The sequence below is a fragment of the Chloroflexota bacterium genome (assembly GCA_020850535.1).
GTDB lineage: Bacteria > Chloroflexota > UBA6077 > UBA6077 > JACCZL01 > JADZEM01.
Map to the genome: position 1 here is coordinate 1 of JADZEM010000219.1, position 110008 is coordinate 110008.

A 110008-nucleotide genomic window follows, 5' to 3' on the forward strand; every position below is an offset into this window, starting at 1 on the left:
CGCATTCAGTCGCTGCGCGACGGTCGTCGGGAACGGCAGGCACTGGTGCGACTGGAGCGTCGCGCAGCGACTGCAGGATCGTAGGCGGGGCTTTCAAGCCCCGACGCGGCGGCACGACACACCCAACATGCGATTGCCCTGGCAGGGCATGGCGTCCCCTTGACAGCCGCCATCGAGCATGGTAGGATCGTCTACCGTATACGATATCCGCGCCAGACCACAGGTGAGGCCCTGCCCCCTATGCCCCTCGATGCTCTCCAGTTCAAGAGCAAGGCCCAGGCCGTCTACGACCTTCTCAGGCAGCGCATCCTCGACTTCCACTACGAGCCGGGGCAGGCGCTCTCCATCGACGGGCTGGCACGCGAGCTGGGGATCTCGAAGATCCCGATCCGCGAGGCGATCAAGCAGCTGGAGGCCGAGCGGTTCGTCGAAACCGAGCTGCACGTCGGGGCGCGCGTCGCCCCGATCTCCGTCGCGCAGGCCGAGCAGATCTACCCGATCCGCCACGTCCTCTGCGATCTCGGGATGCGGCTGGCGTTCCCGCGCATGGACGAGCAGACGCTCACGCTTCTCGAAGAGCTGCAAGCCCAGATGGAGGTCGCCACCCGCCAGCGCGACACCGCCACCGTCGACCGGCTCAACCGCCAGTTCCACCTCAAGATGGTCGAGGCGAGCGGCAACGCCGAGCTGCACCAGCTCTACCGCGAGCTGATGCACCGTTGCAGTCGGTTCCGGGCTGGCGTCTCGCTGCCGCATCACCGCGCCGTCGAGGTCATGACCGAGCACCGCGCCATTCTGGCGGCGCTCCGGGCGCGGGACTTCGACGCCGCCATCAAGGCGTCTGACGATCACAGCCGGCGCTCGGCCGCCGAGATCATCGACAAGATGCGCGCGAAGGAAGCCGCGCAGGCCGTGGTCTAGTCCGCACAGCCCGGCCACCGGTGCTTCTGGACGCACTCTGGACTCAATGGAGAGGACGCCAGCATGAAAATCGTTCGCGTCGAGGCGATCCCCCTGGCAGCCACCTTCGAGCAGATCTACGGCGGGCTTGACCGGGTGCCCCGCCACATGCTGTTCCCGAGCGCCAACTTCGCCAACGTCGGCGCGCCGCGGACCGGCCAGTACACCTGCCTCATCCGCATCGAGACGGACGACGGCCTCGTCGGGGTCGGCGAGGCGTACGGCCTGCGCGATCCCCGCGTGAGCGCGGCGGTCGTCGAGCACGTCCTCGCGCCGGCCCTGCTCGGGCGCGATCCGCTCCGCACCGAGGCGCTCTGGCAGGCGATGTTCGCCATCGGCGCCTTCCACACCGAGGGGTATCACACCCAGGCGGTGGCCGGCGTGGATATCGCACTCTGGGATCTGAAGGGCAAGGCGTTCGGCCAGCCGATCTCGGTGCTGCTCGGCGGGCCGATCCGCGACCGGCTCTGGTGCTACGCCAGCCCGGTCACCCTGTGCGATCCCGACACGGCCCGCGAGCGCGCCTGCGAGTTCCTGGCGAAGGGGTTCACGGCGGTCAAGGTGAAGGTCGGCGGGGCGCTGGCCGACGACGTAGACCGGGTCGCCGCCGTCCGCGAGGTCATCGGCCCAGCCATGCCGCTGCTGCTCGACGTGAACGCCGCCCTCGACGCGCGCGGGGCCATCGCCCTGGCGCGAGCGGTCGAGCCGTACGCCTGCTACTGGCTCGAAGAGCCGGTCCCACCCGAAGACCTGACCGGGATGGCCCACGTCCGCCGCTCGGTCAATCTCCCCGTCGCGACGGGCGAGCAAAGCTCGAGCGTGTACACCTTCAGAGATCTGCTCCGCGCCGAGGCGGCCGACATCTTCATGCCGAACATCACCAAGGCGGGCGGCATCTCCGAGTGCCAGCGCATCGCCACCCTGGTCCACACCGAGAATCTGAAGGTGTCGCCGCACGGGGTCGGCTCGGGCATCGGCCTGGCGGCCACGCTCCAGTGGTGCGCGGCGATGCCCGGCTTCCTGATCTACGAGTACAACCAGCTGCTGAACCCGCTGCGCCACGACATCCTCAAGACACCCATCCTCTTCGAGGACGGCCACCTCCAGGCGCCGACCGGCCCCGGCCTGGGCGTCGAGCTGGACTGGGACAAGGTCGATGCGTTCCGGATGGACCGGCAGCCTGCAGGCGTCACCCGATGAAGATCGAGCGCGTCGAGGCGGCCGACATCGCCGTCGGCCTGCACAGCGGCTCCGAGCCGGGCATCTCCGAGGCGGCCTACCTCCACCTGGCCGCCTCCACGCCGAACATGACGCTCGCCATCGACACCAGCGACCAGATCATCGTCGACGACGTCATCACCCAGAAGCACCAGATTGTCGAGGGGCGGATGCCGGTCCCGACCGGCTCCGGGCTGGGCGTCGAGCTTGACCTGGACAAGCTCGCCCACTACCGCACCGATGAGATCCACGATGCCTACCTGGACCGCGAGCGACCAGACTGGTTCTCGGAGAAGCCGGCCTACTAGCGGCCGACGTACGATATGTGCGCTCACCTCACCGTCGAGGTCGAGCGACTGGCTCCGGTGGCCTTCCTGAAGTCGGGGGTCACCGTTCAGCGGCGCACAGGAGCGCCAGGGGGAGCACCCATGCATCAGGACGTAGTGCAGCGCAGCCGGCGACGTTCCCGTCGTGACCTCCTACGGGCCGGCCTCGTCGTGTCGGTCGCCGCGCTCGCAGCCGCGTGCGCGCCGTCGACGTCGGCCCCGGCCAGGCCGGCCGAGACCAAGCCCGCCGACGCCAAGCCGGCTGAGAGTAAGCCGGCTGAGAGTAAGCCGGCTGCGCCGGCTGCCGCGGCCCAGCCGACCGCCGCCAAGCCGGCCGAGGCGGCGAAGCCCGCCGAAGCCGCCAAGCCGGCCGCCGCCCAGGCCGCCCCCGCCGCCAAGACCGGCGGCCCGGCCGGCACCGTCGTCGCCGCCCTTGGCCGCGACTACCTGGCCTATCCGGACGTCAAGGGCGCGATCCAGTTTTCGAACTGCTGGGGCGGGGCACGCATCCCGCTCATCGAGGGCTGGATCAAGGACTTCAACGCCATCTACCCTGGCATCAAGGTCGAAAGCGACCTCGCAGACTGCTCGCCGCTCCGCGAGAAGCAGGTCACGGCGCTGGCCGGCGGCGCGCCCCCCAACGTGATGATGGTCAAGTCCGACAACACCGCGTTCTTCGCCGAGCAGAACGCCCTGCTGCCCATCGACGACCTGATGGCCCGCGACAACGTCAAGAAGGAGTGGTACTACGCGGGTGAGCTGGCGAGCCGGACCTGGGAGGGGAAGACGTACGGCCTCCCCAACGTCACCGCCGGCGCCCTGCACATGCTCTTCGTCAACACCGGCCTGCTGGAGAAGATCGGCGTCGATCCGAAGAAGCCGATCCAGACCTGGCAGGATCTCGATGCGCTCGTGGAGCCGGCGAAGAAGGCCGGGCTGCTCGTGATGGACCCCGGCAAGATCTCCACCGGGATGTCGGCGCACCAGGTCTGGACCTACGCCAACGGCGGCAAGTACTGGGACGATGCCCTCAAGCAGATCACCTGGAACGACGAGGCCAGCGTCCAGGCCGCCGAGTGGCTCGTCCAGTTCGTCAAGGCGCAGGGCGGCAAGTACGAGAGCGTCGCCATCGCCAGCGATCCGAAGAACGTGATCCAGCCCGAAGACTGGGCCCCTGAGAAGTATGTCTGCTGCGTCAACGGCTCGTGGTGGTTCTTCCAGATGCAGCAGAAGAACCCCAACCTCAAGTACGCCGCCTACGACTTCCCGAAGAACGCCAACAACCCGGCCTCGAAGGGCGCCACCCCGACCACCGGCGGCTGGATGTTCTCCATCGCGCGGACCGGCAAGGATCAGGAAGCGGCCTGGGAGTGGGTCAAGTTCACGACCACCTCGAAGAACGCCTGCACCTTCGTCGAGAAGCAGAACCGGCCGTCGCCCGTCATCGCCTGCAACGAGAACCCTGAGCTGGCGAAGTCGAACCCGTACTGGTCGGTGGTCACGGGCAACCTCGCCAACAACATCTCGGTGCCGACAACCCCGATCCAGCCGCAGTTCGAGCAGATCTACCTGGACATGAACGAGGCGATCCTCTACGAGCGGCAGCAGCCCAAGGCGGCGCTGGAGACCGGCGCTCGCCGTGCCCAGCAGTTGCTCGACGACTGGAACGCGAAGCGCAAGAAGAGCTGAGGCCTGCCAGCGAGGGACATCCAGGCGCTGGGGATTTCGGCCGCTCGCCGGCGAGCGGCCGAAATCCCCAGCGCTGCCACCAGGAGACGCGTATCATGGCTCAGGCCCGACCAGAACGGGCAGCCCCGACCACCGCCGACGCGGCCGGCGCGCGGCGCATCTCGCTCGCGCGTCGTGAGGCGCTCTACGGGTACGCCTTTATCTCGCCGTGGATCTTCGGGATGCTCGCGTTCACGGCCGGGCCGATCCTGGCCGTCTTCTACCTCTCCCTCACCGAGTACCCGATCCTCTCCGAGCCGACCTTCGTCGGCACGCGCAACTACGAGCGCATCTTCACCGACGACCCGCAGTTCCTGACCTCGCTCGTCAACACCGTGGTCTACGTCGGCATCCGCGTGCCGCTGCACCTGTCGCTGGCGTTCGCGCTGGCGCTGCTGCTCAACCGCGCCGTGCGGGGCATCGGCATCTTCCGCACGGCCATCTACCTGCCGTCGATGATCCCGATTGTCGCCATGTCGGTGATCTGGCGCATCCTGCTCGATCCGCGCATGGGATACGTCAACTACTTCGGCGGCATGCTCGGGCTGCCAGAGATCAACTGGCTGACCAGCGAGGCCTGGGTCAAGCCGGTCGTCGTGTTCGTCTCGCTCTGGCACGTCGGCATCCCGATGATCATCTTTCTGGCCGGCCTGGGCGGCATCCCGGACCAGTTGTACGAAGCCGCCGAGATCGACGGCGCTGGCGCCTGGGGCAAACTCTGGAACGTGACGGTGCCGCTGATGACGCCGGTGATCCTCTACAACGTCATCATCGACATCATCAACAGCTTCCAGGTGTTCGCCTACGCGTTCATCCTGACGCGCGGCGGCCCGAACGACGCCACCCTCTTCTACGTCCTGTACATCTACCGGCAGGCGTTCCAGTTCTTCCAGATGGGGTACGCGTCGGCGCTCTCGGCGATCCTGTTCGCGATCGTGCTGCTGTTGACCATCGTCGTGCTGCGCTCCTCGCGCAACTGGGTGCATTATGAGCGCATCTAGCCTCGCCGCCGGCCCGGCCCGCCCCCGACAACTGCTCTCCGGCAAGCAGCGGCGGACCCTCGACACCGTCCTGACGTTCCTGGCGCTCGGCGCGGTCAGCCTCATCATGCTGATGCCGCTCTACCTGATGCTGCTGATCTCGACGCGCCCGGCCGACAAGGCGTTCACCTATCCGCCCGACCTCTGGTTCACCTACTTCACCCTGGACAACTACCCCGAGGCGCTGTTCCGGCTGCTGCCGTTCTCGCTCTACGTCAAGAACACCGTCATCATCGCCACCGCCGTCATCGTCGGCGAGATTCTGTCGTGCTCGCTGGTGGCGTACGGGTTCGCGCGGTTCCGCTTCCCCGGGCGGGACACCCTGTTCATCATCCTGCTCGCGACCCTGCTGATGCCGTTCGTCGTGCGGCTGGTGCCGCTGTTCATCCTCTTCCAGAAGCTCGGCTGGATCAACACGTTCCTGCCGCTGATCGTGCCGTCGTTCTTCGGCACGCCGTTCTTCATCTTCCTGATGCGGCAGTTCTTCCTGACGATCCCGCCGGAGCTGGTGGACGCCGCCCGCATCGACGGGGCCGGCGAGCTGCACATCTGGTGGCGGATCATGCTGCCGCTCTCGAAGCCGGCGCTGGCGGCCGTCGCCATCTTCGCCTTCCAGAACACCTGGAACGACTTCCTCGGACCGCTGGTCTTCTTGCAGCGCGCGGACGTACGCACCATCATCCTCGGCCTGTACGGCTTGATGGGCATGTTCGTGGAGTGGCACCTCGTGATGGCCGCGGTGGTGGCCGCCGTGACGCCGCTGATCCTCGTCTTCTTCATCTTCCAGCGGTTCTTCGTCCAGGGCATCACCGTCAGCGGCCTGAAGGGGTAGCCTCAGCACTGTCATCCTGAGCCTGCGAAGGATCTCACCCGCCGACGGGAAAGCTTGGGAGATGCTCCGCTGCACTCAGCACGAGATGCGTCAGCGACTGCGGCGCCGGACAATCCCATCGCAGACGGAGCCGTCCACAATGATCGTCGTGAGGAGATGAGGAACGCGTGAAGATCACCGACGTTCGTGTCACCATCGTGCAGCACCCGATGCCGCCGCTCCACGGCGCGCGCTGGGGCGGCCAGCAGGCGATCTCGCTGGTCGAGGTCGTCACGGACGAGGGCATCGTCGGGTACGGCTCGGCGCGCGCCCAGGGCGGCAGCGGCGGCCGGGCGCTGGCCGACCCGATCCTGACGGTCGCCGCGCCGAGGGCGATCGGCCAGGACCCGCTGAACCGCGAGCGCATCTGGCAGAGCCTCGCGAAGCTGGAGCGGGCCGGCTACCTGCCGATCTTCGCCACCAGCGCCATCGACGTGGCCCTCTGGGACATCGCCGGCAAGGCGCTCAACCTGCCCGTCTGGAAGCTGCTCGGCGGCTGCCGCGAGAGCCTGCCGGCCTACGCGTCGTCGGCCCACATGGAGAGCGTCGACGCCTACCTTCGCGAGGTGGACGACATCCGCGAGCGCGGCTACGGCGCCTACAAGATCCACCCCACCGGCCGGGCGAACGAGGACATCGCGCTCTGCCGGGCCGTCCGCGAGGCGGTCGGGCCAGACTTCCCGCTGATGCTCGATCCCGGCGGCGTCTACACCCGCGACGAGGCGATGCGCGTCGGGCGGGCCATCGAGCGGCTGGGCTTCGTCTGGTACGAGGAGCCCCTGCGCGACTACGACTTCACCGGCTACGCCGAGCTGTCGCGGGCGCTGGACATCCCGGTCCAGGTGGCCGAGGTGGTCCCCGGGCACGCCAACCTCTCGACGGAGTACATCCTGCGCGGCGCCGGCGACCATCTCCGCTCGGACGTCTACTGGAAGGGCGGCATCACCGGCGTCCTGAAGACCGCTCATCTGTGCGAGGCGTTCAACATGCCGCTCGAGATCCACCACGGCGCCAGCCCGATCATGAACTGGGCCAACCTGCACGTCTCGCTGGCGATCCCGAACTGCGGCTGGTACGAGGTGCTGGTGCCCGAGGACCGCTACGACTACGGCCTCATGGCCTACGCCAACCCCGGGCCAGACGGGCTGATGCACGCGCCGACGACCCCCGGCCTCGGCGTCGAGATCGACTGGGAGTGGACGCGCGCCCACTCCGTGCCCCTGTGAGTGTGAGCTGATGAAAGTTATCGTGCCGGACTTCCTGGTCGAGCGGCTGGCGCCAGAGATTGCGAACGTCGTGCCGGGCGCGGAGACGGTCGGCATCAGCGGCGACGGCGAGATGCAGGGCTCGCCTGTTGGGGCCGAGGTGATCCTGCGCTACTTCCCGAACGACCGCGTCCTGAAGGCGTTTGGCGCGCCGGTCATCGCGCGGCTGCTGCGAGAAGCGCCGACGCTCCGCTGGTTCCAGTCGCATGGGGTGGGCGTTGACGGCCTGCTGAACGAGGAGATCATCGCCAGCGACCTGCTGCTGACGAACGGTGCATCGATCCACACGGTCCCGATGGCCGAGATGACGATGGCCCTGGTGCTGGCCGCCACCAAGCGGCTGCCGGATCATGCCTTCGATCAGGTCGAGCGCCGCTGGGGCCGCCGCCCCAAGCGCGAGCTGCGCGGCAGCACCGTCGGGATCGTCGGGCTGGGGCGTATCGGGGAGGAGGTCGGGCGGCTGTGCGCCGCGTTCGGCGCGCGGGTGGTCGGGCTGCGGCGCACGCCCACCCCCGAGCCGCCACCAGGTGTCGAGCGCGTGTACGGCCCGGACGGCCTCGACCGGCTGCTGGCCGAGTCCGACTACGTCATCCTGGCGCTGGCGCTGAACGCCACCAGTCGGGGGCTGCTGGGCCGCCGCGAGATCGGCCTGATGAAGCCGACGGCGATCCTCGTCAACGTGGCGCGCGGCGACGTGGTGGACGAGCCGGCCTTGATCGATGCGCTCCGCGAGGAGCAGCTCGGCTACGCCTGCCTCGACACGTTCCAGAAGGAGCCGCTCCCCAAAGACAGCCCGCTGTACGATCTGCCGAACGTCTTCATCACGCCCCACAACTCAGCCTCGTCGCCACACATGGAGGCGCGGGTCATCGCGCTGTTCCTGGACAACCTGGGCCGGTTCGTGCGCGGCGAGCCGCTGCTGAACGTGGTAGACAAGCAGCGCGGCTACTGACGCGCGCTGAACGACCGTCTCACAGCTCGAATCACCGTAGCGCAGTCGAGGGCTGATGACCCTGCACGACGCGCCCATCGTGCAATCGCCCTGCGAACACCCTGAGCGAGACGCTCGAACAGGGCCGCCCACGGGCTACGATGCGGCGGCTGCGCGCAGGTACGGCAGGGCCACGCTCGGCGTGTCCGACGTGATGCTCTCGACGCGCCAGTCCAGCAGCAGCCGCACATCGTCCTGGGTGTTCCCGAGCCAGCCCGTGACGTGCAATCCGGCCGCGTGGGCCGCGTCCACCGTGGCACGCGTGCTGGTCTTGTGGGGGATGCACGCGCCGGCGCACTGAAGCGAGATCGCCGTGGCCAGGAAGTCGGGCGTGTCGTACCGGCCGATGAATGCGCGCGGGATCTCGGGGGCGATCCGCCGCATGATCTCCAGGGCGGCCGGGTCGAACGACGCGACCTCGGTCCGCGCGACGATGCCGGACCGCTCGATCAGCTCCACCAGCTTCGCCGCGACGATCTCGAGGTGCTCGGGTGCGTCCGTTTTGATCTCGATCTGGTAGTGCTGGCTGCCGAACGCATCCAGCACGTCGGCCAGGCGCGGCACGCCGGCCGGCTCGGGCCAGTCCGGGAAGGCCGCCCGCGCGTCGAGCGCCGCCAACTCGCGGGCCGTAAAGTCGGACACCGGGCCGTGGCCGTTGGTGGTGCGGTCCACATCCGCATCGTGGATCACCATCAGCTCGCCGTCCGCCGAGAGACGCACGTCCAGCTCGAAGGCCGTCACCCCGACGCGCTGGGCGTAGGCGAAGCCCGTCAGCGTGTTCTCGGGGGCCTCGCCCTTCGCGCCGCGATGTCCGTACAGCAGTGGCGTCATGCCGTGCTCCTCAAGAGAGACCTCACCCCTTGATGCCCGAGGTCACGAACGTCGAGATGATCCGCTTCTGCGCGAAGGCGTACAGCGTCAACGGCGGGATCGTCGCCAGCGTCGCCGTCGCCATCATCGCGCCCCACAGCTGCGTCGAGTCCGAGTTCCGCGCGAAGAACTGCATCCCGACGGCCAGCGTCTTCGTGTTGATCTCGTTCAGCACCAGCAGCGGCCAGATGTACTGGTTCCAGGCCGCCAGAAACGCCAGGATGGTGACCACGGCGATGGCCGGCCGCACGTTCGGCATGACGATGCGCCAGAGGATCGTGGCCGGGCCGGCCCCGTCGATGCGGGCGGCGTCGAACAGCTCCTGGGGCAGCGTCATGATGTACTGGCGCAGCAGGAACACGTAGAACGCCGTGTGCGCGACGGACGGCACGATGACGCCGAGGCGCGTGTTCAGCCAGTCGAGCTTCGCCACGATCAGGTAGCTGGGGATGACCGTCACCACGAACGGGACGATCATCGTGCCGAGCACCAGCGAGAAGCAGAGCCGCCGACCAGGGAAGTCGAGCCGGGTGAACGCGTAGGCGGCCGGCAGGCTGACCGCCAGCTTCCCGAGCGTCGTCGCCACGGCGATGATGGTGCTGTTGAAGAACCACCAGCCGATCGGGAACGCCCTGAACGCCTCCGGGAAGTTGTCGAACGTCGGCGCGTCGGGGATCAGGTGGACGCCCGGTCGGAAGACCTCGGGGCCGGGCTTGATCGCCGTCGAGAGCATCCAGAGCAGCGGAAAGATCGTCAGCAGGCAGAGCAGGATGACGATGGCGTGCAGCCCGGCGTGGCCCAGCCGCTGCGCGAGCGGCACGGGGCGGCGGGCGGCCAGGACCGGCTGCGCCGTGGCAAGCCCCTCCAGACTACCCATAGTGCACGTGCCTCTCGACGAATCGGAACTGGAGCCAGGTCAGCAGGATCACCGCCAGCGAGAGGACGATCGCCACGGCGCTGGCCACGCCGATCTGGAAGTACCGGAACGCCTGCTGGTACAGGTAGAAGACGAGGTTGATCGAACGGTCGAATGGGCCGCCGTCGGTCAGCACGCTGATCGCGCTGAAGACCTCGTCGTTGACGAAGATGATGGTGGTGACCAGGATGAAGAAGAACGTCGGGGTGATCAGCGGCCAGCGGATGTAGCGGATCAGCGCCCAGCCGCCCGCGCCGTCAATCGAGCCGGCCTCGACGTACTCCTCGGGCACCGCTTCGAGCGCCGCGAGGTAGAGCAGCAGGTTGAACCCGAGCACCTTCCAGGTCGAGACGATGATCACGCACCAGATCGCCGTCTGCGGGTTCGAGAGCCAGTTGATCCTGCTCCCGCCGGCCGCCATGATGAACTGGTTCAGCACGCCCTGCAGCGGGTTGAAGATCCACAGCCAGACCAGCGCCGCCACCGCGAACGAGATGACCGTCGGGGTGAACAGCATCAGCCGGTAGACGCCCTGTGCGCGCGAGCGGCGGATCGGCCAGAGCAGCAGCGCCAGCCCCAGCGGCAGGAAGACCTTGATCGGCACCAGGGCCAGCACGTAGACAACGGTCTGCCAGATGGCGAGCCGGAAGCGCGGATCCTCTGGCAGGCGGGTGTAGTTGCTGGCCCCGACGAAGCGCCAGTCTGGCGAGACGAAGTTCCAGTCGTACAAAGACAGGTACGCCGAGTAGATGAGCGGCCAGTAGATGAACGCGAGCATCAGCGCGAGCAGCGGCGCGATGAACAGGTAGGCGACGCCCGTCTCAGCGGTCAGGAGGCGTCGCCCACGGGTCCGACTCACGGCGCCGCCTGCGCTGCTGGCGCGCGGAAGGTCTGCGTGGGAAGTTGCCACAGTCGCTCGCCCCCTCACAGATCGGTGTCGGCAGTGGAGCGCTGGCGGCCAGGGCGAGGGACTGCGCTGCGCCCGCCGCTCCCGGAAACCGTGCACCGCTGTCGAACTGTACCCGGACGTGCTGGCATCGCTCCAGCCGTCGCGGGGGCTATCCACACCGGAGACTGAAGGCGACGGCCATATTGCGCTCGTGGCGGCCCAACGCCCGTCCCCGCCGTCGGCGCATGGGGTGACGGATGGCGTGTATCCGTCGCCTCAGCCCGAGCTTGCGAGGGATCGGGCGGGTCAGCATCCGGTCGCCTCCAGCCCCAGCGCCGCGCACAGCTCTGAGACGCTGTGCTCCTGCCAGTGCCGCCGATACTGCGATTCGTGCATGAACGACCGTGAGAGCATCCGGTCCACGTACAGGTGGCCCTGCAAGTGATCTGTCTCGTGCTGGAGGATGCGGGCGTACCAGCCGCGCGCCTCGATGGTGACCGGCTCGGCATGCTCGTTCAGGCCGCTGACGCGCACGGCGGCGTGGCGCTCCGTCAGCGCCACGAAGCCGGGCAGGCTCAGGCAGCCCTCGAAGAACAGGCGGGCAGACTCGTCAGTAGACATGATGATCGGGTTGGCGAGGACGTGGAACGGGACCGGCTCGCGCTCGCGCTCGGCCAGCCGCTCCGGCGCGAGGATGCGCTGATACTCCTCGCGATCCTCGATCACCAGCAACTGGATCGGCTCGCCGACCTGCGGCGCGGCCAGCCCGACGCCCGGCGCGTCCCGCATCGTCTCCCACATCAGGCCGATCAGCCGGCGGATCTCGGCAGAGCGGATCTCAGCTTCGGAGAGCGGGCGCGCCACCTGCCGCAAGACCGGCTCGCCCACCTGCACAATCTTCAGGATCACGGATTATCCCTTCCCCGGTGGGGCGGCCCGGATCGCTCGCCAGAGCTTCTCAGCCGTCAGCGGCGTCTGGAGCGTCGTCACGCCCAGCGGCGCAAGGGCGTCCAGCGCGGCGCTCAGCACCGTCGGCGGCACCCCGATCGGCCCGGCCTCGCCGATGCCCTTGACGCCGAGCGGGTTCAGCGGCGAGGGTGTCACCGTGTTTCCCAGGAGCCACGGCGGGATGCTGGCGGCGGTCGGGATGGCGTAGTCGAGCAGCGAGGCGCTGAGCACCTGGCCCTCGTCGTCGTAGGCCATCTGCTCGGAGACGGCCTCGCCGAGCCCCTGCGCCAACGCCCCGTGCCGCTGGCCCGTCGCCACCAGCGGGTTGACCACCACGCCGAAATCGTCCACGACGGTGAACCGCTCGATGTTCAGCCGGCCGGTCTCCCAGTCGATGCTCACCAGGGCGACGTAGGCGCCGGAGGTCGTCGGGCCGTTCAGCGGCGACTCGAACCAGACATCCGCCTGGAGGGTCGCTTCGGCGCCCGGCAGCGCGGCAAGCTGCTGAAGCGTCACCGCGCGCTCGGGCGTCCCGATGATGTGGGCCGAGCCCTGCTCCCACTCGACATCCTCGCGGGCCACTTCAAGCTCGCGGGCGGCCAGCTCCAGCGCCCGCTCGATGGTCTCGTCGGACGCCATGACCGCCGCGCCGCCGCCCGTGACCATGCTGCGGCTGCCGAACGTTCCAGTGCCCGTCGCGATCAGGCTGGTGTCGCCCTGCTGCACCCGTACCTGCTCGAACGGTACGCCGAAGCGGTCCGCCACCACCTGGGCGAAGACCGTCTTGTGCCCCTGGCCCTGCGTCGAGGAGCCGACCGTCACCACGATGCGGCCATCGCTCTCGACCTGGACTTTGCCGCTCTCGCCGCCGGCCCCGGTCTGCTCGATGAACGTCGTCACGCCCAGCCCGACCAGCTCGCCGGCCGCCCGGCGACGGTCGCGCTCGGCCTCCAGCAGGGCGTAGTCGGAGAGCTTCAGCGCCGTGTCCAGCAGCCGGGGGTAGTCGCCGCTGTCGTAGGGCGAGCCGCTGGGCGTGGTGTACGGGAACTGGTCCGGCTGGATGAAGTTGCGACGACGCAGCTCGGCCGGCGGCACGCCCAGCGCACGGGCCGCCGCTTCGATCAGCCGCTCGATGATGGCCGCTGCCTCTGGCCGGGCCGCGCCACGGTACGCCCCGCACGGGTTCGTGTTGGTGAAGACGGCGGCGGCCTCAGCCTCCAGCGCACCGATCTGGTACGCGCCGGTCCCGAACGCCGAGATCCGCAGGAACATGCCGGCGTTCCCGGCGTGGAGGTAGGCCCCGAGGTTGCCGGTCGTACGGACGCGGACCGCCAGCACCCGGCCATCGGCGTCGAGGGCGGCCTCGGCCTCGTCCACCTGCTCACGGGCGTGCTGGGTCGTGAGCATGTCCTCGATACGGGTGGCCGTCCACTTGACCGGCCGGCCCAGGCGCAGCGCCGCCGCCGCGATGACGAGGTCGTCGCGGTACATGCTGCCCTTCAGCCCGAAGCCGCCGCCCACGTCCGGCGCCACGACGCGGATGCGCTCGGCGTCGATGCCAAGTCCGGACGCCAGCGAGAGCCGCAGCCGGTGCGGAGCCTGGCTGGAGGCCCAGACCATCAGGTTTCCTGATTGGTCAGGACTGACCAGCAGGCCGCGCGGCTCCATCGGCACGCCGGCGATCCGCTGATGCTCGACGCGCGCCGCCACCCGATGGGCTGCCCGCGCGAACGCCCCGTCCACGTCGCCGTAGGTCTTCGTCACCCGGTACGAGACGTTGCCCGGCACCTCGGCGTGCAGGCGGGGAGCGTCCGGTCGGAGGGCAGCGGCCGGCGTGCCGACGCCCGGCAGCGGATCGTACTCGACATCCACCAGGGCGGCGGCGTCCTCGGCGACGCTCCGCGCCTCGGCCACGACCACGGCCAGCGGCTCGCCCACGAAGCGGACGGTGTCGGTGGCGAGCGGCGGCGCGACCGCCCCCAGCGCTCCGGGGACGGCCGGGGGGATCGGCGGCATCTGACAGTCGAGGTCCGTGTGGGTGAAGACGGCGACGACGCCCGGCAGGTCGCTGGCCGCCGCCGCGTCGATCCCGACGATCCTGGCGTGCGGATACGGACTCCGCACGAAGACGGCGTGCAGGCAGCCGTCCACCCGCAGGTCGTCCACGAAAGCGCCCTCGCCTCGCAGCAGACGCGGATCCTCGACCCGCTTCCGGGGTGTGCCAACGTTGCTCACCACGCGCTCGCCTCCAACCACGCCAGGGGATGGTGCATGCCACCCCACGGGATGGTGCACGGACAGTGGTGGTGTACCCCATTCAGCAGGCTGGCTGCCGCCGAGGCCGGGAATCGCGCTGGCGCTACGTCCGACCCCAGGCTGTCCGGTAGACCGCCACCCCGACGATGCTCCCGATGGCCAGCATGCCGAGGGCCGTGGCCACGAAGATACCGGCCAACCCCCAGCCGAGCAGATGGACGGCCACCCAGCCGCCGCCCGCCGCCACCAGCAGGCGCGCCGTCCCGCCGACCAGCGGCCAGAACAGCCGGCCGGCCCCCTGCGAGGAGAAGTAGAGCGCAAGGCCCAGCCCGAACAGGCCGTAGAACGGCCCGACGATCCGCAGATAGGTCGTCCCCGCCTCCAGGACGGCCGGGTCGGTGGTGAATGTGCCCAGCCAGAGCCACGGGACCAGCGCCGCCGCCAGCCCGATGCCGCCGGTGAGGCCGGCCGCCATGCACGAGCCGACCCAGGCGATCCGCTTGGCCCGCGCGGCCTGCCCGGCCCCGACGTTCATGCCGACCATCGTCACCAGCGCCGCGCCCAGCCCGAAGACCAGCGGGATCTGGAGATACTCCAGCCGGGCGCCCAGTCCGTACCCGGCCAGCGACGCCGTCCCGAACCCGCCCACCAGGCTGGTCAGCAGCATGATGTTGCCGTTGGTGAGGATCGTGTTGACGACGCCAGGGATGCCGACGCGCAGGATCTCCCAGAAGGCCGCCCCTGAGAGTCTGATGCCGCGCAGGCGCGGCGTCACGGCGCTGCGCCCGCTCAGCAGGTACGCTGCCAGCAGGAGCGCGCGCAGCGCCAGCGTCGAGGTCAGTGCGATGGCCGCCCCCTGCACGCCGAGGGCTGGCAACGGACCGAACCCGAAGATCAGGCAGGGCGCCAGCAGGACGTGGACGACCTCGCCGCCGATCAGCACAGCCGACGGGACCATCATCTGGCCGCTGCCGCGCAGGATGCTGGCAAGGCAGTTGAGCAGCCAGACGACACTCGCGCCGGCGAAGACGATGTTCGAGTAGGTGAGCGCGGCGTCCAGCGCGCCGCCGCTGCCGCCCATCGCCGTGTAGAGCAGCCGGCCGCCCAGCAGCGGACCGGCCGTGAAGAGGGCCGCGAAGACCAGCATGATGACCAGGGCGTGGGTCGCCAGGGCCTCCGCGCCAGCAGGGTCACGCCGCCCGAGCGCCCGCGCCACCGACGACGAGATCCCGCCGCCGAGGCCGCCGGCCGACATCGTGGTCATCAGCATGATGAGCGGATAGACGAGGGCGACGCCGGCCAGGGCGTCCGCCCCCAACCACCCGAGATAGAAGGCGTCCACGGCGCTCATGATCGCCTGCACCATCATCACCGCGATGTTCGGGGCGGCCAGTTTGAGGAGCGTCGAGGCGACCGGGGCCGTCAGGATCATGCGGGTGCGCGGCGGGAGCGCGGCTAAGCGGTCAGGCGCCGCCGCCGCGTGCGAGGCCGGAGCGGCGGCCACGCCGGGCAGCGTCGCGCCTTGAGCGGAAGACACCGACAGGGCCGGGTTGACAGACGACATGAGGACGCTCCGGCGCGGGTTTCGGGGAAGGAGGGTCGTGGGGACGATTGTAGACGGCTAGTTACTTGTCTGACAATAGTCACTAGCATGGTATACTGCGGCCATGCCTCGTCTCTACGGTCAGCTCTGCCCGGTCGCTCGCGCGCTCGATCTGCTGGGCAACCGCTGGACGCTGCTCATCGTGCGCGATCTGCTGCGCGGGCGGGGCAGGTTCCAGGAGCTGACCGAGTCGCTGCCGGGTATCGCGCCGAACATCCTGTCGGACCGCCTCAAGCTGCTCGAAGAGGGCGGCATCGTCACCCGGCGCTTCTACTCCGATCACCCGCCGCGCGCCGAGTACGTCCTGACCGAGAAGGGCCGCGAGCTGGACGTGGTGGTCGGGGCGCTGGCGGCCTGGGGCGCGCGCCACGAGAACGCGCACTCGGTGCCGGTGCATCGGGCGTGCGGGCACCCCGTCAACGTGTCCTACGTCTGCCCGGACTGCGACAAACTGCTGACTCGCGAGTCGGTCGAGCTGCAGTACCGGACGGCCGATCGGTCGAGCTAGGCAAGCGGTCGGGGACTGAAGTCCCCGCCTACACGCATGCAGTCGCTGCGCGACGGCCGCCGGGAACGGCCGGCACTGGTGCGACTGGCGCGTCGCGCAGCGACGGCAGGATGGTAGGCGGGGCTTTCAAGCCCCGACGAGGCCACACGACCCGCCCATCATGCAATCGCCCGGGGCTGCAGATCGCTTGCGTCCCCGGGCCCGCGGCCGTATCGTTCATAGACCGACGATGCCCAACGATTTCCTGCTCCCCCTCATCGATCCGACCGCCCCCCTCCCCGCCTCCTGGCCGTCCGGTGGCCTGGGCGCGTTCCTCCTGTTCCTGGTCCCGATTGGCGGCGGCATCCCGCTGGGCGTCCTGATGGGCCACCAGGCTGGCCTGTCGGCCTCGACCCTCGCCGCGATGTACTTCGTGTCAGACATCGTGATGGCCATCACCCACGAGCCGATGTTCTGGCTGCTGGCGTGGCTCGGGCGGGCGGTCCCGGCCTTCGGCAAGGTGCGCGACTTGTTCCACCGGGCCTCACAGGGGGCCGGCTTGAAAGAAGAGGGCGTTCACGGGCCGCTCGGGCTGATCCTGTTCAGCTTCACGGTAGACCCCGTCTCGGGGCGCGGCGCGGCGGCGGCGGCCGGCCACGGCTTCCTGAGCGGCTGGACGTTCGCCGTGCTCGGCGACATGCTCTACTTCGGCGTCGTGATGGCCGCCACGCTCTGGCTCCACGACGTGCTCGGCAACGATCAGGCGACCATCGGCGTGGTGCTGCTCTCGATCTGGGGGCTGTCCTGGTACATCCGGCGGCGTCGGCGGCCGGCCGCGCGCCGCCGTCCAGCGCCACCCTGCCTGCCCGACCCGGCCACCGACGATGCGCCAGCGCCCCGGCCGGTCCTCGTCCACACGGCGTCAGCACCGGCCGGGCCGGCTGCCCCGCGGCCCGGGCCGGCGATCCGCCTGCGCCCGGCCCGCGCAGCCCTGCCGACGTCGGCAAGCATCCGCAAGAGGCAGGGGCGCAAGCGCCGGTAGCACCCCCAGGGGCAGTACCTGTGGTAACGGACCCCGTCAGCGGTCGATGAACAGGCGTCCGCCCTTCGCCTTGTCCGTCCGGGGGATCTCGTGGATGATCACCACCACGGCCTCGGGATCGACGCCGCAGACCCGGACCATCGTCTCGGTGAACTCTTTGACGATCTGGCGCTTCTGATCGACGGTCCGGCCTTCGGCCAGTTCGAGGATGATCTCCGGCATCAGGAACCTCCGCTGTCGCGTCGGATGTGGCGCGGCAGTGTAGACCAGATGGCCCCCTGGTCGAGCGAGGCCGAGCGTCGGCGGCAGTAGCGCCCGGCGCTACTGCCGCCGACGCTCGGCCTCGCGCACCGCTTCCTCGAAGTAGTCCGGGGCGGCGCAGAGAATGTCTCCTCGGCACCCCTCGTTCGCGAGGTACGCGTCGCCCAGGTAGACCGCCATCTGCTGCACCACCCGGCCCAGCTGCTCGCGCCAGGGGCGGCGCGGACGGCTCGGGCGGTGTGCGGGGTCGCCGCACGAGCACCGCTCATTCAGGAGAAGGAGGAGCATCGCAGTCGCTCCGCGTCAGCGGCTCGCGCCGACAGCCAATAGCTCGGAGGCGCGCCGCGCGGTCGTGACGGTCACGGGGCCGCCGTCAGCCTCGACGCTGCGTCCCAGGGCGGCGACGCGATCCGCGTCCACCCGCGCGATCTTCTCGCGGATCAGTGGGATCAGCTCCCGGCCGTACTGGCGGGCGTCGTTCAAGGGGCTGAAGCCCCGAATCAGGAAGGTGGTCACGCCCAGCTCGTAGTAGTCCACCAGGGCGTCGGCGACCGTCTCCGGCGTCCCGACCAGCGCCGTGGTGTTGCCGCGCGCACCCGTCGCCTCGGCAATGGCCGTCCAGAGGCAGCGGTCGTGGACGGCACTTCGGGCGGCGGCGGCCAGCAGCCGCTGCGAGCCGACGTTCTGCGGGCGGGCGGGGGCCGGCCGCGAGGCGACAATCGAGCGGTGGATGACGCCCGCTCGCCACCAGGCCTCATCCTCGGTCTGGCCGAGGATCGGGCGGAAGGAGACCGAGAAGTTGACGGTCCGGCCCTCGCGGGCGGCGGCCTCGCGGACCCGCGCAATCGTCTGGCGGACGTCGGCCAGCGGCTCGCCCCAGACCATGTAGGTGTCGGCGTGGCGCGCCCCGACCGCGATGGCCGCGTCCGAGGAGCCGCCGAAGAAGATCGGCAGACGCGGCTGCTGGAGCGGCTTGATGTCGGACTCCGCCCCCTCGAAATGGTAGTACGCCCCCCGATGGGTGATCGGGCCGTCCTCGGTCCAGACGCGCTTGAGGATCTCCAGGTACTCGTCGGTGCGGGCGTACCGCTCGTCATGGGAGAGGTAGTCGCCGTCCTTGCGCTGGTCGGCGTCGCTGCCGCCGGAGATCATGTGAACGGCCAGCCGGCCCTCGGTCATCTGGTCGAGCGTGGCGAGCTTGCGGGCGGCCAGGGTCGGCGCGACGAAGCCCGGGCGGTGGGCCAGCAGCAGACCGATGCGCTCGGTCTGCGCGGCAGCGTAGGCGGCGACGAGGAAGCCGTCCGGCGCGTTCGAGTAGTACCCGACGAGGATCCGGTCGAAGCCGCCCTCCTCGTGGGCGCGGGCGGCCTTGCGGATGAAGTCGCGATCGAAGACCGGCGCGCGCGGCGTGCAGATCTCCGACGCGAGGCGGTTGCCGATCATACCGAAGATCTCAGCAGGCATGAACCCTCCTGGACAGACGCGCGCGCGAGATGTCGGGCAGCGAGTGGGCTGGACGAGCCGGCCGCCCGGTCTGTTGCCATACTCTACCATAGAACTAGAGAAAGTCAACAATCAAGCCGTTTCGGGCCGGTCTATCATCCTTCCGCACTGCTGCGCGCCCGGCCCTGGACCGATCCTGGCGCGCCGTCGAGGAGGACTGGCATGGCAGATCGGCTGGCTGGCAAGGTCGCACTGGTGACCGGTGCGGGGTCGAGCGGCCCCGGCATCGGCAATGGCAAGGCGACGGCCACCCTGTTCGCCCGTGAGGGGGCGAAGGTGGCGTGCGTCGACCGCGTCCTGGAGCGGGCCGCGGAGACGGTCGCGAGCATCGAGGCCGAGGGCGGCACGGCGTTCGCGCTCTCAGCCGACGTGACCCAGCGCGACCAGTGCGAGCAGATGGTCACGGCCGCCGTCGAGCGGTACGGCCGGCTCGACATCCTCCACAACAACGTCGGCGTCGGCTCGCGTCAGCCGATCTGGGAGATCTCCGAGGCCGAGTGGGACCGCGTGATGGACCTGAACCTCAAGTCGATGGTCTTCACGTCGCAGGCGGCGATCCCCCACCTGGAGGCCAGCGGGCACGGCGCGATTATCAACATCGCGTCTATCGCCGGCCTGCGCCACTATCGGAACATCCCGGCCTACCAGGTGAGCAAGGCCGGGGTGATCGGCCTGACGATCTCGATGGCCGGCGATCTCGGCGAGCGCGGGATTCGGGTGAACTGCATCGCGCCCGGGCAGGTCTGGACGCCGATGGCGGCGGCCCACATGAGTCCGGAGCGGCGGGCCGAGCGGGAGCGCTCCAGCATGCTCAAGACCGAGGGCAACGCCTGGGACATCGGCTGGGCGGCGGTGTACCTCGCCAGCGAGGAGGCGCGCTGGGTGACCGGGCAGGTGCTGGTCATCGACGCCGGCGTGACGCTGACGGTGCGCGGCGGCACCGGGGGCTGATGCCGTCCGGCCATGGACCGGGAGTGGGAGAGGCGGCAGCCGCCTCTCCCACGACACTCAGGCGTTGACGCCGCCGGCCGTCACGCCCGACAGGAAGTAGCGGCGCACCAGCAGCGCGAACACGATCACCGGCAGCATCGTCAGGACGCCGCCGGCTGCAAGCTGGCCCCACTCGGCGCGCTGCTCGGTGACCAGGCCGCCGAGCGCCACCGGCATCGTCTTGGCCGCCTCGCCGCCGAGGATCAGCACCAGCACCAGCTCGTTCCAGGCCCCGATGCCGGTGAAGACCGCCGTGGCGACCAGCCCCGGCGCGGCCAGCGGCAGGGCCACCCGGACGATCGACCCGATCCGCGAGCAGCCGTCGATCATCGCCGCGTCCTCGATCTCCGGCGGGATCGCCGCGAAGAACGCCCGCATCATCCAGATCACGAAGCTGATCCCGACGAGGCTGCCGGCGACGATCACCCCGAGGGCCGTCCCGAACAGGTTCAACTGCTGCAGGATGATGAACAGCGGCACCACCGCCACGTAGGATGGCACGATCCGCACGCTCAGCACCGTGAACGAGATCTGCTCGGCCGAGCCGACCGGGAAGCGAGCCAGGGCGTAGGCGGCCGGCGTCCCAAACAGCAATGCCACGAAGGTCGTGCCGAGGGCGATGAACGCGGTGTTCCACATGACCTGCCCGAAGCCTGACGACTCGAACAGGTTGCGGTAGTTCTGGAGCGTCGGCACGAACACGAACTTCGGCGGGAGGGTGGAGGCCGTCACGCCGTCCTGAAACGACATCGTGGCGATCCAGTAGAGCGGGAAGATGAAGACGACCGTCATGGCGCCGGCCAGGGCGGTCAGCATGATCCGCCGGGTCGTGCGGCGGGCGGCGTACGTCACGGCTGGCCTCCCTTCAGGTGGTCTGGCAGGTGGTCTGGCAGGTGGTCTGGCAGGTGGTCTGGCGCGAGATCTCGTGCTTGCCGTGGCACGTCTGATGGCAAACACGGTCGGACACACGCACGTCGCGGCATCATGCGGGCTGCTCCCGGCGCTCACTCAGGGCACGCATCATCACCCACGCCAGCAGCGAGATCACCGCCACCAGCACCATCGCCATCGCGGCGGCGTAGTCCAGACGGTAGAAGCGGAAGCCGGTCCGCCAGATGTACAGCCCGATGACCTCGGTGAGCCGGGCCGGGCCGCCGTCGGTGGTCGCGTAGATGATGGCGAAGACTTTCAGCACGTCCACCACGCCCATCAGCAGGGCGACCTGGCAGACCGGCCGCAGCAGCGGCAGCGTCAGGTGGCGGAACAGTTGGACGTCGCCAGCGCCGTCGAGGCGGGCGGCCTCGTACGGCTCACGCGGGAGCGAGAGCAACCCGGCCAGCAGGATGATGGCGAAGAATGGCGTCAGCTCCCAGACGGTGATGGCGATCACCGAGGACATAGCCGACTGGGGCGAGCCGAGCCAGTCCCGGCCGGTCGTCCCGAGCACGTAGTTGAGCACGCCGAGGATCGGGTGCATCATCAGGCGGAACGCCACGCCGACGACGACCGGCGAGATGACGTACGGCAGGATCAGGACGCTGCGGAAGAACGCCTTGCCCCAGAGGTCGTCCGACGCGAGCAACAGCGCCACGCCCAGCCCCAGCAGGAACGAGCAGACCAGGGTGCTGGCCGAGAAGATGACGGTGTTTCGCACCGAGAGGCGCAGGGCGTTGTCGCCAAGCATCTCGGCGTAGTGTTTGAAGCCGACAAACGGATGGTCGGCGGCAGACCAGTCGCTGACGCTGACGTTGAGGGTGTAGATCAGCGGGAAGACGGCGAACAGGGCGAACCAGAGCATCGCCGGCGCGAGGTAGAGCCACGGGCCGAGGTTGAGCCGGTGGCTCGGGTTCGGGCGGGCGTGTGCCACCCGCGCAGGCTGGAGCATGGCGTTCTCCGAAAACTGAAGGCGGGAAGATGCCCCTGCGCCGCCGACGAGGCACGTACCTCTCGGCGGCGCAGGGGCGGACAGACTCACCAGATCGACAAGCCGTCAATGCTGCGCGCACGCCTCCCTGTCATCCTGAGTGAAGCGAGCCTGCGAGTGGAACGAAGGACCTCACCCGCTGACCGTCAGCCACTCGATGACCTGGTAGTCAGCGCTCTCCACCGAGTGAAGTGAAGGATCTCCCCCGCTGACCGTCACCATCCGCGTCAGCGGGTGAGGTCCTTCGCTTCGCTCAGGATGACATGGCAACGTGCACACGTCGCACCGGACGAGGGCCTGCCTCAGCTTGAATCGGTCCGCCCAAACGTCCGTCTCACAGCGGCGTTCGCGCGGAGGAGTACGGGTAGGCGACTACTTCTGGTAACCCTCGCGCTTGAGGATGGCGGCCACGGCGGCATCGGCGTCCTTGAGCGCGGTGGCCGAGTCCTTGACCCCCACGACGGCCGCGTTGATCTCGTCGCTGACCTTGGTCAGGATCTCGGCGGACGCCTTCACGCGCGGCACGTAGTCCGGGTTCCCCTTGTCGAGGATCTCCTTGAACATCGTGTACTGCGGGTACTTGGCGATGATCTCCTGATCCTTGTACATACTCTCGCGGAAGGCCGCGCCGCCCGCGAAGATCCACGGCTTGGCGTTCTCCTTGGCCGTCATCCACTCGATGAACTGCCAGGCCGGCTCGCGCTGCTTGCTGAGCGAGGAGATCGCCAGCAGGTGCGAGGAGGTCTCCGGGCGCGGCCCCTTCGGGCCGGCCGGCGCGACGGCATACCCGAACTTGCCGGCGAACTGGGACTGGGCCGGGTCTTCGAGCAGCGGCGTGATGATGGTCACGTCGTTGGCCATCGCCGCAACGCCGGTCTGCAGCTCCTTGACGATCTCGCCGTAGCTCTTGTTGGAGGCCGGCGAGCCGAACTTCTCGATCTTCAGGAAGGCGTCGAGGGCGTTCTTCGCCTCCGGGTCGGTCAGGTGGGTCTTGTACTCCTTGTCGAAGACGATGCCGCCGTAGGAGTAGAGCCAGCCCATCCAGTCGTAGGCTGCCGAGCCGCCGGCGCGGTTGCGCTGGGAGAAGCCGAACTGGTTCTTCTCCTTGACGGTCAGCTTCTCGGCGGCAGCGGTCATCTCGTCAACGGTCGTCGGGACTTTCAGGCCGGCGGCGTCGAAGAGGTCCTTGCGGTACGAGAGCATCCGCTCCTCGATCATGATGGCGATGCCGTACAGCTTGTCCTTGACCGTGCCGATGCCCCGGGCCAGTTTGAGGAAGTCGTCCAGGTCGTACGACTTCGAGACCATCTCATCCAGCGGGACGACGATGCCGGCCTCGGTCCAGTAGCCGACCGTCTGGGCGCTGTTCATCCAGACGATGTCGTACTCGCCCTTCTTGGCCTGGAAGTCGATGTTGACCTTGTCGTTGATCTGCGGCAGATCGAACTCCGAGGTCTTGATCTCGACGTTCGGGGCCTTCTCCTTGTACGCCTTCAGCATCTCCTTGGTGGCGATCCAGGACGGATGTCCAGCCAGCCCGATCATCGAGAGGGTGACGGGGCCGCCAGACTTGGCGGCGGGCGCGGCCTGGGCCGGCTTGGCGGCTTCGGCTGGCTTGGCCGCCTCAGCGGGCTTCGCGGCCGCGGTGGTCGGCTGGGCCGCGGCGGCCGGCGCGGCCGGCTTGGTCTCGGCAGGCTTCGACTCGGCCGGCTTGGCCGGAGCCGTGGTCGAGCCCTGGCCGCCGCAGGCAGCGGCCACCGGCAGGGCAGCCGTCGCGAGGGCGGCCATCAGGAAGTGGCGGCGCGAGCAACGCTGCTCGAACGATGGGGTGGGGGTGACGCGAGCCATGGCGGTTCTCCTCCTTGAGCCGAGCGTGCCCCGACACTGGGGCGCAGTCTGGGCCGAGCGGAACGCGGAGCGCTCGCGGGCACGCTGGCGGCCGCGAGCCGAGGAGGCGGTCGGTGGCTAGCGAGCGACAGGCAGTTTGGCCGGGATGATCCCGACGTCCTGGCCTGCCAGCATGGCGAGGCCGTCGTCCACCGCGCGGAAGAAGTCGATCTCGGGGCGGTAGCCGAGGACGGCGCGGGCCTTCGCCGTCGAGATCTCATAGGCCTGGCGGAACGGGACCGGGGCCGGCCGCCACGGCAGATTGAGACGCTCGGAGAGGTGCTTCACGGCCTCCAGCGACGAGACCGGCCCCGGGCCGAGGATGTTGAAGACCTCGCCGACGGCGGCCGGGTTCTCCAGGGCCAGGACCGTGCCCTGCACGGCGTCGCGGACGTCCGTGGGGTGCGAGATGAACGGGCGGCCGTCCTGGTCCGTCAGCGCGATCAGCGGGTCGCCCTCAGACTGGAGCGGCTCGAGGTACTCCCAGGGCGTCGGGAGATGCTGGACCGAGACCCACAGGTAGTTGTTGTGGTTCTCCTTGGCGTACTTGAAGCGGCGAATCTGGGCGCTCAGCCGCCAGGTGGCCCCCGTCGCGCGCTCGTCAGGGCTGCCGACGCCGCCGTACCGCACGATGGCCGTCGGCACCTGGAACTCGGTGAGGTAGTCCAGGCAGAGCCGCTCGCCGACGACCTTCGTCAGGCCGTACAGGTTGACGGGGTCTTGCGGGTGGCTCTCGTCCATCGGGCTGTAGCGGGGGTTGACCGCGGCGTAGGTGGCGTCCGTGCTGCTGAATACGAGCCGGCTCAGGTTGCCGTTCAGGCGGGCGCCTTCGAGGACGTGGAGTGTGGCGTCGACGTTCAAGTGCCAGTACTCGCTGACGCCCATGTCGCCAGCCTCTGGCCCCATCAGCGCGGCGAGGTGGCAGATCGCATCCACCCCGGCGCAGGCCTGGATGACGGCCTGCTCGTCGCGCAGGTCGGCCTCGACGATCTCGGCATCCAGGCCGGCCAGCTTGGCGACGGCGGGATCGCCCGGCAGCGCCACCGCCCGGATGCGGTAGTCCCTGGCCCGCAAAGCCCGGCACAGGTTCGCGCCGATGCGCCCGGTCGCGCCGGTGACGAGGACGAGGTCACCAGACTTCGGAGCACGCGCCATACGACCTCCCAGCAGACAGCAGTGTCAGCGTGCTGGCCGCACGACGGGGCGGGCCAGCGGCGTGGCGAGGCAGGGGAACGCCGCATCGTTGCATCGAGCAACGAAGCGATTGCCAGCAGTGTGATCGGTTCCGTAACCGGTTCCGATGGAGTACGCTATCACAGGTGCGATAGGCTGTCAACCAGAGCGACACCCTTCAACGTTCCTGAAACGTCCGCCCGTCTGCCGCTTGACGGCGCATCCTGGCGGCTCCACAATCAGCGCGTGACGGCCGCGTTGACGGCGTCTGGACACCGGGGGGCTGATGGTCACGATCATGGACATAGCCCGCCGGGCGGGCGTCTCGAAGGTCACCGTCTCGCGGGTGCTGAACAACCGCCCGGACGTGAGCGCCGAGACCCGCGAGCGCATCCTCCAGCTGGTCACGGAGCTGCGCTACACTCCTGACGCGCGGGCGCGCAGCCTGACCCACCGGCGCACGCGGACGGTCGGCCTGCTGATGGACGATCTCACCACGCCGTTCATGCTGGAGTCGATTCGCGGCATCGAACGGGTGATGCGCGAGCGCGGCTACCAGTTGATCCTGGCGAACAGCGATGGCAGCCCCGAACGCGAGCGGGCAACCTTGCGCCTCTTTCGCGAGCACCGGGTGGACGGCATCATCGCGATGCCGTGCCAGTTCGAAAGCTCAGCCATCGAGGATGTGGCGGCGGACGGCACGCCGCTGGTGCTGGTCAATCGCTTTCTCCAGCACGCGAACCTGGATGCCGTGCTGAACGACAACTACGCCGTGGGACGGCTCGGCACGCTCCACCTGGGACGAGCAGGCCGACGCCGAATCGGGCTGATCCTGCGGCGACGCACCATCTCGACGGTCTTCGAGCGGCTGCGCGGCTACCGCGACGCCCTGGCCGAGCTTGGCCTGCCGTTCGACCCGTCGCTGGTGGTGAAGATCGCGGAGACGTTCGAGGGGAGCCGTGAGGCCACCACCCAACTGCTCGGGCTGGCCGAGCCTCCAGACGCGATCTTCGCCTACAACGACGCGGTGGCGCTGGGCGTCCTCAGCGTCCTGCGTGAGCGCGGGCTGCGCGTCCCCGCCGACATGGCGGTGCTCGGCGGGGACCAGTTGACGGGCGGCGATCAGCTCTGGGTGCCGCTCTCGACCATCGCGCAGCGCGGCGCGACCATCGGCGAGCGGGCGGCATGGCTGCTGCTCGCGCGGATCGAGAAGGGGCCAGCGGAGGAGCCGCGGCGGATGCTGGTGCCGCCCGAGCTGATCGTGCGGGCGTCGTGCGGCGCGGCAGGACCGTGACGGTGGCCCGGGAGCCGGGAAGGCCCTCACCCCCCAACCCCCTCTCCCTGTGCGCGGGCGAGGGGGAGCAACGCCTGTCTCGTGTGTCTCCCCCTCGCCCGCGCACAGGACCGGTGGCCCGACTGGGTCGGGGGGTGAGGGCCTTCCCGGGCCTGGGCTGCTGACCCGCGTGTCTACGCCTGCGAGAACAGCGTCGTCAGCTCGGCCTTGGCCTGCTTCAGGCCGTCCTCCACGCTCACGTCGTTCGACCAGATCCGCTGGACGTACCCATCCCAGACCCGAGACGCCTCTGCGCCGCGCCGGCCCGGCCAGGCCGTCTCGCGGGTCAGGCCCTCGTTGAGCTGGGTGTACGCCGCCTCCTGGCCCGGCAGCGTCTGCACCGAATGCTTCGTGACGTTCAGGTAGCCCGTCTGCATCCAGATCTTCGTGCCCTCCTCGGAGGCCGCGAACTTCAGGAAGTCCCAGGCCGCCACCTGCTGATCCTTGTCCTTGGCGTAGCAGCCGATGTACGACCCGCCCGCCGACATCCGCCGAGGCTTGCCGGTGAACAGCGGGAAGGTGCTGGTGTTGAAGTCGAACGAGAGGTTGCGCCGGAACCCGCCCAGCGCCGCGACGCTCGCCATGAACAGCGGGAGCGTGCCGCCGCTGAACGCCGCGTTGTTCTCCTGCGAGGTGGCCGTAGACCAGAGGCCGGCCTTGTTCAGATCGGCGATCGTCTTCATGGCCGTGACGGACTCGGGGCTGTCGATGGCCGGGGTGTTGTCGTCGTTGAGGATGCGGCCGCCGGCGCTCTGGATCAGGCTCTGGGCCGGCCAGTCCGAGTTGGTCCCGACGCCGATGATCGGCGCATTGGTGACGGCCTTGATCTTCGGTCCCAGCTCCGCAAACGCGGCCCAGTCCTTGAACAGCGCAGCCGGCTCGACGCCTGCCTTCTTCAGGACATCGTTGTTGTAGTAGATGACCGGGCAGGACAGCGCGTACGGGAAGCCCTTGCGCTTGCCGTTGAGTGTCACGAGGTTGACGGCGGCCGGGTTCATGTTGGCCAGCATCGTGTCAAGCTCGCCGGCCGGCGCGAGGTCTTCCAGGTTCGTCGTGTTGAGGGCCGCCTCCGCGAAGTTGATGAACGCCCACGGCGTCATCACCAGGGCCGGCGGCTTGCCGGCCGCCATGTCGGCCTGCGCCTTCTGGATGCTCTCCAGGTAGACGGTGCTGTCTACGCGGCTGTTGACCTTCACGCCGGTGTTCCTGGCGTTGTAGGCGTTCACGACCTGCTCGGCCGGGTGGACCTGGGCAGACGTCGCGCCGGGCGGGGTGGCCCAGATGTGCGAGAAGTCGATCTGCACGGTCCGGCCGGTGAAGACCGGGGCCTGCTGGGCGGCCGGCGAGGGTGCAGGCGATGCGGCAGCGGCCGGGGAGGCCACCGGCGCGGCAGCAGCGGGCGACGCGCTGGCCGCCGGCGAGGCCCCAGCAGCAGGGGACGCCGCGGCAGCGCCGGCCGGCGAGGCGGCCGGCGCCGGCGACGCCTGCCCGCCGACCGCGACGGGCGGCGGCGCCGAGGTGCCGGCCGGCTTGGGGGCGGTGGTCGGCGCGGCGGGCGCGGGCGGTGCGCTGCAGGCCGAGAGCAGGGCCGCGCCGGCCGTGGCCAGGGCGCCAAACACGAACGAGCGTCGGGCTACGCGGCGATTCGCGATCTGGTGCAGAGACATTCTGATTCCGTTCGCGGCAGAACGCCGCTGGCCTGCCAGCGGACGCAGGCGCGCCTGTCCCACACAGGCCGCTCTGCCGCCTCTCCCTTCTGTTGAGACTGCGCTCACGAGGCCGCGCGCACCGCGTACGTCAGGGGCCACCCGACCGGTGCGTTGCCGCCTCTGCGGTGCATGCCGTGGACTCCGCTCGCCGTCGAGCGGCCTGGACAGGGTGCGTGTTCCGGCTGCCGACCCGTGCGCTGCCGATGCAGCGTCAGGCGTCGTCAGATAGGGCCAGGACGGCGTCTGCACCGACGTCGTCGATGACCAGCGAGGCGATCAGGCCGCCGCGCAAGGCAGCATGGACTGCCGCCGCCCGCCGCGGGCCGTTGGTCACGCCGACGACGTGGGCGCATCGTCGGAGCACATCCAGGTCGATGCTCAAGACACGGTCTCGATACTCAGTCGCGCACTCCCTCCCGTCACGATCGAAGAATCGTCCACAGATCTCGCCGACAACGCCGCTGCGTCCTAGATCCGCCAGTTCGGCCGGACGGAACACGCCTTGCTCCACGAAGATCGAGTCGGCGAGCGTCCCGATCCCCACGAAGGCCAGGGTCAGGGTGTCGAACAGCTCCCAGACGAGGCGGATGTGGGCGTGGGCCAGCAGCATGTCGCGGGCCTGCCGGTCCTGCACGACGGCCGGCGCGTTCACGGTGTAAAACGCGCCCTGGAGCCGCCGCGCCAGCTCGCGGCTGATCTCCAGCCCGTCGATGGCGGTCGTCTGGGGGCCGATGTTGCCCATCATCGGCAGGATCGTCACGTGCTGGGCGGCCTCGGCCGGGGCCATGAAGCTGACGAGCGCCGCGAGGGTCCGTCCGCCTGAGACGCCGACCGTCGCGCCAGCACCGATCAGCTCGGACGCCGCCGCAGCCGCGAAGTAGCCGACTGTCCGCCCGACGTTCGCCGCCGAGCGGCCAGTGGTCCGGATGACCACCGCGTGGCGCACGCCGAAACGGTCCTGGAGGGCCGCCTCGCGCTGGCGGTCACGCGGGTCGTAGGGGCTGACCGAGATCTGGACGAGGCCCCGGTCGCGCGCGCTCTTGAGCAGGCGCGAGACGGTGGAGCGGGAGACGCCGAGGAGGTCGCCGATCTCGCGCTGGTCGAGCTGATCGAGGTAGTACATCCGCGCAGCGGAGGCGAGCAAGTCGTCCGAGTCGTCAGGAACAGCCATCAGACGGCGCTCTCTCTCCAGGGCCGCACAGATGTGCATGAACAGATGTGTACGCCTGCGAGGGAGCGTACCATCCGTCCCGGAGGGTGTCAAGTGACGCGCTCAAGCGTCGGTGGGAATGTGTGAGCGTTCAGTTGTCAGTCATCAGTTGTCAGTGCTGAATGCCTCTCACCGATCGCTGACGACTGACAACTGATGACTGGCCACTCGTCTCAGTACTGGCGGTCGCCGGACGCCTCAACGGCCCAACGGCGGCGCTCCTCTGCCAACGGACGCCACTCTTCGGCGGCGCTCGTCGTGGTGAAGCGGGGGAACCAGCGCCCCTTGAGGCCGATGGTCGCGGTGGCAGGGCGCTCGACGGTCTTCGCAGCCGTTGACGTCGTCGTGTCGGCGTCATCCGACGTGAAACAGGCGCGGTCGAGACGGCGGTACCAGATAGCCTGGGCGGTTTCGCGATGCATGGGCGCACGCTCCTCGTGATGTGGAGTGGGTGCGCTTCCTTCACTGGGCCTACGGGGTTAGCTGTCGGGTTCGGATCGGAAGCGTCGAGATCCTACGCGCCGGCGAGGCACGATTCACCCCAGGTCAAGACCTTGACGCGCGCATCAGGGGCTGATGCGCATCATCCACGCCGGCCGCGTTGCTCGGGCCAGTGCGGATTCGGGTCCCCCGCCCTGCCGCCCCTCGGGGCTGGCAAGCTCGGCCGGGTCGTTCTGGGAACTCGCTCCTTTCACATCCTCGGGTCGCAGGGTCTCTGAGGGTTGAGCCTCGCTGCGCGACGATGTGCGGAGAGGCGTTGGCGTGACCGGTGTGGTGAGGGCGTCAATTGCCCCCTGGTCCCATGCGCCAACAGACACCAACAGTATAGCAGTCGATTCCGGGGCCTCCCCGAACGCGCGTCTCGGACGCGCTACGAGAGACGAGCCGTCGCAAGAGGTAACGCACGGACCGTGCCCCTGGGGGATCACCCACCTGGGTCGTTGCTGCTTGGGCCGTCGGGGGTGAGGTCAGCCTGGCCGGGACCGCCGCTGCTGCTGCGTCGGGGTGTACTAAAATCTCCTGCATGCTCGCCGGACAGCGCCGTTCAGCATGACCGCCCACCTGCTCGCCGGCGTCCGCGTCGTCGATCTGACCTGGGCGCTGTCGGGTCCGTTCTGCACCCTCCTGCTGGCTGGCCTGGGTGCGGACGTCATCAAGATCGAGAACCCGGCCGGTCCGGACTCCTCCCGTACCAACGCACCGTTCCTCGGGCGAGACGGCCTCAGCGTCCTGCAGCGCCACGAAGACGACATGTCGCTCGGGCATATCGTGCGCTCGCGCGGGAAGCGGGCGGTCACGCTCAACCTGAAGCATCCGCAGGGCCGCGAGGTCTTCGCCGATCTGGTGCGCGATGCTCACGTGGTGGTCGAGAACTTCTCCCGTGGCACGCTCGACCGGTTGGGCGTCGGCTACGCCTGGGGTGCCGGCATCAACCCGGCCATCGTCTACTGCTCGATCAGCGGCTTCGGCGCTGACGGCCCGCCCGGCGGCGGCAAGGCGATGGACGTGGTGATTCAGGCGTTGAGCGGCCTGATGCTGGCCAGCGGCAACGCCGACGACCCTCCCATCCGCAACGGCGTCCCGCTGGGCGACCTGACCGCGCCGCTGTTCGCCGCGATCGGCATCCTGGCGGCGCTCCGGCAGGCCGAGCAGACAGGCGTCGGGCAGCAGGTGGACGTCTCGATGCTCGGAGCGCTGACGTCGCTGGTGGGCGCGGAGCCGTTCGACGCGATGGCCCGCTGCGGCGTCCCCGTCCGGACCGGCCCGAAAATGACCCGCCTCGTGCCGTTCGGCATCTTCCAGACGGCGGACGGCTTCGTCACGCTGACCGCGCCGACCGACCGTCAGTTCGCGGACATCGTGGGGGTGATGGGCCAGCCCGGCCTGCTGACTGACGAGCGCTTTCGCACCCGCGACCGCCGCGTCGCGAACGCGCAGGCGTTGGAAGAGATGGTGGAAGCGTGGACGCGCTCCCACACCACGGCGGAGGTCGTGACGCTGCTGGACGCGGTCGGCGTGCCGGCGGCCGAGGTCCGCGACCCGCGCGAGGCCGTCCACGACGAGCGGGTCTTGCGGCGCGGGGAGATCGTGCCGCTGCGCCACCCGACGTACCGTCCGGCCCTGGCCGCCACCGAGGGGTCAGCGGCCGGCCGCTCAGCGGATGCCGCCGCCCCGGGCGAGCCGGCTGGCGACGCCGAGGTCTACGGCACCGGCCTGCCCATCCGCTTCTCGGCCGCCGAGGCTGGCTACGCCCGGCCGGCCCCGTGGGTCGGCGAGCACAACGACGAGGTCTACGGCGGCCTGCTGGGCTACACCCCCGAGCGGCTCGCCCGGCTGCGAGCAGACGGCGTCATCTGAGCCGACCGCCTCATCGGCCGTCGGCTCGCTCGGGCACGTGGTCGTCGTCGTCGACGTCTTCGTCGTCGTCCTGCATCAGGTCGTCGGCCGGCAGCTCCTCGCCGAACCGCTCGCGCCAGAACTGCCGCGCCCCCTCCGGATCGGATTCGAGCAGCTCATCCAGCCTGAGCAGATCCTCGTCCGTGAGCTGGGCCAGCCGGGCGACGGTCTCCGCCGAGGCGTCAACCGCCTCCGGCTCCTCGTCATCGTCGTGCCCGTTGGTCAGGGCCACGCCGCGCCCACCGCGACCGTGCACCAGCAGCTCCAGAAGCTGCGCCGCCAGCGCGAGCTCCTCTCCTGGCAGCTGGTCGACCAACTCGTGTAAACGTCTGCGTTCATCCGCCACGCAGCGCACCTCCATCCTGCCAGGGTGTACACCATCGAGTCTGCTATTGCCAGTCGCAAGCCCGACTGCGCTAACGTTGTACTGACGCAGTGAGGAATCGTGATGACCGTTTCACGTTGGAGTCGGCTGTTTGCGCCGACGCTCAAAGAAGCTCCCGTCGATGCCGTCGCCGTCTCCCACCGCCTGCTGGTACGGGCCGGGTTCGTTCGGCAACTGGCGGCCGGCATCTACAGCTACCTGCCGCTGGCGATCCGCACGCTGGCGAAGGTCGAGGCCATCATCCGCGAGGAGATGGAGCGCATCGGCGGTCAGGAGTTCCGCCTGCCGGCCCTCCACCCGGCCGAGATCTGGCGGCAGAGCGGTCGGTGGGAGGTCATGGGCGACGAGATGTTCCGTCTGACCGACCGCCGGGGCAGCGAGTATGGCCTGGGGATGACCCACGAGGAGATCTTCACCCTGCTGGCCCGTGATGAGCTACGCAGCTATCGCGACCTTCCGCAAGTCTGGTACCAGATCCAGACCAAGTTCCGAGACGAGCCACGCCCGAAGTCCGGCCTGCTGCGGGTCCGCGAGTTCCCGATGAAGGACGCCTACACCTTCGACCTCGACCAGGCCGGGCTGGACGCCGCCTACGACGATCAGCGCGCCGCCTACGAGCGCATCTTCCGACGTTGCGGCATCCCGACCGTCATGGTGCAGGCGCACTCGGGGGCGATGGGCGGCAGCGGCTCGGCGGAGTTCATGGCGCGCACGGACGCCGGCGAGGATCTGGTGGCGGCCTGCACCTCGTGTGACTATGCCGCCAATGTCGAGACGGCCATCGCGCGGATCGAGGCGGCCGGCGCGCCAGACCCGGCCGATCTGCGTGACACGCCCGAGCGGTTCGCGACGCCCGGCGTGGTGACCATCGACGCGCTGGCGTCGCCGCCGTACAGCGTCGCCCCGCATCGTCAGCTCAAGACGCTGATCTACGTCGCGGACGGCACGCCGGTCGTGGCGGTCGTGCGCGGCGATCACTCCCTGAGCGAGGCGAAACTCCAGACGGCGACGGGCGCGAGCGTCGTGCGCCCTGCTGCCCCCGAGGAGATCGTCCCGCTGATGGGGGCGCATCCTGGCTCGCTGGGGGCGGTGCGGTTCACGGGGGCGACGGTCCTGGTGGACACGGTGCTGGCCGAGGCCGCCGGCATGGTGACCGGGGCCAACGACGACGGCGTCCACCTGCGCGGTGTGGATGTCCAGCGCGACGTGCTGCCGTTCGGGCTGGCCGGGCAGGATGGCGCGGCCGGCGCACGGGCGATCGATCTCCGCACCGTCCAGCCTGGGGAGGGCTGCCCCCGCTGCGACGGTCACCTGGAGGTCTTCAAGGCGCTGGAGCTGGGGCACATCTTCAAGCTTGGCGCCAAGTACTCGACGCCGCTCGGCGCGAACGTGCTGACGGCGGACGGCGCGAGCGTCCCGATCTTCATGGGCAGCTACGGCATCGGCGTCGGGCGGGTGATGGCGGCGGCCATCGAGCTGCACCACGACGACGACGGCATCATCTGGCCGTGGAGCATCGCGCCGTATCACGTGCAGTTGCTGACGCTCGGGCGCGAGCCGGCCCTGGCCCAGTGCGCCGAGGAGGTGCTGGCGATGCTCCAGGCGGCCGGCCTGGACGTGCTCTACGACGACCGCGACGCGCGGGCCGGCGTGAAGTTCAAGGATGCCGACCTGCTGGGCCTGCCACTGCGGCTGAGCATCGGGCAGAAGGGGCTGGCGCAGGGCGCCGTCGAGTGGAAGGAGCGAGACGGCGGGGCGGTCGAGCTGACGCCGCTGGCGGAGCTGCCGGAGCGGCTGCGGGCGTCGATCGAGCGACGCAGCCGGACCCGGTAGCGACTCCTTGAGACAGCGGCTCAGGCTCGGGCGGAATCGAGCTGTTCGTTGTTGGCGACGACCTCCTGCGCCCTGGCATAGCTTTCGATCAGCAACTGCTGCGGCCTGACTACTGCGCCACCGGCGGCTTCCGGCCGAACCAGGGCTTTGCCGCCTCCAGCTGGCTCCCCAGCCGGATCAGCGCGGCCTCGTCGCCGAACGGGGCCACCAGCTGCACCGCGATGGGGAAGCCCGTCGCGCTCTGCCCGAGCGGCAGCATCATGGCCGGCTGGCCCGTCAGGTTGAACCAGACGGTGAACGGCGAGAAGGTGAACACCCGCCGCCAGTACTCGTGGACGTCGTCCATCATCATGTCGATCCACCCGAGCTTCGGCGGGAGCGTCCCCAGGCCCGGCGTCAGCAGCAGGTCGTACTGCTGGTGGAACGCCGCCATCTGCCGCCCGAGCCGGTGCATCGTCTGGGTGGCGCGCACGTAGTCCGCCGCCGACGTCTGCTCGCCAAGCTGACCGGTCGCCCAGGTGACGTTCTCGACCTCGCCCTGCCGGGCCGAGCGCCCCTTCGTGGGGTGGCTCCCGAGGTTGACCACCGTGTTGACGGCGGCAATCGTCAGGAAGGTCGGGACGACCAGCTCGCCGTCAACCTGCGGGTCGGCCTCCTCGACATGGTGCCCCAGGTCGGCGCAGAGCTTCGCCGTCATCTGGAGCGTCTCCAGGTACTCGGGGGCGACCGGCGCACCGTTCGGGGCCTTCGTGGTGAAGGCGATCCGCAGCGTGCCGGGATCGGCCCCGGCCTCCTGTGCGAACGGCCGCCTCGGGGCTGGCGCAGCGTAGGGATCGCCCAGGCCAGGGCCGGAGATGGCGTCCAGCAGCGTCGCGGTGTCCCGCACGGAGAGGGTGACGGCATGCTCGGTGGAGCAGCCGCCCAGCCCTTCGCCCGAGTAGGGGGACTGGGTGTTCCGGCCGCGCGTCGGCTTCAGGCCCACCAGACCGCAGCAGGCGGCAGGGGCGCGGATGCTGCCGAAGCCATCCGAAGCGTGGGCCATCGGGAGCATCCGCGAGCCGACCGAGGCCGCCGCCCCGCCAGACGAACCGCCCGAGATGCGGGTGGTGTCCCAGGGACTCTTCGTCGGGCCGTAGGCGCGCGGCTCGCAGGTCAGGGAGAGGCCCAGCTCGCAGGAGTTCGTCCGGCCGAAGATCACCAGCCCGGCCTGCTTGAGCCGCTGAACGTGCTCGCCGTCCTGCGCCACCACCGGCGTATCCTTGAAGAAGTCCGACCCGCGCGTGACGACGTCGCCGGCCTGCCAGCCGGCCAGATCCTTGAGCAGGTATGGGACTCCCGTGAACGGCCCCACCGGCAGCCCATCCGCGATGGCCGCGCGGGCGCGGTCGTCGGCCCGGCCGATGACGGCGTTGACCGCGCCATTGCGGGCCTCGACGCGCTCGATGGCGGCATCCAGCAGCTCGGCGGGTGAGACCTGCTTCCGGCGAACCAGCTCGGCCAGCCCCACGGCATCGTACTGTTCGTACTCGGCGAATCCAGCCACGGACGCCCTCCTTCACGCACGGCCCGGGTCACACTCTGGGCAGCGGGAGAGCGCCCGGGCGGGTGATGCGGCCGGATTCTAGCCAGCCGTGGCGGGTGCGGTCACCTGGGGCCATACCAAACGCTCGGAGATACCCGTTTTGCTCTGTACAATGGGCAGCGGCCGGAGCCAGGAGTGCGCGGTCGCCAGGTTCCGCGAGGATAGGGTCGATGCTGGTACGGGAGCGGGGCTACCACGCCGAAGGTCGCCGCACCATGGCGGCGCGCGTGCGCCGTGGATTCCGGCCCACCGAGCGCTACGCCCGGCTCGCACTGATCACCATCGGCACCGTACTGCTGGTCCTGGCGACGGCGTACTATCGGCTGCTGGGGATCAGGCCGCCCCTGGACTCCCTGCCGGCCCTCGTCGTGGCGACGGTGCTGTGCGTCACGCTGACGGTCCTCTACTGGCTCGGCTGGGATCGTGCCCGCTACGGGCACCTGATGCTCGTCGCGCCGATGGTGGGCGGAACGCTCACCATCTCGTCGTCGGGCGCGCCGTGGTATCTGCCCCAGGCGATCCTGATCCCCAGTGCACTGGCGATGGTCCTGGCCGGGCCGGCCTGGGTCGTGGGCACGTACGTGGTGACGGCAGCCATCCTGCTCGTCCGGGCCGGCCCCCTGGTGGCGCAGCTGGGCCTGGGTCAGGTGCTGGCCTCCGTCATGTGCGTCAGTTGTCTGGTGGTCAGCCGACTGATGATCGACGCCGCCCGCCACGAGGCCGAACAGCGGGCAGATCAGGCCGAGCAGGCCCGCGCCGAGAGCGAGCGGCAGGCCGATGTCCTCCGCCACCAGCAGGCCTCGCTCAACTTCCAGGCGACGCTGCTCTCGGCCGTCGAGCAGCCGGTGGTGGCGAGCGACAGCACCGGCCGCATCACCTACTGGAACCACGCCGCCGAAGCGCTCCTGGGCTGGCAAGCTGATGAGGTGGTCGGGAAGCGCATCGCCGACCTGAACCCACCGCCGCACGAGCTGCCGAAAGACCCCGACTGGTGGTCTCGACACCGCGAGCCCGGGCCATCCGTCCGCGAGCTGACCGGCGCCCGGCGCGACGGCTCGACGTTCCCCTCGTCGCTCACCTCCTGGCCGATCTTTGGCCCTGACGGCGAGGCGATCGGGCGGGTCACAGTGCTGGCCGATCTGACCGAGCGCCTGGAGGCCGAGCGGCAACGCGACCTCTACCAACAGGGCGAGAAGCTCCGGGCGCTCGGTCAGATGGCCGGCGGCGTCGCGCACGATCTCAACCAGGCGCTGGGCGTGGCCTCCGGGTACGTGCAGCTCGCGCAGGACGAGCTTCGAAGCCTGCCGCCGTCCCCCGAGCGCGCCCGGCTGCTCGAACACCTGACCACCGCCGCCCAGGCCACCGTCCAGGGCGCGGACACCGTCAAGCGGCTCCTGGCGTTCGCCCGCCAGCAGGAGATCGGCGAGCCCGAGATCGTGGACGTGAGCACCGTCGTCGAAGAGGCCGCCCGCTTCACCGCGCCCCAGTGGCGGGATCGCGCACAGGCTGACGGCCGCCCCATCGAGCTGACGCTGGACATCAGCGGCAAGCTGCACGTGCGCGGCTGGGCGGACTCGCTGCGCGAGGCGCTGGTGAACCTGATCTTCAACGCCGTCGACGCCATGCCCGAGGGCGGAGCGATCCACATGACGTCGAGCCGCGAGGGCACGATGGTCGTCGTCGCCGTATCCGACACCGGGACCGGCATGCCGCCGGATGTCCAGGCGCGCATCTTCGAGCCGTTCTACACGACCAAGGGCGAGGCCGGAACCGGCCTCGGCCTCGCGATGGTCTTCGGCATTGTCGAGCGGCTGGGCGGCAAGATCGGCGTCCGCTCAGCGGAAGGCCAGGGAACGACGTTCACGCTGCGCCTGCCAGTGGCAACCGAGCTGGCAGCGGCCCCTGCGCCTGCGGAGCACCCTGCTGAGGCGCCGCCTGCCCGCATCCTGGTGGTGGACGACGAGCCGCCGCTGGCGATGCTCCTGGCCGTGGCGCTCCGCCGTGCGAAGCACCAGGTCGATACCGCGCCGAGCGGCGAACGGGCGCTCGATCTGCTGGCGGCTGCGCCGTACGACATGGTGATCTCGGACTTGAGCCTGGGCGCCGGCATCAACGGTTGGTAGCTTGCCGACGAGGTCTACCGCCGCTGGCCGGCCCTGCTGTTCGTGCTGGCCTCCGGCTGGGGCGCAGTCATCAACCAGGAAGAGCTGCAAGAGCACGATGTCGATGCCGTGCTGGCCAAGCCGTACCAGCTGGACCGCGTGCGCGATCTGGTCGCCCAGCTTCTGGCCGAGCGCGATCCTGCGCGGCCGGCCCCGGGATCAGCACGAGCGCCGCACGCGGACTAAACGCCGGGTGATCCGCGACATGCTGTACAGTGGAAGCAGGCGCGTGACGAGCTGATCGAAGGTGGCGGCGCGCTGGCGGCTCCTCAAGGGTGGAGTGGAGTGCTGAGTCGCCCGCATCGGCGTGCCGTCATGTCACCTCGTCGACTGGCGGCGTGCGGAACGGCGGCGACGCCAGGAGGAGCACATGGCACTCTGCCTGCACGATCTGGACGCAGCGACGCGACTGTACATGCTGGATGAGCTCGACGCCGATCTGGCGTCAGGCACGCTGTACCGAAGTCCGTTGCTGAGTGACGCTGGCGCCAGTCACTATCCGGTGATTCTCCGCGCCAGCCTGGCAGATGGCACCGAGGAAACGCTGGCACAGGCGCTGGGTGCGATCAAGGCCATCCAACCACCAGCCAGACTGCCGCAGTTGCACGGTGAGGATGTCGAAAGCGCAACGCAGGCAGTGTCCTCTACGCTCGCTGAGCGGGAGTTTCACCGGTTCTATCTCCGGGGCCTCTGCTGCCGCGCGATTGCCGAGGGCATCGACTCGTTGGCAATCTATCGCGCCCGACCTGCCGATGGGGGCCGGGCATCGACGGATGCCATGGTGGGAGTACGAATCGCGGTGCGTTCCCTGCTCGAAGACCTACGTGGAACCTTTCGGATCATGCCCCCGCACGGCCTGCCCCAGTGCCGAGACCCGGGCCTCAGCCTGCGACTCCCCGAGCCACACACTCCGTGAATCTTCGCCGCAACGCCTCGTGAATCGACGATCCGATGCGATACCTCATCTTCAGCATGTCGCCTGTCGCTGATATGCTATGCTCGGAGAGGAAGCCGAGCGTCGTAGGGTCCTCGCAACGAGGCGCATCGGCCGCTCTGGTGCGCCCCATCGTCATCGGGTGGAATCGGGCGCTTCGGATGGCAGAGCAGGGAGTCGCTCTGCTGATGCTGCGCTGACGCGTGGTCGTCGGTCCTGTAGGCACGCATGGCATGGACCCGCTGGCCGGCCTGATGAGCCGAGCAGCGGCAGTGGACGGGAAGGTGGTCATCACCCCCTGATGTCGCCAGCGACGGCAGGCAGCATGGTGCTGCTGTCGGATGCTGGAACGGGGCCGTCATGCTCCGGCGTCGCCGAGGCCTTGCCGACCGCCCTGCCGTTCTGACTGCCGCCCACGCGCCAGCCCGCAGGGTACGAACCCGAAAGGGACGAACCCGCACGGCGCACGCCTGCGCCGCGTGCGCCCGCTGCCGCCTCACCGCGAGGAATGTCACCATGTTCGGTTTCTTCAAGCGCCCGTCCGCGCGTCCGTTGACCACGACCATTATGCACGCCGTCGAGCGCGACGGCCCGTCGTCCCCTGCCCCGCTCAACACCCTGCTGATGGTGGAGATGAGCGGGCGGTACTCTGACCGCAAGGTGACGTACTTCCGCGTCTTCGACCCGGCGACAGCCGCACAGCGCATGGTGGAGGTGAAGCGGTATGCCGATCTGGACGCGTTCCAGAACCTGATCGTGCAGTCTGGGCACGTCGAGAGCGATGGCAAGGTCGTGGTCACGCGCGACGTTCGGGCGCGAGGGGCACAGCCGGCTGCGCGGTCGGCAGCCGACCGCTCCCAGCATCTCGACGATGCCCACATCGTGGTCCATGGCGAGACCGGCGCGAGCGCAAACCCGAGGCCGAAGGTCTCGCCCAGCACGGACTGACACACCGCGTGGCAGCCATCCGGAGAGGCTCCACATCCACGGAGCCTCCGCATCCACCACCTGCACCCGCCGTCCGTCGGCGCGGAATCCCGTACGGGCGCCCGCGCCCATCGGCGCTCGGCTGAAAGGTCAAGCATGAGTAAGACCGGCAAGTTCTCGACCCATCACGTTCCTGACGAAGGCACCTGGTACCAGACCGGCGACACCGTACGCCTCGAAGAGAGCGCCCGCCACATCCGGATCGTCAAGGATCCCGCGGGGGAATACGAGGTCCACGCCTGCCGCCACGCCACCGAGTACGGCAGCGACCCGCCGCTGCTGCGCGTCAGTCTGCGCCGGGGACCGATCCCCGAGTGGTCCGACCGTCCCTGACGGCCAGCGCTCGTCACGAATCGGCATCTCAAGGGGCCGTCTTCGTAGCGTCGGAGCCAGCACGGCGGCCGGGAACAGCCGTCGTCCGGTCAGTCCGGGGCGTCGCGAGCGACTGCAGGATGGTAGGCGGGGCTTTCAAGCCCCGACGACGCTGCGCGACCCGCCCAACGTGCAATCGCCCTGGCCTCCCGAGAACGATTCCCGAGCGACGGGCGGGATTCTGTACGATAGGAGGGCGGAACCGCGACCGCGATCAACGGGCGTCATCTGACTCGGCGGGCTGCCGGCCGATGCGCGCAAGGAGCACGACCCTGGAAGCGAACCCGCCGGCCGACGTCCAACTCGTGGCGCAGAGCTCTGCTGACCGGCTGGCGCGTGCCATCTCGATCGTCGGCGCGCCGCCCGTCCTGATCGTGCCGTTGATCGCCTTCGCAGCCTGGTGCAGCGAGGAGTCCGGCCCGCCCATCGTGCGGGGGGCGCTCGGGCTGTTCGCGGCGACGGCCCTGGTGCCGTGTCTGTTCATCTACGGCCTGTACCGCTCAGGCCGCATCTCGAACCCTGGCCTGCCGCGTCGCGCTGAGCGGCTCCAGCCAGCCCTTTTCGGCGTCCTCTGCGCGCTGGCAGCGTACCCAGTCCTCCGCAGCATCGGGGCGGCCCAGGTGTTCGTGCAGTTGGACGCGGGACTCCTGCTGCAGATGGTCTTCCTGGCGTTCGTGACGATCTGGTGGAAGATCAGCTACCACGCGGCAGGCTCGGCCGGGCTGGCGATGGTGATCCTGGCCTGGGGCGGCATGGTGGCCGCGTTACCCCTGGCGATGCTGGCCGTGGTGATCGGGTGGGCGCGGGTGCGGCTGGACCGGCACACGCCGGCCCAGGTGGCGGCCGGCTGGATGAGCGCGCTGCCGCTGATGTGGTGGATCTGGCCGAGGTAGCAAGCGCGCGGCGCGCCGTGTCCGCAGGCGTCTGCGCCCGAGCACCGTCCGACGCACATCGCGCCGTTCCATGTGCGAGAATGCTGCGCCGTGACCGTACCGGCCCTGACCGTACCCACACGGTACCATCTCACGGTCGAATCCGCCCCTGGAGCCTGACGTTGCGACGACGCCTCCTGACCGTTCTTTCCGTCCTGCTGCTGGTAACGGCCCTGCATGCCTCACCAGCGGAGGCCCGTGACTTCAACCTCTCGTTCGTGCCGGGCAAGAGCTACGGCGTGGTCTCGGGCGCGGTCATCCGTGGCGAACGCGACAACTACGTCTTCGGCGCGCGCCCCGGCCAGTTCATCTCGGTGGCCGTCATGTCGGCGGAAGACAACGCCGTCGTCGAGCTGTCGATCCGCCAGTTCGGCGCGTGGGTCACCCTGGACGACCAGTACGAGACCCGTACACTCTACGGCGAGCTGCCAGAGTCCGAGGGGGGCCAGTACCGGCTGAGCGTCGGCGGGACGCGTGGGAACGCCACCTACGACATGTTCGTCGGGATCTCGGCAGTTGGGCCGTAAGGGCGCCCTCCGGAACCGCGCAGATCACACGTCGTTATGAGAGAATGAGCGTGGCGGCCTGCGGCGCGTGCGGGCCATCCAGCGGGCGTGGGTGCGCCGCCCCCGACGCGCCATCTCGAAGAGGAGAGGGCGATGCCCGACCTGGAACATCTCTCCCTCTACGCAGATTGGGACGCCCGAGCAGGCGACCATCTTGTGCGGAACTATCCGGCGCGGGGGCAGCGGACGCCCGAGCACGCCGTCCTTGAACGGCTCGCTGCCGAGGGCTGGAAGCTGGTCTCGACCGCACCCACCACCTCCCAGCGGCTGCACGGCGAGCAGAGCCACCTGCTGAACTTCGAGCGCTCCCAGCCGAGCGCCCGCCGAGCCTCGGCCGGCCGAACGATGCGGATCATCGCTGGCGGCGGCGTCGTCAAGGTGATCCGCGCCTGCCCCTGGACGCACATCGGCGCGGAGGCCACCACGCCCAGGGGCCTGCACCTGAAGTTTCTCGGGGTGACCCGTCTCAAGCGCGGCGCGCCAGACTCCGAGCTGCTGGGCGAGTCGGAGTTCTCGCAGGAACGGTCAGCCGAGTTCACGGGGCTGGTCTCGATTCGCGGCTTTGACGACTTGACCGACGCCGCGGCGCCGCCCGACCTCTTCTGCCAGTTCGTGTACGGCAACGTGGACGGCACCTACCTGGACGATGTCCATGAGCCCGAGCGGCTGGACCTCAGCGAGGCCGGGCTGATCGTCGGGATGCCGTTCGGGACGGCGCATCTGGTGCCACGGGTGCCGCTGCGGCCGTCCCGCTTCGAGTACCTGATCTTCACGGGCGCTCCGGTGCTGTGCGAACGGAGCCGCATGCTGGTGCGGTACCGCTTCACCATCGCACCGTCGTAGGGGCCAGGGAACAAGGTTCAGGGAACAGACGCCCGGGAGACGAGGGGCGGGCCGGCAGGCCGATGCTCCGCCGCGTCAGTGAAAGCTCGCGCCGCCGTTGACGTGGATCGTCTGGCCGGTGATGAAGCTGCTCTCGTCGCTGACCAGGAACAGGCAGGTGGCGGCGATCTCCTCCGGCGTGCCCTGCCGTCCCAGCGGGATGCCAGCCGCATTCGGCGGCCGGCCGGCGTACCATTCGGGGTTCGCGCGGGACGTGTCGATGCTGCCCGGCGAGACGACGTTGACCCGAATGTTGTCGGGCGCGAACTCGGCGGCGAGGCTGCGCGCCAGCCCGATCAGCCCGTACTTGGCCGCTGACACCAGTGCGCGCCGCGGACCGCCAGCGAACGCGCCGACGCCCACGAAAAACAGGATCCGGCCGTACTGGTTCGCCACCATGCTGTCGATGACGGCCCGCGTCAGGTAGAGCGCCCCGTCCAGCACCACGCCGCGCACCGTCTCCCAATCCTCAGCCGTCGTCTCGCGGAACGGCTTGTGCGGGCGGATCGCCGCGTTGTTGATCAGGATGTCGATGCGCCCGAAGGCGTCCATCGCCTGGGCCACCATCGCCTCGACCTGGTCCGGCTGGCCGACATCGGCGACGATTGACAGTGCCTTGACCCCGCGCTTCCTGGCCTCGTCGGCCACGGCGTCGGCCTCTGCCCGGTTGCTCCGCGCGTTGACGATCGCATGCGCGCCCTCGTCGGCCAGCCGCAGCACCGTCGCCCGCCCGATGTTACGGCCCGAGCCGGTGACGAGCGCCACCTTTCCGTCAAGCTTCCCCATATGTGTGCCCCCTCCCGAGCCGCCCATCGCCGCCGCTACTCGCGCCAGAAGTCGTCGCTCTCCAGGTACGGCCAGAACGGCCGGTCCTGCTGCTGAGCTGGATCGGCGGAAGATGCTGCCTCGTCGTCAGCTGCAGGGCGCTCGCCGTCGCTGCGCGCTGACTGGCGTGCAGCCGCCCGGAGCCACTGCTCGATGCTCTGGATCGTCGCGTCATGCATGGCTGCCTCGCCGCCTGACCACAGTCCACGGTCACCAGCAAAGTCCCAGTCTCGACCATTGTACGCCGCCATCTCTGGCGAGGCTGCACGCCACGCTCCATCATCAGGGCGATTGCATGTTGATGTCGTCGTGCCGCCGCGTCGGGGCTTGAAAGCCCCGCCTACCATCCTGCAGTCGCTGCGCGACGCCCCGGTCTCACCAGACGACGCCGTTCCCGACGGCCGTCGCGCAGCGACGGCGTGACTGTAGGCGGGGACTTCAGTCCCCGACCGCCCGTTCCATGATGCTCCGGGGACACCAATGAACATGCAATCGCCCTGCACGTGCGTGTCTGGTACTGGCGCGCGCTGCCGTCTCTGGGCGACGATGACCGCGTACACCCCCGGACGCACGCACGGAAAGGACACCAACACGGTGAGCATGTCCAGCACCTCGCCGCGCATCACCCTGAACGACGGCTCGACCATCCCCCAGATCGGGTTCGGCACGCTGAACGTGCCGCCAGACCGCAGCCCCACCCCGGAGAACACCCGGAAGACGGCCGAGGTCGTCAGGCTGGCCCTCGAGCTCGGGTACCGGCACGTCGACACGGCCCAGAGCTACGGCAACGAGCGCGGCGTGGGCGAGGCCATCGCCGCCGCTGGCATCCCGCGCGCAGAGCTGTACGTCACCAGCAAGCTCGGCAACGGCAACCACCGGCCGGACGACGTGCGCCGCTCGTTTGACGAGACGATGGCGAAGCTCAAGCTGGAGCGGCTCGACCTCTTCTTGATCCACTGGCCGCTGCCGACGCTCTACGACGGCGACTTCGTCTCGACCTGGAAGGCGATGGTCGGGCTGCTCGCGGACGGCCGGCTCACCAGCGTCGGCGTGTCGAACTTCCAGCCCAGCCACCTCGACCGCATCGTCGGCGAGACGGGGGCCGTGCCGGCCGTGAACCAGATCGAGGTGCACCCGTACTTCACCAACGTCGCGGCCCGCGCGGCGTCCGCCCGGCACGGTGTGGCGGTCGAAGCCTGGAGTCCGCTCGGCCAGGGCGTGCTGCTGGACGATGGGGCGATTGGCCGGATCGCGGCGGCCCACGGGAAGACAGTCGCCCAGGTCGCGCTGCGCTGGCACGTCCAGCACGGCCACATCATCTTCCCGAAGTCCGCGCACCGCGAGCGGATGCAGGAGAACCTGGCGGTCTTCGACTTCGAGCTGTCGGCCGAGGAGATGGCGACGCTCGACGGGCTGGACCGGGGTGAGCGCGGGCGCACCGGACCGAACCCGGACACGTTCGCGCCGCGCCTCTGACCCGCGAGTCTGGCGCTCGGTCACCCTGCACGCATGGGTTCGTCATCTCGGCGACAGCAGCGCACAAGCATACCTCACCCTATCATCGCGCCCCCATGCGGCAGGCGCAGGGCAAGCGTCGCGGGGAACGAGCGCAACATACCCGTCATCCCGACCGTAGCGAGGAACGAGCGGAGTGGAAGGGATCTTCCTCAGATCCGTTGCCCAGCCGACCGTGGAAGATCCCTCGACTGCGTTCGCACGCTCACGTCGCTCGGGATGACGGTGACGGGAGCAGGTCACTCCGCTCGGGCTGACGAATGTGCCGTTGGCTTCCGCGTGGCCGAGTGCTGGATCGCACTATCCGTAAGCAGCGCACGGTCGTGTCCTCCGCCCAGCAGAGCGAGACCGGCCAGGGACCAGTCTCCACGCTACACAGCGATCGCGCCAGCCGGGCCTACCAGCCGCCAGACCCGCCCGAACCGACGAACGTCGGCCAGGAGCCGCAGTCATCCGTCACCGTGAAGCGGGCCATCGCTGCGCCGGCTGCCGTCCGCTGCACGACGAACGTCGTCTGGGTCGTGCCGTTCGGGTAGGTCACCGTGTACGGGCCGGCCCCGGCCGGCTGCCCGGGGATCTCGTAGGCGGCGCGCGTGGCCTGCTGGAACTGGATCGACTTCAGCGTGTTCGTCGCGAAGCCCGGGTGGCTGCTGGTCGAGACCGTCACCTGAAGCCGCCCCGTTCCGACCACAGCCGTTGCCATATTCACCCGAGGCCGAGGCGCGCAGGCGCTGCTCGGTGGCGGCGTCGGCGTAGTGGTCGGCCCGAGCGTCGCCGTGTAGACCACGTCTGTCACGCCAACGGTCACGTTCTGCTGCTGCGCGCCGCCGTGCCCCCAGCTCACGAACTGCTCGCCGCTGCCGGCCGTCACCCCGATGGTGTGCGTGGAGCCGGCAACCGTCGTCGTGCTGAACGGCGCGGTGTGGGTAGCGCTGTCGTAGAGGACTGCCGCGCCGGGCGGCAGCGTGTTGATGGTGACCTGGACCGTCTGTGGGTTCAGTTGCCGCGTGACGGTGGTGGTCAGGCCGCCGTTGTCCGTCGCCGTCAGCCGCACCTCGAAGAAGCTGCCGTCACCGTGGTCCGGCACGGTGAACTGGGCCGTCGCGCCGTTCAGCGTCACGAACGGGTGATCGTGGCAGGCCGCCCCGAAGCCCGGGCAGTGCTTGAGGATCACATCCCAGCGCAGGCCGCTTGTGGGGATCGTCCCGTCTTGCACGTCGGTGGCCGAGCCTGACAGCTGGATCACGTCGCCCACCTTGAACTGCTGGCTCACCGTGGGCGAGGTGATCGTCGGCGCCGGCGGCGCGTTCGGGATGCGCGGAGCCCAGGTCAGCCGCATCTCGGCGGCGCAGCAGTCATCCCAGTATTCGGCCATGACGGTGTGCTGCCCGGCCGTCATCGTCTTCGTGCCCACGACATTGTTGGCCGCCCCGCTGCCCCAGTCATCGACGATCTGCTCGCCGTCGATCCAGACGCGCGCGCCATCGTCGCTGCGAGCCGTGAAGTCGTAGACGCCGTCGCTGAAGGTGAACCGCCCGATCCACCGGACCGAGAAATGGTCGTCCCCGAAGCCGGCCGTCGGCGGGCCGCCGCCCCAATCGTGATTGATGGTCGCCTCGCACGCCTGGTACGAGGGCGCGCCCGCGAGCGTCTCGTTCTGGTAGTACTCGGCGCGGAACTGGCCGTCCGGGCACGAGAGCGGCGTGTACGAGCCGGCAAAGCGGATGCGCCGCAGCTCGCCCGGGCCGATGGCGAGGTACCAGAGCGATCCGTCCGAGGCCATCTCCAGCTGGACCGGGCCGCCCAGGTCCGTCGCGAAGACGTTCGGCGCGCCCTCCAACTGGTTGCTGGCATTGATGCGGACGCTGTTGATCCAGCCGCGCGCGTAGTCCAGGTAGAAGAGAGCGTTCTGGTAGGTTGGCGGGAAGACGTTCGCGGTGTAGAACGTGCCGGCCAGCGCAGCAGCCTGCCAGCCGTCATGGTTCCACTCCAGAAGCGGCGCCTTCACAGCGCTCGGCCCCTGGCTGTAGAGCGCCGTGCAGACCGGAAACCCCTGATAGCCGGCCTGGACCTGCGAACCTTCGTAGCAGGGCCAGCCGGCGTTTGCGCCGGCCGGGATGACGTCGATCTCCTCCCGCTCGGACCAGCCGACATCGCCGACAAACGGCATGTTCGTGCCCGGCTTCAGCACGATCCGGAACGGGTTGCGAAACCCCTTCGCCCACAGCTTCGAGTTCGTGTGGCCCGCGTTCCCGTTCCACCAGGGGTTCGAGCTGATGCCCTGGCCGGTATCCGTCACCCGCAGGATCTTGCCGGCCAGGCTGTCGCTGTCCTGGGCGCGCAAGGCCAGCGCGTCCACCACCCCGAAGTTCGCGGCGTCGCCCGTCGAGACGAAGAGGTAGCCGTTCGAGTCGAAGCGCAGCGAGCCGCCGTCGTGGGAGATGTCGTCGGCGGGGAGGCAGTCGGACGGGCCGGCCGGGCAGCCGCTCCCGGACACCGACCCGAGGATGACCTGCGCCGACGCCGGGTTCGCCGTGTTGCCGGCCAGCGTGTAGCGTACGACCCGGTTGGTCTTGGGGCCGGCCGGATCGGCGGCATTGTGCTCGTAGGTGTAGTACAGGTAGAAGTAGCCGTTCGAGCCGAACCCCGGGTGCAGGGCCAGCCCGAGCAGGCCACGGTCGTGGTAGCTGTTGACGCTTGAGCGGAGGTCGAGGACCGGGGTCGTGGCCAGCACGCCGTTCTCGACCAGCCGGACCAGCCCCTCCTTCTCCAGCACCAGCACCCGGTTACTGGTGGGCAGGAAGGCGAAGCCGGTCGGGAAGTTCAGGCCGCTGGCCATCGTCTCGTCGGCGAAGCCCGTGAGGACGGTGCCCGCCGCCGCGATGCCCACCCGCCCTGCCGCTGTCCGCGGGGCTGGGAGCGGGCCACCCCAGACGCAGCCGGTGCCGTCCTGGCGGGCTTTGGCCTCGGCAGCGGCCATCGCGGCGGCCTCGGGGCCGATGCCGGTGGTGCGGGCCAGCCCGGCCTGGAGCATCGCCACGGCCACGGACTGGTTCGCCACCGTCTGGACGACGTAGAGCCGTCGCTTGCGGGCGTCGAACAGGTTGGCCGGATCGTCCCGGAGGATGACGCCACGCCCGATCAGCGCCTGCAGCTGGGACCGGGCGGCCGTCCCGCACTCCGTCCCGAACGGCGGCGCGACGATCCCGAGGACGCCTGCGTAGACGCGCCGACCGTCGATGGTGACCTCGAAGGTGTCACCGTCGATGACGCGCACAAAGCCACGCGGCTGGAACGGCCCCGAACGTGGTTCGGGCGCACCACCCGGCATGAGCGATTGGTCGAGCGCGCTCACGGTGCCCAGCGTGAGCAACAGGATCAACAGGCCGCCCAGTATGGCGAACGGCGCGGCCAGTATGCGGCTCCGACGCAGCCCCGACCTCCCCTGATCCACACGATCCGAGCGCCGCGGTGCACCCGCTCAGATCAGCAAACGAGCAACGAAGACCTCGACACGTCTGCCCCAACTGTCGCGTCAACGCATCGGCAGTGTACCACAGTCAGGTGATCAACGTAAGGCGCTACCGCTCACAGCGTAGTCACAGTAGTCACGGTGCGGTCACCCGCCATTCACCAGCCTGAGGATGCCGATACCGGTACTCCCCTGGCGTCACCCCTCAGGACGATTGCATGTTCATTGGTGTCCCCGAAGCATCATGGAACGGGCGGTCGGGGGTTGAAAGCCCCGCCTACAGTCATTCCGTCGCTGCGCGACGGACACCGGGCACGGACAGGGACTGGTGAGACTACAGCGTCGCGCAGCGACTGCAGGACGGTAGGCGGGGCTTTCAAGCCCCGACGCGGCGGCACGACGAGGCCATCATGCAATCGCTCCGGTTCGTGACTCAGGGCGATTGCATGTTCGCTGGTGTTCCCGAAGCATCATGGAAGGGGCGGTCGGGGGTTGAAACCCCCGCTTACAGTCACGCCGTCGCTGCGCGACGGACACCGGGCACGGACAGGGACTGGTGAGACTACAGCGTCGCGCAGCGACTGCAGGATCGTAGGCGGGGCTTTCAAGCCCCGACGCCGCCGCACGACGACATCAACATGCAATCGCCCTGCGTCACCCCTGGCGGCCGTTGCCAGTCCACCCGCTCCTGTGGGAGCATGCCTGCACTCCCGACAAGTTCAAGGGCGGCGCGAGGTGGTGCGTGATGGGACGATTCGACGACGCGCGGGCAGCGGCCCGCGCGCAGGACGCCGCCGACGAGCTGGCCTCCTTCAGGGGTCGGTTCGCCTGCCGGCCGGGCACGGTCTACCTGGACGGTAACTCGCTCGGGCTGATCTCGGCAGAGGCCGAGGCGGCGGTGCTGGCGGCCCTGGCGGACTGGAAGCAGTACGGCATCGACGGCTGGCTCGGCGGCGAGCGGCCATGGTTCACCCTCGGGGAGGAGCTTGGCGCACGGCAGGCCCGGCTCGTCGGGGCGCTGCCACACGAGGTCGTGGTGACCGGCTCCACCACCGTCAACCTGCACGCGCTGGTGGCGACCTTCTACGGCGCATCGCCGCAACGGACGCGGATCGTCGCCAACACGCTGGACTTCCCGTCAGACCTGTACACACTGGCCTCGCAGATCCGCCTGCGCGGCCTGGACCCGGCCGAGCACCTGACACTGGTTCCCTCGCCGGACGGCCGCACGATCCGCGAGGACGACCTGATCGCGGCCCTGGACGAGCGCACGGCGCTGTTGGTGATCCCCTCGGTGCTGTACCGGAGCGGTCAGCTGCTGGACATCGCCCGGCTGACGGCGGCGGCCCACGAGCGTGGGGTGCTCGTCGGCGTGGACTGCTCGCACTCGGCGGGGGCGGTCCCGCACACGCTCCATGACTGGGGCGTGGACTGGGCGGTCTGGTGCTCGTACAAGTACCTGAACGGCGGCCCGGGCGCGGTGGCCGCGCTCTACGTCCACGAGCGGCATCATGGGACAGCCCCCGGGTTGGTCGGCTGGTGGGGCTCGGACAAGGCTCGCCAGTTCGACATGGCCCAGGAGTTCACGCCAGCGTCGCACGCCGGCGCGTGGCAGATCGGGACGCCGCCGGTCCTGGGGGCGGCAGCGCTCTACGGGGCGCTCGGGGTCGTTGAGGAGGCCGGCCTGTCGCACATCCGGGCGAAGTCGCTGGCGCTGACAGGCTACCTGATGGAGTTGGCGCGCGAGCACCTGTCAGACCCGCCGTATGGCTTCACCATCGGCACCCCGAGCGAGTCCGAACGGCGGGGCGGGCACGTGGCACTGGAGCACCCGCGGGCGGTGCAGTTGTGCAAGGCGTTGAAGGTGCGCGGGTTCGTCCCCGACTTCCGCCCCCCGAACGTGATCCGGCTGGCGCCCATCGCCCTCTACACGAGCTTTGACGAGGTCTGGCAGGCGGTGGACGCGCTGCGGCAGATCGTGGAACGGGGCGAGCATCAGCAGCTCGCGGCGGCCCGCGAGCCCGTCGCCTGACCTACGACGCGGGACGAGACACCCGCTCGCCGCGAGCCAGGGCCAGCAACTCGACACCCTCCAGCACCGTTTCGGCCGAGAGGTCGGCGTCCTCCGGCCCTCGCTGAGGAGTGAACGCGAGGACCGCGAGCGGACGAACCGCTTCCTCACCCTGCTCGCTGAGAACGGCTTCCAGCAATGACCGCGCCTCAGCAAGGGTGTCGAACTCACCGAGGCGATTGCCCGTGCTGTCATCCCATACTTCGTAGAATTCGGGTTGGGCGGCCATACACGCTCCACGCTCACTGTAGCACGCGCTACCGATGTGGACGTTCGTCCTCCGCGCGCAGTCCTGGACCGTATCGGACTGACACGGTCCATTTGATGAATCGGGCGGCATCCCCACGATCGAGCATGTCGCCATCCTGACGATTCAGGAGCCAGTGTCCAGATCGCCCTGGCCCAACATATTGAAGTTGGGCATCGTCTGGGATGATGATCTCCGCAACGAATGCGCCGATTCGCCAGTCTCGCGCCTGGCCAACACGGACGGTGGCCCGAAGGCTGTCGAAAACGGACAAGCCGGCCCATTCACGTTCAAGATGTGGAGCGTGAAGCCGCACGGGTTTCCCCAGTGCCGCTTGCGAGAAGAAATCGTCTACGGACGGCGATCGTGCTACCACCAGCCGGAAGAAGTGACGTGGCAGGGTCTGACCCCCAACAGGCTGTCGTCTGAGCGCCATCGTCGCGCACGACCTGGGCTACCGGCCGACCGTGAACTTCGCGGCGTTGTCGTTCCAGTCGTGGACCTTGCCCCAGCCCGGGGTGAACACGCCCACCTTGACGGTGTACTCGCCTGGGGCGGCGCTCGGCGGCACGGCGAAGATCGTGGTGAACGCCTTGGTCTCGCCAGGGCCGAACGACTGGTTGTCGAACGCCTGCTGGTGCACCTTCTCGCCGGCCGGGCTGTAGATCTCGACGTCCACCAGCACGCGAATCCCCGCCGTGGACGTCACCTTCACGTCTACGGGGAGCCGGCCGCCCGGCGCGATCCGCGACTGCGCCGCGAACGCCGAGGAGTTGAAGCCGAGACGCTGGGTTGGCGGGGCTGGAGACGGCGGCAGCGCGGCCGTCACCCGGGGGCCGAGATCGTCGTGCTTGCCCGCGAAGATACGGACCGAGTTCCAGTCGATATCCAGCTTGTCGAAGGTGGACTCTGGGTAGAGCGACCACGCCCACGCGCCGGCGTACCCCTTGGAGTAGAAGTCTTCCAGGCGGATGTGCGGCGCTTCGACATCCGACCCGAGGTAGAACTCGCCGATCACCAGCGGCCCGTCAAGACCGTGCTTGCGGCGGACGTCCTCGTAGGTGGTGCAGAGGGCGCACCAGTCGCCGGGCTGCATGTAGTCGTACCAGTGGGCCTGGTAGTAGTCGAGGCCGAGGCCCTTGATCATCGGCAGGCCGTCGAGCATGGCCATCCCGACCGTCGCCAGGGCTTTCGAGTTGGCATGAATCGAGTTGACCACCTCGCGGACCGTCTCGCGCATCGACGACTCGGAGACCTTCTCCTTCCAGACGTCGAAGTCTGGCTCGTTGAAGACCTCCCAGGACATCACGCGGGGGTTGTCGGCGTAACGCGCGAAGAGCGGCCCGAGCACGTTCGCCAGCTGCCGCCGCTGGGCGGGATCGTTCAGCCAGGACTGGGGCAGGTGCGACGGCGCGGAGAACAGCACGAAGACGTAGGTGATGTCGTTGGCCTCGGCCAGCTCCAGGGCGGCGTCGAAATCCTGGTAGATGGCCGGGTTCAGCCCGGTCGGCATGCCGGAGCCGTCGCGCTCGATCTGCCAGGCGTCGCCCTCGAAGGTCCACCAGCGGACGACGTTGACGCCGTTAGCCTTGGCATTGGCAAGGCGGTCGTTGATGCTGGCGCGCGAGTCCGGCGAGCTGACGCCATCCCCACTGCCACCGCCGAAGTCGCGGCCCCACTTGGCCCAGGCCATGTTCGCCCCGAGCAGGTACCAGTCCTGGCCCTGCCAGGAGATGCGGCTGCCGGGCGGCAACGCGGCGGCAGAACGCGCGGCAGTCGGAGCACCTGGGGCGCTGGCCTGGAGCGCCGGCGCGGCCTGCGCGGCGCTGGCCCGGAGGGCCGGCACGACGTCTGGCGTGTTGGCGTGGGCGGCCGGCGCCAGCGGCGCAAGCCCGACGAGGAGCAGCAGAGCAACTATCGCACGACGCATGAGCAGTGCATCTCGACCTTCCCACCGAGCGGGTGACTGGCGCGAGCCTCGTAGCGCGGGGACGTGTCCCCCGCCCATTTCCATCGTCTCGGGCGCGGGATGTACCGCCGCACGATGGGGACGGACATCTTGCCGCCTTGTTAAACGCCAGAGAGCGGCAGACGGTCACACAATCTCGGGCCGGCCCCGGAAATCCGCACACACGGCGGCGCCGACGCTCGGTGTCGGGATGGGCGCCCAATTGACGGGCGCCCTCAGGAACGACAGAGGCCCGCTCCCAGGATCGGGAACGGGCCTCGGCGGGTCAGTTGACAGGCTGGAGGGTAGGCAGACTCAGGACTCCGGAACCCACGGCTCCCCGAGCGTCAGCATCAGCCGGTTCGCCCAGCTGAAGAACGACGCCGCCTGCGCGATGTCCAGGATCTCAAGCTCGGCCAGCCCCAGCGACCGCAGCTTCTCGACCTGGGCCGTCGTCGCGGCGGACGGCGTGCGCGCCAGCTCGACCGCGAAGTTCACCTCCGCCGTCCAGCGGTCGTCCAACCCGAGATCGATGCCCGGGCCAACGCCCTTGTCCAACAGCCGGTCCACATCCTCCTCGCGCTTGCTGAGCTGGGCCGAGAGCCGCGCATGGACCGACGCGCAGTAGATGCAGCCATTCAGCCGAGAGGTCGCCGCCGCCGCCAGCTCGCGCTCGGGGCGCGGCGCGCCGCCGTGGGTGTAGAAGATGCCGAGGTCGGTGGCCGTCCGCTCGGTCAGCACGTCGGCGTCGAGCGCCAGCAGCCGGAAGTACGGCGAGTTGCCGCGCCGCCCCTCCAACGCCGCCGCCTGCTTCGGCGAGGCGTCGGCCATGTCCAGCGGCTCCAGCCAGGGCGTCCACTCCAATTGCGCCCGCGTGAAGACTGGCGGGCTGTTCAGCTTGCCGGGCCGCACGATGGTCGCGGGGGGCAGCGTGCCGGGGGTCGCAGCGGCGGCCGGCGGGCCGGCCGGGATGTCGCTGAGCGGGCCGCTCGTGCCGCCGATCAGCTTGAGCGCCGTGATGACGCGGACCTGGAAGCTCACGAAGGCGATGATCTGCGAGAGCACCACGATCTCGACCGTCGCGAGGCCGGCATCGGCCAGCAGCTGGAGATGGTCGGAGGTCGCATCGACCGGGTGCCGCGAGAGCAGCTCGGCGTGGCGCAACGCCGCCCGCAGCCGCGCCGGCACCGACGCGCGCACCTGGCTGTACGAGCGGGCCGCCGTCACGATCTCCGGGCCGCCGCCGGACGCCACCAGCCGCGCCTCGTAGTGGGCGGCGGCCTCGGTGGCCGCGTGGATCGACGCCACGCGCAGGGCGATGGCGAACCGCTCGACCGGGCTCAGCCCGACCGGCTCCGCAGGATCGAAGAGGGCGGTGTAGCTGCCCTGGGCGTGCTCGGTGGCCTCCGGGCGCTGGGCGCGCAGCTCGGCGATGGCAGAGCCGGGCGCGACGCCGGCAAGGGCGCTGATGATGTCAGTGGCAACAGGGGCTGCGGTCATGGACCCTCCTCACTGGGCTCTCGGTTCAGGGTTGAGCGTGCTTCCCCAGGCTCAACGCCGCTGGGCACAGAATCATTCCCGAGTTTGCCGATTCGGTGGCACGGCATTGTACGTTACGCGGGCGCTCCGGCGGGCAGGCCGTCAGCTCACGCGGATGCCGCAGTAGCCGCAGTAACGCGCGTTTGCCGGCAATTGCCGGCCGCAGGTGCGGCAGACGATCGTGTCGGCGGCGGCGGAGGCCCGCGGCTCGAGATACGCCCGCGGCTCGGGATACGCCCGCGGCTGCGGCGGCCGGGCGCTCCGGGCTGCCCGGGCCTCGGCAACCACCCGCTCGACCATCGACCAGTCACCCGGCGGCTGGTCGACCGCCACGCACGCAGGCTCGTCCAGGTAGCCGGCTGAGGCCAGTGCGCCGCACTGCGCCATCGAGACGGTCGGGCCGCCGGCGATCGGATACCCGCGCTGGCGGCTCGCCTCCTCGTGCTCGCGCTCGACCTGCTGCAGCAGCGCCACGACGCCCGCCGCGTCGCTCAGCCCCTGCGCGGAGAGGCAGCGCGCCCAGCGCAGCAGCTCGTACTGCTCGGCGGAGGACTCGCCGCTGCCCACCAGCGACTCGACGTTCGTCGGCAAACGCACCATCAGCTCATCTCCGCCCTCGGCCGGTCACCACCGCGCGGGGCCAACCGCTACCGCCCGGCCCGGCCGGCTTGCGCCGCGCCGCGCGCCCGACGCGGTGTCCCCGACTGAGGTTTCGCCGGCTGCTGTTTCGCCGGCTGCAGCGCGTGCTGCAGCACGTCCTCGGCGGTGTCCACGAAGACCGTCTCCAGCTCGTCACGCAGCTCGGGCGGCACGTCCTCCAGGTAGTCGCGCTCGTTCTGGCGCGGCAGCAGCAGCGTCTTGATGCCGGCCCGGTGCGCGGCCAGCACCTTCTCCTTGACCCCGCCGATGGGCAACACCTTCCCGCGCAGGGTCAGCTCGCCGGTCATGGCCAGGTCCGAGCGAACCGGGCGGCCGGTCGCCAGCGAGGCCAGGGCCGTCAACATCGTCACTCCTGCTGACGGTCCATCCTTCGGGATCGCCCCGGCCGGCACGTGCAGGTGGATGGTGGCATCCTCGAAGACCCGGCCGTCCAGCCCGGCGCACGGCGGCGCGGCCTGCCCCGCCGGCTCCGACGCGCCGCCCCTACCAGTACGGGCCTTCCCGTTCTCGCCCTTGCCGTTTGCGGAGCTGACGGCCGGGCCGGCCAGCGCGCTGCCGTAGGCCCGCACGTAGGAGAGCGCCGCCTGGGCGCTCTCGCGCATCACGTCGCCCAGCATACCGGTCAGGATTAGCTGCTCGGACTTGCTGGGGATGCAGGTCGCCTCGACAAACAGCACGTCGCCGCCGACGGGCGTCCAGGCGAGGCCGGTCGCCACGCCGGGCCGCTGGGTCCGCTCGGCCACCTCATCCACGAAGCGGGGCCGGCCGAGGTACTTGACCACCTCGTCTGGCGTCAGGTTGACCGGCTCGGTGCGCCCCTCGGCGATCTCCCGCGCCACCTTGCGGCAAAGCGTGGCGATCTCCCGGTCGAGGTTCCGGACGCCGGCCTCGCGGGTGTAGCCTCGGATCACCGTCCGCAGGGCCTCGTCCTCGAACGACAGCTCCTCCGGGCGCAGACCGTGGGCGGCCAGCTGCTTCGGCACGAGGTACGTTCGCCCGATCTGCACCTTCTCAGCGTCGGTGTACCCCGACAGCTGGAGCACCTCCATCCGGTCACGCAGGGGAGCCGGAATCGTGTCGAGCGTGTTGGCCGTCGTCAGGAAGAGCACCTGCGAGAGGTCGAACCCGACATTCAGATAATTGTCAGTAAAGCTGTTATTCTGGGCCGGGTCCAGCACTTCCAGCAGCGCCGACGAGGGGTCGCCCCGCCAGTCCGCGCCGACCTTGTCGATCTCGTCCAGCATGAAGACGGGATCGCGGGCCTCGGCGCGGCGGATCGCCTGGATGATCCGCCCGGGCAGCGCGCCGATGTAGGTGCGACGGTGGCCCCGGATCTCAGCCTCGTCGTGGACGCCGCCGAGCGAGATCCGCACGAATTTCCGGCCCAGCGCCCGCGCAATCGACTGCCCGAGGCTGGTCTTCCCGACGCCCGGCGGCCCCACGAAGCAGAGGATCGGCTCGCGGGCCACGCGGTCCGTGGGCGTCTCGGACTGGGTGTTCGGCCCAGGAGTCTCGGCGCTGCCATCCGCGACCACCTCGGCGGCGCGGGCCAGACGGTCCTGGCGCAGCTTCTTGACCGCGAGGTACTCGAGGATGCGGTCCTTGATCTTCTCCAGGTCGTAGTGGTCCTCGTCGAGGATCGTACGGGCCTTCGGCACGTCGATCTCGCCGCCGGTCAGGCGGTTCCAGGGCAGGCTGGCCATCCAGTCCAGGTAGGTCCGGATGATGCCGTGCTCCGGCGAGGCTGGCGGGACGTTCTGGAGCCGGTTCAGCTCGCGCTCGGCCTCGCGGCGGGCCTCCTCGGGCAGGCCAGCCGCGTCGATGCGCTGGCGCAGCTCGGACGGGTCGCCGCTCTGATCCTCCTCGCCAAGCTCGCGGCGGATGGCCCGCAGCTGCTCGCGCAGGAAGTACTCCCGCTGAGCCTTCGTCATCCGCTCGCGGGTCTCGGTGGTGATCTTCTGGCCCAGCTCGCGGATCGCCAGCTCGTGCTGGAGCAGTTCGACCAGCCGCCGCAACTTGGCGTCGAGCACGTCCTGTTCGAGCAGCTCCTGGCGAACCGTCCCCGAGAGCGGCGCCGTCGAGGCGACGAGGTACACCAGTTGGCGGGGATCTTCGAGCGCCTCGGCGGCCGGCATGATCTCGCTCGGCAGCTCGTCCACCAGCGGGATCAGCCGGCGAAACAGGTCGAGCACGGCCCGGCGCAGCCCCTGCGTCTCGACGCCCGAAGACGGCGTCTCCTTCGAGACGGCGACCTCGGCCTTGAGGTACGGCTCGGTCTGCACGAACGTGCCGAGACGCACCCGCTCGACGCCCTGAATCATCAACCGGATTGTACCGTCAGGAGCACGGACCATTTGATGGATCACGCCGGCCGTGCCGATACTGTGAAGGTCGTCCGGCCCGGCGTTCTCGACGGCGTCCGAGGTCTGCGCCACCAGCGCGACAAGCCGGTCGCCGCGCATCACGTCGTCGATGAGCTTGATGGAGCGCTCCTGCCCGACGAACAGCGGCATGACGGCCAGCGGGAAGACGACCGTCCCGCCGCGCAACGGCAGGATCGGCAGGATGCCTGGGATGACCGGGCTGCTCGGCGAAGGGCCGTCGCCAGTGGCCACCTCCACGGCCGGCCCGGATTCGGCGGGCGCATCCTCATCGCCGGCGTAGGTGGCCTCACCGTCGCGGGCCTCGCCGTAGCGGGCGACAGGCCGCGCGTCGCCGGCCTGGGCGTTCGCCTGGGGAGCATCGGCGTCGGTCCGGGCCGCATCGGCGTCGGTCCGGGCCGCATCGGCGTCCATCTGGGACACATCGGCTCGCCGCCGGCTGCCGGCCGTCGCACGGCTGCCGTTCGTCGCACGGGTACCGGACGGCTTGCGCCTCCTGGGTGCGTCTGGCTGTGCGCCCTCGGCGGCTGGCTGTTGTTGCTGCTGCTCCGCGGGCTTCCGGGCCCGGCGCGCCCGGGCTGGCCGCGTCTGCTCCGACTCCGGTCGTTCAGGATCCATGCTTATCTCTCTCTGTTCGGCGGCTCGCCTCCTGGCTGGCTGAACGGGCAACGTTCGCGTCGAGAGGCCGGCTGACGGGGATGGTGGTGGGGCGACTGGGGCTGACACGCTTCGGCAGGCGCAGCTCGAGCAGTCCGCGCTCGTAGCGGGCCTCGACGCCGTCGGGGTCGATGGTGCTCGGCAGCGGCAGCTCCAGGCGGACCTGTCCCTGCCGGATCTCGGCGGCGTGGTAGACGCCAGCGGCGTGGACCGCTGGCAGCCGCCGCTCACCCTCGACGATGAGGGCATCCTCGAAGAGCAGCACGTCCAGTTGCTCGTGATCGACGCCGGCCAGCTCGGCCAGCACGATGACCTCTGAAGCCGTCTCGATGATGTCCGTGGGGGGCCGCCAGGCCGGCTGACCCATGCTGACGCTGGCAGTGTGCGGCTGCCAGACGTCGGCGAGCGGTCGCGGGCGGCTGGCTGCCATGACGACCGCATAGCGGTAGCCCAGCCGGCGGTAACGCATGGGGATCACTCCTGCGAGAAGGCAGATGGGCTGGCCAGTGGCATCCGGTGGCGTGTGATGCCAGGATATCGTGAGATGCTGGCACGAATGATACCGTCCGATGCCCCTGCTGCTGCTGCGCCTTTGCAGAGCAATGGCATGATGTCGACATTGTGCTGCCGCGTCGGGGCTTGAAAGCCCCGCCTACCATCGTGCTGTCGCTTCGCGACGCCCCTGGCGTATCAGTCCCTGGCGTTCCCGGCGTCCGTCGCGCAGCGACGACGTGACTGTAGGCGGGAACTCCAGGCCCCGACCGCTCGTTTGATGGCGTTACGGGAACGCAAGCGACCGTGCAATCGTCCTGCGAGCCTCCCACCGACCCACTGCGTCCCTGCTGGCTGACGAATATCTGCGAGATCCGGCTGGCCGGGGCGCATCGTCGCTACGACCGCACACCGTCTGACCAGGGAGCACCCCGATGCACGCCTCCGCGACGCGGCGCTGTCTGAGGTTCCGGCTGGGCCACCTGTCCCTGGTGGAATGGCTGCTGGTGGCGCTCGGGCTGGCGCTGATCGTGGCCGGGCTGCCGGCGTTCGCTCCGCTCGGCTGAGCGGGCCGTCGGGCCTGATTCGGGCTGCCGGACACGCCTCCGCGCTCCAACAGGATCGCCGCTCACCTCGGTCGCTGCGAGCGCGGGCTGAGGCGCGGGTCCAACGCGTCCCGCAGGGCGTCCCCCAGCAGGTAGAGGGCCAGGACCGTCAGGAAGATCAGTGCGCCCGGCCCCCAGACCAGCCAGGGCGCCCGTCCGAGCGCGCTGACGGCGTTCGTCAGCATGTTGCCCCACGAGGGGGTTGGCGGCATGATCCCCAGCCCCAGGAACGAGAGCGACGACTCGGCCAGGATCATCGAGCCGACGTCGATGGCCGCCAGCGTCACCACCAGCGGCAGCAGGTTCGGCAGCAGGTGCCGCCGCATCAGCCGCCAGTCCGAGGCCCCGAGCGTCCGCGCCGCGCCGACGTACTCGCGGGTCCGCAGCGAGAGGGTCTGGCCGCGCACGAAGAGGGCGGCACTCGGCCAGGAGATCAGCCCCAGCACGGCCACCAGCACCCACGGCCCCGGCTCGAACAGCACGGCGATCGTCAGCAACAGGAACAGCGACGGCGCCGACCGGATGGTGCTGGCGAGCCACTGGAGGGCGTCGTCCAGGCGGCCGCGGAAGTAGCCGGCCGCCAGCCCGACCAGCACGCCGAGGGTCAGATTGAGCGCCGCCGCCCCCAGCCCGACCGCCAGCGAGATCCGCGCAGCATAGAGCAATCGCACGACCTGGCTGCGGCCAAGCTCGTCCGCCCCGAGCCACAGCGACGGCTGCCAGAGGTCCGGGCGGGCGTAGGCAGCACGGAGGTTCTGGGTCGTCGGGCCGACGCCGAAGAGCCAGGCGGACAGCACGTCGGCGGCGAGGCCGCCGACGGCCAGGAACGCCAGCACGGCGATGGAGGCGACGGCCAGCGGACTGGCGCAGAGCTGCCGCCAGACGCCGGGTCGGGGGCGGGCGGCGGGGAGGATCGAATCGAGACGGTCCCACTCGGGCCGGCGCAGGATGCGGGCGGGACGATGGATTGGCTCGCGGGGGGCGGGGGAGGCAGCACGGTCGTCTGGGTCGCGGAGGGCCATCACTCGTGCCCGACGCGTGGATCGGCCACGCTGTAGAGGATGTCGCGCAGGAGGTAGCTCACCAGCAGCAGCGCACTGGTCAGCAGCACCACACCCATGATGACGGGGTAGTCCTTGCCGCGCGCCGCCTCGAACGCCAGCCGCCCCATGCCAGGCCAGGCGAAGACCTGCTCCACGACCAACGCGCCTGAGACCATCGCCGCCAGGACGCCGCCGAGCGCCGTGATGACGGGCGTCAGTGCGTTCCTGAGCACGTGCCGCCAGACCACGCCGCCGTCTGGAAGGCCCTTGCTGCGGGCGGTCCGGACGTGATCCTGGGCCAGCACGTCCAGCACCTCGGTGCGGAGGTAGCGAGTGTAGTTGGCGATGCCCGCCAGACTGAGCGTCAGGACCGGCCCGACAAGGTGCAAGAGTCGGTCCCCAACGTCCCACTCGCCGGCCCCGACGCTGAGCATGCCGCCGACGGGGAAGAGTCGAAGCTGGACGGAGAGCGTCAGGATGAACAAGAGTCCGAGCCAGAACGGCGGGACGGCGTGCCCGCCGACGCTCAACACCCGAATGACCTGATCGACCCAGGTGCCGCGTCGGAGCGCTGCCGTCACGCCGAGCGGCACGCCGACCAGCAGCGCCACCGCCAGCGCCGCCAGTGACAGTTGCAGGGTGTTCGGCAGGGCTGAGGCGATCATCTGGCCGACCGGCCGCTTCGAGAGCAGCGACGAGCCGAGGTCGCCCTGGGCCACGCGCCCCACCCAGCGGACGTACTGCTGGGGGATCGGCTCGTCCACGCCGTAGGCAGCGCGCAGGGCGGCGATGTCCTCGGCGGAGAGGTCGCCGGAGCCGGCCAGCATCAGGCTGACCGGGTCGCCGGGCGCAAGGCGCACCAGCGCAAAGGTCAGCATGGTGACGCCCACCAGGGTGAGCGCCGCCTGGATCAGCCGCCTGACGATGAAGCGTGTCACAAAGGCTCCGCCTTGCGGAGGATCGTGGGGCGTGGATCGTGGAAGCCTACCCCCACGAACTACGATCCACGACCTACGACTCTACGTCCGGATCCACCACTGCTCGACGTTGTGCCAGTAGCTGTTCTGGACGTTCGGGAAGGGGCCGGGCTGGACGTTCTGGAACTTCTTGTTGACGAAGAGCAGCGTGTTGCCGGCGAAGCCGAAGTTGTACGGCTGGTCGTCGCTGAGCTTCTGGTTGAACGCCTTGTAGGCGGCGAGGCGCTCGGGCTGACCGCAGGAGGTGCGGCCCGTCTCCAGGGCCCGATCGACCTCGGCGCTCCGATAGCCGACCTGGTTCTGGCCGCTCTTGACGCCGCTCGAATGCCAGGTGCCGTAGGCGTCCGGATCGACGCCCATCGACCAGCCGAGGATCACGGCATCGTAGTCGCGCCCGCCCTGCTCGCCGTAGACCGGGTCGCGGCCCTTGTTCAGCCGGTCCGTCAGCGCCTCGAACGACTCGGTGCGGGGGGTCACCTCGACGCCGATCTGCCTGTACTGCTCGGTAGCTACTTGAAGAAGCGTCTCGCGGATCTTGTTGCCGGAGTTGGTCAGCATGGTGAGGGCGAGTCGCTGGCCGTCCTTCTGGTAGACGCCGTCCGGCCCCTGGGTGTACCCCTCGGCCTCGATCATCGCGCGGGCCCTGGCCGGGTCGTAGGCGTACTCCTGGAGGCCGGCCCGGTCGTAGGCCCAGGAGACGGGCGGGGTGTGGGCGTAGACCTTCTGGCCCTGCCCGAGCAGGACCGAGTCGATGACGGCCTGGGTATCGAGGCCGTAGGCGAGCGCCTGCCGGATACTCTTGTTCTGGAGGAACTCCTTGCCACCGCGCAGCTGATTCCAGCCGATGTAGGTGTAGCCCGGGCTGAGGAACGAGTAGAAGGCGAGGGTGTCGATCTGCTTCAGGCCGTCAACGTCCTTCGGCTCGGCGCGGGCCAGGTCGATCTCGCCGGTCTTGAGCGCGGCGGCCATCGCCGTGGCATCCGGATGGACCTTGTAGACCCACTCGTCCAGGTAGGGGCCGCCGAACGCGAACCGCTCGTTCTTCTTGAGCACGATGCGGTCGTTCTGCTTCCATTCGGAGAAGACGAACGGGCCGGTCCCGACAACCGGGGCGTTGTTCTCAGCAGCCTCGTCGAGGTTCTTGTTCGGATCGGCGGGGTCCAGATACTTGCCGAAGACGTGGCGCGGGATGATCCCGAAGAGGCCCAGCTCGGTGAGGGCCGGGCAGAACGCCTTCGCCAGTGTGACCGTCAGCACGTTGCCATTGACCGTGATGCCGGCGATCTCGGTCGCCTTGCCCTCGGCGTACTCGCGCGCGCCGACGATGTCCTGAAAGAGGTTCTTGCGGACGGACTTCTTGGACCGCATGACCGCCTCGGCCGTCATCTTGAAGTCGTCGCCGGTGAACGGCGCGCCGTCGCTCCAGGTCACACCGCTCCTGAGGGTGAAGGTCAGGCCCAGGCCGTCCGGCGACATCTCGAAGCGCTCGGCGAGGCGCGGCAGCGGCTGGCCGGACTCGGGATCGACGCGGATCAGCGACTCGTAGACGCGGCCCCAGACCTCGGCGGACGGGACGTCGCTGCTGAGGACCGGGTTGAGGACTTTGGCGTCCGAGATCGCGCCGACGACGACGCGCCCACCAGCGACCGGTGTGCCGGCCGCCAGTGTGGCTCCTGACACACCAGTGCTCGCCGATCCTGGCGCGCCGGCGCTCGGCGCAACCCCTGTGGCCGGCGCGCAACTGGTGACGATCGTCAGCGACGCCAGCAGCAGCATCACGACGCGTGACAGCCGCGGCATGCAGCGATGCAGCATCGGTTCCCTCCCCCGGGTTGTCCATGCAACGGTCGGCACGCGGACCGTGCCTTGCCCCCACATGGCCTAACGCCAAACTCACGCCGGGGGTGACAAACTGCCAGGGGAAGGGAACCGTGGTCGGCGCCGGATCATCAGCGCCGGTTCGTCGGCACCTGGGGGCTGCGTCAGGACGTCTCCGTGCCCTTGCCGCCGCCCTCGCTGGGCGACTCCGGCTTCACGTCGAACTCGTCTCTGAAGGGTCGCTGCTGATCGGGGTCGCTCTCGGTGTGCTCCAGGCCTTCCTGCTCCAGCCTCGGGTCGTCGGTTCGAGTGTCCTGCATCTGCTGACCTCCGCGGGAACGCACGTGAGTTCTTCGACGAAGATCGTGCTTCCCCTCAGAAGTCTCGGTGCACCGGCTGTGCCAGCATCAGCGCGAACGATGGGTGTCTCGCGCTTACCGGCCGCCCATGCCCGTCAGCGCGACCCCGCGCACGAAGTACCGCTGCAAGAACAGGAACACCAGCAGGATCGGGATGATGCTCATCACCGTTCCCGCCATCAGGTAGTTGAACTGCCCAGCCGCCTCGTCCCCGAAGTACCGGATCCCCACCGTCAGCGTCCGCATCGTCTCCTTGTTCGTCACGATCAGCGGCCACAAGAATGCGTTCCACTGCGTCATGAACGCGAACACCGCCAGCGTCGCCAGGGCCGGCCCAGAGAGCGGCAGGATGATGTACCGGTAGATCCCAAAATACGAGCAGCCGTCGATGCGGGCCGCCTGCTCCAATTCTGGCGGGATCGACAGGAAGAACTGCCGCAGCAGGAACGTCCCGAACGCGCTGAACGCCGCCGGGATGATCAGGGCCATGTAGGTGTCCACCCACCCGAGCCAGGACATCAGCAGGAAGTTCGGGATGATGGTCACCTGCCCGGGGATCATCAGCGTCCCCAGGTACAGCAGGAACAGCTTGTTGCGGCCCGGGAACTGGAGCCGCGCGAACGCGTACCCCGCGAACGACGACGTGATCAGCTCCAGGATCGTCACCGTCACCGTCACGACGATCGTGTTGAGCAGGTAGCGCCCGAACGGCACCAGCTTCAGGACGGCCGGGTAGTTCTCCCAGATCGGCGGCGAGGGGAACCAGACCGGCGGGTAGATCAAGACCTCAGAATCGGACTTGAGCGAGGTCGAGATCATCCACAGGAACGGGAACAGCGCCCAGAACGAGCCGACGGTCAGGGCGGCGTAGGCCAGCACCATCTGGAGCCGCCGGCTCATGCTGCCAGCCTGCCGCCCCGCCACGGCGTCAGCCTGCGTGCGGACCTCAGCTCCAGCAGCCATCGGCGGCCCTCCCTTCCCCCTGGTGCGGGTCACTCATGCTCATAGTGCACCCACCGCTTCTGCAGCTGATGCTGCGCCAGCGTCACCAGGAACACGATCCCGAACAGCACCCAGGCGATGGCCGCCGCGTATCCCATGTGGAAGAACTGGAACGCCTGGTTGTAGATGTACATCACGATGGTGTTCGTGGCGTCGCCGGGGCCACCGCGCGTCAGCACGAACGCCAGGTCGAACACCTGGAACGACCCGATCACCGAGATCACCAGCACGAAGAAGGTCGTCGGGGCCAGCAGCGGCAGGGTGATGTGCCGGAACCGCTGAACGCTGTTCGCGCCGTCGATGGCCGCCGCCTCGTGGAGGTGGACGGGGATGCTCTGCAGGCCGGCCAGGAAGATCAGCATGTTGTAGCCGAGGCTCTTCCAGACGGCCATGATGATGACGGCCGGCATCGCCCAGGCCGTGCTCGACAGCCAGGGGATCGGACTCATCCCGATGTTCCGCAGCACCAGGTTGATCAGCCCGAAATCGGTGTTGTAGAGCCAGCGCCACATCACCGCCACTGCCACCGAGGCCGAGATCACCGGGATGAAGAACAGCGCCCGGTAGATGGCGATGCCGCGCACGTTGGTGTTCATCGCCAGCGCCAGCAGCAGGCTCAGGATCACGCCGGCCGGCACCGTCCCCAGGACGTAGTAGGCCGTGTTCCAGAGCACCTTGCGGAAGACGGCGTCGTCCGTGAGCAGCTTGATGTAGTTCTCCAGGCCCACGAAGCGCGGCGCCCGGATGAGATCCCAGTCCAGCATCGAGATCGTGAACGTCGCGAAGACCGGGATCGAGGAGAAGACCAGGAACCCGAGGATGTTCGGTAGGAGGAAGAGGTAGCCGGCGATGGTCTCCTGGCGGCGCAGGGGGCTGAACCCCCCGCGCCGGGTGGACGTTGCCGGCCGCGCCGAAACGGTCGCCATGAGGCTGTGTCCTTTCGCGCCCGGTGGTGACGCCGAGAGCGTGACGCCTACAGCGGCTTCTTCAGCGCGACGTCGATCTCCTTCTTCATCGTCTCGGTGGCGTCCTTGACGCTCTTCTCGCCGAGATATGCGAGGTTCAGCTCGCGGTCGAAGATGGTGTTGACCTCGCCGGTGTGGTTCGGCGCGACGTACACACCGGTCCGCTCCAGCCCGAGCTTGTAGGTCTCCAGATCCTCCCAGGGCAGCAGGAACTGTTTCATGGCGTCGCTGTTCAGGAAGGAGCGGCGGGCCGTGAAGCTGCGGCGGCTGTCCAGGATGATCTTCTGGCCGTCGTCCGCCGTCCACATCTTGGCGTAGGCCCAGGCAGCCTCGGGGTTCTTGGCGTTCTTGACGATGCTGCTGGCGAGGTCGTCGCCACGGGTCGTGTTCGCCTTCGGGCCGTCCGGCGCGATGACCATGCCGACCGTGAACGTGGACTTGAGCAGCGTGTCGAGGATGAACCGGCCGGCCATCTTGATGGCCGTGCGCCCGCCCGCGAACAGGTCCGTCGCGCCGCCCGAGCCGGAGGTGCCGGTCTCGGCGCTGGTCGGCATCGCCTTGTGCTTCTGGGTGAAGTCCACCAGGAACTGGAGCGCGCCGACGGCCTCAGGGCTGTTCAGGTAGCACTCTTTGAGGTCGTCGTCCCAGAGCTTGCCGCCGTTCTGCCAGATGTACATGTCCACAGAGTAGATCGAGAGGACCGGGTCGAAGCCGAACACCTTGTTCGGGCCGTCGCCCTTGGTGATCTTGACGGCCTGCTCGGTCAGGACGTCCCAGTTCCAGGGGCCTTTCTTGGCCGTCTCGGTCGGCAGCGGGACGCCGGCCGCCTGGTAGAGGTCGGCGTTGAAGTAGTAGGCGTTCGAGCTGGAAGAGCTGGGCAGGCCGTAGAGGCCGTCGCCGCGCCCGAACGTCTTGAGGGCGCTCGGCCAGAAGTCGTTGAGGTCGATCTTGTCCGCCGTGACCATCGGCTTGAGATCCATCAGGGCGCCGCGCGCGATGAACGGCGTGGCGGTGCGCTGGCGGTTCCAAAACAGGTCGGGCACGTCGTTGGCGGCGATCATCGCCAGCAGCTTGCGGGTGCCCTCAGCATCGTCAGGGACGCGGATCTTCTCGACCGTCACATCCGGGTAGAGCTTGCCGAACAGGTCGATCAGGTCGAGGTGCACCTTCTCGTTGGCGCCCGGGGTGGCGTTGTAGAGGTAGCGCATGGTGCCCTTGGCCTTGGAGGCGTCGGCGGCCGGCTTGGCAGCCGTCACGACGGTCCCCGTGACCCCGGAGTAGACGGGCGTCGCGCCGGCGGCCGGCTTGGCATCGGCAGCGGGCTTCGCAGCCTCGGCCGGCTTGGCGTCAGCGGCGGGCTTCGGAGCCTCGCCGGGCTTGGCAGCAGGCGCCGCCGGCGCAGCCTGGCCGCCGCACGCCGCCACGAAGGCGGCCGCCAGAGCTGGAACGGCGAACTGGTTGATCAACGCACGCCGCGATAGGTGCCTCGCCATTGGTCACCCTCCTGTACCGGCGCTCATAGCCGGCAACGACTCACGATCCATCATCGGACCAGGACCGACAGCGTCTCGGTTGTGCACGGAAGCACAACCGATTGAGCGCCGGCAGTATATGCGGACGCGCCGTCCGGGGCAACCTACGCCGGCGGAGTCCTCACGGAAGCGTGGCCGCTATGCGCTGGACGCCGCACCGCCGGCCCCGTACCATCTGCGCCCGTGGAGAGGGGGTGCAGCATTGGCTGATGTACCCGGAGCGTCCGGCCCCTGGCGGCCTGCGATCGGCGAGCGGGTGGTGGTAGCGAAGACCGGCCAGACGGCCACGGTGCTCCGCCTCGCACCGACGGAGTGGGGGCTGCTCTGCGATCTGGAGATCGATCCGCCGCCAGGGGCCGTCGGGGAGGAGCCAGAGCGGACGGTCCACGCCTCGATTGAGCTGCGCCCGCTCGCCGGCTGACATCGTCAGGCCCGCATGCGGGCAGTTCGGCATGGTTCCACCGGCGAGTCTTCTGCCTCCGAGGCGGCGAGATCGGTCAGCTACTGTCCCAGCGGACGCTACGATGTCAGGATCGAGACGCGGCTGACGACGGACTCGGATCCGATTCGTAGGTGTGCTGCACCTGAAACTGCCCGCAACGGGAAAAGAGCTCAAAGAGCGCCTCTTCATGCGGCAACCCACGGAGATCGACGCCGTCAGAGGCGCCCATAAAGTAGTACCCGACGATCTCGCCGCTCTCGGCCCGGTCGATCCCGCGACAATGATCTAACCCGTTGCCAGGGGCATCGGAGTGGTGGATGCCGCCAGGCCGGACATCAAGGAGCTCGACCTGGACCACATCTCCCTCAGGATCGTAGATCAGCAGCATGATGTGTCGGCTCCTCTCCGCAGGGCGATCACGTTGACCACGAGGAACGGCCCGTCGTACATCGTAGCGTCGCCAGAAGGCCAGGGACGGGTAACCGAAGCGTCAAGCTACCGCCACCAACTCTCTCTGCACGAAGGAGAGCCGGCTCCCCCACTCCCGCGTGCGGGAGCGGGGGCAAATCCCAGGCGAGGGCGCGGAGTCAGCCTACGGGCGCGGGTTCTCCTGGAACATCGTCAGGCCCATGTCCAGGTACTTCTGCCGCTCGTGCGGCTCCGTCACGATGGCCATGCCGCACGGGATGCCCGTCCCCTGCAACTGCTCCACCACGTACTTCGTGCACTCGTCGGTGGTCCGGAAGCGGTACTCCGGGTGCTGCTCCAGGTCGAAGCTGAGGTCGTTCGGGCCAAAGGCGAAGTAGTCCAGGCCCGGCCGGATGAGCGAGCGCACGTTCTCGACGGTCTCGACCGCCTCGATCTGCACGCCCACCACCACATGCTCGTTCCACCAGGGCGCGTACTCCGGCCGCCCCAGCGTCTTGCCGTCGCGCTTCGTGCCGAAGCGGGCCGCGCCGCCCCAGCTGCGGTGGCCGATGGGCGGGTAGTAGGCGTAGCCCACCGCCTCCTCGACCGTCTCCGGCTTGACCGTCTCCGGCACCAGGACCGCGCTCAGGCCCAGGTCGAGGTACCGCCCGATCAGGTAGGTGTTGCGGGTGTGCGGGATGCGGAACTGGACCGGCATCCCCAGCGCTTCGGCCGCCGCGCAGATCGCCACCAGCTGATCGTCGCTGAACGCCGTGTGCTGGCCGTCGATGTAGATCAGGTCGTAGTCGCCCTTGCCGAGCGCCACCTCGAGCTGGCTCTTCGTGTAGGCGATCGGCGGGCGCAGCGCCAGGCAGACCTCGCCAGCCTTCAGCTTCTGCTTCAGCCCCTTGACGTCGGGCATGATCCCCTCCTTGTGGAGCGCGCCAGCACGGCGCGCTGGGCCTGTGCCACGGCGCGGCCCTCGGGCAATGATAGTGCGCGAGCCAGCCGAAGGGAGGGCGGCCTGCTGGCAGCAGCGCGCGGCCTGCTGGCAGACCGCGCGCCGCCTACTGACGGAGCGCGTCGAGCTCGTGGAGCGTTCGCAGCCGCTCGGTCACGGCGTGGCGCGTCGGGGCGGCGTACCACCAGGGCAGCGCCAGCAGCAGCAACAGGCCAATCGCCCACTGGATGTACAGGTACAGCCCGGTCACCAGCGCGTACGGGAAGCGGAGCGGGGCCGCCAGATACTGCCAGTTCCCCCACGACAGCTCGTGGAGGCCCGGCGCGTGCAGCAGCAGCGTGCAGCCCACGAACCCACCGCCCAGGATCATCGCCGTGTGCCGGTCGTCGGCGGACAGCGCGACGGCCGCCGCGCCCACCCCGGCCAGCCCCAGCGCCAGGTACGCGAGGTGGCTCTCCTCCGCCAGCGGCCCGATCAGCATCGTCGCCAGCACGAACAGCCCGATCTCCAGCACCACCGTCACCGGATCGAGCCCGCGCGTCGGTCGCGCGACGGCCAGGATGGCGAACGCCACCCCGACGACGTAGATGACGCGCAGCGGCAGCACCAGGCCCGGCAGCACCGCCACGGGCACGGTGAACGGCGATTCGGTGAACAGGCGCAGCAGCAGCGACGTGAACGACTGGCTGACCGGGCTGACCGCGAACGTCGGGCCGCCCCAGTAGGCGGCGATGGCCAGATACTCGCTCAGCGCACCGAGCACCACGAGCGGCAGCAGGCCGCAGATCGTCGCCGTCAGCCCGGCCACCACGAAGCCTCGGTAGGCCCGCTTCCAGAGGAAGTACAGCGCGATCAGCACGAAGAACGGCTTGACCGCGATGGCCAGCCCGAGCGCGAGGCCGGCCGCGTCGAGCCGCCGCCGCGCGACGCCCCACGCCATGACGACCAGCAGCAGCAGCAGCAGCACGTCAACCTGGCGGGTGTAGCCGAGCGCCCCGCGGATCGGCTTAAAAAGCAGCAGCCAGAGCAGCACCAGCCCGAAGACCAGCAGCCGGCCGCGCCGGTCCCGTGGCCCGAACAGGTCCGCCAGCAGCCACGCCGCCGCCAGCACGCCCAGGTGCAGCAGCGCAGACCAGACTGCCGTCGCCCGTTCGATGGGCAGCAGCGTCAGCGGGGCCACGACCAGGGCCAGCAGCGGTGGGTAGACGTAGGCGGACGCGTTTCCATCAGGAGTGTTCGGCGCGCCCATGGCGTAGCCGCTGGCCGCAACGCGCAGCGCCAGCGCGTACGGACGCTCGCCGGCCCGGACGGCCAGCCCGCCCTCGTAGTACGCGTCAAAGTCCACGGCCGGGCCGGACAGGCTCCGCACGAAGGTGACCAGGAACACGAGCCCCGCCAGGGCCAGGACGCCCAGCAGGAGCTGAGAGCGCATCCGGTCGGAAAGATCCACGAACGTCACAGCATCCCGTCCCTCAGCCGAGGCCGCCAGCATACCGAGCGGCCCCCCCACGGCCCACGAGCCTGACGCCGCTGCGCCGACTCAGCCTGCCGTCGCCTGATAGTAACGTGCGATCCCATGTCGTAGGGTCGGCATGTCTCGCTGCCGCATTCCTGGACAGCACGCTGCCGAATACCCAATCATCCCCAGGCGCCCCAAACATGAAGCTGAGATGACGACACGATGCACAGCCGCCTGACCGCGCGGCGGGCCTCCGCGCCGCTGCTGCTCTCCCTGTTCCTGGCGTTGCTGGTGCTCGGCGGCCCGAGCGCCCCCGGCCGAATCGCCTTCGCCGACTCCGACGACCTGGGCGACGAAGACCCGTTCACCATCAACCCGCTGCTGGTGGAGCAGGCCGAGCGCGAGTCCGACCTCGGCCAGTTCGTCAACGACACCCCGGACGCCGAGGTCATCCCCGAGCGGCTGCGGACCCGCCGCGCCCTCCTGGCCGAGCGCGCCCGCCTGCGTGCGAGCGGCGACATGGCGGGGGTGGCCCGTTTGAACTCGGTGCTGGCCTCTGAGGCGTTCGAGCGGTCGGCCGTGCTGACCGCCTACTGGCTCGACCGGCGCGACGCGCCGACCGGCCTCTTCCCGCACACCCTCCACCCAGACGGGCGCGTCTGGAGCTACGGCGACGCCGGATCGGACCTGTTCCCCTTCCTGGGCATCGCCACCGCGTACCTCATTCCCGACCGGTATGACGAGATCCTCGGCACCCTGGCGGCCGAGCGCCGCCTGACGCGCGGCCTCCCCGAAGACGTCTCGCTGGACACCCTGCTGCCCGTCGAGCGCGAGCCAGAGAAGGCCATGCTCAACGTCGTGGAGTATGCCAAGGACGGCCTGCTGCCGCTGGTCGAAGCGCTCGGGTCGGACCCGTGGCTGTACCGGCTCCAGGAAGTCATGGACGCCGTCATCATCAACGCGCGGACGCCGACGCCCAACGGCCCGATCCCCTCGCCGGCCGCCGAGGTCAACGGCAGCGCCCTCCAGGCCCTCGCTCGCCTGACCTGGGCCACCGACGACCCCCAGTACGTCCAGGCCGGGCGGCGCATCGCGGCGGCCTACCTCGACCACGCCCTGCCCACCACCGAGTACATCCCGCCGCACCGCTGGGACTTCATGGAGAACGAGCCGATCGGGCCGCGCCGCTTCTACCTCGGCGACCACGGCAACGAGATCGTGGCCGGGCTGGTGGAGTGGCACCGCGTCGAGGTCAAGCGCGGGCTGCCGGAGGCGGAGGCCCACCGCGAGGCCATCAACAAGATGCTGGACCGGCTGCTGCAGAAGGGGCGCTCACCCGAAGGGCTCTGGTACGCCATCGTCGATGTGCCGAGCGGCAAGGTCCGCGACAAAGACCTCAACGACAACTGGGGCTACCTCGGGCAGGCGTACCTCGACCAGGCGGCGACCGAGCGCACCTCGGCCACGGGCGATCTCGCCGCCGCCGCCCGCTACGAGCAGTCCGCCGCTACCATGCTCCGAGCCGTCACCCTCGTGGACTTCTACGAGTGGGAGCGCGGCACGATGGACGGCTACGCCGACACCCTGGAGAGCGCCCTCTACCTGCTGCGCTACCTGGATGACCCCCTCGCGGCGGACTGGGTAGACGAGCAGGTCGCGGTGCTCTACGGCTACCAGCACGACGACGGCTCCGTCACCGACGAGAACATCGACGGCAACTTTGTCAGGACCACGCTGCTCTACGGGCTGTCGCTGACGCGCGGCGCGCGCCTGGAGCCGTGGACCCCGACCGTCGCGCTGGGGGCCGCGCCGGACGGCCCCTGCCTGCGCGTCCACCTGCACAGCTCCGACCTCTGGCGCGGCGAGCTGCACCTGGACGTGCCGCGCCACCGCGAGCACCTGCGGCTTGGCTCGGACTATCCGCGCCTCAACCAGTGGCCGGAGTGGTGGTCGGTGGAACGGGACCGGCGCTACGCCCTGAGCTACCCAGACGGCACGCTGGTGGACGTGGACGGCGCGACGTTAGCAGACGGCCTGCGGGTGACTGTAGCCCCCGGCAGCGCCTACGAGCTCCAGGTCTGTCCGCGCTAGCCGTCCCCACCGGCCCACCGTTCTCTACGAATTGGTGATCGAGCCGTCGCGCCGGCGCAGGTGCGGCGAGTGGCGGATCTGGAACGGCTCCTTCAGCGCCCGCTCCTCGTCGAACTCGACGCCCAGGCCGGGCGCCGTCGGCACCACGTAGCGCGACCCCTGCTGCTCGATCTGGACCGGGAAGAACGCGGGGTTGTTGAACCCGAGCGACTCGGTGGGCGAGGTGCGGCTCTCCAGCCAGGAGAAGTTCGTCACGGCGGCTGCCAGGTGCGTCGTGGCCGCCGTGCAGATCGCCCCGAGTGGGTTGTGCGGCATCAGGTCGATGTAGTGCGCCTCGCACCAGCCGGCCACCTTCATCGCCTCGGTCAGACCGCCGACGTTGCAGACGTCCACCCGCGCGAACTGGGTGATGCCGCGCTCGATGAACGGCAGAAACTGCCACTTCGAGGCGAACTCTTCGCCGATGGCGAACGGCACGTCCGCCATCGTCCGCAGCGACTCGTAGGCCTCGGGCGTCTCGTCGCGGATCGGCTCCTCCAGGAAGTCGAGCGTGCCGGAGGGCATCCGCTGGCAGAAGGAGGCGGCCTCGGCCACACTCAGCCGGTGATGGTAGTCGATGCCGAGGACCGGCCCCGGCCCGACCTCTTCACGCAGCGTCGTGAGCCACTTCGCCGTCTCGGCAATCGACTCGCGCGGCTCGAAGACGCGGCGGCCAGCGCTGTCCCGCTCGTCCGGCGCGTGCATCCAGGTTCGGATCGCGTTCCAGCCCTCGCTCAGCAGCAGCTTCGCGTCCTCGATCAGGCGCGGCCCCATCGGCGCGGCCGTTGTCGCGAACAGCGGGATGAAGTCGCGTTGCTTGCCGCCGAGCAGCTGGTAGACCGGCACGCCCAGGGCTTTGCCCTTGATGTCGTGCAGGGCGATGTCGATGGCCGAGATGGCGGCCGTCAGCACGCGCCCGCCCTCGAAGTAGTTCGAGCGGTACATCTCCTGCCAGAGCGCCCCGATGTTCATCGGATCCTGCCCCAGCAGGAACTCGCGGAAATGCAGGATGGCCCCTTCGACGGCGCGCTCTCGCGAGGACAGGCCGGACTCGCCCCAGCCGTAGATGCCCTCGTCGGTCTCGACTTTGACGATCAGCTGATTGCGGCCAATGAAGGTAGGGAAGGTCTTGATGTCACGAATCTTCATGGCGGCAGGATAGCCCGAAGCGTGACGAGCGAGCAGCCATCAGCACGTGAGCCGCTTGTCGTCCCAATCGTCGCGAGGAACGAGCGCTCACCACCCGTCGTCCCGACCGCAGCGAGGAACGAGCGGAGTGGAGGGATCCTCCCTTTCTGAACGGCACCGTCCTGATTGGGAAGATCCCTCGACTGCGCTCGCAAGCTCGCTCCGCTCGGGATGACGGAGTGTGGCGTGAGTCCGCTCCGCTCGGGATGACGGTGGGCGCGTCAGGATGACAGTGGGGGGACGGGTGCGGACACCGCTACAGCAGCGGGCGGCCCGTCAGCCGGTCCAGCCCGCTGCCGGCCAGCAGCGCCCCGCCGATCTGCGTCAGGCTGCTGGCCGCCACCACCGAGTGCTGCGACGCCGTGTGGATGTCGCGGAAGTAGCGCTGCAACGGGTTCCGGCGGTAGATCGCCGAGCCGCCGCCCGCGCTGTACGCCAGGTCCACCGCCCGCAGCGCCATGTCGAACGATGCGCTGTTCGCCAGGCGGGCCAGCGCGCGGTTCTCGGCGCCGATCGCCCCCGTGGCGCAGGCTTCGTCCCAGACCTGCTGCGTCGTCTCCCAGAGGTAGGCCCGGGCCGCGCGGACCAGCGCCTCGGCCTGGGCCACGGCAAGCTGCACGTCCGGCCGATCCCGCACCAGGGCGTCGCCGCCGGCCCCGGTCTGGCGCTTGTCGCGGACCGTCTCGCGGAGCGTGTCCACCGCCGCCCTGGCCACCCCAACCGCGTGCGCACCGTGCGCCAGCAGGAAGAACCGGCCCAGGTAGAGCGGCCCCGGGTGGTAGGACGGCTCGCCGGACAGCCCGAAGCTGCGCACGGCCGGCACGAAGATGTCGTCAACGCTGTAGTCGTGGCTGCCGGTCCCCGTCAGCCCGGTCACGTCCCAGGTCCCGATGATGGTCGCCTGGGCGGCCGGGAAGACCAGCACCCGGGTGACCGGCTGGCCGTTCGCGTCGAGCTTCGGGGCCTCGCCGCTGTAGACGACGGCCCGGCTGACGAGCCAGGAGGCGTGCAGGCTGCCGCTCCCGAACGGCCAGCGACCGGTCAGTTGGTAGCCGCCGTCCACCTCGACCGCCCGCCCACCAGACGGCGCCCCGAGCGTCCCGACGACGATGGCGTGCGGATCGGCCAGGATCTCGGCGGCCGTCTCTGGCGGCAAGAACGCCATGGTCCAGGCCGTCCCCGACGCGATAGCCGAGACCCAGCCGGCCGAGCCGTCCCCCCGCGAGATCGCTTCCAGCACGTCAAGCTGGGTGACCGGATCGACCTCCAGGCCGCCGAGCGCCTTCGGGACCAGCATCCGGAAGACGCCGGCCTCGGAGAGGGCACGGACGAGTCCCTCCGGCAGGCGGCCCTCCCGCTCGATCTGGTCGGCCTGCGCGCGGACGGTCGGCTCCAACGCCCGCGCCGCCTCGACCACCGGCTGTACGGTCGTCACGATCACCCTCATACCCGGCCGCCGAAGCGCGCCTGCCACCGCTCGATCACCTGGGGATTCGCCACGCTCTCCGGCAACTCGCCCTCCAGCACCCGCGTCACCGTCCGGAACGCCATCTCGACGCCGGCCGGGCCGATCTCCAGGCTGTGCCCGACGCTGTGCGGCGTGAGGATCACCCGGTCAGGATCGCACCTGAACAGCGGATTGTCGAGATTCGTCGGCTCCTGGTCCCAGGCGTCCATCGCCGCGCCGAAGATGCGCTTCTCGTCGATGGCGGCGGCCAGCGCGACCTCGTCCACGATGCTGCCGCGCGCCGTGTTGATCAGGATCGCGCTCGGCTTCATCAGGCCGATCTCGCGCGCCCCGATCAGCCCGATGGTCTCCGGCGTGCGCGGCGTGTGGATCGACACCACGTCCGAGGTCTGGAGCAGGACGTCCAGCGGGACCGAGTTGGGGACGTACGGATCGTAGATCTGGATCGTCACGTCCCAGCCCTGGAGCCGCTGAGCCACGGCCCGCCCGATGCGCCCGTACCCGACCAGCCCGACCGTCTTGCCGCGCACAAGGTGGGAGTCGCTCGGGCCGCGCCAGCCGCCGGCCCGGATCCGGGCCTGCTTGCGGACCAGCTCCAGCGAGAGCGCCGCGATCAGCATCACGGTGCTCTCGGCCATCCCGACGATGATCTCCTCGGTGGGGCAGTTGGAGACGAGGATGCCAAGCTCGGTGGCGGTGTCGATATCGATGTGGTCGAAGCCGATGACCGGGCTGCCGATCAGCCGGAGGTTCTTGGCGGCCTTGAGCACGTCGGCCCCAAACTTCTGGAACGGCGAGGCCAGGATCACGTCGGCAGCCGCGTACCGTTCGATCTCCTCGGGAGTCCAGTCCTCGCGCGGCCCTGCCGGCCCGACGATGACGGTGTAGCCCGCGGCCGTGAGTCGCTCCTCAAGCCCGAGCGTGGCGTTGAACGGGGCCGGAATGACAACCGTTGGTGCTTGCATGGCACTGCCTCGTGCGAGAGTGAGGACGAGACTCCTGACCTGTCAGTCGTGAACGACCGGGCTGGGTCGCCGCGGTCGGGATGACGACAGGTGAGTACTGCGCGACCCTGTGATTGACATCTGACGAGCCATCAGATCGGCTCGACGACCACGTCGAGCACGGCAGATTGTCCACCTTCGACGGCCGCGATGGCCCGTTTCACGGCGGCGTGCAGTTCGGACGGGTCGGTGACGCGCTCGCCGTAGGCGTGGCAGCTCTGGGCCAGCAGCGCGTAGTCTGGCGGCTGCTGGAACCGGACGCCGGGGTAGGCGTTCGCCTGCACCGACGCGCCGTCCGGGAACAGCCCGACAATCGGCTGCTTGCTGGCGTTGTACCCCGAGTTGTTCAACACCACCGTCAGGATCGGCGCGCCAGCCTGCTGCGCGGCGTAGAGAGCCGCCACCGGCGACGAGAAGACGAACGAGCCGTCGCCCACAACGGCCACCACCAGCCGGTTCGGCGCGGCCAGCTTCATCCCGACGGCCGCGCCCGGCGCCCAGCCGAGGCCCGGCCCGATGGGGTGGAACAGGGTGCCCGGCTGCTCGCGGCGGATGTGGCGGCGCACCACCGTCTGGTTGGTGACGGCCTCCTCCGCGACGATGGCGTCCGGCGGCAGCAGCTCGCCGAGCACCGCCGAGGCCCAGTCCGGCGAGATCGGCTGCTGGGTGCGCTGCCCGTCCAGTCGGGCCGTCACGTCCGCGCGCCGGGCGAGGGTCGCCGCTTCGAGCCGCTCGCGCCGCGCCCGCCAGGACGCCTGCCGCGCGGGCGTCGCGCGCCGCTCGACCATCGAGAGCAGCAGCGGCAGCGCCTTCGAGGTGTCGCCGTGCAGCGGCAGGGTGACCGGGAAACCCCAGAGCGGAATCGACGCTTTGACCGGATCGATGTCGATCTGGGCGATCCGCGCCGCGTCGGACGGCGTCGCATCCTTCGGCACCCACGGCACCTGCGCGTCGAGGATCAAGACCACGTCGGCCTCGCGCAAGGCGGCGGTCGCGTCCCAGCGGAACAGCGGGTGCGACAGCGGCAGGTTGAGCGGGCCGCTCTTGTCGTTGACGATCGTCCCCAGCGTTTCGGCCAGGGTCTGAAGGCTCGCGACTGCCTGCGGGTGCCGCCCGACATCCCCTGCGATCAGCAGCGGGTGCTCGGCGTCCACCAGCCAGTCGGCCAGCGTCTCCAGGCTGTCGAGGTCGCCGGGGCCGATGATGGCCGGCCGGGTGCGCTCGGGCGGCAGGACGGTCACGCCGTCCATCGGCTCCATCAGCACCTCGCGGGCGACGGTCATGTAGACGGCCCCGGCCGGCTCGGAGGCCGCGACCTGGACGGCGCGCGGGATCAGGTAGTTCAGGGTGTCGGTGCGGCCAAGCTCGTGCGACCACTTCACGTAGCCGCGCACGATGCCCGGCTGATCCGCCTGATCCTGGAACCACTGGATGCCCCGGTCCCGCGAGCCGGGCGCGACGCCATCCACCGTGTACGGCGTGCGGCCGGCCAGGATCAGCACGCCGGCGTGGGCACGCTGGGTGTTGTGGAGGTTGCCCCCGAGGTTCTGGGTGCCGGCATCCACATGCACCAGCACGGCCTGGGGCCTCCGGGTGACGCAGAAGTAGCCGTGGGCTGCTGCCAATGCCACGTTCTCATAGAGGCAGGAGACGATCTTCGGGGCGGCATGGCCCTGGCCTCCCAGCGCGACAATCGCCTCCTGGATCGGGGCGGTGTCGGTGCCAGGGTTGAGGAACAGGTACTCGACGCCATGCGCGGCCAGTAGCTGAACGAGCGCCTCCGCACCGTTGGCGGCCGGCAGCAGGCGCGCGCTGGAGACGGACGCCGCCCCGGCCCTGCCCGAGCCTGGGGCTGTCCGCGCATCGACGGTCATCGTGTCACCTCCCGGGAAACCTCACCCTGGGTCTACACCCCGAAATGCTCGTGGGTCCAATCGTAGCGATCCATCAGCGCCGCGTCTGGCGGGGCCGCCCCCTCCACGAAGGCGTTCAGCCCGATGAACGCGCGCTCCGGCGGAAAGGCAAGGTCGTCGCGGAGCAGATAGGGCAGATAGGCTCGCAGGACGGATTCGTTGCGGTAGTCCGGGTGGCGGTCCAGGCTCTCGCGGGTCAGCGGCGACTCGGGGCGCGGCTCCGGCAGCGGGATCGTGCCCGCTGAGCCAAGCTCGAACAGCACATCGGTCACCTGCTGGCGGATGCGGTTGGCCGCAAGCTGCGTCGCCTCGCGGATCTCGGGGCCGCCGGCCGTGATCTGGGCGTGCCGGCCGCCCAGGTTGGCCTCGCGGACCTGGTGATCGGCGCAGAGGGCCAGCAGGTAGCCGTGGGGATCGGCGGCAAGCTCGCGGGCCAGGGTGTACCCCCGGTCGAGGCCGCGCCGCTGGCCGTCCGGGCCGGTCAGCATGGTCATCCCTGGCGCTTCGACCACCACCAGGGCCGGACCACCCGCCACAGCCGCCGCGGTGCCGGCCGCCTGCGCCGCCTCGGCCAGCAGCCGGCTGGTCCCCGCGAACTCCTCGGGCGTCAGATCGCCGAACTGGCGCTCCTGGGCCACCACGCCGCGCCGCTTGCCGCCCCGGATCGTATCGCCCCAGCGGACGAGGTAGGGCCTCCCCCGGGGTGAGGAAGCGTCCTCGTCCAGGAGCCGCGCGATCAGCCCCGACAGGAACGTGCTCTTGCCGGCCAGCGGCTCCCCGATCACCAGCAGGGTCGGCGGCGGCGCGCCGGCCGCCGCCTGGGCCTCGGCGTCGGCCAGGATCGCGGCGAGCAGGCTGGCGAAGCTCGGCTGGCCGAAGCCGCCCGGCACGGCGCGGAGTCGGTCGAGGGTGGCGCTGCTGGGCGGCGTGGTCATGGCAGGCAGGCTCCCTCGGCGCAGAGGTTGGCGCAGCAGCAGAGCGCGCCGCCGACATCGCTGTCGGCACGTTGAGGATAGCCGCTCCTGCCACGCGGCAGACAGGTCGCCCGCCGGGGTACCCTCTTCCCAACGCGCGCAGCGTCCATCCCCGCGCGCCCTGACGCTCCCAGAACCTACGGCTCCCGTTGCTGGAGGCAGCCATGACGATTGGCGGTCCCGTCACCGACCTCGACACCCCGGCCTTGCTCGTCGATCTCGACGTGCTGGATCAGAACATCGCCCGCATGATGGGCACCTTCCGCGAGCACGGCGTCGGCTGGCGGCCCCACACCAAGGCTATCAAGATCCCTGCCCTGGCCCACAAGCTCATCGAGGCCGGTGCGCACGGTGTCACCGTCGCCAAGCTGAGCGAGGCCGAGATCATGGCCGCCGCCGGCATCAAGGACATCCTCATCACCGGGCCAGTCGTCGGGGCGCGCAAGGCCGCCCGCCTGGCGATGCTCTCGAAGTACGCCGCGCCTATCGGCGTGGTGGACTGCGTCGAGCACATCGACATGCTCGACAAGGCCGCCCAGGAGCACGGCGCGACCATCCGCGCCGTCATCGAGGTTGACCTCGGCCTCAAGCGCTGCGGCGTCCAGCCGGGCGAGGCGTCCGTGGCGCTGGCGAAGGAGGTCCACAGCCGCAAGGGGCTGACGTTCGAGGGGATGATGGCCTGGGAAGGCCACGCGCTCCGGATCCAGGATCAGGCCGAGAAGCAGGCCACCGTCACCGAGGCCGTCAGCAAGCTGCTCGACACCGCCCGCGACTGCAAGGCGGCCGGCCTGCCGGTCAACATCATCTCGTGCGGCGGCACCGGCACCTACCCCTTCTCGGCGGCCGTGCACGGCATCACCGAGGTCGAGGCCGGCGGCGGCATCTACGGCGACCTCGTCTACCGCAACGCCTTCAACATCGATCATCCGATGGCGATGACGGTCCTCTCGACGGTCCTCAGCCGCCCGATCCCCGGCCGCATCGTCTGCGACTCCGGCTTCAAGTCGTTGAGCACCCAGAACATGCTGCCGCAGCCGAAGGGCATCGAGCACGTGACCGGCGTGCGGATGTCCGCCGAGCACGCCTCCATCGACCTCGACGCCCCGAACACCGGGGTCAAGGTGGGCGACAAGGTCGAGTGGTACGTCGGCTACACCGACGCGACGGTCATCCTCCACGAGACGATGTACGGGCACCGCGACGGCATCGTCGAGGTGGCATGGCCGGTGGTCGGGCGCGGCAAGCTGCAATAGTCGCCATGACTGGCCCGGCCGCGTCCGGCGTCCGGTTGCCCTGGGAGGGCCTGCCCGACCATGTCCGGCAGGCCGTCGAGGGGTATCTGGGCAGCACCGTCGTCGCGGCGGTCACCCAGCCGGGCGGCTTCTCGCCCGGCGTCGCGGCCCGCCTCACGGCGGCTGACGGCCAGCGCGTCTTCGTCAAAGCGGTCAGTCCGCACCCGAACAAGGACGCGCCGCGCTTTCACCGCCGCGAGCGGCGGATCGCGGCGGCGCTGCCGGCCGCCGCGCCAGTCCCCCGCCTGCTCTGGTCGCTGGACGAGGGCGACGACGGCTGGGTCGTGCTGGTCTTCGAGGACGTGGAGGGGCGGCACCCGGCCGTGCCCTGGGAGCCATCCGAGCTTGACCGCGTCCTCGCCGCCCTGGACGATCTCGCCCGCGGCCTGACGCCCTCGCCGGTCCCTTCCGAGGTCAGCGGCACGATGCCTCAGTGGCTGGAGCGGCACGGCCAGGGCTGGCAGCGGCTGCTCGCCGAGCCGCTTCCTGGCCTGGACGGGTGGTCCGCGCGGCACGCCCACGCCCTGGCCGCGCTGGAGGCCCAGGCCCCGGTGGCCGCCGCTGGCGACACCCTGCTGCACTTCGACACCCGGGCCGACAACCTGCTGGTGACCCCCGAGCAGGTGTACGTGGTGGACTGGCCGCACGCCCGCCACGGGCAGGCCTGGGTCGATCCAGTCTTCTTCGCGCCGAGCGTGGCGATGCAGGGCGGGCCCGATCCTGAATCGCTGCTGGCCCGCACCGAGGCCGGCCGCGCCGCCGATCCGGCTGCCGTCTCGGCAGTGATCGCCGCCGTGGCCGGGTTCTTCACGTACCAGTCGCTGCTGCCGCCTCCGCCGGGGCTGCCCACGCTGCGGCCGTTCCAGGCAGCCCAAGGGGGTATCGCCCGGGCATGGCTGGCCCAGCGGACGGGCTGGGAGTGAGCGAGTCAGCAGGCAGATGGACTCCTCGGCGAACGGCTACGAATCCTCGTTGTCAGCCTGAGTGAAGTGAGCTTGCGAACGCAACGAAGGACCTCACCCGCTGACCGTCAAGATCGCGTCAGCGGGTGAGGTGCTTCGCTTCGCTCAGCATGACAGATCCACTTGCCTCCCTTATCTATCGTGGCAGCGCCAGTGCCGGCGCAGAGCGCGGGGCAGGTCGGGCCGGCGCCGTCGGGTCCCTGGTGACGGTCTTGAAGCGACTCAGCCGCATCAAGGCGGTCCTCGAAGCGCGCCAGCCGCACCACCCTGGAGCCCAGGCCGTCGGATCAGACCCGCACCCGATGTACGCTACAAATCGGTGAGAAAACCCGTACCGCGTACCGACGCTACGACGTTCACTCAGAGACTGGAACTGCGACGCCCGGACAGGGGTACGATGGGACGTCTCACACGCACGGTGGCCGCCCTTCGACAGGGGCGTGTGCCGATGTCACTCAAACTGCTCGCACTCCTCACCGCCGTCGTGGCCATCACGGCAACGCTGCTCACGGTAGGCCTGGCCTGGACGCACGCTCGCCAGCTCGAAGCGGATGCGATGGCGCACGGCGTCGCGACCAGCCGGCTGATCGCCGCCATGGTGGACGAGTCCGTCAGCCGCACCCTGACGGAGGTCGTCGCAGTCGGCAATGACCCGCGGCTTCGCGTCGAGATCCGCGATGGCGACGAGCAGGCCATCACCCGCCGACTCGACACGCTGATGCGCCTGGATCCGCACCTCGTGGGCCTCGCCGTCACGGATCAGGGCGGGCAGATCCTGGCTGCGTGGCCCCCGTCAAGCAGTATCAGAGGGGCGAACTTCGCCGACGATCCTCGCGCCAGGCGGCTGCAAGAGGGGGCCGCCTGGTTCATCGCCAGCCCCCGTCGCGGCCTGGTCAGCGGCCTGCCGATCATCCCCATAACCGTTGCCGTTCGCGGCGACCACGACGAGCTGGTCGGGGCGATCACCGCCGGCTACTCCCTCGATCAGCTGAGCGCGTACCTGCACGATTCGGCGGACGGCACGAAGTCCGTCGTCAAGGTCTTCGACGCCAGCGGCATCATCATCAGCCATCCTGACCCGGAGCGCCTGCTCCAGCGCGTCGCAGACCACGACGCCGTGAGCCAGGCTGCCCTGGCCGGCCGGGCAACAGCCGCCGCGACGTTCAACGGACACGGCGAGCCGATCCTCGCCGCTGCCACCATCCTCCCGCACCTCGGCTGGAGCGCCGAGGTCCAGGTGCCGACCAGCGTCGTCTTCGAGCCGGTCCGTGCTGCCGCCCTCCAGAGCGCCCAGCTCGGCGTGTTGGTGACGCTGCTCGTCGGGCTGCTCGCCTCTCCGATTGCGCGGCTCGGAGCCGCGCCGCTCGTCGCGCTGCAAGTCGCTGCACGGCACGTCGCGTCAGGCGAGTACGATGTGCCGGTGCCCCAGCTCAACTCGTACGACGAGATGGACGATCTCGCAGCCGATTTCGAGCGTATGCGGGCGCAACTGGCCGAACGTGCGCGCGCCAACAAGTCAGCCCTCGCCCGGCTGGCGGCCAGCGAACACGAGGCCAGCCGGCTGGCTGTGGTGGCCGCCCGCGCCAGTAACCCGGTCCTCATCGCCGACGCTCAGGAGCGCATCACCTGGGTCAATCCGGCCTTCACCCAGACCTTCGGCTACCATCTCCACGATGTCGTCGGGCTCAACGCGATCAACTTATTGGGCAACCCCGCGGGCAAGACGCACGCCACAGACGCCATTCGCGCGGCCGCCGCGCGGGGCGAAGGCTTCGACGTTGAGGCGCCAGTCTACGACCGCCAGGGCCGCCAGCACTGGATGCGCATCGACGCCGTGCCCGTCCGCGACGCCAGCAACGACCTCGTGCACTGGATCTGCGTCCAGACCGACCTGAGCGAGCGCCGCGCGGCCGAGAGCCAGCTCCGCTTACAGGATGCGGCCTTGCGGGCCGCCGCCAACGCCGTCGTCATCACCGACACGCAGGGCACCATCCGCTGGGTCAATCCGGCCTTCACCACCCTGACCGGCTACACCGCCGAGGAGGCCGTCGGCCAGAACCCGCGCGTCCTGAAATCCGGTCAGCATGACCGCCCCTTCTACGACCATCTCTGGAGCGCCATTCGGCGCGGCGACGTGTGGCGCGGTGAGGTGATCAATCGGCGGAAGGACGGCACCACCTACGTCGAAGAGATGACGATCACGCCGGTTCGTGACGAGCACGGCGAGATCGCCAACTTCGTCGCCGTGAAGTCCGACGTGACCGCCCGACGCCGCGCCGAGCAGGCCCTCGCGGCCGCCAACAAGGAGCTGGCCGCCGCCGTCTTGCGCGCCAACGACATGACCGCCGCTGCTGAGTCCGCCAGCCGCGCCAAGAGCGAGTTCCTGGCGATGATGTCCCACGAGATCCGCACGCCGATGAACGGCGTCATCGGGATGGCCGAGATCCTGTCGGCCACGGACCTCGACGACGAGCAGCGAGATGCCGTGGAGACGATCCGCACCAGCGCGGACGCCCTGCTGAGCGTCATCAACGACGTGCTGGACTTCTCCAAGATCGAGGCCGGGCGGCTGGAGCCGGACCTCCAGCCAACCAACGTCGCGGCCGTCGTGCGGGGCGTGGCGGACGTGGTGCGGATCGAGGCTCAGCGGCGAGGCCTGGCGCTCGTCTGCGAGGTCGATGAGCGGCTCGCCGGGCCGGTGCTCGCCGACGCCGGGCGGCTCCGGCAGGTGCTGCTGAACCTCGCCAGCAACGCCGTCAAGTTCACGGAGCAGGGCTCGGTGGCGCTGCGCGCCAGCGTCGTGGAGGAGACGCCAGACGGCCTGACGGCCTACATCGCCGTCGCCGACACCGGCATCGGGATCTCACCAGATGTACTCGGCCGGCTCTTCCAACCGTTCACCCAGGCGGATTCGTCAACCACGCGCCGCTACGGTGGCACCGGCCTGGGCCTCGCGATCTCTCACCGGCTGATGCAGCTGCTCGGCGGCAGAATCGGCGTCGAAAGCTCGCCCGGCGAGGGCAGCACCTTCTGGATCCACATCGCCCTGGATCGCGTGCAGGCGACAGCTCCAGCCCGGTCGGTCGCGCCCAGCGGAGGACATCCTGCCACGGTCACGGTCCGCCTTCTCCCCAAAGACGCGGCGGCCTCTCCCGACCCGCCTCGGCTGCTCCTGGCGGAGGACAACCCGGTCAACCAGAAGGTCGCCGTCCGGATGCTGGAGAATCTCGGCTACCGCGTGGACGTGGTCGCCGACGGGGCGGCTGCCGTGGCAGCCTGCACCCAGGCCCGCTACGCGGCCATCCTGATGGACTGTCAGATGCCGGTCCTCGACGGCTACGGGGCCACCCGCGCCATTCGGGAGAGCAGTCCGGACAACGCGCACACGCCCATCCTCGCGATGACCGCCTCGGCGTTCGACGGCGACCGCGAACGGTGCCTTGCCGCCGGCATGGACGACTATCTCACCAAGCCGATGCAGCAGCACGACCTCGCGGATCTGCTGGCGCACTGGGTCAGCACGCCGGAAGCAGCCGAGGACGCGGCGGCGGCAAGCAGCTGCTGACCGAGTGACGGCCACCCGAACCCACGAAACGGCCACCTGGCATGCGGCCCCCGGGCGGTGAGGCGCGTCTCAGGCTGGCAGCCCCAGGATGCGCGCCGCGTTGCCGTACAGGATCTTCGGGCGGACAGCGTCCTCGATCGGCAGATCCGCGAAATCCTTCAGCCAGCGCTCGGTGGGGATGACCGGGAAATCTGAGCCGAACAGGCACTTGTCCTGCAGCAGCGAGTTCATCTGCTGCACCAGCGCCGGCGCGAAGTATTTCGGCGCCCAGCCGGACAGGTCGATGTAGACGTTCGCCTTGTGCCGGGCGATGGCGAGCATCTCATCCTGCCAGGGCCAGGACGGGTGCGCCCCGATGATGGTCAGCTCGGGGAAGTCGGCGGCCACGTCGTCCAGCAGCAGCGGCTGGCAGTGCTTGAGGCGAATGCCGTCGCCGCCCAGCTGCCACGACCTCGTCGTTGGAGACGCGGCGGCCGGTCCGCGTCTCGGTGTCCGCGTCGAACACCACTGCCCGGATCCCGAGCCGCCGATAGTGCTCGGCCACCTCGTCGGGCGGGACGTGCGGCCGCTCGACCTTGAAGGAGGCCTGGGCGGCGTTGGCCTCGGACGGGCCTTGCGCGTCGGCCAGGGCGAGGTTGTCGCCGGTGGCGAAGTGGACGTGCATGTCAATGGCCTTGATGCCATCACTGGCCTGGAGGCCCTCACTGGCCTGGAGGCCAGCGCCCCGGCTGGCGCCAGTCGTCGGCTCGCTCAGACTGTGGCTCCCCTGGCGCGGCTCGGCCCGGCCCATCGCGGCGGCGAGAGCGACGTTGTAGGCGACGCTACTCCGCGTCTCGCGCCAGTTGGAACCCGCCCCACGACTGGCTCACCGGCATCAGCTCGATGCGGTTGACGTTCAGGTGCGGAGGCTGCGTCGCCACCCAGTAGAGCGTCTCGGCGATATCCACCGGCGTGATCGGGTGGAGGCCCTTGTAGATCGCGTCGGCCGCCGCCTTGTTGCCGCCCGTCCGGACAATGGAGAACTCCGTCTCGGCCATGCCCGGCTCGATGGATGTGACTCGCACACCCGTGCCGTGCAGATCCGAGCGCAGCCCCAGCGAGAACTGCGTCACGAACGACTTGGTGCCGCCGTAGACGTTTCCGCCGGGGTAGGGGTAGGTGGCCGCCGTCGAGCTGATGTTGACGATCGTGCCCTTGCGCTCGATGAGCGTCGGCAGCAGCAGGCGCGTCACCGTCACGAGGCTGGTGATGTTCGTCTCGATCATCGTGCGCCAGTCGTCGAGGTTCGCCTGCTGGGCCGGCCCGGTTCCCAACGCCAGCCCGGCGTTGTTGACCAGGAGGTCCACACCCTTGAACCCGTCCGGCAGGCTGGCCAGCGCCGCCTCGGTCGCCGCCGCGTCCTGAACGTCGAACGCCAGCGTGACGACCTTCTCCTTGCCCAGCTCGTCGGCCAGCGCTGCCAGCCGCTCGACGCGCCGCCCCGTCCCGACGACCTGCCAGCCGGCGGCGGCAAACCGTCGCGCCGTCGCCGCCCCGAACCCTGACGTCGCCCCGGTGATGAGTGCCGTCTTCATCCCCACTCCTTCAGTCCCCGACATTGTCTGAGCGAATGGTAGTGTCCAGGACCGGGCGACAGCAGGCTCGCCACCCCGGGTCGTTTTGCTCCGCTGTGCTACATTCGCACGAGTATTCGCGCATCGGTATCGAAAGCACGTCACGCCGCTTCTCCGCTCCGCCGCGTGACGCGCAGGCCTGCCATCATCGCACCCAGAGGCAGAACGGGTGGCCAGCCGGGTCCAGAAAGACTCGCACATCCTCCTGCGGCTGGAAGTCTGCCAGCGTGGCGCCGGCGGCCTCGGCGTGGGCACTGGCAGCCGCCAGATCGCGCACCTCGATGTCGAGGTGCAGCATCATCTGCTGGCGGCTCGTCTCGGAAGGCCAGGACGGCCGCACGTAGGCCGGTTCGTGCTGAAACGACAGTGACGCCCGCCCATCCGGGCTGTCGAGCGTGACCCAGTCTGGCTCATCCGTGCGAACGGCCCAGCCCAGGAGCCGCTGGTAGAACCCGGCCAGCGCGCGGGCGTCCGGGGCATCCAGGACAGTCGCGGACAGCTCCATCCAGGGTCGTTCGGTCATCGTCCCTCCGAGTGCCATCGTCGATCACCGGGTGCTCGCACGAATCGCGCCGCGACCCAGCACCGAGCACCCAGCTAGATCGTGCGCGTATCCCGCACCAGCACGATGCGCTCGCCGGACACCTCGGCCAGCAGGTACTCCCCGCGCAGGTACGCGCCGGTCAGCAGGTCGCGGCTCAGCGGCTGCTCGATGGTCCGGGTGATCGTGCGCTGCACCGCGCGCGCTCCCCCGGACTCGGCGGCAGCCAGCCGTGCCAGCAGCGCCAGGGCCATCGGCGTGACCACCAGATCCAGCTCGTGCGCCTCCAGCAGGCGCCGCCGCAACGTCTGCACCTGGCGCTCGGCAATCGACATCAGCGCCGACTCGCCCAGCGGCTGAAACGGCACGATCTCGTCAACGCGGTTCAGCAGCTCAGGTCGGAAGTGCTGTCGCAGCTCGGCCAGCAGCGACTCGCGCTGCGCCGACACGGCGACACCCCCGCCTGACGCCCCGTCACTTCCCCGACGCTCGGCACTCCCGCCAGCGCTCCCGCTCCCTCCGCGCCCCTCAGCGGTCGTCCCGAACCCGATGGATCGCCGCTCAGCACTTCCCCCCACGTTGGCGGTCAGCACGAAGATCGCCTGCCGGCCATCCACCAGCCGGCCGCTGCTGTCGGTCAGGCGGCCGGCGTCGAACAGCTGCAAGAACACGTCGAAGACCTCGGGGTGCGCCTTCTCGGCCTCGTCCAGCAGCACGATGGCGTGCGGGCTGCGCCGCAGCGGCCCGGTCAGCAGTCCCTCGTCGCCGTGGCCCTGGTAGCCCGGCGGCGCGCCGATCAGCCGGGCCACCGCGTGCTTCTCGCCGTACTCCGACATGTCGAGGCGGATCAGCCGCTGCTGGCCGTCCACCGCCGTCTCGGCCAGGGCCGTCGCCAGCGCCGTCTTGCCCACGCCGCTCGGCCCGACAAAGAGGAAGACGCCGGCCGGCCGGGCGGGGTCCGTCATGCCCGTCCGCGCCAGCCGCACCCGCTCGGCCACCTGACGTATCGCCTCGGGCTGCCCGATGACCCGCTCCGCCAGGCGGGTTTCGAGGTCAGCCAGCCGCTCCGCCTCGGCCTGCCCGATCTGCCCCACAGGGATGCCCGTCCACGCCGAGACGACCTCGCCGATGGTCGCGCGGGTCACGGCGGGCGGCCCAGACGGCGGCCCGGCCAACGCATCCTCGTAGCGGCTCGCCGGCGGCGAGAGCGACGGCACGCTGGCCCGCGCACAGGCCTCGTCGAGAGCATCCACGGCCTTGTCTGGCAGGCGGCGGCCGGGCAGGTAGCGTGCCGTCAGCTCGACGGCGGCATCCAGGGCGGACGGCTCGATCCGCACGCCGTGGTGTCGTTCCAGCTCGGCCTGAAGCCCTTCCAGGATCTTGCGGGCCTCGGCCTCTGTCGGCTCGGTCACCGTCACGGGCAGGAAGCGCCGCTCCAGGGCCGGGTCGGAGGCGATGTGGCGCAGATACTCGTCGGTCGTCGTCGCGCCGATGCAGGCGATCTCGCCACGCGCCAGGGCCGGCTTCAGGATGTTGGCCACATCCATCCGGCCGTCCTGGTCGCCCGCCCCGACGATGGTGTGCAGCTCGTCCAGGAAGAGGATGATGTCCGGGCGCGCCCGCACGGCGGCCAGGACCTCCTCGATGCGCTCCTCGAACTGGCCCCGGTAGCTGGTGCCGGCCAGCAGGCTCGACAGGTTCAGCGCCACGATGCGCCGGCCTGGCAGCACCGCGCCCTCGACAATGCGCCGCGCCAGCCCCTCGACGACCGCCGTCTTGCCCACGCCGGCCTCGCCGATCAGGACCGGGCTGTTCTTGGTCCGCCGGTGCAGGACGCGCACCACCTGGAGCATCTCGTCGTGCCGGCCTACCACCGGGCCGAACAGCCCGGCTTCCGCCTCGGCCGTCAGATCGCGCCCGAACCGCAAGAGGACGGCGGGCACGGCCGGGCGCGTCGGCAGCGGCGTCGCCCGCGCCGCCGGCTGGGCGTCGCCGGCCGGGCGCGCGGGTACACCGTCAGTCGGCCGCGGCCGCCGCTCGGCCTGTGGCGTGGGCGTCGGGCTGCCTGCTGGGACGTCTGAGGGACCATCCGTCGGGCGATCCACGGGAAAGAACTTCGGCATCTGGTGCGGGCGCGGCGTCGGCGACGACAGCTCGAACGTGGGATACGGCTGATCGGATGTCGCCGGATCGGATGGCGCGACCCACACCTGACTGGTGTCCTGCCGCGGCGGGGCCGGCGGCGGCCCGATCCGCGCGAGGATGGCCGCCCGCAGCCGCTCGACGGTCGCGCCGGCGTCGGCCTGGGAGCGCACCGATGGCATGGCAGATGGCAGCGCGGCCAGCAGCAGCGACGGAGGATGCTCCAGCAGGACGGCCAGCAGGTGCAGCGGCCCGTACGCCGGGCTTCCAACCTGCTGCGCCAGTGCATCGGCCTGCCCGAACGCCGCCCGGGCAGCGTCATCGCGGCTCATGACGCCATCCGTCTGGCGCAGGCCGCGCGGCCACCGCTGGCGCAGCTCCCGTCGCAGGATGGCCGCGTCCAGCCCGATCTCGCGCAGGAGCGCCGCGAGCACCAGGTGATCGGCGCGCACCAGCTCGCGCCGGGCCACGTCCACCCCTGATGACGGGTCGAGCAGCTTCTCCAGGCTCAGCAGGCCGACCAGCAGGTGCTCCACGGCGATCAGCGGTGCGCCCGCGCGCCGCGCCTCCAGGCCGGCGACCTGCCAGCAGAGGTGGGCCACAGGCGACAGCTCAGGCATGCGACAACCCTCTCGTCAACGTGCGCGCGGCGGTGCCGTCGCGACCATTGTGAAGGGCGTCGGGCGATTGCGCCAGTGATGTACGGTTCCCTGGGAGCCAGGGGGGCATCCCGGCTATCTTCCCCGTGCAGGCTGCGCCAACATTCCGCCTGCTCCCCTCCGATACCCATCCTCTCGAAGTGGAGAGCCTGTCCATGCCCAAGATGGTCTTCATGCCGCCGATCGACACCCTCAAGCGGCAGTTCTCGGGACGCCTGCCGGCCGATCTCCCCGAGTATGAGGTCGTAGCCCCCGAGACGCTCGACGAGGCCCGCCGTGAGCTGGCCGACGCCGACGCCGCCTACGGCTGGATCCCGCCCGACTTGCTGCCGCTGGCCGGCAGGCTCCAATGGCTGCAGAACCCGGATGCTGGTCCGGTCCCCGGCTACTTCTACCCGGCCATGACCGACCACCCGGTCATCATCGCCAACCCGCGCGGCATCTACAACGACCACATCAGCCAGCACATCCTGATGTTCGTGCTGGCGCTGGCGCAGGGCGTCCCGTACTGGATGGAAGCCCAGCGGCAAAAGACCTGGAATCCATCTGCGCGGCCCCACCCGGCCGTCGATCTGACCGAGGCGACCGCCCTGATCTACGGCGTCGGCGGCATCGGGCAGGAGGCGGCGCGCCGGCTCCAGGTGTTCGGCACAAAGATCGTCGGCGTCGATCCGCGCTGGGAGCACGAGGCCCCAGGCGTCGAGCGGCACGGTCCGGCCGACCTGGACAGCGTGCTCCCGCGCGCCGACTTCGTCATCTCCACCACACCGCACACGCCGGAGACGGAGGGCGTCTGGAACGCCAGCCGCTTCGCGCTGATGAAGCCGACGGCGTACTTCATCAACATCGGGCGCGGCAAGACGACCAGGCTGGACGATCTGACGGCAGCCGTCCGCGACGGGGTGATCGCCGGCTGCGGCCTGGACGTCTACGAGATCGAGCCGCTGCCAGCCGACCACGAGCTGTGGACGCTGCCGAACGTGATGCTGACGCCGCACATCGCCGTGCACGACGCCGAGAACCTGCCAGAGCGACGCTACCAGATCCTGCTGGAGAACGCGCGTCGGTTCGCAGCCGGCCAGCCGCTGAAGAACATCGTGGACAAGGCGGCCTGGTACTAGCGGTGGGTCGTAGGTCGTAGGTCGTAGGTCGTAGGTCGTAGGTCGTAGGTCGTAGGTCGTAGGTCGTAGGTCGTAAATGTTGCTGAAAGCATGCAAGTTACAGTTGTCATCCTGAGCGCAGCGAAGGACCTCACCCGCTGACGCGAGTGGTGACAGTCAGCGGGTGAGGCGAGGATCGACAGTCACCCGCTGACGCGAGTGGTGACAGTCAGCGGGTGACGCGAGGATCGACAGTCACCCGCTGACGCGAGACTTGACGGTCAGCGGGTGACGCGAGGATCGACGGTCACCTGCTGACGCGAGACTTGACGGTCAGCGGGTGAGGTCCTTCGCTGCGCTCAGGATGACAGTTGGGAGTCGCGTGTTTGCTACGATAGAGCGGCACGCGTCAGCCAGCATGCGTCCACGATCCACGGCCTACGACCCTTCGCCGTGGAACTTGCCCGAAACTGGCTCGTTCAGGCTGTCGATTTCGGGGGATCCCGTTCGACGTCCTGAGTAGCGGGGCGGAGAACAGCCGCTGGCGCGCCACCCGCGCCGCCAGCGCCCGTCCCCGAGACACTGGACACGGGAGAGGGTTCCACCATGCGTGTGATGGTCATCGTCAAGGCGACCGCGGAGTCTGAGGCCGGCATCATGCCGAGCGAGGCCCTGCTTACCGCGATGGGCGACTTCAACGAGGAGCTGGTCAACGCCGGCGTCATGAAGGCGGGCGAGGGACTCAAGCCCAGCTCGGCCGGCAAGCGTGTCGTCTTCTCCGGCAGCAATCGATCCGTGGTGGACGGCCCGTTCGCCGAGACCAAGGAGCTGATCGCCGGGTTCTGGATCTGGCAGGTCAAGGACATGGACGAGGCCCTGGCCTGGGCCATGCGCTGCCCGGCCCCGATGCCCGAGGAGGCCGGCATCCTGGAGATCCGCCCGGTGTTCGAGACCGAGGACTTCGGCGAGGAGATGACGCCCGAGGCTCGCGCGCAGGAGTACCGTCTGCGCGAGCAGCTCGAAGCCGAGGCGTAAGCGGCGAGGCCGCCGCGTCCTCTCGCCGATCTCGATCAGCTTCCCTGATGGAAAGGAGGCACCCACATGAAGTTCATGGTGATGTCGCGCGCCGACAAGCACTCCGAGGCCGGCGAGTTCCCTGGCCCCGAAGTGACGGCCCGGATGATGACGTTCATGCAGGAGGTGGCTGAGGCCGGCATCCTCGTCACCGCCGAAGGACTGACGCCGAGCGCGCTCGGCGCCCGCGTCAAGCTGTCCAACGGCAAGGTGACCGTGACCGACGGCCCGTTTACCGAGACGAAGGAGTTGATCGCGAGCTTCGCCATTCTGAACGTCGCCTCGAAGGAGGAGGCCATCAGGTGGACGACGAAATGGGCGCAGGTCTTCGGAGAGATGGAGTGCGAGATCCGGCCGATCTTCGAGGATGCGCCGCCACCACCCCCTACTGCGTAATCGCTCATCAGGAGAGCTGACGATACGTTTCCTGCTCCGGTGCGTCCGAAGGGGTGCGGGGCGGCCGAGCCGCGGGCCGGACAGGGAGCAGCGGGGCGGAGGGTGAGGTTTCGCCTATAACCTCCGCATGGTTCATGACGCGAACCGTGCGATCGAGGCTGTCTGGCGCAACGAGGCCGCGCGGCTGATCGCCGGCCTCACGCGGCTTGTGCGAGATGTCGGGCTGGCCGAGGAGCTGGCCGGCGATGCCCTGGTCGCCGCGCTGGAGCAGTGGCCCCAGGACGGCGTCCCCCGGAACCCCGGCGCATGGTTGATGACCATCGCAAAGCGCCGAGCCGTCGATCTGCTGCGTCGGAAGATGACACTCGAACGCAAGCACGAGGAGATCGGCTACCTCGAATCGGTACTGGACGCGTCCGGGACGGACCTCGACGCCAGCCTGGACGACCATATCGGCGACGATCTGCTGCGGCTGATCTTCATCGCCTGCCACCCGGTCCTCTCGACGGAGGCGCGCGCGGCCCTGACGCTGCGTCTGCTCGGCGGCCTCACCACGAGCGAGATCGCACGGGCGTTTCTCGCCTCGGAGCCGACCATCGCGCAGCGGATCGTGCGGGCCAAGAAGACGCTGGCCGACGCGAAGATCCCCTTCGAGGTGCCTCCGCGCGGCGAGCTTCCCGAGCGGCTGGCCTCGGTGCTCAGCGTGATCTACCTGATCTTCAACGAGGGGTATGCGGCCACGGCCGGCGACGACTGGATGCGGCCCGGGCTGTGTGAGGATGCGCTCCGGCTGGGACGCATCCTGGCCGAGCTGCTGCCCGACGAGCCGGAGGTGCACGGGCTGGTCTCGCTGATGGAGCTGCAAGCCTCGCGGTCGCGGGCGCGCGTCGGCCCCGGCGGCGAGCCGATCCTCCTGCTGGAGCAAGATCGGGCACGCTGGGATCAGCTCCTGATCCATCGAGGGCTGGCGGCGCTCGACCGCGGCGCGCGGCTGCTCCCAGCCGACGCGATTCTGGGGCCGTATGCGCTCCAGGCGGCCATCGCCGCCTGCCACGCCCGCGCCCACACCGCCGATGAGACGGACTGGCCGCGCATCGCCGCCCTCTACGACGTGCTGGCCCAGGTGACGCCGTCGCCGGTGGTGGAGCTGAACCGAGCCGTGGCCGTGGCGATGGCCGAAGGGCCGGCGGCAGGGCTGGAGCTGGTGGACGCCCTCGCCGAGTCTGGCGCGCTCAAGGGCTACCATCTGCTCCCGGCCGTGCGCGGCGACTTCCTCGAAAAGCTGGGGCGGCACGCCGAGGCCGAGCAGGCCTTCAAAGAGGCGGCGGCCGGGACGCGGAACGCTCGCGAGCACGGCGTGCTGCTCAAGCGGGCAGCGGCCTGCCGCGCCGCGCTGGCCTGACGTGCCGCAGGTTGGCAATTGCCAGGGCAACCTGTTCAGCGGGCCAGCAGCACGTCCAGCCGCCCGGCCAGCGCGGCCCGCTGCTCGGCGAACATCGGGTTGTGGGCGAGGCTCTCCAGCTCGTCCGGGTCCGCCGCGAGGTCGTACAGCTCCTCGTCGCCGTTGTCGTAGCGCACGTACTTGTGCGTCGGCGTGCGGACGCCAGACCAGCACCGCTCGGGTGACTCGTGCCACTGCTCCAGGATGAGCGCGTCTCGCCAGGGGGCGGCAGGGTTGTCAATCAGCGGCAGCATGCTCTGGCCGTCCACAGGAGAGGCCGGCTCGGTCCTGAGGATCGCGGTGACGGTCGGAGCGAGGTCGATGTTCGCGACGAGATGGTCGTCCGCGCGCGGCGTGGGCAGCCCTCCGGGCGGCACCACGACCAGCGGGACATGCACGCACGCCTCGTAGGGGCACGCCTTGCCAGCGTCCAGCCGGTGTTCGCCCAGGGTGATGCCGTTGTCCGAGGTGAAGATGATCCAGGTGCTAGCAAGCCGTCCGTCTGCCCGCAGCATCTCGACGGTCTGAGCGATCTCCCGATCCAGCCCGGCCAGCGCTTCCCACTGCCGCCGACGCAGCTTCGCGATCTGCTGCTCCTCGCCGGCGCGCAGGGGGCCGTTCTCGCGGACCCAGGACGGCTTGTCCGAGATATCCGCCTCGTCGTAGGCCGGCGAGATGGGAAACGGGAAGCCCTGGTACTTGCCGATGTCCAGCGGGTCTGGCTCGGCCGGGCCGTGGGGCGTGCGCGGCGTGAACAGCGCGAAGAACGGCCGCTCGGGCTGCTGCGCCAGGAACATCCGTAGCTGCCGCCCCAGCACGCGGGTCGAGTAGTCGTCGTCCTCGGTGCCGAAGTGGCGGCGCTCGCCCTGGTCGTTCACGTCGTAGTCACTGTAGATGTCGATGCTGTCGTCGGTCTGCCAGAAGGCGAACCAGGAGTCCCAGCCCGGCGGGATCTCCAGCGAGTCGTAGCCGTTCAGGTAGCGTCCCACGAGGCCGGTCCGGACGCCCTGAGCCTGGAGCCACGTTGCGACGGTGGAGGACGCATCGAACGCGCCGACGCCGCCGTGCGGCGAGTCGTTGTTGAGCACGCCGTGCCGGTGAGCGTACTGCCCGGTCAGGATGCTGGCCCGGCTCGGGCAGCAGAGCGGCGTGGGGGCCATCGCCTGGGTGAAGGTGACGCCCTGGGCCGCCAGCGCCTGCATCGTCGGCATGGCCTGGAGGCCGTCGGCGCGCATGTCATCTGCCACGATCAGCAGCACATTCGGGCGGGCGGGAGCGGCTGCCACTGTACCCTGGCCGTTGCGGGGCGGCGGCGTGGCACTCACGATCACGAGCATGCCGAGCACGACCACCAGCCCGAGCGCGTGACTCAGGCGGCAGGCCCAGAGTTGCCGGCCCGACCCCCAGCCCCAGTGCGGCGGTGTATCCACGGGTGCGCCCGATCTCGCCCCAGGCGAGGAGATCGCCATCTGACCTCTTCGGAGAGAAACTCGGACAGCAGAGGACGCAAGAGCCATGCCGGCCCGCTGGGGGTACCACGCTCTCAGGATGTGCCGTGCGTCAGCGCTCCTGCTACCGTATGCTCCACGACCCACGACCCACGACCCACGACCCACCCCTGAAACCCGAAACCCAGAACCCGACACCCCGTCAACAACTCTGTCCCGAGGTGCCGCGATGCCCGACGCTTCCTCCTCGTCGTCGCTTCCGCTGACCATCGCCGAGGCCGCCGACTGGCTCCGCGGCGGCCGGATCACCTCCGTCCAGTTGACGCAGGCCCAGCTTGCCCGCATCCACGCCACCCAGGACACGCTCGCTGCCTTCATCAAGATCTTCGACGAGACGGCGCTCGAAGCCGCGCGGCAGGCCGACCGGGACTTCGCGAACGGCGTCGACCGGGGGCCGCTCCAGGGCATCCCCATCGGGGTCAAGGACATCATCGCCACCCGTGAGGCGCCTTCGACGGCGAACAGCCGGGTGATGGACCCGGCCTGGTCGTACCGCGACGGGAAGCTGTACGACGCGACGGTCGTCAAGAAGCTGCGGGCGGCCGGGGCGGTCATCATCGGCAAGCTGGTGCTCCACGAGTACGCCCTCGGCTGGCCGGACCCCGACACTGGCTTCCGGATCGCCAAGAACCCGTGGGATCTGACGCGGACGCCCGGCGGCTCCAGCAGCGGCACCGGCGCAGCCGTCGGCGGCGGCCTGATCCTTGGCGGCCTGGGCACGGACACCGGCGGCTCGATCCGTGGACCGGCAGCCTACTGCGGCATCAGCGGCATGAAGCAGACCTTCGGACGGGTCAGCAAGGAAGGGTGTGTGCCGCTCGGCTACAGTCTCGACCACATCGGCCCGATGGCCCGCACGGCCCGCGACTGCGCCATCATGCTCCAGGTGCTGGCCGGCTACGACCCGGCCGACCTCTGCGCGGTCGACGTGCCGGTGCCGGACATGACGGGGCTGATGACCGGCTCGCTCGACGGCGTGCGGATCGGCGTGCCACGAGACTACTTCTTCACCATCCCGACGCTCGATCCCGAGGTGAAGGCGAGCGTCGAGGCGGCGCTGCAGGCGATGGCCGCGGCCGGCGCGACGGTCCACGACGTCCACATCCCGCACGCCGACACCGCGCGCCATGCCCAGCGCATCACGATGGTCGGCGAGGCCTACGCCTATCATGAGCCGGACCTGAAGGCGACGCCGGAGCTGTACGGCAAGTACACCCGACAGGCGTTCCAGGTCGGCGCGTTCTTCAGCACTGCTGATTATGTCCAGGCTCAGCGCTTCCGGCCGCTCCTGCGCGACGAGGTAGCCCGTGCCTTCGAGGAGCGGGCGGACGGCACGGCCAGCCCGGTGGATGTGCTGATCGTGCCCGGCATGGCGACCACGGCCCCCGCCTTCGAGGGGTACGATCCCGACTCGACGACCCGCAGCTACAGCCTGACGCCGATCTGGAACCTGACGGGCCTGCCGGCGTTGACGATCCCGTGCGGCTTCTCGTCGGCCGGGCTGCCCATCGGGTTGCAGATCGTCGGGCGGCCGTTCGCCGAGCCGACCGTCTTCAAGGTCGCGGATGCGTACCAACAGATCACCGACTGGCACCTGCGGGCGCCGCCGATTGCGAAGGAGGGGCTGCCGGCATGAGCGACAGCGTCCAGGTTCCCGAGACGAATGACGCCGAGGCGCAGGTGGACCGCGTGCTGGCGCTGACCGGCCTCCCCGTCACCCCCGAGGAGCGCGAGCGGCTGATCAAGCTGTACCCGTTTATCCGCGAATCGCAGGATGCGCTGCGCCTGCCCGAGACGCGCTACGCCGAGCCAGCCGTCATCTACCCCGCCACATTCGAACGGTAAGAATCGCGCCGTCCCCTGGGACACTGGTGCTTCCCTACTGCGCTGCGCGGCCCGACCCGGCCGGCCGGGGAGTCGAGGCGGGTCAGCCGCCGTAGGACCGGATCTTCTCGATCACCTTGCCGAACTGCCCGATAGCGTCCACCGTCCACGGGTCGAGGATGAACGTCATGTGGGTGACGCCGGCCTCGGTGTGGAACGACCAGATCCGCTCGGCGACCTCGTCCGCCGAGCCGGTCAGGAAGTTCGGGTTGGCGTCGATGGCCTCCAACCCCGGCACGACGACCATCGCGCCGGCCGTCCGCATGATGGCCGCGGGGTCGCGCCCGACCTCCGCGCAGGCCGCGTCGACCTTTGCAAACGCCTCGATGGCCGGCGTCGGCTCGCGGTGCCAGACGGTATTGTAGGCGTCGGCGTACTTCGCCAGCAGGCGCAGCATGCGCGGCTGCTTCGCGCCGATCCAGATCGGCGGGCCGCCCGGGCGCGGGCCACGGGGCCGCAGCTCGGCGTCGGTCACCCGGTAGTACGTCCCCTGGAACGTCACCGATTCGCCCTTGAGCAGCGGGACGATGATCTGGAGCGCCTCCTCGAAGCGGCTCGCCAGGTGGTCGAACGGAAAGCCGAACGCCGAGTACTCCGGCTCGTGCCAGCCCGCCCCGATGCCGAGCAGCAGCCGGCCGCCGCTTACCTCGTCCAGAGTGTCGGCCATCTTGGCGAACAGGGCCGGCTCGCGGAAGCTGTTGCAGGCCACGAACGGCCCGAGCGTCACCTTGCTGGTGACGGCGGCGATGGCGCTCAGGAGCGTCCAGGCTTCCAGCGGCCCGCGCGAGACGCCCGGCGGCATGACCACCGAGCCGGCATTCCGCATGATCAGGTGATCCGCGACCCAGATCGTGTCGAAGCCGACCGCCTCGGCCAGCACCGACATCTCGCGAAGCTCCGGCCAGCCGACGACGCGGCCTGCCGGCTTCGCCTGCTCGCCGGTGCGGAGCAGCAGGCCGAGCTGGAGCGGTTGTGTCCCGTTCGCCATCGAGTGTCCACCCGTTTCCGCGGCGGTCCAGGCCGCCGCCTCGCAGAAGTTCACACATCGTCGTGTCAGGCTGATCGTACGCGAGCCGGCCAGCCCCCTGCGACCACCTCCAGGAGTGTGCCAGGGCAGTTGCATAGTGAACGCGGCGGGCGGCGGCGTCGGGGCTTGATGCTTTGGGAGCACCAGCGTGCATGCGATTGCTCTGAGGAGTGCGCACGGTGAACGCCTCGTGCAGGCGCTACCGGGCCGTCACCCCACGGTCAGGCGCAGCCGTTAATCACGGCGGCACCGCCCGATGCTCTCCCAGCGAGCCGGCCGCCCAGGATGCCGGCGCTCGAAGGATCGACCGTGAAACAGCGACCTCAGCCTGCTGCGCGTCAGCGTCTCCAGAGCGACCCACGAGCACCTCAGTCGGGGACAGCCGCGCGGCCGACGTCCGGGCAGACTGCGCCCATGCAGCAGGCCCTTGCACGCGGACGCGATCTGCACAGCGCCGGGCACTTTGCCGAGGCCGAGGCGATCTACCGCCAGATCCTGGCCGCCGATCCGACCAACGCGCCAGCCCTCCACCTGCTCGGTGTCCTGGCGAACCAGCTCGGGCATGCCGAGGCCTCGGCGGCGCTGATCTCCCAGGCCATCCAGATCGAGCCGCTGGCCGCCTCCTATCACAGCAATCTGGGCGTGGCGTACCAGTCGCTCGGGCGACGCGAGGAGGCCCTGGCCTGCTACACACGGGCGCTGGACTTGAAGCCAGACCACGTGGACGCCCTCAACAACCAGGCCGTGCTGCTCCAGTCGCTCGGGCAGCCAGAGGCCGCGCTGGCGAGCTTCGAGCGGTCCCTGAAGCTGCGTCCAAACCACGCCGAGACGCTCACCAACGCCGCCATCTCGCTGCGAGTGCTCGGGCGGCTGGCCGAGGCCGAGAGCCGTCTGCGCCGCGCCCTCAAGCTCCAGCCGACCCACCTGGAAGCGTTGACCAACCTCGCCAGCACCCTCCAGGTCGCCGGGCGGCTCGACGAGGCCGCGGCGCTCTACCGGCGTACCCTGGAGATCGCGCCCGACTCGGCGGTTGCTCACAGCGGGCTGATCTTTCTGCTGGACTTGCTCCCGGACGGGGCCGCCGAGGCCCAGGCCGAGCGGCAGCGCTGGAACGCCCGTTTCGGGCAGGGCTGGCGCGCCAACCCGCCCGCCTACGGGAATACCGCCGAGCCTGAGCGCCGCCTGCGCGTCGGCTACGTCTCGGCGGACTTCTACCGTCACTCGGCAGCCCTGGCGATCCTCCCGATCCTGCGCGCCCACGTCCGCGCCCAGGTCGAGGTGGTCTGCTACTCGGGCGTCATCATCCCCGACGCCCTGACCGCCGAGATCCGGTCGCTGGCCGATGGCTGGCGCGATGTCGCGCAGCTCCCCGACGAGCGATTGGCGGCGCAGATCCAGGCCGACGCCATCGACGTGCTGGTGGACCTGTCCGGCCACTCGGCGGGCAACCGGCTGCCGGTCTTCGGGCGGAGGCCGGCCCCGGTCCAGGTCTCGGCCTGGGGGTACGCGGCCGGCACCGGCCTCGACGCCATCGACGCTTTCCTGGCCGATCCCGTCGTCCTGCCAACCGGACAGCGCGCCGCGTTCGCCGAAGCGGTGGTCGATCTGCCGTCGGTGCTCTGCTTCGAGCCGCCAGCCGATGCGCCGGCGGTCGTGCCGCTGCCGGCTCTGGCGGCCGGCCACGTGACGTTCGGCTCGTTCCACCGGCTGCCGCGTCTCACCGATGACGTGCTCGATCTCTGGGCCAGGGTGGTCGCTGCCGTGCCAGACGCGCGGATGGTGCTCAAAGGCTCGGGGCTGGAGGAGCCAGCCGTGCGTGCACGGATCGAGGCGGCGTTCGGGCGGCAGGGCGTCTCGGCGGGCCGCCTCACCATCCTCGGCCCGACCTCCCGGCAGGAGCATCTGGCGGCCTACGGGCTGGTCGATCTCCAACTGGATACGTTCCCGCAGAGCGGCGGCATCACCACGCTCGAAGGGCTGATGATGGGCGTCCCGAGCGTCACGCTGGCCGGGTCGCGGATCACCGAGCGGATGTCGGCCTCGTTCTTGACGACGCTCGGGCTGCCGGACCTGATCGCCACGTCGCGCGAGGCGTTCGTCGCGGCAGCCGTCCAGGCAGCCGCCGATGTTCAGTCCCTGGCCGCTGTGCGCGCAGCGCTCCGCGCGCGGCTGCTGGCCTCGCCCATCGGAGACGTGCGTCAGTACACGCGGTCGGTTGAAGGGGTCTACCGCGCGCTCTGGCGTCGGTGGTGCGCCGCCCAGCCGTCATAGGCGCTGCGTGAGCGGCAGGCTCCGGGAGTCCCCAGTCGGAACGGTCTGCTCGTCGCGCTGCTCGGCCAGCAGATGGACGCTGCCTGCCTCGATGCTCAGCGTCAGCGGCCCGCCCACCACGATACCCGCGGCCGCCAGCGTCGAGCGGGTGACGATGGCCTGGAGCCGCCCGGACCCCCGCCGCACCTGCACCAGCACGGCGTGTGGCAACGACGCCACCTCGTCCACCGTCCCATCGACGCGGAGGCAGCCCGGCCCACCTGGACCCGGTGTCAGCCGGTCGGGCGGCAGGTAGGCCAGGAGCGGGCTGGCAGCCGTCGCGGGAGCCGGCCCGTCCCAGGCGGCCCGCACGTCGAGGTCGGTCAGGTGCAGCGAGCCATCGCGGAGCACGGCCGGCGTCAGGTTCCGCAGTCCCAGCACCCGCGCCACTGCCTCCGAGGCCGGCTGCTCCCGCAACGTCTCGTAGGGCGCGATCTGGAGGATGCGCCCGCCTTCCAATACCGCCACCTGCGCCGCGATCCTCGCCGCCTCAGCCTGGTCGTGCGTGACGTACAGCATCGTCCAGCCCTCGGCCCGGTGGAGCGCCCGCAGCTCGTCCAGCAGCCGCTCGCGGATCGGCTGATCCAGGCTGTTGAGCGGCTCGTCGAGCAGGAGCACGCGGGGACGCGTCGCCAGCGCCCTGGCGATGGCCACCCGCTGCTGCTGCCCGCCGGACAGCTCGTGCGGGTAGCGCCCGGCCAGCCCCTCCAGCCCGACCAGCCGCAGCAAGTCGGCCACACGCTGGCCGTGCTCGCCGCGCGGGACGCCGCGATACGGCAGCCCGAACGCGACGTTCTCGCCGGCCGTCAGGTGCGGAAAGAGCAGGAACCGCTGGTGGATCATCGCCATGCCGCGCCGCTCCGGCGGCAGCTTGCCGATCTCCCGCCCATCGGCGAAGATCGCTCCCCGCTCGGCCGGGACCAGCCCCCCCAGCAGCCGGAGGATGGTCGTCTTGCCGCTGCCGCTGCTCCCCAGCAGGGCCACGCACTCGCCGGCCGCCACCTCCAGCGAGAGGCCGTCCAGCACGAGCGTGTTGCCAAGCCGCACCCGCGCATCCACGATGCTGACGGATACCCCGGATACCGTCGGCATACCTGACGATCCTCGGTTGGCCACGGCTAGACCGGCAGCGCCGCGCGGGCCAGCGACCACGGCGCGCGCCGCCTGAGCCACGCTTCCCAGGAGAGCAGCACCATCAGGGGCGCGGCCACCAGGAACACTTCCAGCGCGCTGGCCGCCCCGATCCCAGACACCCCCACCGCCTCGTACAGCCACAACGGGGCCGTCTGGTAGCGCGTCGGCGCGACCATCAGCGCCAGGTTCGACTCGCCGAACGTCCGCACGAAGACCAGCGCCGCCCCCACCCCGATGGACGGCAGCAGCAGCGGGAGCAGCACCCGGCGCGTCCGCTCCCAACGCCCAGCGCCCAGCCCGGCCGCCACCGCCAGGTACTCGCCGTCCAGCCCTTCGAGCGCCGCCATCAGCACCCGCACCATGAACGGCAGCGCCAGGAACGCCTGCCCCACCACCAGCAGGGCCGGCCCGCGCGCCAGGGCGGGGGCCGTCGCGTGGGCCAGCACCAGCAGGCTCAACCCCCACAGGAAGCCTGGCACGCCGATCGGCAGCAGCACCAGCACGCGCAGCACCCCCTTGCCGGGGAGCGGCGCGAAGCGCCAGGCCGCCGCCAGCGGCAGCCCGAGCGCCAGCGTCAGCAGCACCGCCGCGAAGCTGAGCACGATGCTCAACTGCACCGAGCTCCAGAAGCGCGGATCGACCTGCAGGTACCAGCGGAGCGTCCAGGTGCGTGGCAACAGGCTGTTGCCCCAATCGCCGACGAAGGAGGCGTAGAGCGGCGTCAGCACCAGCAACGCCAGCAAGGCCGCCCAGCCCCACTGGTACGCGGCGGCCAGCCACGACTGTAGGCGGCGCCCACGTGCGCCCTCGGCTGCGGCGCCGTCTGAGCCGTCGGCAGCCGCGCGCGGCCGGAACAGCCGGCCGGACGCCAGCAGCCGCACGCCCGCGGCCACCAGCCGCTCGACCAGCGTCAGCGCGACGAACAGCGTCAGGGCCAGCCCGAGCGCCAGGGCCGACGCCCGCGAGACATCCGCGAACGAGGTCAACTGGCTGAAGATCTCAGCGGAGAGCAGCGCGTGGCGCGCCCCGCCGATCAGCATCGGGACGGCCAGCGAGCCGGCCACCAGGATGTAGGCCAGGCAGGCCGCCGCGCGCAGCGCCGGCCCGGTCAGCGGCAGGGTCACGCGCCGGAACGTCTCGAACGGGCCAGCCCCGAGCAGCCGACCCGTATCCTCGAAGTCGGCAGCCTCCCGCCCCACGGCCACGATGGTGTAGGCCAGGAAGTACGGCAGGCCGAAGATCGAGAAGAACAGCAGCAGCGCCTCCACGCTGAACGCCAGCGGCAGGGGCGGCTGGGACAGCCCCAGCAGGGCTTGCAGGATGCGGTTCAGCCAGCCAGCATTCCCGAAGACGATCAGGTAGGCCAGGGCGGCCGGGAAGCCGTGCAGCAGCAGCGGCGCACGGAGGATCGGCGTGAGCGACGGGCCGGGCCGCAGCCTCCAGCAGAACAGGAACAGCGTCCCCAGCACCAGCACCAGGAGCGTTGCCACACTGGCGACGGCGTGCGTCCGCACCAGGGCCTCGCGGACGCTGCCCGGGGCCACCAGCGGCAGGAAGCGCCCGCCGACGTTGCCCGGCGCTGCCGCCGACACGACCAGCGCCCCGATCAGCCCCAGCAGCAACAGCAGGTACAGGCCCCAGACGGCCCCGGCCGCCAGCAGCATGCCGCCGACACGGCCGGGGCCACGCCCGGGCAGAGAGACCACCGCGCGCGCCCGGCCCTACTTGATCTCGGCGTTCCAGCGGTCCAGCCACGCCTTCTGGTACGGCAGGATGCTGTCCCAGTCGAACGGGTAGCCGGCCTCGTAGTTCTCGGGGTAGTTCGCGCGGACCTCAGCCGGCACGGTGATGTCGGTGCGGGCCGGGCGGAAGTAGCGGCTGGCGAGCAGGTTCTGGGCCTCGGGCGTCAGCAGGAAGTCCACGAACTTCTTCGCCGCCTCAGCCTGCGGGGCGTACTTCGCCACGCCAACGGACAGCGCCGAGAGGGGCATCCCCTCCTTCGGCACGACGACCTCGATCGGGGCGTTCTCGAAGTACTTGTTGTAGAGGTTGGCCTCGCTGTAGTGGACGATCAGGCCCAGCTCGCCCTTCTGCACCAGCGACAGCGACTCGCCGCCCGACGACGGGTAGGTGGTGATCTTCGAGCGCAGCTTCTTCAGGTACTCGAAGCCCGGCTCCGGGTTCTCGATGGTCCCGCCGTTCGCCAGGATCGCGCCGACCAGGAAGATCATGCCCGAGGCCGAGGTGACCGGGTTGTCGTAGGAGATGCGGCCTTCGGCGTTGGGCAGGTCGGCGTAGCTCTTGGGCGGGTTCGCCATCTGATCCTTGTTGTAGATGAAGGCCGGCGTCCAGAGCGCCCAGGAGTAGTAGAGGCCGTTCGGATCGTGGTCGGTGGGAAGCAGGAACTCAGCGCCCGTGGGCTGGATCGGCGCGAGCACGTCGGCGTCGCGGAACTGCGGCCCGAGCGCCTGCCCGAAGAACACGAGGCTGACCTGGGTGTTCTCGCCTTCGGTCTTCAAGCGGGCCAGGGTGCTGCCGCTCCCGCCCGATTGCGGCGCCTGCACGATCTTGATGTTCGGCTCCTGCTTCGCGAAGAGGGCCAGCAGCTCGGGGAAGTTCGGGTAGTTCTGGGTCAGGCCGATCTGCACGACCTCGATGGCCTCCTGCGCCGCGGCCTCACGCGAGGGGCCGGCCAGGCTGGCCGAGGGCAGCACCAGGATCACCAGGAAGAGGGACAACAGCAGCCGTGACGCGCGGGAGACACGAGTCCGAATCATAGGTGGCGCCTCCGATCTCACCAGAAGGTCCAATTCGTCATAGAGCAATCAGGACAACGGCAGGTATAGCAGGCTGCCGAGATGGCGTGTGTGGACGACTCTACTCTAAACGTGAGTAGTGTAGTCCTCGGCTGCCGGAGCAGCAATGGGAGCATGGTGCGGGGGAGGGGGCGGGGGGCCGCGACTGCGCTGGCCGCAGTGCAGGATGCCGCGGGGCGCCCATGGCGCAGCGCACTGGGAGGAGCACGGTATTCGGGATACAATCCGGACGGGCTGCTCGGAGACGACGGCCGGGCGGCCCTGGGGGGAGACGACGATGTTCCGACCTGCCCGCATGAAGTTCGGCATCTTCCTGGCGCCGTTCCACCGCCACTACGAGAACCCGACCCTCGGCATCGAGCGCGACGTTCGGCTGATCGAGATGCTCGACGAGCTGGACTACGACGAGGCCTGGATCGGGGAGCACCACAGCGCCGGCTGGGAGACCATCGCCTCGCCCGAAGTGTTCATGGGCATCGCCGCTACCCGCACGCGGCGGATCATGCTCGGGACCGGCGTCATCAGTTTGCCGTACCACCACCCGCTGATGGTCGCGAACCGGATGGTCCTGCTCGACCATATGACGCGGGGGCGCGTGATGCTCGGGGTCGGCCCCGGGGCGCTCCTCAGCGACGCTCAGATGCTCGGGATCGTGCCGACGCGCCAGCGTGAGATGATGGAGGAGTCGCTCGACGCCATCATGCGGCTGCTCACCGAGCCGGAGCCGATCACCCACCGGAGCGACTGGTTCCAGTTGAACGACGCGACGCTCCATCTCAGCCCCTACACGAAGCCGCATTTCCCGATTGCGGTAGCCTCGGTGCAGTCACCGGCCGGCGTGACGCTGGCCGGCAAGCACGGCCTCGGCGTGCTCTCGCTCGGCTCGTTCGTCGGGCACCGCGGGGCCGTCGATCCGAAGGCGCAGTGGGCGGTGGCCGAGGAGACGGCCGCGAAGCACGGCAGGACCATGAACCGCGCCGAGTGGCGGATTGTCACGCCGCTGCACGTCGCCCCGTCGCGCAAAGAGGCGTTGGCGGACATCAAGGCCGGGGGCCTGGAGTTCCTGACCAGATACTGGGAGCAGGCGCTCGGGAACACGCGTGGCAGCCTGCGCGCCGTCGACCGGCCGACGGACGACGAGACGCTGATCGAGCAGCTTGCCGAGAGCGGCCAGTGGATCGTCGGCTCTCCTGACGATTGTATCGCCGCCATCGAGCATCTTCAGGCGATCACCGGCGGCTTCGGCGGCCTGTTGATTCGGGCGCAAGAGTTCACCACGCCCGAGAAGATCCGCCAGAGCTACGAGCTGTTCGCGCGGTACGTCATGCCACGCTTCCAGCACTCGCTGCTGCCGCTGGAGCAGTCGTATCAGCGGGTGGTGGCGAACGTCGCCGAGACTTCGTCACAGGGACGGGCGGCCATCGAGCGCGCCCATCAACGCTACGAGCAGCAGACCGCCGCCGAGCGGCGTTAGTGGCTCGTCCGGCGTCAATCACCGGGTCGCTCAGTGCCGGTCATCATCCCGACCCCATTCGGCACGCTCAGGGCAAGCTACGCGAGGCACGAGCACACCCCTCCGTCATCCCGACCGCGGCGAGGCACGAGCGGAGTGGAGGGATCTTCTCCTTCTGTAGCGTGAGGAAGATCCCTCGACTGCGTTCGCACGCTCACGTCACTCGGGATGACGGTGACGGGAGCAGCCTCACCTCGCTCGGGATGACGGGGAAGGTCGTCACGTGCGTAGCGGGGGTGTGCTCAGTGCTGGCCGACGCTCGCCGCCATCGCCGAGGCACAGTTGACGCAGCAGAAGGTCTGACCGTTCCGCTCCGCCAGGGTCGTCTGATCCACCAGTGGCACGTGGCAGTGGGCGCACATCTCCGTCGTTGCGCGACCGCGCATCTGCCCGTGCTCGGCGCTCGAACAGTTGGTGCAGCAGAAGGTCCGCCCGCCATGCTCGACCATGGTGGCGTGGTCAGTGATGGCGACATGACAGTGGGCGCAGGTAGTGTGCGGCATCTGGCTCCCTCCAGCCGAACTCAGCGGCAGAAGGCCAGCACAGCCCGTGCCAACGTCGGCTGAGGGGCCTCTGACGAGGTCGCGCTACCGACCCGGTGGTACGGATGGGGAGCCCAGGGCGATTGCCGCGGCAACTCGTCGATCTTCATCACCCTCCGACCGCTCATTCCGTGGCGCTACAAGGACACGAACGAACGGGCAATCACCCTGCCGGGGACTCACGGTTTCGGCGCAGGATCCGCGGCGCGGCCTACAATCGAAGCACAGGCCGCTGCCGAGACGCCGCCCGGCGAGCGTTTCCGAGGCACGTGGCCGCAGGGAGGTCGCCCGATGGCGGTCGTCAACATCGAGGTCTACTCGGACGTGGTCTGCCCGTGGTGCTTCGTCGGGCGCAAGCGGCTGGAGAAGGCCGTGCACCTGCTCGACGGCAAACACGAGATCCACGTCACCTGGAAGCCGTATCAGCTCAACTCGTGGATACCGCCTGAGGGGATGGACCGCGCCGAGTACCGCCGCATGAAATTTGGCAGCGCCGAGCGATCCTCCAGCATGGACAACCGGCTGGCCGAGGCCGGGCGCGGGGAGGGCATCGAGCTGGCCTTCGACCGCATCACGCGGACGCCGAACACCCTGGCGGCGCATCGACTGATCTGGCTGGCCGAGCGCGAGGGGCGGCAGATCGAGATGGTGGACACGCTGTTCCAGGCCTACTTCACGGACGGCAAGGACATCGGCAATCCAGATCAGCTGACCGAACTGGCGGCTGCTGCCGGCCTCGACGCCGACGCCGTCCGCGCGTTCCTGGCGACGGATGAAGGCCTCGCCGAGGTCGAGGCTGAAGAGGAAGCCGGGCGCGGGCTCGGGATCGACGGTGTGCCGTTCTTCCTGCTGGCCGGCAAGTACGGCGTCTCGGGCGCGCAGCCGGCCGAGGTGCTGGTGGACGTCATCGAGCGGGTGGTGGAGCTGGAGCGGCCGAAGACACCCGAGCTGCTGGCCGTCGGAGCCGTGGCGACCGGTGCGACCTGCTCCGTGGACGACCCGGAAAACTGCTAGGGGCGTGGGGCGTGGGGCGTGGGAGTATCCGGCCGCACATGCGCCACAGGTCAATGGCAAACCTGCAACGCCCCTTGTCATCCTGAGCGCAGCGAAGGACCTCACCCGCTGACGCGAACATCGACGGTCAGCGGGTGAGGTGCAGCATGATGGTCGGCCGATAACGAGAATGTTGGCGGTCAGCGGGTGAGGTCCTTCGCTGCGCTCAGGCTGACAACTGCGACTTGCACACGTTCACCACGATCCACGGCCCTCAGCCCGCCAGGCCGGCTTCCGTCCAGGTAGCGGCATCGTCCACCGTCATCAGGCCGACCGGCTCGACCCGGCCATCCTGGTAGCCCCACTGCTCCACGTCCACCACGTACTGCGTGCGTGACAGGACCGGGCCGTTACACAGCGGGCCGTCGGCATCCGGCGGCGTGAGCGCATCTTCCGAGGTCATGCCGGTCTCCGCCCGCCGCAGCAGCAGCCTCAGCAGGCCGGCCGGCAGCCGCGCTTGCTCCTCCGGGTAGATGTACCCGAAGAGGATCAGGTGGCTCAGGAGCACCGGCCAGTGCCGCCCGAAGCGGGCCAGCAGTCGCCGCCAGTCCATCGTCTCGGCGCGGGCGCGCAGCAGGTGGGCCACGTCCGCGCCGTCGAAGCGCTCGCGCTCCATGATGAGCGCCTTCTGCCAGATCATCTCCTCGGCTGGCACGATCTTGACCGGCACATCCAGGACCGTCTCGTCCACGGCGTGCGCGAACCAGAGGTCGTCCACGGGCGCGACGCCGTTACCCGAGCCGAAGATGATGTCCACAACATGCTCGCCGCAGTAGGCCTTCGCCAGCCAGTGCGGGAACGGAACGTCGCCGCGGCAGCCGTCCTGTTCGAGGGCCGCCAGTGCTCGTGGATGGTCAGCTTCCCGAACGAAAACGTCCAGATCCTTGGTGTGGCGGGCGATGCCGGTGTACCGCTCGAAGGCGTACGCGCCGCCGACCAGAAACGGTACCTCCTCCTGGTGGAGCCGCCACAGTGCGCGACGGTAGAACGCCCTGGTCTCGGGATCGAGGTGGCGCTCCGGGTACCCTTGCACCGGCATGGGCACGGCCAGCGGCGCGTGCCCGGTGGCTGGCAGGGTCTGCCTGGCTGCCGGAGCAGCCTTCGCGGCGCGCGCGGCCTTCGCGGTGCGCGTGGCCCGCGGCGACCCGTGCCCGGTAGTCGATGCCGTTGATGCGTGCATGGTTGATGCGTGCATGGTGTGCTCCACTGTGCCCTTGCTCGGGGCGGGAACGGCGTCCGCCGGCCCGGCCGCTGGCGGAGACGAGGCCGGGTCGACGAACGCCGCTGAAGAGATCGCTGACAGGGATGTCTGAAGACGGATCAGCTCGTCGTCGAACTGCCCAAGGGATGCTCGGTCAGGCCGAAGCTCGATCTGCTCGGGCGCTGGATGGTGGATGGTGATTGCTGCCTGGTGGGTGCATCAGTTCGTCAGATGCCGCGCCGCGCGTCTGCGTGACAGGCGATTGGCAGCCGGCGAGGACGGTGTTCGCCCTGCTGGAAACCGTCAGGACTGCTGAGAATCAGACCGGTGTGGCGTGCTGCGCCTCCTGCCGTGCGTTGAGGCCCACGCGCTGCACGGCAGCCTGCTGCCCGGATGGCTGTTGGCCGGATGGCTGTTGGCCAGATGGCTGCTCGGCGTGCGGCTGCTGCCCGTTCGGACCGGCGAGGCCGTTGTGGCTCCGGCCTTCTGTCGGCGGCGCCTCGGTCTGGGCCGGCCCGCGCGTCGGCAGCTCGAAGATGCGGAACGGCGGCCGATCCGGGAAGTGCGCCCGCAGCAGCGGCGCGGAGACGTTGTAGACCGGGATCTCGGCCTGCGTGTGGCCCTCGAGGCTGCCGTGATGCGCGTGCCCGTGCAGGACGGCAGTCACCGGGTAGCGGTTGATGGGCTCTTCCAGCCGGCTGCTGCCCAGGAACGGCATGATCTCCAGCGGCTCGCCCTCGCAGGTCGCCTGGATCGGCGAGTAGTGCATCAGCACGATCTTCTGCTCGGTGCGCAGGCGGGCCAGCGCCGATTCGAGCTTCAGCGCCTCCTGCAGCGCTTCCTGCACGAACGCCTTGATGGCAGGCTCCCCCCACGATCCGAGCGTCCGTGACCCGAAGCCGCCGCCGAACCCCTTGATGCCGGCAAACCCGACGCCCTTGATCTCGCAAGCGTCGCCGTCGAGCACCTGGATACCGCCCTCACAGAGGATCTGCTTGACGGCGTCCTGCTGCTCGGACTCGAAGTCGTGGTTGCCGAGGACCGCCACGATGGGCACCCGGACCACGCTCAGCTCGCGCACCAGGATCTGGGCCTCCTCGGCCAGCCCGTAGTCCGCGAGATCGCCGCAGAGCACCAGGACGTCGGCCAGCTCGTTGACCGCCTGGAAGATCGGCGCGAGCGCACCCTGCGAGCGCGTCGTGCAGTGGACGTCGCCCACGGCGGCCACGCGTACGGTGCTGCTCTGCTGAGGTATCTGCTGGGCTGCCCCTTCCATAGCGCCTCCTCTCCTCCGTGGGGTGGTCCGCGCCTCGCGCGTCGCCACGCGGTGTGCTGCTGTGTGGGATGTGCAGCCTGGGCAGAGGAGAGAAGCGCATGGCGCGTGCCAGCGCGCGATCAGCGATCAGCGATCAGCGATCAGCGATCAGCGATCAGCGATCAGCGATCAGCGATCAGCGATCAGCGAATCGTGAGCGATGCCTACCCCACCATGTCATCCTGAGTGAAGCGAGCTTGCGAGCGGAACGAAGGATCTCACCCGCTGACGCGATGGTGACGGTCAGCGGGTGAGGCAACACGATGATGGTCTGCGGGTGACGCAAGGGCTGACGGTCAGCGGGTGAGATCCTTCGCTGCGCTCAGGATGACAATTGCAGCTTGCATGCTTTCACCAACATTGACGACCCACGACCCACGACCCACGACCCACGACCCACGACCCACGACCCACGACCCACGACCCACGACCC

General features: G+C 69.6%; 92 protein-coding genes. 38 read left to right on the forward strand and 54 right to left on the reverse strand.

Features of this window, described 5'->3' with window-relative positions; genetic code table 11:
- Nucleotides 1-240: 240 nt before the first annotated feature.
- From IT306_30255 to IT306_30290, 8 genes are all read left to right on the forward strand, one after another.
- Nucleotides 241-921 carry a GntR family transcriptional regulator gene (locus tag IT306_30255; protein MCC7372733.1) on the forward strand — a complete coding sequence of 227 codons (681 nt, stop codon included), beginning with the start codon at nucleotides 241-243 and terminating at the stop codon, nucleotides 919-921.
- A 63-nt stretch (nucleotides 922-984) separates the two neighbouring features.
- A complete protein-coding gene (locus tag IT306_30260; GenBank protein MCC7372734.1) occupies nucleotides 985-2160 on the forward strand; it encodes a mandelate racemase/muconate lactonizing enzyme family protein in 1176 nt (391 codons plus the stop codon).
- The gene (locus tag IT306_30265; GenBank protein MCC7372735.1) at nucleotides 2157-2486 is read left to right on the forward strand and encodes a hypothetical protein; all 330 of its coding nucleotides are present in this window, start codon (nucleotides 2157-2159) and stop codon (nucleotides 2484-2486) included. The genes IT306_30260 and IT306_30265 overlap by 4 nt, the downstream gene beginning before the upstream one ends.
- Nucleotides 2487-2606: 120 nt before the next feature.
- Complete coding sequence (locus tag IT306_30270; protein ID MCC7372736.1) at nucleotides 2607-4193, forward strand: extracellular solute-binding protein; 1587 nt, start codon at nucleotides 2607-2609, stop codon at nucleotides 4191-4193.
- A gap of 95 nt (nucleotides 4194-4288) precedes the next feature.
- Nucleotides 4289-5233 (forward strand): sugar ABC transporter permease, encoded by a 945-nt coding sequence (locus IT306_30275; protein ID MCC7372737.1) that lies wholly within the window; start codon nucleotides 4289-4291, stop codon nucleotides 5231-5233.
- The gene (locus IT306_30280) at nucleotides 5220-6104 is read left to right on the forward strand and encodes a carbohydrate ABC transporter permease (protein ID MCC7372738.1); all 885 of its coding nucleotides are present in this window, start codon (nucleotides 5220-5222) and stop codon (nucleotides 6102-6104) included. Before IT306_30275 ends, IT306_30280 begins: the two co-directional genes overlap by 14 nt.
- 209 nt (nucleotides 6105-6313) lie before the next feature.
- Nucleotides 6314-7369, forward strand: a complete 1056-nt coding sequence (locus IT306_30285; GenBank protein MCC7372739.1) for a mandelate racemase — start codon at nucleotides 6314-6316, stop codon at nucleotides 7367-7369.
- 10 nt (nucleotides 7370-7379) lie between these two features.
- Complete coding sequence (locus IT306_30290; protein MCC7372740.1) at nucleotides 7380-8360, forward strand: D-2-hydroxyacid dehydrogenase; 981 nt, start codon at nucleotides 7380-7382, stop codon at nucleotides 8358-8360.
- Between the two features lie 135 nt (nucleotides 8361-8495).
- Here IT306_30290 and IT306_30295 read toward each other — a convergent pair whose 3' ends face one another.
- From IT306_30295 to IT306_30320, 6 genes are all read right to left on the reverse strand, one after another.
- On the reverse strand, nucleotides 8496-9230 hold the full coding sequence (locus tag IT306_30295; protein ID MCC7372741.1) for a glycerophosphodiester phosphodiesterase: 735 nt from the start codon (nucleotides 9228-9230) through the stop codon (nucleotides 8496-8498).
- Between the two features lie 22 nt (nucleotides 9231-9252).
- A complete protein-coding gene (locus IT306_30300; GenBank protein MCC7372742.1) occupies nucleotides 9253-10146 on the reverse strand; it encodes a carbohydrate ABC transporter permease in 894 nt (297 codons plus the stop codon).
- A complete protein-coding gene (locus IT306_30305; GenBank protein MCC7372743.1) occupies nucleotides 10139-11044 on the reverse strand; it encodes a sugar ABC transporter permease in 906 nt (301 codons plus the stop codon). Before IT306_30305 ends, IT306_30300 begins: the two co-directional genes overlap by 8 nt.
- 336 nt (nucleotides 11045-11380) lie before the next feature.
- A complete protein-coding gene (def, locus tag IT306_30310) occupies nucleotides 11381-11983 on the reverse strand; it encodes a peptide deformylase (protein MCC7372744.1) in 603 nt (200 codons plus the stop codon).
- A 3-nt stretch (nucleotides 11984-11986) separates the two neighbouring features.
- Complete coding sequence (locus IT306_30315) at nucleotides 11987-14260, reverse strand: xanthine dehydrogenase family protein molybdopterin-binding subunit (protein ID MCC7372745.1); 2274 nt, start codon at nucleotides 14258-14260, stop codon at nucleotides 11987-11989.
- Between the two features lie 121 nt (nucleotides 14261-14381).
- A complete protein-coding gene (locus IT306_30320; protein ID MCC7372746.1) occupies nucleotides 14382-15842 on the reverse strand; it encodes an MATE family efflux transporter in 1461 nt (486 codons plus the stop codon).
- A gap of 103 nt (nucleotides 15843-15945) precedes the next feature.
- Between IT306_30320 and IT306_30325 the strand changes: the two genes are divergently transcribed.
- Entirely contained in the window at nucleotides 15946-16389 is a 444-nt protein-coding gene (locus tag IT306_30325; protein ID MCC7372747.1) for a helix-turn-helix transcriptional regulator, read from the forward strand.
- Nucleotides 16390-16618: 229 nt separating this feature from the next.
- A complete protein-coding gene (locus IT306_30330; protein MCC7372748.1) occupies nucleotides 16619-17410 on the forward strand; it encodes a hypothetical protein in 792 nt (263 codons plus the stop codon).
- 36 nt (nucleotides 17411-17446) lie between these two features.
- On the opposite strand, the gene IT306_30335 is transcribed toward IT306_30330, so the two are convergent.
- The 3 genes from IT306_30335 to IT306_30345 form a co-directional block, all read right to left on the reverse strand.
- Complete coding sequence (locus tag IT306_30335; protein ID MCC7372749.1) at nucleotides 17447-17632, reverse strand: tautomerase family protein; 186 nt, start codon at nucleotides 17630-17632, stop codon at nucleotides 17447-17449.
- A gap of 99 nt (nucleotides 17633-17731) precedes the next feature.
- Nucleotides 17732-17959: a hypothetical protein gene (locus IT306_30340; protein ID MCC7372750.1), complete on the reverse strand. Its 228-nt coding sequence runs from the start codon at nucleotides 17957-17959 to the stop codon at nucleotides 17732-17734.
- A gap of 15 nt (nucleotides 17960-17974) precedes the next feature.
- Nucleotides 17975-19135, reverse strand: a complete 1161-nt coding sequence (locus IT306_30345; protein MCC7372751.1) for an LLM class flavin-dependent oxidoreductase — start codon at nucleotides 19133-19135, stop codon at nucleotides 17975-17977.
- A 201-nt stretch (nucleotides 19136-19336) separates the two neighbouring features.
- On the opposite strand from IT306_30345, the gene IT306_30350 reads away from it, so the two are divergent.
- A complete protein-coding gene (locus tag IT306_30350) occupies nucleotides 19337-20125 on the forward strand; it encodes an SDR family oxidoreductase (protein MCC7372752.1) in 789 nt (262 codons plus the stop codon).
- Between the two features lie 57 nt (nucleotides 20126-20182).
- Here the strand turns inward: IT306_30350 and IT306_30355 are convergent, their stop codons facing one another.
- The 4 genes from IT306_30355 to IT306_30370 all read right to left on the reverse strand — a co-directional run bounded on the left by IT306_30355 (nucleotide 20183) and on the right by IT306_30370 (nucleotide 25130).
- Nucleotides 20183-21016: a carbohydrate ABC transporter permease gene (locus IT306_30355; GenBank protein MCC7372753.1), complete on the reverse strand. Its 834-nt coding sequence runs from the start codon at nucleotides 21014-21016 to the stop codon at nucleotides 20183-20185.
- 130 nt (nucleotides 21017-21146) lie between these two features.
- Nucleotides 21147-22049 carry a sugar ABC transporter permease gene (locus tag IT306_30360; protein ID MCC7372754.1) on the reverse strand — a complete coding sequence of 301 codons (903 nt, stop codon included), beginning with the start codon at nucleotides 22047-22049 and terminating at the stop codon, nucleotides 21147-21149.
- 411 nt (nucleotides 22050-22460) lie between these two features.
- Complete coding sequence (locus tag IT306_30365) at nucleotides 22461-23936, reverse strand: sugar ABC transporter substrate-binding protein (GenBank protein ID MCC7372755.1); 1476 nt, start codon at nucleotides 23934-23936, stop codon at nucleotides 22461-22463.
- A gap of 117 nt (nucleotides 23937-24053) precedes the next feature.
- Nucleotides 24054-25130 (reverse strand): NAD(P)-dependent oxidoreductase, encoded by a 1077-nt coding sequence (locus IT306_30370; GenBank protein MCC7372756.1) that lies wholly within the window; start codon nucleotides 25128-25130, stop codon nucleotides 24054-24056.
- A gap of 316 nt (nucleotides 25131-25446) precedes the next feature.
- Between IT306_30370 and IT306_30375 the strand changes: the two genes are divergently transcribed.
- A complete protein-coding gene (locus tag IT306_30375) occupies nucleotides 25447-26442 on the forward strand; it encodes a LacI family DNA-binding transcriptional regulator (protein MCC7372757.1) in 996 nt (331 codons plus the stop codon).
- Nucleotides 26443-26615: 173 nt separating this feature from the next.
- On the opposite strand, the gene IT306_30380 is transcribed toward IT306_30375, so the two are convergent.
- From IT306_30380 to IT306_30390, 3 genes are all read right to left on the reverse strand, one after another.
- Nucleotides 26616-28148: an extracellular solute-binding protein gene (locus IT306_30380; protein MCC7372758.1), complete on the reverse strand. Its 1533-nt coding sequence runs from the start codon at nucleotides 28146-28148 to the stop codon at nucleotides 26616-26618.
- 253 nt (nucleotides 28149-28401) lie between these two features.
- Entirely contained in the window at nucleotides 28402-29361 is a 960-nt protein-coding gene (locus IT306_30385) for a sugar-binding transcriptional regulator (GenBank protein MCC7372759.1), read from the reverse strand.
- Between the two features lie 212 nt (nucleotides 29362-29573).
- Complete coding sequence (locus IT306_30390; GenBank protein ID MCC7372760.1) at nucleotides 29574-29822, reverse strand: hypothetical protein; 249 nt, start codon at nucleotides 29820-29822, stop codon at nucleotides 29574-29576.
- 628 nt (nucleotides 29823-30450) lie between these two features.
- Here IT306_30390 and IT306_30395 point away from each other — a divergent pair.
- Nucleotides 30451-31758, forward strand: a complete 1308-nt coding sequence (locus IT306_30395) for a CoA transferase (protein ID MCC7372761.1) — start codon at nucleotides 30451-30453, stop codon at nucleotides 31756-31758.
- 10 nt (nucleotides 31759-31768) lie between these two features.
- On the opposite strand, the gene IT306_30400 is transcribed toward IT306_30395, so the two are convergent.
- Complete coding sequence (locus IT306_30400; protein MCC7372762.1) at nucleotides 31769-32143, reverse strand: hypothetical protein; 375 nt, start codon at nucleotides 32141-32143, stop codon at nucleotides 31769-31771.
- A gap of 102 nt (nucleotides 32144-32245) precedes the next feature.
- Between IT306_30400 and IT306_30405 the strand changes: the two genes are divergently transcribed.
- On the forward strand, nucleotides 32246-34015 hold the full coding sequence (locus tag IT306_30405; protein MCC7372763.1) for a proline--tRNA ligase: 1770 nt from the start codon (nucleotides 32246-32248) through the stop codon (nucleotides 34013-34015).
- Between the two features lie 109 nt (nucleotides 34016-34124).
- Here IT306_30405 and IT306_30410 read toward each other — a convergent pair whose 3' ends face one another.
- A complete protein-coding gene (locus IT306_30410; GenBank protein ID MCC7372764.1) occupies nucleotides 34125-35558 on the reverse strand; it encodes an amidase in 1434 nt (477 codons plus the stop codon).
- A gap of 209 nt (nucleotides 35559-35767) precedes the next feature.
- On the opposite strand from IT306_30410, the gene IT306_30415 reads away from it, so the two are divergent.
- The 8 genes from IT306_30415 (at nucleotide 35768) to IT306_30450 (ending at nucleotide 42393) form a co-directional block, all read left to right on the forward strand.
- On the forward strand, nucleotides 35768-37720 hold the full coding sequence (locus IT306_30415; protein ID MCC7372765.1) for a PAS domain S-box protein: 1953 nt from the start codon (nucleotides 35768-35770) through the stop codon (nucleotides 37718-37720).
- A gap of 42 nt (nucleotides 37721-37762) precedes the next feature.
- Nucleotides 37763-37945 carry a hypothetical protein gene (locus IT306_30420; GenBank protein ID MCC7372766.1) on the forward strand — a complete coding sequence of 61 codons (183 nt, stop codon included), beginning with the start codon at nucleotides 37763-37765 and terminating at the stop codon, nucleotides 37943-37945.
- Nucleotides 37946-38129: 184 nt separating this feature from the next.
- Nucleotides 38130-38675 carry a hypothetical protein gene (locus IT306_30425; protein ID MCC7372767.1) on the forward strand — a complete coding sequence of 182 codons (546 nt, stop codon included), beginning with the start codon at nucleotides 38130-38132 and terminating at the stop codon, nucleotides 38673-38675.
- A gap of 534 nt (nucleotides 38676-39209) precedes the next feature.
- Nucleotides 39210-39641, forward strand: coding sequence for a hypothetical protein (locus IT306_30430; GenBank protein MCC7372768.1), 432 nt, complete (start codon nucleotides 39210-39212; stop codon nucleotides 39639-39641).
- A 135-nt stretch (nucleotides 39642-39776) separates the two neighbouring features.
- Nucleotides 39777-40013: a hypothetical protein gene (locus tag IT306_30435; GenBank protein MCC7372769.1), complete on the forward strand. Its 237-nt coding sequence runs from the start codon at nucleotides 39777-39779 to the stop codon at nucleotides 40011-40013.
- A gap of 290 nt (nucleotides 40014-40303) precedes the next feature.
- Entirely contained in the window at nucleotides 40304-40945 is a 642-nt protein-coding gene (locus IT306_30440) for a hypothetical protein (protein ID MCC7372770.1), read from the forward strand.
- Between the two features lie 161 nt (nucleotides 40946-41106).
- Nucleotides 41107-41511 (forward strand): hypothetical protein, encoded by a 405-nt coding sequence (locus IT306_30445; protein ID MCC7372771.1) that lies wholly within the window; start codon nucleotides 41107-41109, stop codon nucleotides 41509-41511.
- 132 nt (nucleotides 41512-41643) lie between these two features.
- Nucleotides 41644-42393 (forward strand): hypothetical protein, encoded by a 750-nt coding sequence (locus IT306_30450; GenBank protein ID MCC7372772.1) that lies wholly within the window; start codon nucleotides 41644-41646, stop codon nucleotides 42391-42393.
- A gap of 75 nt (nucleotides 42394-42468) precedes the next feature.
- Here IT306_30450 and fabG read toward each other — a convergent pair whose 3' ends face one another.
- Nucleotides 42469-43218: a 3-oxoacyl-ACP reductase FabG gene (gene fabG / locus IT306_30455; protein ID MCC7372773.1), complete on the reverse strand. Its 750-nt coding sequence runs from the start codon at nucleotides 43216-43218 to the stop codon at nucleotides 42469-42471.
- Nucleotides 43219-43253: 35 nt separating this feature from the next.
- Nucleotides 43254-43436, reverse strand: a complete 183-nt coding sequence (locus IT306_30460) for a hypothetical protein (GenBank protein MCC7372774.1) — start codon at nucleotides 43434-43436, stop codon at nucleotides 43254-43256.
- 421 nt (nucleotides 43437-43857) lie between these two features.
- On the opposite strand from IT306_30460, the gene IT306_30465 reads away from it, so the two are divergent.
- A complete protein-coding gene (locus IT306_30465; protein MCC7372775.1) occupies nucleotides 43858-44733 on the forward strand; it encodes an aldo/keto reductase in 876 nt (291 codons plus the stop codon).
- A gap of 436 nt (nucleotides 44734-45169) precedes the next feature.
- Here the strand turns inward: IT306_30465 and IT306_30470 are convergent, their stop codons facing one another.
- Nucleotides 45170-48154 carry a PQQ-dependent sugar dehydrogenase gene (locus IT306_30470; protein ID MCC7372776.1) on the reverse strand — a complete coding sequence of 995 codons (2985 nt, stop codon included), beginning with the start codon at nucleotides 48152-48154 and terminating at the stop codon, nucleotides 45170-45172.
- A gap of 835 nt (nucleotides 48155-48989) precedes the next feature.
- Here IT306_30470 and kynU point away from each other — a divergent pair.
- Complete coding sequence (gene kynU, locus IT306_30475; protein MCC7372777.1) at nucleotides 48990-50276, forward strand: kynureninase; 1287 nt, start codon at nucleotides 48990-48992, stop codon at nucleotides 50274-50276.
- 1 nt (nucleotide 50277) lies between these two features.
- On the opposite strand, the gene IT306_30480 is transcribed toward kynU, so the two are convergent.
- The 13 genes from IT306_30480 to IT306_30540 all read right to left on the reverse strand — a co-directional run bounded on the left by IT306_30480 (nucleotide 50278) and on the right by IT306_30540 (nucleotide 66501).
- On the reverse strand, nucleotides 50278-50544 hold the full coding sequence (locus IT306_30480) for a hypothetical protein (protein MCC7372778.1): 267 nt from the start codon (nucleotides 50542-50544) through the stop codon (nucleotides 50278-50280).
- Nucleotides 50545-51016: 472 nt separating this feature from the next.
- Entirely contained in the window at nucleotides 51017-52492 is a 1476-nt protein-coding gene (locus tag IT306_30485; protein ID MCC7372779.1) for a cellulase family glycosylhydrolase, read from the reverse strand.
- A 333-nt stretch (nucleotides 52493-52825) separates the two neighbouring features.
- Nucleotides 52826-54010: an alkylhydroperoxidase domain protein gene (locus IT306_30490; protein MCC7372780.1), complete on the reverse strand. Its 1185-nt coding sequence runs from the start codon at nucleotides 54008-54010 to the stop codon at nucleotides 52826-52828.
- A gap of 141 nt (nucleotides 54011-54151) precedes the next feature.
- Complete coding sequence (locus IT306_30495) at nucleotides 54152-54649, reverse strand: zinc ribbon domain-containing protein (protein MCC7372781.1); 498 nt, start codon at nucleotides 54647-54649, stop codon at nucleotides 54152-54154.
- Nucleotides 54650-54696: 47 nt separating this feature from the next.
- Complete coding sequence (gene lon / locus IT306_30500) at nucleotides 54697-57258, reverse strand: endopeptidase La (protein MCC7372782.1); 2562 nt, start codon at nucleotides 57256-57258, stop codon at nucleotides 54697-54699.
- A 439-nt stretch (nucleotides 57259-57697) separates the two neighbouring features.
- Nucleotides 57698-58216, reverse strand: a complete 519-nt coding sequence (locus tag IT306_30505; protein ID MCC7372783.1) for an Hsp20/alpha crystallin family protein — start codon at nucleotides 58214-58216, stop codon at nucleotides 57698-57700.
- Nucleotides 58217-58867: 651 nt separating this feature from the next.
- Nucleotides 58868-59866, reverse strand: coding sequence for an ABC transporter permease (locus tag IT306_30510; protein MCC7372784.1), 999 nt, complete (start codon nucleotides 59864-59866; stop codon nucleotides 58868-58870).
- Nucleotides 59866-60825 carry an ABC transporter permease gene (locus IT306_30515; protein ID MCC7372785.1) on the reverse strand — a complete coding sequence of 320 codons (960 nt, stop codon included), beginning with the start codon at nucleotides 60823-60825 and terminating at the stop codon, nucleotides 59866-59868. The genes IT306_30510 and IT306_30515 overlap by 1 nt, the downstream gene beginning before the upstream one ends.
- Before the next feature lie 81 nt (nucleotides 60826-60906).
- Nucleotides 60907-62679 carry a hypothetical protein gene (locus IT306_30520; protein MCC7372786.1) on the reverse strand — a complete coding sequence of 591 codons (1773 nt, stop codon included), beginning with the start codon at nucleotides 62677-62679 and terminating at the stop codon, nucleotides 60907-60909.
- Between the two features lie 167 nt (nucleotides 62680-62846).
- Nucleotides 62847-63002 (reverse strand): hypothetical protein, encoded by a 156-nt coding sequence (locus tag IT306_30525; protein MCC7372787.1) that lies wholly within the window; start codon nucleotides 63000-63002, stop codon nucleotides 62847-62849.
- Nucleotides 63003-63116: 114 nt separating this feature from the next.
- Nucleotides 63117-63941: a carbohydrate ABC transporter permease gene (locus IT306_30530; protein MCC7372788.1), complete on the reverse strand. Its 825-nt coding sequence runs from the start codon at nucleotides 63939-63941 to the stop codon at nucleotides 63117-63119.
- A gap of 92 nt (nucleotides 63942-64033) precedes the next feature.
- Nucleotides 64034-64969: a sugar ABC transporter permease gene (locus IT306_30535; GenBank protein MCC7372789.1), complete on the reverse strand. Its 936-nt coding sequence runs from the start codon at nucleotides 64967-64969 to the stop codon at nucleotides 64034-64036.
- 47 nt (nucleotides 64970-65016) lie between these two features.
- The gene (locus IT306_30540) at nucleotides 65017-66501 is read right to left on the reverse strand and encodes a sugar ABC transporter substrate-binding protein (GenBank protein ID MCC7372790.1); all 1485 of its coding nucleotides are present in this window, start codon (nucleotides 66499-66501) and stop codon (nucleotides 65017-65019) included.
- 241 nt (nucleotides 66502-66742) lie between these two features.
- Here IT306_30540 and IT306_30545 point away from each other — a divergent pair, with 241 nt between their 5' ends.
- Nucleotides 66743-66961, forward strand: coding sequence for a hypothetical protein (locus tag IT306_30545; protein ID MCC7372791.1), 219 nt, complete (start codon nucleotides 66743-66745; stop codon nucleotides 66959-66961).
- A gap of 106 nt (nucleotides 66962-67067) precedes the next feature.
- On the opposite strand, the gene IT306_30550 is transcribed toward IT306_30545, so the two are convergent.
- The 3 genes from IT306_30550 to IT306_30560 all read right to left on the reverse strand — a co-directional run bounded on the left by IT306_30550 (nucleotide 67068) and on the right by IT306_30560 (nucleotide 69783).
- The gene (locus IT306_30550) at nucleotides 67068-67370 is read right to left on the reverse strand and encodes a hypothetical protein (GenBank protein ID MCC7372792.1); all 303 of its coding nucleotides are present in this window, start codon (nucleotides 67368-67370) and stop codon (nucleotides 67068-67070) included.
- Between the two features lie 204 nt (nucleotides 67371-67574).
- Nucleotides 67575-68312 (reverse strand): hypothetical protein, encoded by a 738-nt coding sequence (locus IT306_30555; protein ID MCC7372793.1) that lies wholly within the window; start codon nucleotides 68310-68312, stop codon nucleotides 67575-67577.
- A gap of 145 nt (nucleotides 68313-68457) precedes the next feature.
- The gene (locus IT306_30560) at nucleotides 68458-69783 is read right to left on the reverse strand and encodes a DUF2029 domain-containing protein (protein MCC7372794.1); all 1326 of its coding nucleotides are present in this window, start codon (nucleotides 69781-69783) and stop codon (nucleotides 68458-68460) included.
- Nucleotides 69784-70032: 249 nt separating this feature from the next.
- Here IT306_30560 and IT306_30565 point away from each other — a divergent pair, with 249 nt between their 5' ends.
- A complete protein-coding gene (locus tag IT306_30565; protein MCC7372795.1) occupies nucleotides 70033-71901 on the forward strand; it encodes a hypothetical protein in 1869 nt (622 codons plus the stop codon).
- 24 nt (nucleotides 71902-71925) lie between these two features.
- On the opposite strand, the gene IT306_30570 is transcribed toward IT306_30565, so the two are convergent.
- The 5 genes from IT306_30570 to IT306_30590 form a co-directional block, all read right to left on the reverse strand.
- Entirely contained in the window at nucleotides 71926-73089 is a 1164-nt protein-coding gene (locus IT306_30570; GenBank protein MCC7372796.1) for a mandelate racemase/muconate lactonizing enzyme family protein, read from the reverse strand.
- 295 nt (nucleotides 73090-73384) lie between these two features.
- The gene (locus IT306_30575) at nucleotides 73385-74563 is read right to left on the reverse strand and encodes an acyl-CoA dehydrogenase family protein (GenBank protein MCC7372797.1); all 1179 of its coding nucleotides are present in this window, start codon (nucleotides 74561-74563) and stop codon (nucleotides 73385-73387) included.
- An 8-nt stretch (nucleotides 74564-74571) separates the two neighbouring features.
- On the reverse strand, nucleotides 74572-75561 hold the full coding sequence (locus IT306_30580) for a D-glycerate dehydrogenase (GenBank protein ID MCC7372798.1): 990 nt from the start codon (nucleotides 75559-75561) through the stop codon (nucleotides 74572-74574).
- A 131-nt stretch (nucleotides 75562-75692) separates the two neighbouring features.
- Nucleotides 75693-77474: a thiamine pyrophosphate-requiring protein gene (locus IT306_30585; protein MCC7372799.1), complete on the reverse strand. Its 1782-nt coding sequence runs from the start codon at nucleotides 77472-77474 to the stop codon at nucleotides 75693-75695.
- 32 nt (nucleotides 77475-77506) lie between these two features.
- Complete coding sequence (locus IT306_30590; GenBank protein MCC7372800.1) at nucleotides 77507-78448, reverse strand: hypothetical protein; 942 nt, start codon at nucleotides 78446-78448, stop codon at nucleotides 77507-77509.
- Between the two features lie 203 nt (nucleotides 78449-78651).
- Here IT306_30590 and IT306_30595 point away from each other — a divergent pair, with 203 nt between their 5' ends.
- The 3 genes from IT306_30595 (at nucleotide 78652) to IT306_30605 (ending at nucleotide 84306) form a co-directional block, all read left to right on the forward strand.
- Nucleotides 78652-79740, forward strand: a complete 1089-nt coding sequence (locus IT306_30595; GenBank protein ID MCC7372801.1) for a DSD1 family PLP-dependent enzyme — start codon at nucleotides 78652-78654, stop codon at nucleotides 79738-79740.
- A gap of 5 nt (nucleotides 79741-79745) precedes the next feature.
- Nucleotides 79746-80702 (forward strand): phosphotransferase, encoded by a 957-nt coding sequence (locus IT306_30600; protein MCC7372802.1) that lies wholly within the window; start codon nucleotides 79746-79748, stop codon nucleotides 80700-80702.
- 487 nt (nucleotides 80703-81189) lie between these two features.
- Nucleotides 81190-84306 (forward strand): PAS domain-containing protein, encoded by a 3117-nt coding sequence (locus IT306_30605; GenBank protein ID MCC7372803.1) that lies wholly within the window; start codon nucleotides 81190-81192, stop codon nucleotides 84304-84306.
- 69 nt (nucleotides 84307-84375) lie between these two features.
- Here the strand turns inward: IT306_30605 and IT306_30610 are convergent, their stop codons facing one another.
- The 4 genes from IT306_30610 to IT306_30625 form a co-directional block, all read right to left on the reverse strand.
- Nucleotides 84376-84990 carry an amidohydrolase gene (locus IT306_30610; GenBank protein ID MCC7372804.1) on the reverse strand — a complete coding sequence of 205 codons (615 nt, stop codon included), beginning with the start codon at nucleotides 84988-84990 and terminating at the stop codon, nucleotides 84376-84378.
- 137 nt (nucleotides 84991-85127) lie between these two features.
- Nucleotides 85128-85880, reverse strand: coding sequence for an SDR family NAD(P)-dependent oxidoreductase (locus IT306_30615; GenBank protein ID MCC7372805.1), 753 nt, complete (start codon nucleotides 85878-85880; stop codon nucleotides 85128-85130).
- A 184-nt stretch (nucleotides 85881-86064) separates the two neighbouring features.
- The gene (locus tag IT306_30620; protein ID MCC7372806.1) at nucleotides 86065-86424 is read right to left on the reverse strand and encodes a VOC family protein; all 360 of its coding nucleotides are present in this window, start codon (nucleotides 86422-86424) and stop codon (nucleotides 86065-86067) included.
- A 92-nt stretch (nucleotides 86425-86516) separates the two neighbouring features.
- A complete protein-coding gene (locus IT306_30625) occupies nucleotides 86517-89222 on the reverse strand; it encodes an ATP-dependent Clp protease ATP-binding subunit (GenBank protein MCC7372807.1) in 2706 nt (901 codons plus the stop codon).
- A gap of 194 nt (nucleotides 89223-89416) precedes the next feature.
- Here IT306_30625 and IT306_30630 point away from each other — a divergent pair, with 194 nt between their 5' ends.
- From IT306_30630 to IT306_30645, 4 genes are all read left to right on the forward strand, one after another.
- Nucleotides 89417-90382, forward strand: a complete 966-nt coding sequence (locus IT306_30630; GenBank protein MCC7372808.1) for a D-2-hydroxyacid dehydrogenase — start codon at nucleotides 89417-89419, stop codon at nucleotides 90380-90382.
- Between the two features lie 585 nt (nucleotides 90383-90967).
- Nucleotides 90968-91396, forward strand: a complete 429-nt coding sequence (locus IT306_30635; protein MCC7372809.1) for a YciI family protein — start codon at nucleotides 90968-90970, stop codon at nucleotides 91394-91396.
- Between the two features lie 66 nt (nucleotides 91397-91462).
- Nucleotides 91463-91831, forward strand: a complete 369-nt coding sequence (locus IT306_30640) for a hypothetical protein (protein ID MCC7372810.1) — start codon at nucleotides 91463-91465, stop codon at nucleotides 91829-91831.
- 127 nt (nucleotides 91832-91958) lie between these two features.
- Nucleotides 91959-93233 carry an RNA polymerase sigma factor gene (locus IT306_30645; protein ID MCC7372811.1) on the forward strand — a complete coding sequence of 425 codons (1275 nt, stop codon included), beginning with the start codon at nucleotides 91959-91961 and terminating at the stop codon, nucleotides 93231-93233.
- Nucleotides 93234-93268: 35 nt separating this feature from the next.
- Here IT306_30645 and IT306_30650 read toward each other — a convergent pair whose 3' ends face one another.
- Nucleotides 93269-94741 (reverse strand): sulfatase, encoded by a 1473-nt coding sequence (locus IT306_30650; GenBank protein MCC7372812.1) that lies wholly within the window; start codon nucleotides 94739-94741, stop codon nucleotides 93269-93271.
- A 208-nt stretch (nucleotides 94742-94949) separates the two neighbouring features.
- Here IT306_30650 and IT306_30655 point away from each other — a divergent pair, with 208 nt between their 5' ends.
- Both IT306_30655 and IT306_30660 read left to right on the forward strand, forming a co-directional pair.
- The gene (locus tag IT306_30655; GenBank protein MCC7372813.1) at nucleotides 94950-96416 is read left to right on the forward strand and encodes an amidase; all 1467 of its coding nucleotides are present in this window, start codon (nucleotides 94950-94952) and stop codon (nucleotides 96414-96416) included.
- On the forward strand, nucleotides 96413-96625 hold the full coding sequence (locus IT306_30660; protein MCC7372814.1) for a hypothetical protein: 213 nt from the start codon (nucleotides 96413-96415) through the stop codon (nucleotides 96623-96625). The genes IT306_30655 and IT306_30660 overlap by 4 nt, the downstream gene beginning before the upstream one ends.
- A gap of 82 nt (nucleotides 96626-96707) precedes the next feature.
- On the opposite strand, the gene IT306_30665 is transcribed toward IT306_30660, so the two are convergent.
- On the reverse strand, nucleotides 96708-97652 hold the full coding sequence (locus tag IT306_30665) for an LLM class flavin-dependent oxidoreductase (protein MCC7372815.1): 945 nt from the start codon (nucleotides 97650-97652) through the stop codon (nucleotides 96708-96710).
- A gap of 453 nt (nucleotides 97653-98105) precedes the next feature.
- On the opposite strand from IT306_30665, the gene IT306_30670 reads away from it, so the two are divergent.
- Nucleotides 98106-99962 (forward strand): tetratricopeptide repeat protein, encoded by a 1857-nt coding sequence (locus tag IT306_30670; GenBank protein ID MCC7372816.1) that lies wholly within the window; start codon nucleotides 98106-98108, stop codon nucleotides 99960-99962.
- Here the strand turns inward: IT306_30670 and IT306_30675 are convergent.
- From IT306_30675 to IT306_30685, 3 genes are read right to left on the reverse strand one after another with little or no spacing between them, the layout of a single operon-like run.
- Complete coding sequence (locus IT306_30675) at nucleotides 99957-101093, reverse strand: ABC transporter ATP-binding protein (GenBank protein ID MCC7372817.1); 1137 nt, start codon at nucleotides 101091-101093, stop codon at nucleotides 99957-99959. The genes IT306_30670 and IT306_30675 overlap by 6 nt on opposite strands.
- Nucleotides 101094-101119: 26 nt before the next feature.
- Complete coding sequence (locus tag IT306_30680; protein MCC7372818.1) at nucleotides 101120-102841, reverse strand: iron ABC transporter permease; 1722 nt, start codon at nucleotides 102839-102841, stop codon at nucleotides 101120-101122.
- Nucleotides 102842-102856: 15 nt separating this feature from the next.
- Nucleotides 102857-103912 (reverse strand): extracellular solute-binding protein, encoded by a 1056-nt coding sequence (locus IT306_30685; protein MCC7372819.1) that lies wholly within the window; start codon nucleotides 103910-103912, stop codon nucleotides 102857-102859.
- A gap of 316 nt (nucleotides 103913-104228) precedes the next feature.
- On the opposite strand from IT306_30685, the gene IT306_30690 reads away from it, so the two are divergent.
- Complete coding sequence (locus IT306_30690; protein MCC7372820.1) at nucleotides 104229-105425, forward strand: LLM class flavin-dependent oxidoreductase; 1197 nt, start codon at nucleotides 104229-104231, stop codon at nucleotides 105423-105425.
- Nucleotides 105426-105706: 281 nt separating this feature from the next.
- Here the strand turns inward: IT306_30690 and IT306_30695 are convergent, their stop codons facing one another.
- Nucleotides 105707-105967: a hypothetical protein gene (locus IT306_30695; protein ID MCC7372821.1), complete on the reverse strand. Its 261-nt coding sequence runs from the start codon at nucleotides 105965-105967 to the stop codon at nucleotides 105707-105709.
- A gap of 330 nt (nucleotides 105968-106297) precedes the next feature.
- On the opposite strand from IT306_30695, the gene IT306_30700 reads away from it, so the two are divergent.
- Nucleotides 106298-107020, forward strand: a complete 723-nt coding sequence (locus IT306_30700; GenBank protein MCC7372822.1) for a DsbA family oxidoreductase — start codon at nucleotides 106298-106300, stop codon at nucleotides 107018-107020.
- 253 nt (nucleotides 107021-107273) lie between these two features.
- Here IT306_30700 and IT306_30705 read toward each other — a convergent pair whose 3' ends face one another.
- On the reverse strand, nucleotides 107274-108098 hold the full coding sequence (locus IT306_30705) for a nucleotidyltransferase family protein (GenBank protein ID MCC7372823.1): 825 nt from the start codon (nucleotides 108096-108098) through the stop codon (nucleotides 107274-107276).
- A gap of 481 nt (nucleotides 108099-108579) precedes the next feature.
- Entirely contained in the window at nucleotides 108580-109536 is a 957-nt protein-coding gene (locus IT306_30710) for a metallophosphoesterase (GenBank protein MCC7372824.1), read from the reverse strand.
- Nucleotides 109537-110008: the final 472 nt, after the last annotated feature.

What these genes read in the sequence shown, in the direction of transcription:
- IT306_30255 (MCC7372733.1), top strand. Translation starts at nt 241, where the DNA reads ATGCCCCTCGATGCTCTCCAGTTCAAGAGCAAGGCCCAGGCCGTCTAC.
- IT306_30260 (MCC7372734.1), top strand. Translation starts at nt 985, where the DNA reads ATGAAAATCGTTCGCGTCGAGGCGATCCCCCTGGCAGCCACCTTCGAG.
- IT306_30265 (MCC7372735.1), top strand. Translation starts at nt 2,157, where the DNA reads ATGAAGATCGAGCGCGTCGAGGCGGCCGACATCGCCGTCGGCCTGCAC.
- IT306_30270 (MCC7372736.1), top strand. Translation starts at nt 2,607, where the DNA reads ATGCATCAGGACGTAGTGCAGCGCAGCCGGCGACGTTCCCGTCGTGAC.
- IT306_30275 (MCC7372737.1), top strand. Translation starts at nt 4,289, where the DNA reads ATGGCTCAGGCCCGACCAGAACGGGCAGCCCCGACCACCGCCGACGCG.
- IT306_30280 (MCC7372738.1), top strand. Translation starts at nt 5,220, where the DNA reads ATGAGCGCATCTAGCCTCGCCGCCGGCCCGGCCCGCCCCCGACAACTG.
- IT306_30285 (MCC7372739.1), top strand. Translation starts at nt 6,314, where the DNA reads ATGCCGCCGCTCCACGGCGCGCGCTGGGGCGGCCAGCAGGCGATCTCG.
- IT306_30290 (MCC7372740.1), top strand. Translation starts at nt 7,380, where the DNA reads ATGAAAGTTATCGTGCCGGACTTCCTGGTCGAGCGGCTGGCGCCAGAG.
- IT306_30295 (MCC7372741.1), bottom strand. Translation starts at nt 9,230, where the DNA reads ATGACGCCACTGCTGTACGGACATCGCGGCGCGAAGGGCGAGGCCCCC.
- IT306_30300 (MCC7372742.1), bottom strand. Translation starts at nt 10,146, where the DNA reads ATGGGTAGTCTGGAGGGGCTTGCCACGGCGCAGCCGGTCCTGGCCGCC.
- IT306_30320 (MCC7372746.1), bottom strand. Translation starts at nt 15,842, where the DNA reads ATGTCGTCTGTCAACCCGGCCCTGTCGGTGTCTTCCGCTCAAGGCGCG.
- IT306_30325 (MCC7372747.1), top strand. Translation starts at nt 15,946, where the DNA reads ATGCCTCGTCTCTACGGTCAGCTCTGCCCGGTCGCTCGCGCGCTCGAT.
- IT306_30330 (MCC7372748.1), top strand. Translation starts at nt 16,619, where the DNA reads ATGCCCAACGATTTCCTGCTCCCCCTCATCGATCCGACCGCCCCCCTC.
- IT306_30335 (MCC7372749.1), bottom strand. Translation starts at nt 17,632, where the DNA reads ATGCCGGAGATCATCCTCGAACTGGCCGAAGGCCGGACCGTCGATCAG.
- IT306_30340 (MCC7372750.1), bottom strand. Translation starts at nt 17,959, where the DNA reads ATGCTCCTCCTTCTCCTGAATGAGCGGTGCTCGTGCGGCGACCCCGCA.
- IT306_30345 (MCC7372751.1), bottom strand. Translation starts at nt 19,135, where the DNA reads ATGCCTGCTGAGATCTTCGGTATGATCGGCAACCGCCTCGCGTCGGAG.
- IT306_30350 (MCC7372752.1), top strand. Translation starts at nt 19,337, where the DNA reads ATGGCAGATCGGCTGGCTGGCAAGGTCGCACTGGTGACCGGTGCGGGG.
- IT306_30360 (MCC7372754.1), bottom strand. Translation starts at nt 22,049, where the DNA reads ATGCTCCAGCCTGCGCGGGTGGCACACGCCCGCCCGAACCCGAGCCAC.
- IT306_30365 (MCC7372755.1), bottom strand. Translation starts at nt 23,936, where the DNA reads ATGGCTCGCGTCACCCCCACCCCATCGTTCGAGCAGCGTTGCTCGCGC.
- IT306_30370 (MCC7372756.1), bottom strand. Translation starts at nt 25,130, where the DNA reads ATGGCGCGTGCTCCGAAGTCTGGTGACCTCGTCCTCGTCACCGGCGCG.
- IT306_30375 (MCC7372757.1), top strand. Translation starts at nt 25,447, where the DNA reads ATGGACATAGCCCGCCGGGCGGGCGTCTCGAAGGTCACCGTCTCGCGG.
- IT306_30380 (MCC7372758.1), bottom strand. Translation starts at nt 28,148, where the DNA reads ATGTCTCTGCACCAGATCGCGAATCGCCGCGTAGCCCGACGCTCGTTC.
- IT306_30385 (MCC7372759.1), bottom strand. Translation starts at nt 29,361, where the DNA reads ATGGCTGTTCCTGACGACTCGGACGACTTGCTCGCCTCCGCTGCGCGG.
- IT306_30390 (MCC7372760.1), bottom strand. Translation starts at nt 29,822, where the DNA reads ATGCATCGCGAAACCGCCCAGGCTATCTGGTACCGCCGTCTCGACCGC.
- IT306_30395 (MCC7372761.1), top strand. Translation starts at nt 30,451, where the DNA reads ATGACCGCCCACCTGCTCGCCGGCGTCCGCGTCGTCGATCTGACCTGG.
- IT306_30405 (MCC7372763.1), top strand. Translation starts at nt 32,246, where the DNA reads ATGACCGTTTCACGTTGGAGTCGGCTGTTTGCGCCGACGCTCAAAGAA.
- IT306_30415 (MCC7372765.1), top strand. Translation starts at nt 35,768, where the DNA reads ATGCTGGTACGGGAGCGGGGCTACCACGCCGAAGGTCGCCGCACCATG.
- IT306_30425 (MCC7372767.1), top strand. Translation starts at nt 38,130, where the DNA reads ATGGCACTCTGCCTGCACGATCTGGACGCAGCGACGCGACTGTACATG.
- IT306_30430 (MCC7372768.1), top strand. Translation starts at nt 39,210, where the DNA reads ATGTTCGGTTTCTTCAAGCGCCCGTCCGCGCGTCCGTTGACCACGACC.
- IT306_30435 (MCC7372769.1), top strand. Translation starts at nt 39,777, where the DNA reads ATGAGTAAGACCGGCAAGTTCTCGACCCATCACGTTCCTGACGAAGGC.
- IT306_30440 (MCC7372770.1), top strand. Translation starts at nt 40,304, where the DNA reads ATGCGCGCAAGGAGCACGACCCTGGAAGCGAACCCGCCGGCCGACGTC.
- IT306_30450 (MCC7372772.1), top strand. Translation starts at nt 41,644, where the DNA reads ATGCCCGACCTGGAACATCTCTCCCTCTACGCAGATTGGGACGCCCGA.
- fabG (MCC7372773.1), bottom strand. Translation starts at nt 43,218, where the DNA reads ATGGGGAAGCTTGACGGAAAGGTGGCGCTCGTCACCGGCTCGGGCCGT.
- IT306_30460 (MCC7372774.1), bottom strand. Translation starts at nt 43,436, where the DNA reads ATGCATGACGCGACGATCCAGAGCATCGAGCAGTGGCTCCGGGCGGCT.
- IT306_30465 (MCC7372775.1), top strand. Translation starts at nt 43,858, where the DNA reads ATGTCCAGCACCTCGCCGCGCATCACCCTGAACGACGGCTCGACCATC.
- kynU (MCC7372777.1), top strand. Translation starts at nt 48,990, where the DNA reads ATGGGACGATTCGACGACGCGCGGGCAGCGGCCCGCGCGCAGGACGCC.
- IT306_30480 (MCC7372778.1), bottom strand. Translation starts at nt 50,544, where the DNA reads ATGGCCGCCCAACCCGAATTCTACGAAGTATGGGATGACAGCACGGGC.
- IT306_30485 (MCC7372779.1), bottom strand. Translation starts at nt 52,492, where the DNA reads ATGCGTCGTGCGATAGTTGCTCTGCTGCTCCTCGTCGGGCTTGCGCCG.
- IT306_30490 (MCC7372780.1), bottom strand. Translation starts at nt 54,010, where the DNA reads ATGACCGCAGCCCCTGTTGCCACTGACATCATCAGCGCCCTTGCCGGC.
- IT306_30495 (MCC7372781.1), bottom strand. Translation starts at nt 54,649, where the DNA reads ATGGTGCGTTTGCCGACGAACGTCGAGTCGCTGGTGGGCAGCGGCGAG.
- IT306_30505 (MCC7372783.1), bottom strand. Translation starts at nt 58,216, where the DNA reads ATGCGTTACCGCCGGCTGGGCTACCGCTATGCGGTCGTCATGGCAGCC.
- IT306_30510 (MCC7372784.1), bottom strand. Translation starts at nt 59,866, where the DNA reads ATGGCCCTCCGCGACCCAGACGACCGTGCTGCCTCCCCCGCCCCCCGC.
- IT306_30520 (MCC7372786.1), bottom strand. Translation starts at nt 62,679, where the DNA reads ATGCTGCATCGCTGCATGCCGCGGCTGTCACGCGTCGTGATGCTGCTG.
- IT306_30525 (MCC7372787.1), bottom strand. Translation starts at nt 63,002, where the DNA reads ATGCAGGACACTCGAACCGACGACCCGAGGCTGGAGCAGGAAGGCCTG.
- IT306_30530 (MCC7372788.1), bottom strand. Translation starts at nt 63,941, where the DNA reads ATGAGCCGGCGGCTCCAGATGGTGCTGGCCTACGCCGCCCTGACCGTC.
- IT306_30535 (MCC7372789.1), bottom strand. Translation starts at nt 64,969, where the DNA reads ATGGCGACCGTTTCGGCGCGGCCGGCAACGTCCACCCGGCGCGGGGGG.
- IT306_30540 (MCC7372790.1), bottom strand. Translation starts at nt 66,501, where the DNA reads ATGGCGAGGCACCTATCGCGGCGTGCGTTGATCAACCAGTTCGCCGTT.
- IT306_30550 (MCC7372792.1), bottom strand. Translation starts at nt 67,370, where the DNA reads ATGCTGCTGATCTACGATCCTGAGGGAGATGTGGTCCAGGTCGAGCTC.
- IT306_30555 (MCC7372793.1), bottom strand. Translation starts at nt 68,312, where the DNA reads ATGCCCGACGTCAAGGGGCTGAAGCAGAAGCTGAAGGCTGGCGAGGTC.
- IT306_30560 (MCC7372794.1), bottom strand. Translation starts at nt 69,783, where the DNA reads ATGCGCTCTCAGCTCCTGCTGGGCGTCCTGGCCCTGGCGGGGCTCGTG.
- IT306_30565 (MCC7372795.1), top strand. Translation starts at nt 70,033, where the DNA reads ATGCACAGCCGCCTGACCGCGCGGCGGGCCTCCGCGCCGCTGCTGCTC.
- IT306_30570 (MCC7372796.1), bottom strand. Translation starts at nt 73,089, where the DNA reads ATGAAGATTCGTGACATCAAGACCTTCCCTACCTTCATTGGCCGCAAT.
- IT306_30580 (MCC7372798.1), bottom strand. Translation starts at nt 75,561, where the DNA reads ATGCAAGCACCAACGGTTGTCATTCCGGCCCCGTTCAACGCCACGCTC.
- IT306_30585 (MCC7372799.1), bottom strand. Translation starts at nt 77,474, where the DNA reads ATGACCGTCGATGCGCGGACAGCCCCAGGCTCGGGCAGGGCCGGGGCG.
- IT306_30590 (MCC7372800.1), bottom strand. Translation starts at nt 78,448, where the DNA reads ATGACCACGCCGCCCAGCAGCGCCACCCTCGACCGACTCCGCGCCGTG.
- IT306_30595 (MCC7372801.1), top strand. Translation starts at nt 78,652, where the DNA reads ATGACGATTGGCGGTCCCGTCACCGACCTCGACACCCCGGCCTTGCTC.
- IT306_30600 (MCC7372802.1), top strand. Translation starts at nt 79,746, where the DNA reads ATGACTGGCCCGGCCGCGTCCGGCGTCCGGTTGCCCTGGGAGGGCCTG.
- IT306_30605 (MCC7372803.1), top strand. Translation starts at nt 81,190, where the DNA reads ATGTCACTCAAACTGCTCGCACTCCTCACCGCCGTCGTGGCCATCACG.
- IT306_30610 (MCC7372804.1), bottom strand. Translation starts at nt 84,990, where the DNA reads ATGGCATCAAGGCCATTGACATGCACGTCCACTTCGCCACCGGCGACA.
- IT306_30615 (MCC7372805.1), bottom strand. Translation starts at nt 85,880, where the DNA reads ATGAAGACGGCACTCATCACCGGGGCGACGTCAGGGTTCGGGGCGGCG.
- IT306_30620 (MCC7372806.1), bottom strand. Translation starts at nt 86,424, where the DNA reads ATGGAGCTGTCCGCGACTGTCCTGGATGCCCCGGACGCCCGCGCGCTG.
- IT306_30625 (MCC7372807.1), bottom strand. Translation starts at nt 89,222, where the DNA reads ATGCCTGAGCTGTCGCCTGTGGCCCACCTCTGCTGGCAGGTCGCCGGC.
- IT306_30630 (MCC7372808.1), top strand. Translation starts at nt 89,417, where the DNA reads ATGCCCAAGATGGTCTTCATGCCGCCGATCGACACCCTCAAGCGGCAG.
- IT306_30635 (MCC7372809.1), top strand. Translation starts at nt 90,968, where the DNA reads ATGCGTGTGATGGTCATCGTCAAGGCGACCGCGGAGTCTGAGGCCGGC.
- IT306_30640 (MCC7372810.1), top strand. Translation starts at nt 91,463, where the DNA reads ATGAAGTTCATGGTGATGTCGCGCGCCGACAAGCACTCCGAGGCCGGC.
- IT306_30645 (MCC7372811.1), top strand. Translation starts at nt 91,959, where the DNA reads ATGGTTCATGACGCGAACCGTGCGATCGAGGCTGTCTGGCGCAACGAG.
- IT306_30650 (MCC7372812.1), bottom strand. Translation starts at nt 94,741, where the DNA reads ATGGCGATCTCCTCGCCTGGGGCGAGATCGGGCGCACCCGTGGATACA.
- IT306_30655 (MCC7372813.1), top strand. Translation starts at nt 94,950, where the DNA reads ATGCCCGACGCTTCCTCCTCGTCGTCGCTTCCGCTGACCATCGCCGAG.
- IT306_30660 (MCC7372814.1), top strand. Translation starts at nt 96,413, where the DNA reads ATGAGCGACAGCGTCCAGGTTCCCGAGACGAATGACGCCGAGGCGCAG.
- IT306_30665 (MCC7372815.1), bottom strand. Translation starts at nt 97,652, where the DNA reads ATGGCGAACGGGACACAACCGCTCCAGCTCGGCCTGCTGCTCCGCACC.
- IT306_30670 (MCC7372816.1), top strand. Translation starts at nt 98,106, where the DNA reads ATGCAGCAGGCCCTTGCACGCGGACGCGATCTGCACAGCGCCGGGCAC.
- IT306_30675 (MCC7372817.1), bottom strand. Translation starts at nt 101,093, where the DNA reads ATGCCGACGGTATCCGGGGTATCCGTCAGCATCGTGGATGCGCGGGTG.
- IT306_30685 (MCC7372819.1), bottom strand. Translation starts at nt 103,912, where the DNA reads ATGATTCGGACTCGTGTCTCCCGCGCGTCACGGCTGCTGTTGTCCCTC.
- IT306_30690 (MCC7372820.1), top strand. Translation starts at nt 104,229, where the DNA reads ATGTTCCGACCTGCCCGCATGAAGTTCGGCATCTTCCTGGCGCCGTTC.
- IT306_30695 (MCC7372821.1), bottom strand. Translation starts at nt 105,967, where the DNA reads ATGCCGCACACTACCTGCGCCCACTGTCATGTCGCCATCACTGACCAC.
- IT306_30700 (MCC7372822.1), top strand. Translation starts at nt 106,298, where the DNA reads ATGGCGGTCGTCAACATCGAGGTCTACTCGGACGTGGTCTGCCCGTGG.
- IT306_30705 (MCC7372823.1), bottom strand. Translation starts at nt 108,098, where the DNA reads ATGCCGGTGCAAGGGTACCCGGAGCGCCACCTCGATCCCGAGACCAGG.
- IT306_30710 (MCC7372824.1), bottom strand. Translation starts at nt 109,536, where the DNA reads ATGGAAGGGGCAGCCCAGCAGATACCTCAGCAGAGCAGCACCGTACGC.